Below are 115,343 nucleotides of genomic sequence, written 5' to 3'. Positions count from 1 at the left end.
GAACCCTCGCGCCTACCGCCTGAAAAGCTTGGCCGCGCCATCGTGTCCGGCGTCCGCTACATCACCAATTCGCCGTCAATCAAGATCGTGCTGACCCGAGCTATGGTCACAGGCATCGTCGGCGGCGCGATCATTGCGCTCATGCCGCTGGTCGCGCGCGATCTCCTGCATGGCGGCGCCCAGACCTATGGCATCATCAATGCCGCCTTTGGTCTGGGCGCACTGATCGGCGCTCTCAAAATTGCCGAGCTGCGCAAGCGGATGAGTGGCGAGGCGGCGATCCGCGCCTGCGCATTATCAATGGGCGGGGCGATTGCTGCGGCCGCGTTGAGTCGCGAGCCCGTGTTGACCGCAGCCGCGCTGGTATTGGCGGGAGCCGCGTGGATGATGACGGCGGTGCTGTTCAATATCGGCGTGCAGCTTTCTGCGCCGCGTTGGGTGGCGGGGCGTTCGCTCGCGGCCTACCAGGCGGCGGGATCAGGCGGGATTGCTGTTGGCAGCTGGTGCTGGGGCCATCTCACCGATCTGGCCGGCGTCGAGACCGCGCTCCTCGTCTCCGCGGCCCTAATGCTGGCCTCGCCGCTCATCGGTCTGTGGCTGCGCATGCCCCGCATCAACGCACCGGGCGACGACGCAGAGGTGCGGGCCGATCCCGAGGTGCGTTTGCCGCTGACCGGGCGCAGCGGGCCCCTGGTCGTCGAGATCGAATATCGAGTGGCGCAGGAGAACGCGCGGGCGTTCCACAGCCTGATGCAGGATGTACAGCTGTCCCGACAGCGCAATGGCGCGTATGGCTGGTCGCTCGCGCGCGATATTGCGGATCCCGAATTGTGGACCGAGCGCTATCGCTGCCCCACCTGGCTCGATTATCTGCGCCACCGCAATCGCTCGACCCAGTCGGAGCGTGCGATGGAACAAGAGGCGATCGCCTTCCACATCGGCCCCGCGCCACTGCGAGTCCGCCGCATGCTGGAGCGCCCATTTGGCTCGGTGCGCTGGAAGGACGACACGCCCGACGAAGATAAATGCCGCAAGTCTCCATGGAGCGGCCGCTTTTTCTCTCCGCCCTGAGCTCTCCAACTCGCTTCACGCCCAACTCAAGTCGGACAATATGACGATGCACTGAGCAATCTATAGCAATCTTGGCTTTGAAATGGCCAGCCAGCAAGTCAGGCCGATCATCGGCGGATCTTCGAAATGGACAGCTGCCCTGCTCGCACGGCGGAGTCGCCGTTCGCGCCTAACAGGCAACCGGGGTACCGATTAATCACCCATACTACGGACGGCTGCGCAGAGCCCGAACGGCCGGAGCTCTTCGCGGCTGGAGGGTTCCCGGCCATCGTTGCCTGATCGGCTCGATGCAAGAGTTAGCTTCTCGCGACGAAACCTCGAGACGAGACCTTTGATTATTGAAAGTCTTCGACTCGAGCTCGACCATCCAAATAAACGCGCCGTAGGACGACGATCACAGTTTTGGGATAGCGGAAGTGCGTCTCTAGAAAAGTCGAGATATTCGGCCTTAGCGTTGATACAGCGCGTACCAAACGGAAGCTTCGCACGCACAATGGAAACCGTAGCGAGTCATTCTGTGCGAAACGTACAAACTTTCATCTTCAAAAACATAAGCAGTTGCGTCAACGTTGAAGCATGAACGTCATCGTGCCGATCCCATAGCGTCCGACGGCTGGTATCGTGTTGAGGAACCCAAATGAAACTATCGAATGTCGATGCGAAGCCCAGGCCCGAGCGGCCCCCCATCCGCACCAATATCGAAGAAGAAAAGCGCGATCTTACCGATCACGGCGTGACGCGAATTCTCGGTGTAACGACCGTGAACTCAGGCCCTACGCTCAGTAGATGAAGTATGTGTACTCCGTCGTACACGACGGGCGCGTGCCGATGCGTGACGGCGTCGCGTTTGCCACTGACATTTGGCGCTACCATGGTGTGCTGAACTCGCCAGTTGGCCGTTCCCGCGCATATTGATTGGAGATCGGAATGCCCAAAGAAATCTACATTGATCCTAATGAGTTCAAAGCGCGCAGCGCGCTGAGCGCGCCTCAGATTCCTATTCATGCTTATGAAGCGAACATCGAAGCCGAGCGAGCCAGCTTTAGTGATGCGGGATTGCTGCGATTGCTACGCGATATGATCATCATTCGCGAATTCGAAACCATGGTGGGTTCCTTGAAATCAATAGGGAGCTACAACGGCGTTGAGTTCAATTACAAAGGGGCGGCGCATCTCTCGATCGGACAGGAGGCGGCGGCGGTCGGCGCTGCGGCCTCGCTCGAACCGCATGATCACATTTTCGGCAGCCATCGCAGTCATGGCGAGTTCATTGCCAAGGGCCTCTCTGCAATCCGTAAGCTTCCGCCGGAAGCCGCCCGGGCGATCATGGAAAATCATGAGCGCGGTGCATTGCTTCGGACAGTTGAGAGGCAGCTTCAGGGAACGGAGACCGCGGAAAACTTCCTTCTTCTCGGTTTCCTCGCCGAAATCTTTATGCGCTCAACCGGCTTCAATCGTGGGATGGGCGGGTCGATGCATGCCTTCTTCCTGCCTTTTGGAATTTATCCCAACAATGCAATTGTTGGAGCGTCCGCCGGAATAGCGACCGGCGCGGCCTTGCAAAAGAAGCTCGCGCGGACTGGCGGCATTGCCGTAGCGAACGCCGGCGACGGTTCAACGGGATGCGGACCGGTGTGGGAAGCCATGAACTTCGCTGCCATGGCGCAATTCGATACTCTGTGGACTGACGCCGTCAAAGGCGGCCTGCCCGTCCTCTTTTTCTTCAGCAATAACTTCTACGCGATGGGCAGTCAGCCCATGGGCGAAACAACGGGACTAGACCGTTTATCGAGAATTGGGCTCGGCGTGAACCCACAAGCTATGCATGCGGAAACGGTTGATGGAACCAGTCCTCTCGCAGTCGCCGATGCCGTGAGGCGTAAACGGGAGCTTTTGGTTCAAGGTAAAGGGCCAGCCCTGCTGGACGTAGAATGGTATCGTAGCTCTGGGCACTCGATGTTTGATGCCAACGTATATAGAACGAAAGAGGAAATGCGAGCCTGGGAGGCCCACGATCCGATCTTGCTGTTCTCCGACCGTCTTCAGAGCGCTGGGATTGTGAGGCCAGATCAGATCGTTGCGATTCGCCAAGAAGTCGCCTCGCAGATGCGCTCAATCGCCGCAGTTGCTGTCGATCCGCTTCTTACGCCTCCCGTGAATATCCAGGCAGATCCGTTGTTGATCGGCAAGCTCATGTTCTCGAACTCTGAAATAGAGCTTCCTGCCGAGAACGCTCCGCTTCTGAAGCCATTGCAGGCCGTATCCCGCGTCCAGCAGGACGCCAAGAAAAGCAGGCATGGTATCGCTGACGACGGAACGAAGTTGTCGGCAATGCGGGCAATCACGTTGCGCGACGCGCTGTTCGAATCCATTCTACATCACATAACCCATGATGAGCGCCTGATCGCCTATGGTGAAGATTGCCGGGATTTTGGCAGCGCTTTCGGCGTATATCGCGGCCTTGCAGAAATTCTGCCGCGTCATCGTTTGTTCAACTCACCCATCTCCGAAGCCGCCATTGTCGCGACTGCCGTCGGGTATGCCATGGAAGGCGGTCGCGCCCTCATCGAATTGATGTTCGGCGATTTTCTCGGTCGCGCGGGCGACGAAGTCTTCAATCAGATGGCAAAGTGGCAATCGATGTCCGGTGGCGAGGTTAAACTGCCTGTCGTATTGCGTTGCTCCGTTGGGTCGACATATGGCGCTCAGCACAGCCAAGATTGGACAGCCCTGTGTGCACATATTCCCGGTCTTAAGATCCTCTATCCGGCGACACCATATGACGCGAAGGGTCTTTTGGCCTCAGCACTATCGAGCAACGATCCGGTAGTGTTCTTTGAAAGCCAACGCCTTTACGAAACTGTTGAACAGTTCCGCCCCGAAGGAGTCCCGACAGAATACTATCGGATTCCAATTGGCGAACCCAACTGTAAGCGCTCAGGCGACGATGTCACGATCTTGACCATTGGGCCCTCATTGTACGCAGCGGTAGCTGCTGCGGACGAGTTGGAGAAAACTTTCAAGATCTCTGCGGAGGTGATTGATGCACGCTCAATTGTGCCGTTCAACTACGCACCAGTCCTTGCCTCGGTCAAAAAGACGAGACGCATCCTGCTCGTATCAGAGGCCTCGGAAAGAGGGAGTTTCCTAATGACGCTGGCGGCAAACATTACGCGTTTCGGCTATCGCGATTTGGTCGCCGCGCCGCGTGTCCTGGGTTCACCGAACTGGATCGTACCCGGCGGTGAGATGGAAATAACCTACTTCCCGCAAGCACACGACATCATCGATGTCGTCACCGGGGAACTTTTCCCCGACAGGCGGAGCAATCGCCGTGGTGTTCGAAACTGGGATGACCAGGAACTCGCCCGGATCGGTCTATAGAACCTTCCATCGAATGAGGACGAGGATGGACAACCACATTATCTTGCCGGCGCTTGGAAACGAGATCGAGGAGGCCGAGATCAACGAATGGCTCAAAGCGGAAGGGGACATGGTCAAGGAAGGTGAACAGGTTGTTTTAATCACAACCCCGAAAGTGACCATGGAAATCGAAGCTCCGGTAACGGGTAGGCTAAAGAAAATTCTTGTTCCTGCTGGCGAGCTTGCAGTGGTTGGTGCCAGGCTTGGAGTCATTGAATCATGACGAGAAGACTTCTGCTCGGTTTGGGGGGTACCGGGCCGGATCTGCTGCTTATCCACGGGGCTGGCGCTGTGAGCGCGGAAGAAAGATCCATATAATAGAAAAACAGGAGCTCTAATGAAAGTTTTTGCAGGTAAAATCGCCGTCGTCACCGGAGGCGGCATGGGCATAGGGCGAGAGCTTGTGCGTCAGCTCGTCGCCGACGGCTGCAATGTCGCGATGTGCGATGTTTCGGCGGAAGCTATGGCGGAGACCAAGCGGCTCTGCGAGCTATTCAAGCTGCCGCAAGGCTTGCGCGTCACTACGCATATTGTCGACGTTTCTATTGAGCAGCAGCTCAAGCGATTTCGCAACGAGCTCGCGGAGCAGCAGGCGACCGACACGATCCATCTGTTGTTCAATAATGCCGGCATCGGGGGCAACGGTAGCGGCAGCATGTTCACCAACCCGCGCGAGCAGTGGGAGCGCACCTTCGATATCTGCTGGGGTGGGGTCTATCTCGGCGTGCGCACCTTCCTGCCCATGCTGATGAAAGCGGATGAAGCCCACATCATCAACACGTCAAGTGTCAACGGCTTTTGGGCATCTATCGGCATCGGCGTGCCGCAGACCGCCTACAGCGCGGCTAAATTCGCGGTAAAGGGCTTTACCGAGGCTCTGATCACCGATCTCCGTCTCAACGCACCGCATATCAAATGCTCCGTAGTAATGCCGGGGTGGATCGGCACTGCGATCCGCTCCAACACGCAAAAGACCCAGAGCGGCAGCGAAAGGCTCACCGAGCATGAAGTTGCGCAGACGCGCGTGCACCTCAAAACCGCCGGCGTCCAAGGCGTGGATCAGATGTCGGACGACCAGATTCAAGCGGTTGCCGCCGAACGCACCCGCGTTTCTGCCGAACAGGCGCCGACCACGGCCGCGCAAGCCGCAAAAATGATTCTCGACGGCGTCAAGGCCGGCAAATGGCGCATCCTGGTCGGCGAGGATGCGCGCAAGCTCGACGAGCAGGTGCGGCGCGACCCGGAAAACGCCTACACGCCGGAGTTCTACAACAGCTTTGTCGAAGACGCCGGCTGGATGGTGGTGTGAGACAGGAGGGTTCGGCAGAGCCCCTGATAAGTGGGTCCCAGCTCTCGGAATTCGACTGCGACGAGATCGAGCCCTGTTTTAATGGCAACGCCGAAGGTAACCATGGAAATCGAAGCGCCGGTAACACGTAGGCTAAGGAAGATGCTTGTTCCTGCAAGCGGGCTCGCGGCGGTTGGTGCCAAGCTTGGAGTCATTGAATCGTGACGAGAGGACTTCGGCTGCTCCGTTTGGGCGGTACCGGGCCAAATCTGCTGCTCATTCATGGATTTGGCGCCGACCGCATGACATGGCTCGCCAACCAGGACGTACTTCTGCAGTCGAGCAGCGTCTTTGTATGCGACCTACCGGCTCACGGTGAACAGCCTCCCCTCGCGGAGGCGATGACCATCTCGAGAATGGTTGATGAGCTGATCAGCCAGCTCCAGCTTTGGAGCGAGCCCTTCGTTCTGGTCGGTCATTCGCTTGGTGGTGCTATTGCTATTGAAGTAGCGGCTCGTCGGCCGAATCTGGTCGCCGCATTGGCGCTCATCGCGCCCGCGGGCCTCGGCACGGGCATCGACCGCGATTTCGTTGTCGGTTTTTCAGCTCTTGCGGACATAGACTCCGCTTTGGCCCTTCTACGGCGATTGGTTGCCCGCCCACGCCTCATAACGCCTCATATCGCACTGCGAGTCATCGAGCACTTGGACCGATCGGGCGTCCGTTCGGCTATGCGAGTGCTAGGCGACCAGCTGATCCAGGTGGATACGTCGATCAAACCGCATGTCGCTTCCGTGGCTCTGAGCAAGATCCCGCGGGTGGTGATCTGGGGAGAGGACGATCAGATCAATCCAATTGATAGATCGAAGCTTGCGACGTTCAATACCCAAATGATTGCTCTGCCGAATACCGCTCACCTTCCCCACATTGAAGCCAGTAAAGTCGTCAATGAGCATCTCTCACAATTTTTGAAGGCGTCTTTACATTGAGCAATTTGCGCCGTGCGTGCTGTTGCGCCCGGGGGTGGCGTTATTCGGGTGAGTATAATTAGGAAAGTAACGAAAATGACGGGACAAGTTGTTGGTAAGGTTGCGTTGGTTACCGATGCGGCGTCCGGGATCGGAAGAGCGATCGCCGAGTTGTTGGCGCAGGAAGGAGCGTCGGTGATCGCAACCGATTTTGATGAGGTGGGGGGACCAGAGGTCGTTGCTGGTATTGCAAAGCAAGGGCTTAAGGGGATTTTGCTACCTCAGGATGTGACCAGCGAGCCGCGCTGGGCGGATGTCGCCTCCGAGAGCGATCAGCGATTCGGCAGGCTGGATGTGCTTGTTTCGAACGCCGGCATTGGGCTGGAAGTGCCGACCGTTGACATGTCCCTTGCGGATTGGCGGCGGCAAATAGCAGTCAATCTGGACGGCGTGTTCCTGTCGGCGAAATATTCTCTGCCGCTAATGCGCAGGAATGGTGGCGGCTCGATAATCATGATGTCATCGACGGCGGGTCTGTATGGAGTGTCGGCGATGGCCGGTTGTTGCGCGACGAAGGGTGGTGTGCGGCTGTTTGCCAAGGCTATAGCGCTAGAATGCGCCTCCGTGGGCATCGGGGTTAATTCGGTGCATCCTGGAATTGTCGAGACGCCGATCCATGAAGAAATAAATGGCGGGAGTATCGGTTCAAAGAGGTTAGCGCAACGAGTTGTGCCGTTGGGCCGCGCGGGACAGGCCTAGGAAGTCGGTCAAGGCGTCTTGTACCTTGCCTCCGACGCATGGAGTTACGTGACTGGGACGGAGCTTGTCATGGATGGCGGCAGATTTGCAAACCCGTTCGCTCGCAAGACGCAAGCAAGCCTCGCTAGGTCTGACAGTAGCAGCGCACAATATGCCGAGATCGCGTTCATCGAGCGAAACCTGATGGCGTTCTCGTCGGTGTTCATACCGCCGGCGCACTGAAATAGGTAGGACGGGTACCATGTCACGATGTGTCTACATTGCCGGAACGGCCGACACCAAAGGCGACGAACTGTCCTACATCCGCGACCTCGTGGCGGGCGAGGGGCTCGTTGCGCAGACCGTCGACCTGTCGACGCAGCCACACGCGATATCGGTCGACATTGCTGCGGTCGAAGTCGCAAGTCATCATCCAGGCGGTCGGTCGGCGGTTTTCACCGGCGATCGTAGCTCGGCCGTTAGTGCCATGGCGGATGCGTTTGTTCGCTTCATCGCGACGCGCGGCGACGTTGCAGGACTGATCGGCATCGGCGGTTCAGGCGGAACAGCGCTGATCGCGCCCGGCATGCGGGCGCTGCCTATCGGGACGCCGAAGCTCATGGTGTCGACGGTAGCGTCCGGCCAAGTTGCGGGCTATGTCGGACCGAGCGACATCTGCATGATGTATTCGGTGACGGATCTCGCCGGGCTGAACCGCATTTCGCGCACGATCCTGGCAAACGCGGCGCGCGCCATTGCCGGCATGGCCAAAGCGGTCGTCGTTGATCGGCGTGGAGAAGACCGCGCCGCCGTCGGGTTGACAATGTTCGGCGTGACGACGACGTGCGTAAGCCAGGTCGTGGCGGGGCTTTCCAGTGCCTATGATTGCCTCGTGTTTCACGCAACTGGCACCGGTGGACAGTCGATGGAGAAGCTGGCGGATTCCGGATTGCTGCGTGGCGTCGTCGATGTGACGACGACCGAGGTCTGTGATCTGTTGATGGGCGGCATTTTCCCGGCAAGCGATGATCGCTTCGGCGCCATCGCGCGTACCGGCGTGCCGTATGTCGGCTCGTGCGGCGCACTCGATATGGTTAATTTCGGCCCGGAGAACACGGTGCCGGACCGCTACGCGGGCCGCAAGCTCTGCCGTCACAATGCGCAAGTCACCTTGATGCGAACGACACGAGAAGAGAATGCCCGCATGGGGGGCTGGATCGGCGAGCGCCTGAATCGCTGCAACGGGCCGGTGCGTTTTCTTATCCCCGAGAAGGGCGTTTCCACGCTCGATGCGCCCGATCAACCGTTCCACGATCCTGAGGCTGACGCGGCTCTATTCGATGCGATCGAGCGCACCATGGTCGTCACGCCGCGTCGCCGCGTTCAGCGCCTCCCGTACGCTATCAACGATCCGGAATTCGCCGCCGCACTGATCCGCAATTTTCACGAAGTCGTCAGGGAAGTTTGAGCCATGCCGCATATCGAACGAGAAGCCTTGCTGAGCCGCTTTCAAAAGATGATCCGGGAAGGTGAACCCATCATCGGCGGCGGCGCCGGCACCGGGTTGTCAGCCAAGGGCGAAGAGGCCGGAGGCATCGACCTCATCATAATTTACAACTCCGGCCGCTACCGCATGGCGGGCCGCGGGTCGCTCGCGGGCATGCTCGCCTATGGCAATGCCAACCAGATCGTGCGCGAGATGGCTTGCGAAGTCCTCCCCATCGTGCGCCACACGCCTGTGATCGCCGGGGTCAACGGCACCGATCCATTCCTCCACCTCGATCATTTCCTTGATGAGTTGAAGGAAATAGGTATTTCTGGAATACAGAACTTCCCGACCGTCGGCCTGATCGACGGCATCTTCCGTGCCAATCTCGAAGAGACCGGTATGGGTTACGGCCTTGAAATCGATCTTGTTCGCCTCGCGCACGCCAAAGACATGCTGACAACGCCATACGTGTTCGATCTAGCGCAGGCGAAAGCCATGGTCGAAGCCGGCGCCGATATCATCGTAGCTCACATGGGGTTGACGGTCGGTGGAGCGATCGGCGCAGAGACTGCAGTCAAGCTCGACGACTGTGTGGAGCAGATCAACGCGGTAGCCGATGCCGCACTTGCGACGCGCGACGACGCCATCATCCTTTGTCACGGCGGTCCGATCGCGACACCTGAGGATGCCGGCTATATCCTAGCCCGCTGTCCCCAATGTCACGGATTTTACGGCGCGAGCAGCATGGAGCGGCTGCCGGTCGAAACCGCGCTTGTCGATCGGACCCAAAGCTTCAAACAGATTCAGCGACAGAGGGCGCGCCGGGCATAGCGAGCTGCCAAAGCCCACCTGACATGTATAAGGAGGAAAGGATGACCAAGGTTTATGTGAGCGGCGTTATCGATCAGCCGATCGACAAGGTTTGGGCCGCTGCGCGCGATTTCAATGGCCACGGTGAATGGCATCCGATCATCGCTGAAAGCCATATCGAGGAGGGCAAGCCGAGTGATCAGGTCGGCTGCGTGCGCAACTTCAAGATATCCGACGGCGGGTATTTACGCGAGCGCCTGCTGTCGTTCAGCGATGCCGACCGCTCATTCACCTACAGCATCATCGTCTCGCCGATGCCGATTCAAAATTACGTCGCGACGTTTCACTGCAAGCCGATCACCGAGGGCAACAAGACGTTCGTCGAGTGGTTCGCCGAGTTCGACGTCGCGCCGGAGAATGAAGCCGAGATCTGCGCGCGCGTTGGGCGAAATACATTTGCGGCTGGTATCGTGGCGCTAGGAAAGGCTGTGGCGGAGCGGTGACGCACGCGACTGCAATGGTCGGCCGCGGTGGATTCGACATCGACGACTGGCGATGGGGCCGTAGTGCCGCATCTTGTTGTAAAGCGTCTTCCGCAAGATGCCGAGATGATCGACCGTCCGGCCGCCCATAGCGGTTACGCTTGAGGACATCGAGTATCCAGGCTTTCTCGAGACGGCTCAGCGGCTCAGGCGCGCGCCCCGTGTCGAGCGTACGAAAGGCCGAGGCGGGAGGCTCCTGCGGGCTCCCGCTGCGTCGCGCTTCGATCAGACGCAACGTTTCGTCGATCAGCGAGAGTAGATTTTCGGGCTGCTCGCGGAGCGGCGGCAATCTGATGACGAAGTATCCGACCTCTTCAGCGGATTGCTTGTCGAATGCCGCACGCGCACCCACGAATGTCGCCGGGCGAAATTGTCAGATCGCGGCGACCGACGGCTCGCCATGCAGCGCATCCGCTCTGCGCTCAAGGCGAGCTGAAAAATCGGCGCCGCCGCTCGCCGTCGATTGTGTGCCGACCTCCGCGCCGACCAGCAATTGCCGCCGATCACGGCTTCGAACTGCGAGTTCGCCACGCTACCGGAACAGACTCGTGTTCAAGGCATCACCGCAATCGTGCCGTCGTCCTAGATTCTCTCATGCTTGGGCCTTGCCTGGCCGTGCGTATGGTTCCACAGATGGCCGACGCGCTTCTCGCCTTCGAGGGTGGTCTCGAAAAAAACCGCCTTCACTGGCGAGGTCACGGAAGGCATGTCGTGATGATAGCCCATGCCGATCGGCACGCAGTCGCCGACGTTCATCGTCATGTGGTGGTCGCCGATCACCGTCGTGCAGCCACCCTCGAGAACGATCCAATACTCGTCGCAATCGTGATAGTGCGGGTCGACCGATGTTGTCTTCGGATAGCTCACCGGATCGCCGACATGCGCCGGATTCTCGTGATTGCTCACATGGAAGATGCCGCATCCCGCTACATCGTCGCCCCACCTGCCGGATAGACGGACGATCTGTGCGCGCGGAGAACAGGCCTTAAGCCACCATTCATCGACTGCGAGGTCAATAAACTGGCTTTCTTTGAGCACGACTGAACCACCCGAATGGATGAGCTGGATAGTGCCAAGAGTCATCAGTAGCCGCTCGCGGGGCTGCGAGCGCCGGTAACGCGCCTCCTGATTGTTCGCAAGGTCGATGACCTCGAACGACCGCAGCTCGCACCAGTCAGGTGGCGCTTGATCAGAACGAAAGACGGGCATGAGGGACCTCGCTGGTAGGCAACAAGACAATAGTGCAGCGGCTTCCGGCCGATGCCCATCGTTTCGTTGTGGGTACGCCAGTTCAAGGTAACAAAAGCGGCAAAGCTGCGCAATTCTGTGTAGCGGGCTGGCAGAGATCGGCGGTATTTGGGACGGAGAACGGAATGAAGGCTAAGCCGGATGCGCTGCAGGCGAGGCGCCAAGCCATCCGGCAAGTCGAGGCCTCGCGGCTCCGCATTACAGAGTACGTTCCGGCGGCTCGGGCGCCGCAGCAACCGAAGGTGTTCATCGTATGTTTCGTTTCCACATCCTTTAAGGGGATAGAACGTGGCGAATCCCAGGGATGCTGCGGATCGCTTTGCCACGAGCGAGGAGAGCAGGTTTCTGCGCAAGCGGTTTACGCTCAGCCTGCCCGAAGCTCGCGCCCGGGTCAGGCGTGAGTTCAAAGCGTACCCGAGCGACGATTATCTGTCCGAGATCGAAAGCTGGCGGGAGCTGCGCGAGGGCCCAGGCGAGTTCACTATCAAGCGCTTGCGGGAAAAGGAAAGAGCTAACTAGCGAGAGCGCCACAGGAGGCGCGTTCGTGCGTTGCGTACAGACCTATTGCTTTCAATAAACCACCAATTTGGCTGATACTCATGCCGCAGTTTGCGAAAAGGGAACATCATGGGACGGCTCAGTGGCAAAATCGCAGTAATCACGGGCGCTAGCAGCGGCATCGGCCTGCGCACAGCGGAAATCTTTCTGAAGGAGGGCGCGAAGGTCGTCATGGCGGATATCCGCCAGGCCGAAGGCGAGGCTGCGGCGGGGAAGCTGGGGACGAACGCGATCTTCTGCCAGACCAATGTCGCGGTGGAGGAGCAGGTCAAGGCAATGATTGCGCTGGCGGTCGACAGATTCGGCGGCATCGATTGCCTCTTCAACAACGCCGGCGTGCAGGGGCAGCCGGGCGGGATTGAGGAAGTGGATTCGGAGCGTTTCAGCCGCTCGATGCAAATGCTCGTCGGCAGCGTCATGTTAGGTATGAAATACGCCGCGCCCTACATGAAGAAGCAAGGGTCGGGCAGCATCATCAACACGGCAAGTGCCGCCGGCTTAGTGACTGGCGTTTCCCCGTCGATCCCTTACTGCACCGCCAAGGCCGCGGTCATCCACCTCACCCGATGTGTCGCGGTGGAACTGGGTGAGGTCGGCGTGCGCGTCAACTCGATCTCGCCGGGTTACATCGCGACCAGCATGGGCTGGCCGACGGGAGTTAACGAGGATGCGGTGATGCGCGAGGTCTACAAGGTTGAACAGCCGATTCCGCGAGCAGGCCTGCCCGACGACATCGCGTATACTGCGGTGTTTTTGGCCAGCGATGAATCCAGCTTCATCAACGGTCAGGACCTTGTCGTTGACGGCGCGCTCACCGCTGGGCGTAGCTGGACGGATCACCAGCATTTCCTTGCCCGGATGCACAAGGCGATCGAAGCCCTGAAGAAGCTCGAGGTGCAAGGTGCCGAAGGGCGAGGCATCATGGAAAGCTAGTATTCCTTCAACCGGCCTCGTCACGCCATCGTTTGACGGCTCGGTCCGATTTTGGACGGAAGTAGTGGACTTCGCGCTGATGCCGAGTGTCGAGTACAAGGGCGATTGGATCGCGCGGTTCGCCGGCGTCGACTGCGCGGAGTACAAGTTCGCGAACCTGTCCCGCCACGAAGCGGTCTTTAATTCCTCGAATACGGCAGCGCGTCCGGACAGCCTAGGGTTCACAACTGTGACAGCGGTCATGTGGCTCCCGGTGCAGGACCTTGATGCCACAGTCGAGCGCATCCTTGCCGCCGGCGGCATGCTTGTGGGCCGAATCACCGAAAGTGCCGCCGGTTTCCGGCCCCCGTTTCTGCGCGATCTCTGGCGTGCTCATCGAGCTCGTTGAAACGAAGTAGCGCCGGCAGGCGGGTGTATCATTGACCAGGATTTTATATCCGCAAGCGGCTTTTCGGAGCTGCCCTTCGAGCGCAAACTGTTCGGGAGGTTGAGATTGTCGCCGCGCTGACGGATAGCCCGCGGATCTGGATGATGCCGATTGCGCGCGTGCCGACGTGGCTGATGCTGTTCTGGCGCTTCTTCCCGGCTGCACAAATAGCAAGGGTGTCGGTACTTGGTGCCAGACCGATGGGACGCGAGGGTTCGTTCCAATGAAAAGATGAGGAACGGATTGCCCCAATAGCAGGTCATCGCAAGGTCACAAAATTAGCTCGTGGCGCTGGCAGTCGTGAAGTCGGGAACAGCTCCTCATGAGCGTTAATGAGATAGTTCAAGCTGGATGGAGCCGACCGAATGAACACGCGCCCGCCGCCGGTGCGGCTTGGTCTTTCAGCAATTCAATCTGTTTCGGCATCTGACTATGCTGCAAAACCCGGTCTTCGCGCCAACGTCGCTATTGGGCAGGCGGGAGCATGAGATCACTTAGAAGCAATTGACGCCTATGAAGCCAACATTGGAGCGTTTGCGCTCCTCTCAGTGGAGCGCGCCCTGAAGGAGGCTCGAATCGCCGATCGCCACGGGCTTGGTGGGATCTTCACGGGAGTCCCCTTTGCTGCCAAGGACGTCATCGACGCGGCTGGTATGCCTACCGCATAACGACTCTATCATTGCGCCCTGAACGATCGCGACTCGAGGCCGCCGTGCCTCGCATCGGCATGCTTCGATTGCCAGCGCTCACAGAGGAAACGAGGCGACGATTGCAATTCTCGAAGAGGCAGGTCGTCAGGTGGGGCGGGCGGGTGCGGCACTTACGATTGTCGATGCGCCGCGATGGTTTGACAACTTGATTGAGGCTCACCGGATCGTGATGGGTTTTGAGCTTTCGAGGGCGCTCGCTCATGTGCTTCGCCTCTTCACCGGCCGGCCCAAGGCGCTAACGCTCGACTGGATTGCTGCGCTCAGTGCCGGAGTGGCTGCTGCGTCTTATGACAAGCAGCGAGCTTTCGTTGCCGCTGGTCGAGCTGGAGAACTTGGCTCTCCAAGGCAGGGGTTACCAAGTGTAACGCCGGTGCAGTCCGCGTGGGATGCCATGATTCCCGCACTAATGGCCGACCAAGTCGATCGGCAACAATATTACGGAAACTCGCTGCAAAGCGGTACTATTTTCGTCACCCGTGTTCATCCAGCACAACGCGCTGTATGTTCTGCCTGGAAATCCAAAGCATCTGACGAGTGTCACACAGGTTCTGCAGAGCCCGGACAACAAGCGCGCGGTGATTAAGGGAGAATCCGAATATCAGTACGTGCTGACGGACGGCATCGAGCACGAGCAAGTTGTCCTAGTTCCCGGATAGCGCGGCTGGCGCCGCAACGGTCACCGGGGGGCGCGCGGTCGCGTTTTCATCAAACAATCCAGCATCGGCAATCCGGAACAGAAGGGCCTGGCGTTGATAAGGAAGGGCCGCTGACCGGCAGTGCCTTTGTATTCCGCAAGGAACACGTGGCTTTCCGCAATGCATTCAATCAACAGCTCAAAGAGCTGCGCAGCAACCCAGCCAAGCCGGTTCTTGTGACCGTCTGATGCACGCCGGCCATGCATCCGAACGGATCGAGCTTGACGGGATCCGACAAAGGGGGCGTTGCAGGCCACCCTGACGAGCTCGCGTGACTTCCATGCGCTGAGCGCGTGCAGCGAGCAAGCCACTTCGAGGCGGCCCGTGCCGGACTCCCAACAATTGTGACCGCGTGCTCCGTGCCGGCAAGCTTGGCGAACGGAGCGCGCGCATTTTCGATCGCTGCCCAATGGCCCACACGCAGCGGAGAAACGACCGACGGTCGAGACCATCCATCCGTTGATGCAGGGCGCCGATTGCCTTGAAGGCAACCGTGACGACCTCGATGGCGCTCTCGGATGGCACCTTGTTGATGGTTGGTCGTCGAAATAACCGTCCACCCGCGCTATCTCGAGCTGCTTCGGACTGACGATCGGACCACCCTCGACCATGCAGATGATCTTTGGCCGGCTTCCACGGACTGACCGAGCGATCGTGTGCTCCGTTAGCGCGGCCTCCTCGATGCGAACAAAGGTAACGACGCCTAGAACGCTGCCGTTGTTCTAGCCGAAATCGATGTTGACGATGTAGGCTCCGCACCCGGATCGCCAAGACCGCTTCTTCGCGCGCACCTACGTAGGCTAGAAGAGCCCACGCGCCTATTCGAGCGACAGCAACGTGAGTTCGCGCTCGAAGCCAAGCCTGACATGCTCCAGGAACTGTCGGTAGTCGTCCGTTCTTTAATCGCGGGCACGGTGTCAACCCCGATAGACAAAAATGATCCGCTGCCGGGTTCATGGTTCTTTCCGCGGTCGTCTCTATGCAGGAGCGCCGCATGGTGGCGTTCAAGAGGCGCGGCATCTCGATGTGAAGAGCGCGGTGCGCGTAACGCCCGCGGGGACGACTTCGAGATTGCCAACGCCTTCGTCCCGGCAGGGACGCATGTTCCGCCGAGGGCGGATCTGGAGTTGTTTAAGACTGGTTCATGCGGTGCGCATCTCTGCCTGGAACTCGGTGCCATCGGTCCAGATGGCATGGAGCATGACAGCCATTTTGCGTGCGACGGCAACCTTCGCCTTTTTGGCGCCGATGCGTTTGGCCAGCTTGCTGCCCCAGCGCTTGAGCGCAGAACCTCGTCTGACAACGGTCAGCAGGACGTTCGCGGCTTCGAACAAATAAGTTCGAACCTGATGGTCGCCGCGTTTGGAGATGCGGCCCGTGCGATCGATCTCACCGGATTGATGACGTCTTGGTGTTAGGCCGAGATAGGCGCCAACGTCGGCGGAATGTCTAAAGCGAGTGGGATCATCGATGGTAACGACGAAGGAGAGGGCAGTCAGGGGACCGATACCAGGAACGGTCATCATTCGCCGAACAGTCTGGTCGCCCTTTGCCACTGCCAGGAGTTGTCGATCATATTTTTCGATTTGCTCGGTCAAACAGGACTGGGCAAGGAGCAGCGGCGCGAAAATATCTTGCAAATCCGGTGCTTCAGCGAGCACGGCGTCGACTTTGCGAGCCAGGTTGGTCGAACCGGCCTTGCCGAGCACTATTCCGAGCCCCTTACACAGACCGCGCATCTGGTTGTCGAGGTCTCGCCGCAAATTCACCAACTTGGTTCGAGCCGCCAACATCGAACGGGTTTTCCAGCTCTCCGCCCCCTTCACGGCAGCTTCCCGGTACCATCCCATGCGCGCCATTTCGGCCAATCCCTTGGCATCGTTCTGGTCCGATTTGTTGATGCGCATCGATAACGCTGCGTTGGCATGACGCGCATCAAGGCAGATGACGGGAAAGCCTAGCGCCCTGAGCTGGTGCCAAAGCCAATTGGATAGCGAGCCCGTTTCAAAAACGATCCGCTCAGCATTGCCGGCATGCCGCCGCAAGAGTTTAGCGATGGCCTCCGGATCGGTAGGGGCGTTACCTTCGAATGTCACGCCGCCGTTCTCGTCCAAGACGCAAATGCTGGTCTCTTCCATAGAGATGTCTAAACCAACGTACTGCTTCATAGAGCTGCTCCCTTTCGCTATTCCGCGGAGGCAGATCCTATCCAACATCGTGTCTTCGAGAAGCCGTCAGCCGCGATTACGCCATGTGAAGAACCAGCGCGGCGCCCGGCTCAAGCGATATTTTCGGCCGGGAGGGTATCGAGGAACGCGCGGATAATGACGCGCAAGAACTCTGCCAGCCATCGCAGGAGCAGGCCGAAGTTGTAGCCGGCGGCGGCGAGGACAGCGTTGAGGCGGTCGCCGAGGCGCCCCTTGAGATAATTGCGGTCCATGCGGTGCTCGGCCTTGACGTGGCCGATGACGGGCTCGACAGCCGCGCGACGCTTCATCTCGCGGCGGATGGAAGCCGTGACGCGGCGGACCTGGCCTGAGATCCAGACCCTGAACCGATGCGGGTGGTTGTGGCCGCGATACCCTTTGTCGACGTGGATGCGGCGAGCCTCCACGCCGGTGAGCTTCTCCATGTCGGTGATCACCGGGCCGAGAGTGTGCCCGTCGAAGGGATTGCCATGCAGTGCCTTGGCATGGAGCACGAACTGTCCGCCCTTCGGAGACGTCACGGGGGTGGCGATACTGACCTTGCAGCCGAACTCGTAGGCGCGCGGGCTTTACCCTTGCCGATGCACTCGACCTCGGGGGCATGTAACGCATACACCTTCGGACCGCGCTGATGCTGATCCTGGCTGCGCACCTGCTGGGCTAAACCGAGCAGCGGGCCGAAGCGAGCTTCCAGCACCGCATCGCCATCAATCTTGCGGCGGATGTCGCGGATGATCCGGCCAAGCCGTGTCCGCAGGAACTTGAGCTGGCGCCGGGCGCGTTTGAACTGGTGGGCGTGGGTATAGCGGCCGACCATGATGGCGGCGCGCTTGGCCAGGCGCAGATAGCTCTGGCGCAGCGGCACACGATTGCGCTTGGCGAGCCCGACGAGCTTGATGATGGCCCGATGCATCAGCCGCGCGTCGGTCGGATGCGCAACTGCCTTGGGCTGCACTGTGGTATCAACGACCACCCGCTCCAGGTCCTTGGGGCCGATCGCGCCAGTCTTGTGCGCCACCGACAGACTTTCCTGGATCAGCGCAACGAGCCGCTCCTCGCCAAGCCGCTGGCGCCAGCGTGTCATCGACGATCGATCAAACGGCAGCCGGTGGCAGAAGCTCAATTCGCCGCAGAAGTATTGGTAATAGGGGTTCTCGATCCAGCGGGCGCACAGCACCTCATCTGACAGATTGTGCATGTGCTTCAGAATGAACAGGCCGGCGACAAGCCGCGTCGGCAAGCCAGGCTGCCCAGACCCTGTTTGGCACACCGAACTGAAGCGCTCATCCAGGATGTTCCAGTCGATCAGCGCCGCCAACCGCACCAGCGGGTGTGCCATGTCGATGATCTGATCGAGCGCCGGAAGCAACAGGTCTTTCTGGCGATCATCCCGCGGTTTGCTCATCGCCTTCCCCAATGCCGACGACGCCGTCAGGGAATCACGAATCGCTCAAAAGCAGAATCCCAAAACGCAAGAAAGCGAGGCCCACCACCCCGCTTTCTTGCAAAATCCAATACTATGTCAAAACCAATTCCGCTTACCTCTCAAGCCGATCCGCATTCTTCACATGGCGTAATCGCGGCTGACGGCTTCTCGAAGACACGATGTTGGATAGGATCTGCCTCCGCGGAATAGCGAAAGGGAGCAGCTCTATGAAGCAGTACGTTGGTTTGGACATCTCTATGGAAGAGACCAGCATTTGCGTCTTGGACGAGAACGGCGGCGTGACATTCGAAGGTAACGCCCCTACCGATCCGGAGGCCATCGCTAAACTCTTGCGGCGGCATGCCGGCAATGCTGAGCGGATCGTTTTTGAAACGGGCTCGCTATCCAATTGGCTTTGGCACCAGCTCAGGGCGCTAGGCCTTTCCCGTCATCTGCCTTGATGCGCGTCATGCCAACGCAGCGTTATCGATGCGCATCAACAAATCGGACCAGAACGATGCCAAGGGATTGGCCGAAATGGCGCGCATGGGATGGTACCGGGAAGCTGCCGTGAAGGGGGCGAAGAGCTGGAAAACCCGTTCGATGTTGGCGGCTCGAACCAAGTTGGTGAATTTGCGGCGAGACCTCGACAACCAGATGCGCGGTCTGTGTAAGGGGCTCGGAATAGTGCTCGGCAAGGCCGGTTCGACCAACCTGGCTCGCAAAGTCGACGCCGTGCTCGCTGAAGCACCGGATTTGCAAGATATTTTCGCGCCGCTGCTCCTTGCCCAGTCCTGTTTGACCGAGCAAATCGAAAAATATGATCGACAACTCCTGGCAGTGGCAAAGGGCGACCAGACTGTTCGGCGAATGATGACCGTTCCTGGTATCGGTCCCCTGACTGCCCTGTCCTTCGTCGTTACCATCGATGATCCCACTCGCTTTAGACATTCCGCCGACGTTGGCGCCTATCTCGGCCTAACACCAAGACGTCATCAATCCGGTGAGATCGATCGCACGGGCCGCATCTCCAAACGCGGCGACCATCAGGTTCGAACTTATTTGTTCGAAGCCGCGAACGTCCTGCTGACCGTTGTCAGACGAGGGTTCTACGCTCAAGCGCTGGGGCAGCAAGCTGGCCAAACGCATCGGCGCCAAAAAGGCGAAGGTTGCCGTCGCACGCAAAATGGCTGTCATGCTCCATGCCATCTGGACCGATGGCACCGAGTTCCAGGCATAGATGCGCACCGCATGAACCAGTCTTAAACAACTCCAGATCCGCCCTCGGCGGAACATGCGTCCCTGCCGGGACGAAGGCGTTGGCAATCTCGAAGTCGTCCCCGCGGGCGTTACGCGCACCGCGCTCTTCACATCGAGATGCCGCGCCTCTTGAACGCCACCATGCGGCGCTCCTGCATAGAGACGACCGCGGAAAGAACCATGAACCAGGCAGCGGATCATTTTTGTCTATCGGGGTTGACACCGTGCCCGCGATTAAAGAACGGACGACTCGGTAAACGCGATCGATAAAGATGGCCGTAGGGAAGTTCGTGATCACGGAGAATCCGGCTTCCGTGATGTCATCCACGAGCGCTGCGAAATAGAGGCCTGGCTCAAAGCTCGCAGCGCCGAGGAACACCGGCACGGTCGCCCGTGGCAGGAGCTCGGCGGGCGAAACTCATGACGAGCTTGTTGCACTCGCGCAACGGCAGCATCGCGGCGACCGACGGCTCGCCATGCAGCGCATCCGCTCTGCGCTCAAGGCGAGCTGAAAAATCGGCGCCGCCGCTCGCCGTCGATTGTGTGCCGACCTCCGCGCCGACCAGCAATTGCCGCCGATCACGGCTTCGAACTGCGAGTTCGCCACGCTACTGATCGGCGACCACCACATGACGATGAACGTCGGCGACTGCGTGCCGACCGGCACACCGTCGTGCAGCCACCCTTGAGAACGATCCAATACTCGTCGCAATCGTGATAGTGCGGGTCGACCGATGTTGTCTTCGGATAGCTCACCGGATCGCCGACATGCGCCGGATTCTCGTGATTGCTCACGTGGAAGATGCCGCATCCCGCTACATCGTCGCCCCACCTGCCGGATAGATGGACGATCTGTGCGCGCGGAGAACAGGCCTTCAGCCACCATCCATCGACTGCGAGGTCAATAAACTGGCTTTCTTTGAGCACGACTGAACCACCCGAATGGATGAGCTGGATAGTGCCAAGAGTCATCAGTAGCCGCTCGCGGGCCTGATTGTTCGCAAGGTCGATGACCTCGAACGACCGCAGCTCGCACCAGTCCGGTGGCGCTTGATCAGAACGAAAGACGGGCATGAGGGACCTCGCTGGTAGGCAACAAGACAATAGTGCAGCGGCTTCCGGCCGATGCCCATCGTTTCGTTGTGGGTACCGCCAGTTCAAGGTAACAAAAGCGGCAAAGCTGCGCAATTCTGTGTAGCGGGCTGGCAGAGATCGGCGGTATTTGGGACGGAGAACGGAATGAAGGCTAAGCCGGATGCGCTGCAGGCGAGGCGCCAAGCCATCCGGCAAGTCGAGGCCTCGCGGCTCCGCATTACAGAGTACGTTCCGGCGGCTCGGGCGCCGCAGCAAGCGAAGGTGTTCATCGCATGCCCGTGGTTTGAGGGCTTGCCGACGGATAGCGGCCTGTGGATTTCGGCCGTGCCGATCCATGACGTTATCAGTTTCGTCGAGAACGAGCGGCAGTGACGGCGCCGGAAGAGCTTCGCGCGCAGCTCCTATTTCGGCGTGTTTGCGCTGGATCGCCTGCGCACCACTAATCAGTTGCTCGCCGTATTGCAAAGGCCGCGAACCGCTTACAAAAACTGCCACGCGTATCGTTCTTCGATGACCACCGGCGCAGACCTTTGACATGCTGGATTTCAGTTTCGATCACGAATTGAGCTTCGCGCGCCCCACCTAGCATAGCGAGCGAGCGGCTTCGCGGGTGGTCACCGATGATTCGTCGATACGAGGGTGACGGCGTTGATACGGCGCGTACCAAACTGCAGCTTCGTAAGCACAATCGAAATCCGAGCAAGTCCTTTGTCCGAAACGTGCAAACTTTCATCTTCAAAAAGATAAGCGGCGCGTCAACATTGAGTAATGAACCTCATTTTACCAAATCACAGCGTCTGAGGATTAGTGTCGTGCACATCAACTCATTGCTACCTGTATCGTTCACAGAAGAGGTGAATATACTAAGGCCCGGATCCGACGGAGTAGCCCCCAAGATGATCATCGACGGACAGTCGCGAATGGCAGTGGCCACCGCGTTCCGCAACGAAGAAGTGCGTTTTGCGACCTACTCAACGTGCAACTCGTTTCGTTGCTCAAAGAACGGCGCTCTAGAGGCGTGCAGGATCCCTAACAGGATGAACTCGCTCGCTGCTGTCAATTTCGCTAACGCCAGCGACATCGCGTCAGGTTGCAATTGCCGTGCATCTTTTTGTAGCAGTAGCCTTTATTCGTGCGTTCCTGTGCACCGTTTTGGTCCAGCTTGAGCAAGTGCACAGTGGTCGGTTCGATTATCAATCGTAGAGAGGTAGAGACAAAATGCGTTCGAAATTGAAGTTCTCGCAGCTGGTTCTGCTGGCTGTATCATGCACTTTCTTTCATCCGACCTTGGCGCAAACCGACGCCTCTTTGGTTGCCAAGGTCCGGAAAGCCGGCGAGATCAAGGGGGCGCTAGCCTCGGCGCCCCCCTACCTTGTCATTTCGCCGGACGGGAAGGCCACGGGATATACAATTGACCTGGCGAATCTGGTGGTCAAAGGCATGGGCCTGCCAGAGATTACGCCGGTGCAACTCGGATGGAGTGCACAGATTCCAGCAATGCTTGCCGGTCAAGTGGACTTCGTAAGTGTCGGCTACGCGTACTTGCCGGCCTCTTGTGAGAACGTGGTGTATTCCGGTCCCATATTCGCACAGCACTACGCATTCTACGTACCGTCCGGTAACCCCGCGCGTATAACCGGTAGTCAACAGATTGGCCAGAACCCAAACATCAAGATCGCGGTGGTCTCAATGGGGCCAGACACACCTCAAAGTCGGTATATGCTGGAGCAGGGAATCAAGCGTGAGCAATACATCAACGTCCCTGACTTTAACGCTGGCGTCGCGGCGGTCCTCACCGGGCGAGCTAACGCGTTATTGCTCGGTCAATTCATCATCTCCCGTCCGGAGCAGAAAGGCCTCGAGGTGATCGTCGACAAAGGGGGCCCGGTGTCAGGGAGTGGCTACGTCTTCCGCAAGGAAGACGTAGCCTTCCGCGACGCATTCAACAAGCAGCTCAACGAATTGCGCAGTAACGGCACGATGAAGGAAATGCTTATTAAGGCCCTAGAGAAGAACGGGGTTTCCGAGAAGGACGCGATTGCCAACTGGGATGTTCTCTCGAAGCTCACCAAGGCCAGCGACCTCGTGCCGAGCTGCGAATAAGGTGCGAGGCAATGGAGACCGTACTGAGGCCTGTCCTGCTGCAAGACTTACGGGTGACCGTGAATGAGCCATCCGCCTGAGTAGGACCGATGCGGGAAACGCGCGGGGTAGCTGCTTCAGTGAAGGCGGAAGGTTGAAGTTTTCGGAGAAGCGCAAGATGTTCGGCGATGGTAGGCAAGGCATCTTACGCTGCTTCCGACAGAAGGGACACGAAAAAGAGCGCGTGGCAAATACCTTGAGCGGGAGACCTCGGTTACCAGGCCGCAGTCTGTCGATTCCTGGCGATTCGCAATTGCCGGCTTCGACCCTGAATTCGACCTCTGCGCGCAGCCGGGCGGACTGAAGCCGCGCGGTCAGGGCCTCGAACAGAATTCGAAATCATGCAGCGTTTCGTCGTGTGCGTGGCTTTATGCCTGCGGACAAAGGAGCTACGCATGCCTGCCATAACAAACGATTATGCCGAACGTTTCTATGCCGGTGCGCTCGGCAGGCTGATCAGCGTTTATCTGGCCTTCCTAATCGGGCGGGCAAAGTCAACTCATTCCTACGCTTTTCTTCGACTCTTCGAACTTCAGCCATGACCGATTCCCTGCACCAACAACGCGCAATCTTCGCCACAGCCGCGACCGCGACGTGCATTCACCAGGCGGGGTCCATGCGTTCCTTCGCGTTCAGCACTTCGGCCGTCGCATGCTCTTCATCAGGCTCGTAAACAGGGCTGTCCAAGCAGTCCGGCGCTCTCGTCCCCGAAGGGCGGCAGCAGGCAAGAGATAGCGGACATTCCCCGTTTCGCGGCCCCGCCAGGAGACGCTCATCTCTCGAGGCGATCCGCGTAGCCCTCTACTGCGGAGCGGATCGCCGCTGGCTCAGTCATAACCTTGACTTCGCGAACGGTGAGACCCTCGCCATCGACGATGCAAAGACTGGTTTCCTCAAGACCGGCGTCCAATCCAACGTACAGCTTCATCAGAGCTCTCCTGTGTGGCAACGACGACCTAAGTCGTTGCACCGGGCTCCGGATTCGGCCACACGGCGGCTATCGCCGTGCACCGGTTTCTCGGAGCCCGATCTGAAGAGCCGTCCTTTTTGGCCGGAGCGACAGAACTTGTAGTGGTAGGTCGACCTGTCAAGCTCGGAGCCTCGCAGGTTCTGCAGATCGATGCCTGCCACTCGTGACCTACCTCGTCGACCAGCTTGCGCTTCCGGCTAGGCGTCATAGCTTTCGGCGGCCTGCAGCTTTCTTTGTCGAGCGGTAAATCGGCGACCAGCTTCTTCACCTTTGTGTTCTCATCCTCGAGCTGTTTCAGCCGCCGGTTCTCCATCGGCAGCAGCCCGCGATACTTCTTCTTCCAATTGAAATAAGTCGCCTGGCTAATTCCAGCCTTGCGGCAGATGTCCGCAAGCTGGCGCGCCGTGGCGCCCTGCTGCAAAATGAACGCCTCCTGGGCGTTCGAAAACTTCGAGACCTCATCGTTCTTCGCTCCTCCCAGCAAAGGAATAACCGGCGGTCGATTCTAGCTAAAAACGGCCAAGTTTTTATGGGCTCAGACCAGTTGTCATCTATCACCGACTTTCAACCAGGCAACTTGCAGCGTAACGACCAGACCGCGATTTGAGTGGCGCTCCGTGGTCCTGCCTGCGTATTTCGCAAAAACGGGACAGCGGTTTCGCTAACTGAGGGACAGCAGTTTCGCCAATTCGTGGACAGCGTGTCGGCGCTGGCTTTTGGTTGCCTGGTTGTTGAAGTCAATTGGTATTCGTTTCGCTGTTTTCGACGTCGGTCAAGGGGCGCGGGACTTTTTTCCTTCGCATGCTGTCTCCTTCAAGAGCGACACGGTGGGCGTTGTGGATGATCCGGTCCAGGATGGCGTCGGCGATGGTTGGTTCACCGAACACGGCAAGGTACCCCTATTCTTGACCGGGTCGTGTCTCACGTCACGATTACCGACCCGCATCATTTTCTGTTTGGACGGCGGCTTGCCGTCTTGAAGGAACGATCGGGGCGCGGTCCCGCTTACATTGTTGTCGCGCTGCCGGATGGACGGCGGCGGGGGGGGGGTCGGATCGCCTCGACAGATCTCGCTGAGCCGCCAAACTCCGCCAGCATTGCCGACCTGCCGCGCATCAGCGCGCGCACGCTCATCCCATTGATGCAACATTTGAGCGCGAGTCTGGGTCTTCTCGACGAGAAGGTGATTCGCGATGACCCACCGACCGCTTCCAGGTCGCGTTGCGTATCGACCCCTGCCGACGTTGGCAAATCCACCCGGCCGCCCGACGGCCGAGATTCCGCGCCTGTGGCCGAATCTGTCGACCGCGACGCAAACCCAGATTGCTCAAACGATCGCCGCGCTGATGCGGCGAATGCAAGCGATCCCCGGCACGCCCGGAAGGGGACTGGGTCGTGCTGATCAGCTTGAACGTCGCTGACGAGCGGCTCACAACCGCGCACCGTGCCAAGTTGGCTTATGTCTACGTGCGGCAGTCATCCGTGAACCAGGTGCACCAGCACCAGGAGAGCACCGAGCTACAGTACCGCCTCGTTGATCGCGCCATTGGTCTGGGCTGGCCGTCTGAGCGCGTGCAGGTTATTGACGAGGATCTGGGGCAAATCCGGTGCTGGCGGCGTGGATCGTCATGGTTTCCAGAAGCTCATTGCCGAGATCGGCCTTGGCAACGCCGGTCTTGTGGTGAGTCTCGACGCCTCTCGCTTGGCCCGCAACAATCGGGACTGGCATCAGCTTCTCGAACTTTGCTCGGTGTTCAGCGTGCTGATTGCGGATGGCGAGCGGCTCTAAGACCCGCGCGCCTATCACGACCGCCTGCTGTTGGGCTTGTCCGGCATCATGAGCGAGGCGGAGCTGCATCAGCTTCGGATGCGCCTTCATCAAGGCGAACGCCAGAAGGCGGCGCGAGGTGAACTGCGGCTGCCCCTGTCGGCCGGGCTCGCCTACGATCGCGCGGGCACAATTATTCTCAATCCCGATGAGGAGGTGCAGGCCCGCCTTCGCCTTGTGTTCGCCAAATTCCAGGAACTGCAAAGCGCCCGCCGTGTGATGCGTTACTTGGACAGGAACGGATTGTCCTTGCCGGTTCGACCGCTGCTTGGACCATCTCCACACGAGATCGTATGGCGTGCGCCAGATAGTGCACGCGGTATCCTTCAAAATCCGGCCTATGCTGGGGCGTATGTTTATGGCTGCCGGCAACAGGATCCGAGCCGATGCCGGCCGGGATCGCTGACGGGAACGGTCAAGGTGGCGATCGCGGATTGGGCGGTTTGCCTCCACGCCGCCCACCCGGGCTATATCAGCTGGGAGGAGTTCATGGCCAACCAGGGGCGACTGGCAGGTAACCTATGTCGCTATGAGGCAGGACACGCTGGCGTACCGCGCAAGGGGGCAGCCCTGTTACAAGGACTTGCGATCTGCGGCCGTTGTGGACGGCGCATGAGCATGCGCTACACGGGCCCGAATGCCGACTATCCGGTCTATTGCTGCCGCTCGGATCGGGACCAGCAAGGCAGTGCGCTGTGCCAGGAAGTCCGGGCCTTGGCAGTTGACGCGCTGGTCGAGCAGGTGGTCCTCGACGCCCTGATGCCGGATCAGATTGAGATCGCGCTCGCAGCGGCGGGCCAACTGGAGCAGGAGAGCCGTCAGCTCGAGCGCCAGTGGGCGCTTCGCGTGGAGCGCGCCCGCTACGAAGCCGAGCGCGCCCGGCGTCAGTATGACGCCGTAGAGCCCGAGAACCGTCTTGTGGCGCGCTCACTTGAGCGGGCTTGGGAAGAGAAGCTGCGTGTCGTCGAGGCGGTCGAGCAAGAGCATGAGCATTGGCGTGTGCAAGAGCCGCTTCTGATTGGCCCGGCGGAACGCGCAGGCCTACAAGCGCTCGGAGAGAACCTGCCGCGGATTTGGAACGCGGCCACCACGTCGGCAGCCGATCGCAAGCGCATTCTGCGATTTGTCATCCGCGAAGTCGTTCTTGATCAAAAGCGGACCCGAGGTCAGGTGTGGCTCAAGATCGTCTGGCAGACCGGCGCAACCAGCGAGCATCACGTACAACGGCGCGTTCACACCTACCGCAACTACATCGACATTGACCGGTTGCGGCGACGGATCGTCGAGTTGAATGCTGAACACAAAATGGATGGCGAGATCGCGGCAATACTTAATCAGGAAGGCTTCGTCGCGGCCCGGGGCTGTGCCTTCAAAGGTGAGAACGTCTGGATGTTGCGTACCCGCTGGGGCATTCCCACCGTCAAAATCAACGGCGTGGACAAGAATCCGATGCGCTGGCCCGCGGTAGCTTCTCGATTCAGCGCGCAGCGGCTGAGCTTGGCGTAACCCCGCAAACGGTGTTCGATTATCTCGCGCGCGGATTGCTGGCAGGTCGTCAGTTAACCAAAGGCCAGCCATGGCAGATCGAGCTCTCAGACGAACAAATCAGCCAGCTTCGCAATCAGGTACGACGCACCAAGCGTTCGAAGAAGGAGGCATCATCAAGTCATCGGGTCGCCGATCATGTCATGCCATTGGGCGACGGGCAGCTGGGCGGTGATGAGGGTGGATTTGCGCCTGTGGCGCTCTTCAAAGATTTCGAGGAGATCGAGGCACTGCTGATCGTTGAGGGTATGGGTTCCCCAGTCGTCGAGAATGAGCAACTGAACACGTGCCAGCTTGTCGACAAGGCGCGGGAAGCGACCATCGAGACGGGCCATGGCGAGGTCCTCGAACAGGCGCGGCACACGCAGATAGAGGACGGAATGATCGAGCCTGGCCGCTTGGCGTCCGAAGGCACAGGCCAACCAGGTTTTGCCGGTACCGGTCGAGCACGTGGCATACTACCCAAGAACAGCCGTTTGAAGTTGCCATTCGATATCCGCATCATCCGCTCGCCGGCGAGCGCGTCATCGTTCTGCGGCGAGTCAATCATGGCGATCGCTTGCATTTCGTGATTGAGCAGGCAGATGGCACCCGGATCTTGGTGCCGGCCTGGATGACAGAGACGTGGGCAGCGACGCTGCCGATGGTTGAAGTCCCTCGGCTTTCCTTGGATTCACTGCGCGAACTTCGCAGCCTCGCGGCGGCACTGCGCGTACCCTCGTCACCGTCGTCCGAAACGAGTCGGACGGTTGGAGGCGATGATGGAACAACAGTGGCGGCAACTTCTGGAGCTGACAACCACCGCAATCCGCGATCAACGACTCGATCCAAAGGTTCGCTCGGAAGTCACAGGTCTACTCAAGCTTCTTCTCGACGAGTGCAGCGCTGCTCTCGCAAAGACGCGGGAGGCGAACAATGAATAAGATCACACCCGATCACTTGTCACGAAGCGCCTACGTGTACGTGCGACAATCGACGTCCGATCAGCTCCTCAACAATCCCGAAAGCCGCCGCCGTCAATATGCGCTTGCCACCCGCGCTCGAGCGCTTGGCTGGGAGAATGTGATCGTTATCGATGACGATCTTGGTCGTTCGGGCGGTGGCACGGCGCGCCCCGGCTTTGAGCGCTTGTTGACCGCGATCTGTACCGGTAGCGCTGGGGTTGTGCTCGCCATTGAAGCTTCCCGGCTCGCGCGCAATGGCCGCGATTGGCACACACTTTTGGAGTTCTGTACCCTGGTGAGCAGCCTGATCATTGATGAAGACGGTATCTATGACCCAAAGCTCATGAACGACCGGCTGCTGCTTGGAATGAAAGGAACATTCAGCGAGCTCGAACTGTCGATCTTGCGGCAGCGGTCGCAGGAAGCGCTGCGCCTCAAGGCCGCGCGGGGCGACCTCCATACGTCGGTCGCTATTGGTTATGTGCGCAGCGCCGACGATCGTCTGGAGCTGGACCCGGACAAGCGCGTGCGCGAAGCGCTCCATCTGGCATTCTGCAAGTTTGCAGAGTTCGGCAGCGTCCGCCAAGTTGTGATTTGGCTGTGTGACGAAGGCATCAAGATGCCGATTGTCGTGTACGGCGAGCGAGGCCGCGTGGTGGAATGGCGGCTGCCGCGCTACAATACGATCCATCGGCTGTTGAGCAATCCAGTTTACGCCGGCGCCTATGTGTTTGGCAGAACTGGCTCGCAGGTTCGAATCGAAGTCGGCCGAAAGCTGATCGCGCGGGGGGTGCGCCGGCTCCAGAAAGATTGGGAAGTGCTGATTCGCGATCACCACGAGGGCTATATCTCCTGGCAAGACTACGAGAGCAATCAACGAATTATCAACGGGAACGCCAACATGAAGGGCGAAATGGTGCCGGGATCAGTACGCAATGGCGGCGGCTTGCTGATTGGGCTGCTGCGCTGTGGACATTGCGGACGCAAGCTCCGAGTGCTGCATAACGGGATACGGGGAATCGCGCGGTACGTGTGCAACGATGCCAACGTTAATCATGGTCGACGGACCAAGTGTATTGGCTTCGGAAACATGCGGATCGACGCGGCGGTATCCGCGGAGGTATTGTCGGTGATTGCGCCGCTCGGCCTCGACGCTGCCCTGCAGGCGATCGCGGATCGCGAGCGCGCTGGTACCGAGCGACTGCGGCAGATCGAGTTGGCACTTGAGCAGGCGCGTTATGAAGCAGCGCGGGCGCACCGACAATACAATGCGGTTGATCCGGAAAACCGTCTGGTCGCCGGAGATCTCGAACGACGATGGAATGAACGGCTCGCGGAAGTGGCGCGGCTTGAAGCCGATCTGGCTGTTGCACGTGACAAGCAACCATCCGCATTGACCGACACGGAGCGCGCCGAGATCTTAGCGTTAGGAGCCGATCTGGAACAGCTGTGGAGGCATCCGGGCGCCTCGGCGGTGATCCGGAAAAGAATTTTGCGAGCGGTGCTCGAAGAGATCATCGTGACCTTAGAACCTGGTTATCTCCATCTCAAGCTGCATTGGAAGGGCGGCGACCATACTCTACTCCACGTCGTGAAGAACCGGACCGGGCAGCATCGCTGGAAGACTGATGCCGCGACCGAACAGCTGATTTGCCAACTGGCACGCATGCTGTCCGATGGGAACATCGCATCGGTTCTGAATCGGCTGGGAGTACGGACCGCCAAGGGGAATACCTGGACGCAACAACGGGTGCGGACTTTCCGCAATGATCATGGCGTTGCCGCCTACCGGGAAGGCGAACGGGCAGAGCGCGGCGAAGTTATTTTGCACGAAGCAGCGAGCCGTTTGCAGGTTAGCAAGATGACTGTTGTACGTCTCATCAAGGACGGAGTGCTGCCGGCCAAGCAAGCTTGCCTGGGCGCGCCCTATGTTATTCGGGAGATGGACCTCGATTTGCCGGCGGTGCAATCCGCGATCAAAAGCGGGCGTGCAGTCTCACCCGACCCACGGCAGGGACTCTTGGAATATCAATGAAGTAGTGAGGTATCGGATCATGTCGCCAGCCCGGTTTGACCGGTGAGGATCAGGTTCTCGTGGGCTTTCAGCCAGGCGCCTTGCGCCAGCTGCAGGGTGTTGCGCCGGTCAAGGCCGCGGCGGGACGCGAAGTCGATCCCTTCGATACAGGCATCAACGAAGCGCAGCTTAGCTGCGGCGAGGCGATTGGTCAGGCGCCGGTCGGCGCGTATGGCGGCTTCGCGATCCAGCATCAGGCCGAGCCACTCGTCGCGGCTGAGATCGGCGGCATTGTCCTGCTCGGCCAATTGCCGGTAGGCGGCTGCCATTCCGGCAAGGCCGAGTGCCTGCATCTGGTCGAGGGTCGGATGGGTCAGCATCATGATGGTCCTTTCCCTCATTGATAATAGGCTCCGCCACGAATGTTGGCGTGTGAGGGCGCGGCTTTGACGGGTTCAGCGGCGGGGCTCGCGCGGTCGAGCCCGGATTTGAGGATGGCGCTCACGGAGGAGTAGCTGATCGCATTGATGGCGAGCGCCCTCTCGCATGCTGCTTCCAGCCGACTGCGCTCGTAGCGCCGCGCCAGGGCGATAATCCCCATGGCGGAGCGATAACCCTGCTCGGGATGCGGGCGCTCACGCATCATCCGCTCGACCAGGATGGCGGCGTTGACGCCGATCCGCCCTGCCATCTTGATCAAGCTCGCCGGCGTCATATTGGCGTAACGCTGATGGGCCTTGGGCATGTGCTCGTTCACGGTGACATGCCCACTGCGCTGAGAGCGACGCACATGGGGCGACACGCGCGTGATCCTGGAAGATCTCGACCGCCCGATAGGTGAGCCGGACGTCCACCCGACGGCCAATCAGCCGGTGCGGCACCGAGTAAAAAGTCTTGTCGACTTCGACGTGATAATCGGGATGTACCTTGGCCGTTTTCCACTCGGCGTATTCGAATGGCTCGCTCGGCAGCGGCGCCAGCGCCTCGCGCTCGATCTCCTCGAACAGCTGCCGGCGGGATTTGCCGATATGGCGCATCGGCCGATTGTTCAGCTCCTCCAGCAATCCGCCGATCGCGGTATTGAGATCGGTCAGGGTGAAGAACCGCCGATGGCGCAGCCGTGCCAGAATCCAGCGCTCGACAATCAGCACCGCGCCTTCAACCTTGCCCTTGTCGCGCGGCTTGCGGCTGCGGGTCGGCAAAATCGTCGTGTCTTAGTGCTCGGCCATGGCGGCAAAGGTTTGGTTGAGCGTTGGCTCGAACCACGACGCCTTGACCACCCCGGCCTTCAGATTGTCGCAGACGATCGCCTTGGGAACTCCGCCGAAGTACGACAAGGCCCGGGTCTGGCCTTCAATCCAATCTGGTAGTCGCTGACCGAAGCTCCCCATAGCGAAGGTCAGCGACGAGGCCCCGAGCACCGCAACAAATATCAGCGCCTGACGGATCTCGCCGGTCTGCGGGTCGATCACCTCCACCGTGGGGCCGGCATAGTCGGTCTGCATCACCGCACCCGCCGCGTGGCGGTGGCGGAAGGTCGGATTCGCCCGGCGTTGATAGGCGGCAAACCTCTCGCAGAACCAGGTGGTATGTTCGCGAGCACATACTTCTCGTTATGTTGCGGCCAAATTTATGTTGTGCACGGAGCTATAATTGCGGGGAGCATGAACGCTGTCGGCATTGTTCACGCAACATAATTCGACGTCTGGATAGCGAACCATTTGCCAAATGGAGGCTCGCTATGGATCAGACGATTTATTCCATCCCCGTGACCGTGCCCCACCGTGATGACGCGCCATTCACCGACGAGCGGTACCGGTACCTTCGCCACTGTGCAAAAGCCGGCGCGACCGCAGCTTCTCTCAGGATCAAACGGAACGAGCTGTTGCGGATTGCCGCATATCTCGGTCCAAATGCTTCGGAGGGCATCGATATCGAGGCGCTGCAACGGATCGCGGCCGAGCGTCTGCGCCTGACGGGGGCTGTCACCGCAGCACGAAGAGTGGTCGACATCGGACGACCTTGGCTTCGATTTCTCGGTTGGTGGCGTGAACCGACCGTCGTGTTCCAGTACCAGAGCCAACGCGACCAGTATGTGACATGGATGCGCAATGAGCGCGGATTCACGCCATCGACGGTGGAGCAGTGGAGTCGGATGATCGGGAGGTTCCTACGCTGGTGTGATCAGATAAACCGGCAACTTAGGGACCTTCAGCCTGAGGACGTTGACGCCTATTTCGTCACCCAAGCGACGGGACGATGGTCCCGCGTTTCGGTGGCCAACACAGCCTCGGCCTTGCGGGCATTTCTGAGCTACGTGGCAAAGCGGGGAATGTGTACGGATCTAGCGGTCTCGATTTGCCGGCCTCGGCTCTATCGTCAGGAGTCGCTGCCATATGCCCCAGATTGGTGCGACGTGCAGCGCATGTTGGCCGACGCCGAGACTGACAACCCCCGGGACATCCGTGATCGTGCGATCTTGCTGTTGCTCGCGGTCTACGGGATGCGCAGCGGCGAAGTGGCGGCATTGCGCCTTGATCAGATTGACTGGGCCGGCAGGCCGCTACGGCTTTTCCGCCTGAAGCGCCGCCAGCCGCAGATCTACCCGCTGGCTCCCTCTGCGGCTGAGGCGCTCGCCCGCTACATCGACACGGTGCGGCCGCTATCATCGTGCCCGGAAGTGTTCCTCTGCATGCACGCGCCCCGTCGACCGTTGAAGGCAGGGAGCATCTATGATGTCGCCAACCGCAGATTTGTTGCACTTGGAATCGACGCCGCCCACCGCGGTGGCCATGCGTTGCGCCACGCCTACGCCTCCCGGCTTCTTGCCGAAGGTCTGTCGATAAAGGAGATCGGGGACCATTTGGGACATCGCCGCGCGGCGTCAACCAGCATCTACGCCAAGGTGAACATGCAGGCGCTTCGCGAGGTCGGAGCGTTCGACCTGGGAGGCCTCCAATGATGCTGACCCATGTTGTCGACGCTTATCTGGCCAAGCAGCGGTCACTGGGGGCGCGTTTCGAGTCCGCTGAGGTTCTGCTCCGCAGGTTCTGCCGAGCGATGGGCAATCGAGATGTCGACGAAGTCACCCCAGAGGCGGTAGCCGAGCTCCTCCAAGGCAAAGGATCGCTCAGTGCCACCTGGATGCTGCGATATAGGGTTTTGAGCGGCCTTTATATGCATTAGCTAAAACTTAATCTGACAGCGGTGTCCTGGCTTCCCACGGCGAATCGCAAGCCGAGGCGGGGCGCGGAGCTGGTCGGGGTTGCGCAGCGCCCCGCCTCGGCGATTGGAGGACACCATGACAACCGAACAGAAGATTATCCGCGCCAAGGTTGGATTACTGGAGCTTGCCAGGCAGCTTGGAAATGTCAGTCAAGCCTGCAAGATGATGGGCTATAGCCGCGACAGCTTCTACTGTTTCAAGGAGCTCTACGACAAAGGCGGCGAGCTGGCATTGCAGGAGATCAGCCGCAAGAAGCCGGTGTTGAAGAACCGCGTGCCGCAGGACATCGAAGACGCCATCATTGCGCTCGCGATCGAGCAGCCCGCTTTCGGCCGGGTCCGGATCGCCAGCGAACTGCGAAAGCGCGGGCTCACCGTCTCACCGGCCGGCGTGCGCTGCGTCTGGCTGCGGCACGACCTCGAGACCATGAACAAACGGCTCAAGGCGCTGGAAGCCAAGAGCGCCCAGGAAGGCCTGGTGCTGACCGAGGCGCAGGTGGTGGCGCTGGAAAAGGCCAAGACCGAAAAGGAAGCCCATGGCGAGTTCGAGAGCGAGCATCCGGGCTATTGCGGCGCTCAGGATACGTTCTATGTCGGCAATCTGAAGGGTGTTGGCCGCGTCTACCAGCAGACCTTCATCGATACCTACGCCAAGGTCGCTTGCGCCAAGCTTTACGATCGCAAGACCCCAATCACGGCGGCTGATCTGCTCAATGATCGGGTGGTGCCGTTGTTCGAGGAGCGCGATGTCAAGCTTCTACGCATATTGACGGACCGCGGCAGCGAGTACTGTGGCAGCCCGGAGCGACACGAATACGAGCTTTACCTTGCAGTCGAGGACATCGATCATTCGCGCACCAAAACCAGTCGCGTTCCGGAACAAGGTGTATCGTTCGATCGACGAGTTGCAGACCGATCTCGATCTGTGGGTCCGCGAGTACAATGAGCAGCGGCCACCTCAGGGTCGGTGGTGTTTTGGCAAAACGCCAATGCAAACCTTCCTGGATGCCATGCCTATCGCAAAGGAGAAAATGATCGCCGCCTGATCACGTCGGACAACAAAACCGACCGCTCAACCAGGCAACGGCTGTCAGATCGAGTTGCGGCTAATACACTTTATAGATTCGCCATCAGTCGCGGGTACGCGGCATCCTCGCCACTGCCGACAATGTTGCCAAAGCTGCCGCCGCAGCAAACGCCTTATGTTTATTCCACGGAAGAGCTCCGCCGCCTGTTGGACGCGACCTCGATCCTGAAGGTTGGGCATTGCCCTCACGTGCCAGCTATGTACCGTACGCTCCTCTTGTTGCTGTACGGAAGCGGCATGCGCATTGGCGAGGCGCTTCGTTTGGTCTTGCAAGACGTGGATCTGACTGATCAGGTCATCACCGTCCGTGACACGAAGTTCTTCAAAACGCGCCTCGTGCCAATCGGACCAAAGCTCAACCAGGAACTGGTCGAGTACGTCGAGCGCCGTCGCCGGCTTCCTCTGCCGCGCGGGCAAGAATCTCCATTAATTCACTACGCGCGGCAGTCGGCGGTGGCACTATGTGCGGGTCATCTCCTGGTTTCAGCATGTCCGCCGAGCAGCCGGAATCAGTTGCCCTGTCGGCGAGCCTCGACCTCCACGGCTGCACGATATTCGCCACACAGCCGCGGTGCACCGGGTGATCGCATGGTATCGCTCCGGCCAGGAAGTGCAGCGACTGCTTCCGCAACTCGCAACCTACCTTGGCCACATCGATATCCGTTCAACCCAGCGCTATTTGCAGATGACGCCGGATCTCCTCCAGGCGGCCAGCGAGCGCTTTGCTCTGTACGCGATGGAGGCCGACCATGAAGGATAAGAGCCTGCTCGGTCCGTGGATCCGGCGGTTCTTGCTGGAACATCTGGTCGCCGAGCGCAATCTCTCCCACAACACCCAAGCCAGCTACCGCGACACGCTGACATTGTTGCTGCCGTTTGCTAGCAAGCAGGGAGGCTGCGCCATCGATCGCATGACCGTGGAAGAGCTGACGCCGGAAGTCGTCCGCAAGTTTCTGGACCACCTGGAGCGCGATCGCCAATGCAGCGAGGTTACCCGCAACCAACGGCTGGCGACCATCCATTCACTGGCGCGCTTTATCGGCACGCATTCGCCGGTCCACCTGGCCTGGTGTTCCGAGATACAGGCAGTGCCGTTCAAGAAGACGGCCAAGACCGCGATCGGATACCTCGAAAAGGCCGAGATGGACGCGTTGCTAAACCAACCTGACAGACGCACGAGTCTTGGGGTGCGCGACTATGTTCTGCTGCTTTTCGTATACAACAGCGGTGCTCGCGCCGATGAGGCCGCAAGATTGACGATCGGCAATCTCCAACTGGGTGCGTCCCCGTCAGTGCGACTTCACGGCAAGGGAAACAAGGTTAGAATCTGTCCATTGTGGTCAACGACGGCAACCTCGTTGACTCGTCTTGTGGCCGACCGGAACAAAAGTGAAGCGGTCTTTCTCGGCAGGACGAACCAGCCTTTGACGCGCTTCGGAATACACCGTCTCGTGACCCAATATGCCGCTATGGCGGGCGAAACGGTGCCGACGTTGGCGACGAAGCGCGTGAGCCCACATACGGTTCGGCACACAACGGCCGTGCACCTGCTGCGCGCCGGCGTCGACATCAACACGATCCGTGCTTGGCTCGGCCACGTGTCATTAGACACCACGCACATCTATGCTGAAGTCGACCTGGAGATGAAAGCAGAAGCGTTAGCCAGGGTCGATATCAGCAGCCTGAGACGGCCGCCTCGGCAACCCGCTCTCCCGTCGTTGATGGCATTCCTGAAGGCCCTGTAGGCCGTAAGGTCACACTCTTATGTTGCGGAGCGAGCCAAGGAAATTGGCGAAATCCTTGGCTCACTCCAGCAGCGGCAACATAAATCCGGCCGCAACATAACACGTGTAACCATAGCCGTCCGGATGCGCCGCCCGGTATTCCTGCCACAGCAGCGTCAGCGTCACGCCCTTGCGCTTGAGTTCCTGCGTCACCCGTGGCCACTCAGGTTCGCTCAAGTCCTAAGGCGGGCGCCCGACTCGCCGGAACAAAGCCCGCTGTAACGCTGCCTCGCTCTCGTAAATCGCCGGCAGCGGCCAGCTTAAACCCGCTTCACGCGCCCGCAGCAGGTAGGTGGCAACCGAGGTCTTTCTGATCTGCAGCCGTTCCGAGATCGCCTCGAACCGACAGGCCTTGCTCGTACGTCAGCCTCAGGATCGATCGTAAGTCCTTCACAGTGGCTCGTTTCGCTTGCTTCCGTATCGGCTCGCCCCTCTCAAACTCATCTTGAGAGAGAACATTGCCTGAACGGCGCTCCCGAAAAACCAGCTCCACAACTGTCCGCGATTTAGCGGAATCCCTGTCCCGGAATTACTGAAATCACTGTCCGCGAATTACCGAAATCGGTGTCCGGGAATTGCCGAAACACGCAGTCCTGCCAATTGCTCAGCTTAACGGCTTCAGCATCGGCTTAATATATAAGTCGGTAGCCTCGGCAATCCTGCTGACAGTGACCGCAAACAAGACCGCCTCTGCCACGTCTTCAGCCTACAAAAAAACGTTCCGGCTCACAATCGCGCATGCTTCGTGCAGTCTCGCCTGTCTCGGTGTAGCGGTTGAGCCGGGAAAATTTTCGTCACTCGCACTCCGTCCTCAATGACCTCTTCCGGCAAACTGGTGGCAGTGAAAGAAATGCGTTATGCGCAACGGCACAGATCACTCGGCCATCAGTCACGCGCGCGTTATAGGGGAATTGATAAAAACGATGCTCCTGGGCAGCTCGAAAACCTAGTATGCTGAACGACACATTAGAGCCGATCTGCTCGTCAAAGTGCGTGATGGGAGAGCTCTCAAGTCGGCCCGGTTTGATGATTCCCGAGGAATGTCGATCGGGTCGTCGCTGATCGCAATTTGTCGACCAGACTATCGACCTGACGATCGCTCGTCAGGTCGCAAGAATGTGCTGTCGCCTCAAACTCTCGTGCCAACTCCTCGAGAACATCACATTACGACCAAGACGAGCAACCCTACTTTGCCAACAGAGCCGCGGTTGCTCGCCCGACCCCAAAGCTTGCTCCCGTGACAACGGCAGTCAGGTTCTAGTGAGCCTAAACATCTTATTTTTTGATCTGGAGGCAGAAGACGAGATTCTTGACGCCAGCAGTGGCTGCCCCTTTCGCATCAAGATCGTGTCATTCGGATTGCTTCCACGCGCAAGAACGTCAGAACGATATTCGAGCTGTCGAAGAGCGTTCAACTGCTGTCGATCTCAAGACCGCAAACTGATAACAATCATAAAGCCTCAGCAATTAGCGAAAGAGCCGTGAGGCTTGCTGTTCTGACTCAAAATTTATCCGCTCGGCTTCAATAACATGAGGCATGTTTCTCACATGCGTTTGTATTGATCCAACATATTCTCCAATTAGGCCCAAGAAAAGCATTTGAATGCCGCAAAAAAAGGAAATGGCAACGAGGATTGGGGCGAGGCCTAGTTCGAACGAGTTCTGGAATAGAAGTTTGGTCCCAAAATAGCCGAGAGAGATAGCCAAACTGACGATGGATACCAGAAAGCCCAACATAGGTATCAGACGAAGCGGCACTTTGGAATGCTTGGTCACACCCAACATCGCCAGATCGTAGAGCGAATAGAAGTTCTGACTACTAAGTCCTCGATTGCGCCGAGGTTGATGGAATGGAATGGTGGCAATCTTATAGCCGACTTCGCAGACGAGCCCGCGAAAAAAGGGATAGGGCTCGTCGAGCTTGCGCAGTTGATCAACGATAAAGCGATCGTAGAGACCCGCGCCCGTCGCGTTCTGTATCAAAGAAACATCAGAAATACGCGAGATCAACCGATAATAGAGGCGGCGCAGGTGGAACATGACCGACGATTCGTCACTCGTCGGCTTGACGGCCATGATGGTCTTGTAACCCTCTTCCCACTTGGCGATGAACTCGAGAATCATTTCCGGTGGATCCTGCAGATCAGCAGCGATCAGCACCACGGCGTCGCCGCTCGCCTGCAACACGGCGTGAAACGATGAGCGGATATAGCCGAAGTTTCGGGTATTCACGATGACCTTAACCCGGACATCTTTCGCTGCAATGCCGCGCAACAGTTCCAAGGTTCGGTCGATGGATGCGTTGTCGACGAGGATATGTTCGTAGTCATAGCCGGTGTGGGCCATTACGGTTGCGATGCGGCTGCATAGTTCAACGACATTGTCCTGTTCGTTAAACACAGGCGTGACAATACTGATGGTCTTAGTCATGTGCGTTTGCGCTCCCACGCGACGAACTTCGAGACAAAGAGGAGGACCAAGGGTTGCACCATGGCGGTTCAAGGGTGACCGGCAGATCGTGTGCCTCGGCAATCTCCCGCAACTAAGCAGGATCGTATCCACTCAGAAATGCTACGCGAAAAATTGACTAGGGGTATCCCGCAGCCCGCACCTCCAAAAGGGGATGGGCCACGATAGCGCCGGTGGCGAGGATCGCAACATCGTGTCCGCTTGCAAAGGAAGGAAGCGGTCGGGTTCAGGGTAAAGCCGCTGGATCGCGGATCGAAGCCTCGCCGGACTGATGCACGGGTAGCCGAGGCTTCGAGGGAAAGCCATAAAGTGTATAGCACGCAACATGGCGATATCCTCGGTAGCATGATGGGAAACGCCGAGCAGACCATCAGCGTAGCCGGCGCCTACAGCCAACGCCTTCACGCGGGCTTCGGGATAGACATCATGGCGGAGTTGCTCCATGGCCCGCAGGGTGGAGAAGTTCCTAATGGAGTAGGTGAACACGTTATAGCTTGCCCGTGCCAAGCAGGCAGCAACATGCGTCATATTCTGCTCAACTCCAGCGTTGCTGGCGCGGGCCTTGGCGGGGACCGCCGGGGGTCACATGGCTGCCGCGCTGAAAAAAGAGTGATGGAGGGCCTAGGACACAAGTTCGGCACAGGCCTTGCTGTGGCTATAGGGTCACCTCCGCTGAGCCGATCGTTTTCACGAAAGCGCGAGATCCATTCACCGTTCTCGCAGCACTTGTCGGAGGAGATGTTGGGCACGGCGCGGACCGAGTTCACCTGCCGAACGGGCTGCAACAAGTGCATCGTTCCCATGACATTGGTGCGATTGGTCACAACTGGATTGCCAGAGGAATAGCGCATCAATGATTGTGCTGCCATGTGGATAACGATGTCGGCCGCAGCGCTACGAAGCTCGCTGACCAAAGGATCGTAGTTGGTCATGTCGTTCAGCTCCATCCCGGCCCGACGCGGGGTGATTTCAAAAAGGCTTGGTGTTGGTGGTGGCCGGACCAGCGCGTAGCCGGTCACCTGGGCACCGAGATGTTGCAGCCAAAGCACGAGCCACGAGCGCTTGAAGCCCGTGTGCCACGTGAGAAAGACCCGCTTGCCTGACCAGAAGCCGCTCATTTGTCCCAGACCTTCCACGGAGCGTTGCCATCAACCCAGAGCGCTTCGAGGAATTTCTTGTCGCGCAGAGTATCCATGGGCTGCCAGAAGCCGTGGTGCTGGTACGCCGAAAGCTGTTGCTGCTCAGCCAGGGCCGCGAGGGGCTCGTGCTCCCAAACTGTGGAATCATCCATCAGCAGGTTGATTACTTTTGGCGAGAGCACGAAGAAGCCACCATTGACCATCCCCCCATCACCTGGGGGTTTTTCTTTGAAAGTGGCGATACGGTGATCATCAGCGCGAATTTCGAGGGCGCCGAAACGGCCAGGCGGATAGGTAGCAGTTAGTGTAGCGAGCGTACCCTGACGACGGTGGAAGGCGATCAATGCGGCTATGTTTATGTCTCCCACACCATCGCCATAGGTGAAACAGAAGGCGTCCTCATCGGTCAGGTACTTAGCAACTCGCTTGAGCCGACCACCTGTCATGGTCTTCTCGCCGGTATCGACTAACGTCACCTTCCAAGGTTCGGCGCGGTGCTGGTGAACCTCCATGCGGTTATTCGTCATGTCGAAGGTGACATCCGACACGTGCAGGAAGTAGTTGGCGATGTACTCCTTGATCAGATAGCCCTTGTAGCCGCAGCAGATGACGAAATCGTTGATGCCGTGGTGAGAGTAGATTTTGAGGATGTGCCACAGAATCGGCTTACCGCCGATCTCGACCATGGGCTTGGGCCGAAGGTGGGTTTCCTCGGAGATTCGGGTTCCATGGCCACCTGCGAGGATCACAGCTTTCACCGTTGGCTCCATTTCTGGTTATGCGCCCGTTGTCGCCTGGCTTCATGGCAGGATTGCTCCGCCAGCGCGGCGGAACGCACGGGCTTCAACAAAAACTGCCTGTGAGAATTCGGAGAGTAGTCTTCAACGACAGGGGTTTCGAACGTAGCAGCGGCGATGTAGTCCGGCTGTCCGGCTCCAAAGGAGGCGATGACACCGCCTTGGTCAAGATGACGCGGACCATCCGGCGCGATCAGCACCCACGCTTTGGCCAGATCAACGCAGTTCTCAAGTCCGAGCGCTTCAACCGCAACTGCGTTACTGCCGGGATATCCCCCGATCATGTATGGTAGACCGAGCGCTCGCGTCTCGAGCACATACAGCAAGGTCGGTGAGTCGGAGAGATCGATCACCGGGGTACCTACTTGAAGGCCGGCCGCACGAGCCTTGGCTCTGGCCGCGGCTAGATAGCCGTGGAGGGGTTGCGAGAGCACCAATTTTCCACCACCCGGGAGGGACGTAACAGCGGTATAAGCGCGCAGGCCTTTCACCTGACGGTGGGGCTTCAGCATGCCAGCATTGACCACTGATGCAGTGAGCAACTGTGCCAACACGGTCAGGGGCAGTAGAGTCCCGACGCTGCGTCCCTGTTGCGCAAGAGGGCTCAGGAAGGCAACGACCGCGAGCATCCAGAACAAGGCGGCAAGCGAACTGTTCCACCAGTAAGTGGCCACGGAGCCCAGTGTAAGCAGGTGGGGCAGGGCCAAAAAGGCTAGCGCTAGAGCGATGCTCGTGGGAGCCCGGGTGCGCAGAACCACTCCCTCACGATAAAACATCGCGCCAAGGCATGTGAGGGCTGGCACCAGGAACAGAGCCGAGGGCTCGATACCGATCGGATCGATCCCCAGCAGCGCGATCGCTATTGTTACGATCAACACCGCAGCGAGAGCAAGCGACGTGAGCAACTTGCACGTAGACCCCATGCAGAGCAGGGGGACTGTCGCCACTAACACAGCGATGACGAGTTGCGAGCGACTGGTGGCGATCCACTCGATCCGAAAAATGCGAGACACCTCGTGCCCGGCACCCAGCAGGATTTCTATCTCAGCGCTGTTGACCATACGGGTCACCAGCCCGGTGATGCCATCGCCGATCAAGTAGGCGGTAACGATAAGTAGAGCGAGCGCGACCAGCGCCGCGCCAAACATGGGGAGCAGCGACTTTCGGCGCAAAACGACGACATAGAGCATAACGACGAGGGCAATCGCCGGAGCGCTGGTCGGTCTGGCCATGAAGCAGCACCAGCCGCCAACGCCGACCAGAATCGCCCCCAAGACGCGGCGCATGCGTCCTTGCCGGTCGACTAGCAGCAAGCCGATCATCACCGCCATGGCCGACTGAATGTTCAGTATGTAGTAGTTGGGCGTGAGCAGCAGCCAGGTGAAGGCGACTAATGCCAGGCAGGCGATCCCTGCCGATTGCACCACCGCATGCGGCCAGCCCACCGTCCAGAGGCGCCGGATGACAAGGAAGCTGAGAATCCAGCCCAGCGCCATGGTGAGCATGACGTTCGCCATGCGAAGCACTGCTATGTCGCCACCCGCCCACTGATATGGCCAGTGATAGACGAAGCCAAAAAGGGTCGGCGGAATGTTGATTGCGTAGGCGAATGGGTTCGTGATGAAGTTGAGCCAGAAGCCTTCGTCTCGGAGATCGAGGCCGTAACTGCTGTAGTACAGTAGCCAAACGAAAAGGATTGCTGTGGTTACGGCGGACAGAGCCAGCGAAATCCGATCCAACAAAACTGGCAACGTCCTTGCGTTGGCAAAGTGGTTTTGTCTTGGCATAGGTGCCTTCCAGGCTCGAGGAGCTTCTAACTGACCTGAGCCCTGCAATCTCCTCCAAGAACTGGTAGCGACGCTGGTCGGAAGGGGCCGCAACCCTGACGCAGCGCCGAATGAACGCGGCGTGGACCTCCGCAGCGCTCTTTACTCTGGCCTGACAATGAGAGACAACGGAGGGGCCCGATGCCAATCGACTATCCCGCGCTAGCAATCTCAAGACCGAAGCCAGGGTGCGATCTCAAATGACTCGATGGGCTACCGGTTTCAGTCACGATGGACATTAACCGGCGCACGACAGTGTTCCTGCGAAGGCGACTGCAGGCGACGGCGTCAAGAAGGTTGTCTTTGTGTCGAGCTCAGCGTCTATTAGGATTGCCGACCAACGACCGCGATAGGGAAGGCCGATCCCCCCAATCCAATCACGGCTTGTGCAAAATAAAATACTGACGCCGAGCAAAAGCTCTCGGCGATCGATGCGGGGATGGTCGTGACCTGTCTTCGCTTCGGAACGGCTTGCGGAATGTCGGATCGGCTTCGACTTGACTGGGTCCTCAAAGATTTCGTTGCGTGCGTCCTGAGCCGACGGTCGCAGATAGCAGTGTTGAGTTTGCTTCGGTGGGTCAGTAGTCGAGAGGGGTCTTTATCATGAACTTTTGTCGGCTCGGAAACGCGGATGCGATGATCGAGCTGAACGTCCGAACAGACGATCGTGGAAGCTTCATAAGGACGCGGTGCGCCAAGGCCTTTTCGGAGCAGAGGATCGACTTCATTCCCGTTCAGGGAAACAGCTCTGTGACAAGAATCCGAGCGGCCATTCGTGGGATGCACTTCCAACGAGCTCCAAAAGCCGACGCAAAACTCGGCAGGTGCACAGCTGGCGGCATCTATGACGTCATCGTGGACTTGCAGCAGACGTCCCCCAGCTACAGCAACCGTCTTCGCGAATGAATTGGGGCCATCGACCGCGACAATGCTTGACATTCCTGCGGGATTGCGCACGAATTCCAAATGCTGGCGGATCACACGGTTGTCAGAATATCTGATGGGTATAGTATACGGCGAGAGCCTGTCGGATGTTTTCGGTACGATGATTCCATGTTTGCTATTAGATGGCTCGAGCCGGTGACGATATTATCGCCAAGGATGAGGCCGGGCCGTTGTCGCAGACCGTGGGCTCTGATGATCCGGCAAGGTGCCAATGAAGCTCGACGTGAAAGAAACTGAGAGAAATCCCGCGATAGATCTGTATGATCTGGTCACCGAACTGTTTCCGATCAACCGTAGTCTGACTGGCTCAGGAGTTCGAAAGACGCTCGGCATAGTCGAGCGCCACATTGGTCTTAAGATCAATGAAGTCAAAACGGGGACTACCGTTTTGGACTGGCATGTTCCGATGGAATGGAACATTCGCGGCGGATCGATCACCACAGTGGACGGAAGATGTTTGGTCGACTTCGCCAGCAGCAATCTTCACGTTCTGGGGTATAGCAAGCCGGTGCGGGGAGTGTTCACGCGTGCCGAACTAGAACGGCACATCCACACATTGCCTGATCAGCCGGACCTTATTCCGTACAGGACTGGCTATTACGCCGACGATTGGGGCTTCTGCTTGCCTCATAAGCTTTGGCAGAGCATGAACGATGAGGTCTATCACGTCGAAATCGACAGCGATATCTCAGCTGGTTCACTGACTTTTGGTGAGTTTTTCGTTCCAGGCGAAGCGCCGGACGAGGTTTTGCTTAGCTGCCATGTTTGTCATCCCAGCCTCGCAAATGACAATCTTTCGGGAATAGCGCTCATGACTGCTCTGGCCCTGCGGCAGGCGCGGCAAAAACGGCGGCTAGGATATCGCTTTCTCTTTCTTCCGGCGACGATCGGGGCCATCACCTGGCTCGCCCGCAACGAACCGGTATTGGCTAATATCAAACATGGGCTCGTGCTGACGTGTTTGGGTGATAGCGGGCAATTTCACTACAAGCAGAGCCGCAAGGGGGCCCCGATCGATCAGGCCGTAGCACATGTCCTGAGGCATTCTCACTTCAGCCACGAAATAATGCCGTTTAATCCCTACGGATATGACGAGCGGCAGTTTTGTTCGCCAGGTTTCAATTTGCCGGTAGGCTGCCTTATGCGCAGCGTACATGGTGCTTTCCCCGAATACCATACGTCGGCAGACAATCTGGATTTCGTGAAGCGTGGGGCCCTCAATCAATCTTACTCGGTAATAGAGACGCTCCTGGACTTGCTCGATGGGAACTGCACATATCAGCGCGTCGACGGCCGGGGCGAACCTCAGCTTGGAAGACGCGGTCTCTACAGAGCAATCGCGGGACAGCGCGAGGCGGGGGGCGCCACGCAGATGGACCTATTGTGGTTTCTCAATCTGGCTGATGGTGACCACAGCCTGTTGGAAATGGCACTCCGCGCCGATGTTCCCTTTGCTGGGCTTGAGTCCGCGGCGCGGATCGCATTGGACGCAGGGCTTGTCTACGCGCGTCCCGAATGATCGAGGCGGGTCGAATGATGCACCATCACGCCGCAAATTTATCTTGCAAGTGATCAGCTCGATGACGTTGGCGAAGTTAAGTGTCCAAGCCGAAAAGGTGGCGCCCACCTCGAGTTTTTCACCTGGATAAAAGCTCGAACTCTAGCCTACGAAGTCCCCTACCGTTTACACAAGATCGCTCTCAGCTACATATTCCCTCAGCCATTCATCTTAGGAGGCGCGAGACTGGAGATTGGGGTTCCTGTCTCTGCCTTTTTAACACGCTGGGCGATTGCCTTTCGTCGTGTTGAGTGCGACGGATTGATGTCTCAACGCGCTCCGCCAAAGCATCCCTAGTTGTCCCCCTACCGCCCAGCGGTGCGCTCAAGGAGTTTCGAAGGCACATCGATGTGACGTTCGGCTGAAACGAGCCATACCCGCACAACGGCGGTGGAAATTGTGATAAGAAAAATTCCGTGTTCGACCGCCAAATATGAATCGTCCCTCGCAAGCGTCTTTCGCAATATCGGCGAAATTACCGGGTCGCACGATCGCCCGCCGGATCGGGCGAGAGATCCGCACTCGAACCCGGAGTGACAATGCGCAATGACAGTTCGCGCCGTTGGGACGATCTTCTCACGCTCGATACCGGCGGCAAGCGACTTGTCTGCTCATCGAGTTGATAGGTCGATGTAGCGTGCTTTCAAGTGGACAGCGCAGATGTGAGGGGTCATAGAAATTGAGGTTTAGAAATCGACATGATACGTTTTCATCCCGGTCGCTCTTACGCCGCCGCTGCAGCGGCCCAATAGCGCCAGGGCGCTTGCATGCCGTTCGGCCGAGATTCGTTGATCCGATCCCATCGATAACACCTTCGCCGAGCTGAAGACACCTTGAGCGATGACATCAATGTACCGAAGGATTGTTGGCTCGTTGGTCGACCCCTTCACATTACCCGAAAAGGTTAACGGCTTCCCGCGCGCAAACAAATGGCACCTGAAAAGAGCCCTCATGACCCGATTGCCGCTCGCAATCACGTAACTCGGCCGTGGGAACGTACTCTCAGGCTTGGTAGGTGCAGGCCGCTCGCAGATCCGGTAGATCAATCACGAACCCGCCTGCGCGGAACGCTGCGTTCTTTAGAGGCTTGACCGAGGCTATTTCGTCATGGCGGTCAAAATCATGAAGTCCAGCGGCGCGTCGCTTAGTGGAGCGGATTCCTGCGCGCACATGATAAGCAGACTCGCTGCGGATGCGGATAAAGCTATCATAGCAGTTGTGCAGAGCACAGGGTGAGAAGGCATTGGCATGTTCGCAAATCAACGATGAAGGATTTTGGCGAGCTATGGACACGCTCAGGGACAGGCAGGTGCTCTGAGGAGGGGTTTGAGCGTGGTGATTCGCCATGGCAGCTGAACAAAAATGTTGCCGCCGTGGTGAATTTGTGAAGTCGATTCGGTTCGCTGGACGTGGTGATCGGTTGTCGGTGCTATGCCTGGTGGCCACTCAGAATGACATCGAAACCGGTGCGGGAGCGACACTGCTGAGTTGGCTGGACCAGGGCATGGCATAGCCTAATCTGTATATGCCTGTGTGGGCATTTACAATTCGGCACATACAGACTTGCTGATTTCGCACTTTGGCAGTCAGCGCTCCAAGCAGTGGCTCGATGCCGGAACTTTTCTGGGCTTGGCACGGCTGAGAGGGATGGAATGCCGGGCGCGGAAGCGCTATGCGGAAGCGTTCATCGTGCGCAAGCTCTCGCTGGTTCGATCGGCTGCACCGAGCAGGATAAAGAGGCGAACGCCGGCCCAATGGACGACAGCGGTTGCTCCCACAAGAATGTGACGACGAGCTCCTCTAATCGTCGTCTCGCTCTAGTGTTGTCTGAGCACCATCTTCGCGGAAACGTTTCGCGCGTGCCGCGGGGACGGATAGGCTTCCGGTTTTCCGGATCGTGCGCTAGGAGACGTTTATGGAAAGGGTATTAGTGACTGGCGCACGAGGCTTCATCGGATCGCAGCTGTGTAGGAAGCTCGCAGTTTCGGGCGTGGAATTGCACGCAGTCTCGCGTCAGCCGCCGGCCGACCTGCCAGCGTGGTGGCAGTCGATCGGCGGAGATACGAGCGACGCGGCAGGCGCAGCTGCGATCCATTGGTGGAACGTCGATCTAGTCGATCTGCAAGCAACGCGAGAACTGATCCGGACCATTCTGCCTGACAAGATATATCATCTCGCCAGCCTGGTGACGGGTTCGCGCAGCCTCGAAGTCGTACTGCCGATTTTGCAAAACAACTTCACGACAGCGTTCAATCTCCTTTTGGCCAGCGCTCAGAACGGTGCTGGTCGGATCGTCCTCGCTGGTTCCCTTGAAGAGCCGGATGATCTGGATCCCGTGCCCTGCTCACCCTATGCCGCCGCAAAAGGAGCCGCATCGGGTTATGCGCGATTGTTCGGAGCGCTGTACCAGACGGAGGTCGTCACGGCAAAGATCGCTATGGTTTACGGCCCGGGACAGATGGACCTGACGAAGTTTGTGCCCTATGTCACCACCGCCTTTTTGCGCGGCGAGCGACCCAAGCTGAGCAGCGGCATCCGGCTGGTCGACTGGATTTGTGTCGATGACGTAGTCGACGGTCTTGTCGCATGCGGCCATGCATCCGGCGCCAGCAGCCGCTCGGTAGATCTCGGATCTGGCGAGATGTGCTCAATCCGAGAGATTGTACAGCAGCTGAGAGGATTGATTGCCGATGCACCCGAAGCGCTGTTCGGGGCGGTTCCCGATCGACCACTCGAGCGACTGATGAAAGCCGATGTCAGCGCCTCCTACAAATTGGTCGGTTGGAGCCCGTCGACAACCCTGCAGGCGGGCCTGCGTCGCACGGTAGATTGGTATAAATCCCGCTCAGCTGCATGACCGGACGGCAGGACAGGCACGAGTTCGCTGCCAAGTGTTCGAACGCCGCATTATTCGAAACGTCGCGAGCGGTATCGGCTGCTTTAACGCGATACGAACACATGCACAATAATTAAAGAAGACCTCGACAAATACGTACGCATCCGGCGACGGCCCTCGTAGCTCGTCTTGGACGGAGAGCTGATAGGGCTCAAGCAGCGTCAGCGACGTTCTGCGGACGCCAGCTCCAGGGCAGGAGGTCGTGAATGCGCTTGGCGGGGTGATCAGGCAAACGGCCCAGCACGTCGGCGAGCCAGCCGTGCGGATCAATGTCGTCGAGCTTGGCGCTGGCAGATCGCAGCCGCACGCCCGCCGCCCTCATCCGACGCGACGCCATAATGCCCGGAGTCTGGGGCGTGATATCGAAGTCTTCTACGTATTTCACCCGCTTTCCGGGCGGATCGCGACTGTCGTCGGCAAAGATCCATTTTGATCATCAGCAAGGACTGATGGTCCCGGCGATCGCCCGCGAACTCGTGATCGCGGAAAACCGTTCGCAAATGCACCGCTCGTGGCCTGGAGCCGCCAGTCTATGGTCCACGCAAGCCGCGCCGTCACCGGATCCATCCATTCACCTGCAAGCCTTTGAAGTCCGCTTCGAGAGGCCACCCGGTGACCGGGCGCAGGTCGACTTTGCTCAATTGCAGGAGCAGTTCACTGACGCCCGGCGGTCACCCCCGTCGTCTGGCTGTTCTCGTTTGTGCTCGGCTTCAGCCGGCTGATTTGGGCGCGGCTCCACAATCTCAGCGTTCCCGACGCCACGCGCCACCCTCTCGACGTCGCTCACCACGCTGCGCTACGGCAGCAAGCGACGGCGGCTCTGAGGTGATACTTCAACTGAACTCATGAAACCTGATGCAGTTACTCCTGGCCTTTATGTGCAAGTCACGGGTATTGAACTCGTACGGCGAAGGCGCAGTGGTGTATATGCGCTTGTCGTACGCGCGACAATGCTTGTCGTATCCGCGACGCAGTATGACGATTAGCGGCTTCGCCGTCCGTGCGAGGCTGAGTATCTGCTTGGGTAAAATCAACCGTTTGACACCCGGGTTTCTCGATTGGCACAGCGCTTGCTTGGGGAGCAGCACCGGCGAGCTTCAGGTGGGGTGTTGTATCGGGCGTGGCACGGATCAGCCGCGGCATTCACCCGTTCATCTCTCGGCTTTGTCTGGCGAAGAGAAAGCAATTTTGGAGAATACCATGAGTGAAACGGCTTTGATCGATAATGTCATTCCGCCGTCCGATGTTCTCAAATGTTCAGCCCGTATCGGCGCCGAAGTCCGGAACATCAAGCTGTCGGGCGATTTGCCGGCACAGACCATCGCTGCGATCAACGGCGTGCTGCTCGAACACAAAGTAATCTTCTTTCGCGAACAGCGTCATCTCGACGACGCGGAGTTGGAGCGCTTTGCTCTTCGTTTTGGAAAACTCATGCCGCATCCGACGGCCGCTGTCAGCAAGGGAACAGCATCCATCATCGAGATCGATTCCACCCGTCCCCATAGCCGGGCCGACGTGTGGCACATCGACGTGTCTTTCGTCGAAGCCTATCCCAAGATTTGCATGCTGCGGAGCCCTGTAATCCCAGCCTTCGGCGGAGATACGGTCTGGTCGAACACCGCGGCCGCCTATTTAGACCTCCCGCCGCCGCTGCAGAGGCTTGCCGACGAGCTCTGGGCCGTTCACGGCAACGCCTACGACTTCGCCGTAACGGCTCGCCCTAGTGAGGCCGACAAGAAGCATTTTGATGAGGTTTACACCAGAACGATTTATGAGACCGAACATCCCGTCGTGCGTGTCCACCCCGAGACCCGCGAGCGCACGCTAGTGCTCGGCAATCACGTTCTGCGTTTTGTTGGTATTCCGAAATTTGACGGCCAGAGGCTCTTCGATCTGTTCCAGTCGTATGTCACCGCGGCCGAAAACACGGTGCGCTGGAAATGGAAGGAAGGTGATGTCGCGATCTGGGACAACCGCGCTACGCAACATAAGGGGGTCAATGATTACGGCGACCAGCATCGCGTCCTTTGTCGCGCTACGGTTGAAGGCGAGGTGCCCGCTAGCGTTGATGGCCGGTGCAGCGTAACGCGCATCAAAGCCACCAAGCAGCCGCTCGCGAATGTCATCTAGTGTCCTGAGACAGAAATTCGCGACGTTACGATGCTTGAGCTTGAGTATTGTACCGAGTTCGATTGGAAGCAAGGATGTCATTGGCGAACTTGGTCCATTTGAATGGGCTTGGGATTGCGTTGTGATGACCGATGAAGTGCATAATGTCGGCCCGCAGCGCCCGGACAATGCGATAGATCCCGGGCCGGATCTTCTGTCGGTGATGAGCGCGAAGAAGCGCTCAAGTTGTTGAGCCAGGATGACTGGTCGGCGCGAGATGGACGTGCCAACACGGCCGTTTGGCGAGCCAGTTGCGGCTCAGGGGGCTTTGTGTGGTGTAGTTGTCTGACGAGATGGACATCCAGGACCCCGCGGGCCAGTGATCACAATCTGGTCGAGGAACTTGCGGTATTCGGCGGCGCGGTGGCGGGCAAAGCATTTGCCGATGACCTTGCCCATCGCAATGTCGAGCGCCGCGAGAAGCGGGATCGTGCCGGGCAGGTGTAGTCGTGGCTGCGCCGCGCGAGCTGACGTGGCGCATGGGCAACATAGGCTGGCTACGATCGAGCGCCTTGATACAAATGACGTGATCGGGCGCATCGCCCACCGTCCGTGCGGAAAGTGGAATCTTCTCCTGCCGGAGCCGCACCAAGACCTGCCAGATCGTCTGCAACTCGTTGAACCTCTGAAAACGAGGACGATCGCTTCCTGAACTTTCCGATCGGGATCCTTCTCGATTTTGTCGAGCCCAGGATCAACATAGCCTACGGCCACGTCAGAAAGAGTTCGCCGCGCCGCGCCTTCTGCTTCATGGCTTCGATGGAACGCTGTCGAAAAACTGAAATCTCGACCTCGCTCATCGTTCCCTTCATTCCAGAAAGAAGCCGACCCCGTCCTCATCGACAATAATCGTGCCAACGAGACCGCAGAATTCCTGCAGCGTGTGCCAGCCACGCCCATTGCGGGCCAAGCGAGAGGCTTCCACCGAGAGCACAGCGTCAACAAGACCTTCGCAAATCGCGGCAGCAATCTCTCAAATCCCGGGCGACGGAAGCCGCCGCCAGATCGGCCGAGGTCATCATCGATTACCTCAACGTTCTCCCAACCCAGGCGGCGGGCACGATCCGCCAGGCTATACAGCCGCACTGTCTGGCTGGGTCTCTAGGTTATGCGTGACCTGCATCGAGGTCGATTGACGAATGTAAACGAAGGCGCTGCGCGCGAGATGGTCAGGCGTGATTTTGTCATGGCTTACCGTTCGATCGATCCGAGGTGTGTGTGGCGAGCGGCGGCGTCATCGCGTCCATAGGCAGCAACAGCAGATGATCCACTCGTTCTGCCGGAGTAAGCCTCGTCCGAGGCGGCAGCGCCTCGAATAGATCTGGTTGGGGAGAGGTCTGACGCATCGCGGTCCAAGCATCCATGATCAGGGGACAACTCCCCCCGGCTGGGAGCCTAGACCGAGTCGATCGGTGTTCGCAGCTCAAGGATCCAGGTCAATGAAACGATCTTGACAGATGTTGCTTCTGCCTGCGTCATCCAAGCCGGTACGAGAAACAAGGAACCATCTTCCGATCAGAGATTAAAGTACCGACTATAAGGATCAAGTATCATGATGACCTCCCCAAGCTTGATCACCGCACCCGCTTCCTGATTCTGGGCAGCAGGATCGGGTGATCGATTCGTCCCCCGCACCGCCGAACCGATCGATGGAGATTCGAATCTCTCGGCACCAGTCACCCGACTTGGGTCTTTTCCCGCCCACACGCTTGCGAAGCTCGAAGTGGAAGCGCGCCATCGTCTCTTGCCTCGCGATACTCGACATCCATAGCTTCGGTTTTGCCGAACATCGCGCTCGAGAGCCGATTGTTCCGCGGCCTCCTCCATTCCCAGCTTGTAAGTAGGTCTTTGTTACCTCGCCACTATGCCGGAGCACCTGAGAGATGGCACGTCATTGACTGCTGGCGGCTGGCGGGGGTGCCCAACGTGGCGGTCGATCTCTAGTCCTGTAAGCAAGCTGAACTTCTCGAGCTTGCTGCCACGCGCTTCTGCCGTCCTCCTGTATCTTCCGGCCGACCTGCAGGATCCTCCGTTGCACGTGCCGAATTTGTTGAGCTCTGGGTCATGGCCGCTGCGGCCGCCGCGCATGTGGTCAACCGGGCCTTGGCGCCAGCGTGTTGCCGATTTCTGCCTGCGCTGGGCCGCTCCCGTCTGATCATCATGTTCGCGCTGCTCATTGTCAGGCTCTCGTAGCCTTGCTCTGAAGGCGGGATAAGCCGGCGCAAACCAGTTGGCTTCGACACGCGTGGAGCGAATGCCAGACGAAAATAGGCGTGATGGTCCAGCAAATGCACTCGATCAGAGCGCGCGCCGAAGCGCCCGCTTTGCGTTGGATCAGAGCGTCGAGTCCCATCACGCCCGGGAGGAACACCAGCGGCTTTGCGAGTCGAATTGAATCCAAACCAGCTCTAGAATGCAACCGGGACGGAAATCCTCGACGCACGCACCGTCATTTGCTTGACGAAGGAGACTCATTCATGGTCCCCATTCCACAAAATCACAGCAGCAGGATAGCAGCGATCGCCGCGATCCGTACCCCTCCAAGCAGGATCGAGGTCGGGCCAGTGTTGCGAACGAGCCGGTGGTCATCAGGATTCATCGCCTGCGCCAGACGAATAGCCCCGACAACGCGTAATTCGAGGCGACGCCAATCAAGGCTCCCGTCGCTCCAGCTAGCCACCAGATGGGCTCCTGTTCATAGATCGAGAACGCGACACCGATATTGGCAAACAGGCCGACGCCGCAGGTGGGATAGAACGCCGCGAGACCGCGCAAGATCGCAAAACCCTTCAGCCGTTGGTCACGATAGGTGAGGAAATTGTTTAAGATGAAATTGGTCGTCATCGCGACAAGTGCGCCGGCCGCCTGGGCCTTTCCAAATGGCAGGTCGAAAAATCTCAACGCGACGAACAGGGTGCCGAGATGAACGAACAAGCCGGTGCCGCCGACCATCGCAAACATCAAAAAACGCAGCGACACCGCATCATTGGTGATCTTGGCCAGTACGAGTCCGAGGAAATCCAGTGCCACCATGGGATCGAGCTTGCTCTCGCCGTGCAGCCGCGAGCCGAACCGGTAGGGGATCTCGAGGGTCTTGAGGCTGCCGCGCGCGGTCGCGATGATGTCGAGCAGGATCTTGAAGCCTTGGATGGAGAGCTGCGGTGCCAACTGCTCGAAGCGGTCACGCCGGATCATGAAGAAGCCGCTCATGGGGTCTGCGATCTCGACCCGCAGCACGCGCTTGGCCAACTCAGTTGCGAATGCGCTGGCACTGGCGCGCTGCTTGTTGAAGCTTTCGGCGCTGCCACCCGCGGTATAACGGCTGCCGACGACGAGCTCGGCCGTCCCGCTTTGCAAGAGCGACAGCATTCTTGGCAGCTGCGTGTCGTCATGTTGCAGGTCGGCGTCCATCACCGCCGCATAGGGCGCGCAGGACGCCAAAATGCCTTCGATGCAGGCCCCTGACAGGCCGCGCCGGCCGATCCGGCGGATGCAGCGCACCCGACCATCGCGGCGCGCCAGATCGCGGACTACCTCCCAGGTCCCGTCAGGGGAGTTGTCGTCGACATAGAGCACTTCCCACGCGATGCCCTCTAGCGTCGCCTTCAGCTTCTCGAACAGCTTGATGACGTTGTCGCGCTCGTTAAAGGTGGGAACGACGACGGAAAGCACCGGCCGAATCGCGGTGTCTAGCGGGTTTTCGATGACCAATCTGAGAATTCCGTTCATGGGGACGAGGCTTATATCCGCCGAGCCTGTCCACGACCGCAGCTACTGCCGCGGCGAAGGGACTTTCGCGACCCGCATTTGCCAGTTATGCGGGCCCGGAAGCCGGCGGCGACTTCATCGAGATCGGCCATAGTGCGCACGTCAATCCAGGCCTGCGGCACTGCGACCACCGTATGGGCGCTGCCCATGTCTATGCCTATATTGCGATCAGGAGCACGCGATCGTTCGCGTTGATGATGCTCTCGCGCACCAAGTCCCCGCCGGCACCCCCGAAGTGCACCACACCGCGCGCGAGCTGCGCGGCGATCTCGCTGCACGAGAGATAGGCGATCTCGACATTGTCGAGGCTGAGATGTTGCCGCGGTATTCGCGCGGACGAAGAGCGAGGTGCAGGTTTCGGTGGGTCGTCGAGAGAAGGATCGGTATCCAGCAGCCCTTAAAGCCGTGTGTCCAGTCAGGAGAACCCACCCCCCGCACCAGAACAGTGTTTCCTTTCGGTCGCCGAGGATATCCATCGGACGCCAAAACCCACAATGGATATCAGCGCGCAATTGGGCGCTCCGTGCAAGAGCTTCCATGGATTCATGTTCCCACTTCACGGCGTCGCCCAGATTGCGTTTCTCGCACCTTCGGCGAGAACAGAAAGCGGCCGCCATTGATCCAACCGCCATGGTGCTCCGGCTTCGCCTCGAAGAAGATCACGCGGTCGCTGTCGATTTTGGATGGCTCCAAACGTCTTTGCAGCACGCACCGATGTCACCGTGGCCATGCGGCCGTGGGACCTATGAACCGCGACCTGGGTCCGGAGGTCGATATCAGCAACACCGTCGCCATGGGTGAGGGCAGGAAAAGGCTCATCACTCACATAGGCCAGGATGTGCTTGACGCGTCCGCCGGTCTTGCTCTTTTCGCCGGTATCCACCAATGTTGCGCTCCAGCGCCCAGCTATGTTGTGCTGGATATCCATGGTTTCATTTCTGGCTGTGCGGCCGTTGTCGCCTGGCCTCACGGCAGGATTGCTCAGCCAGAGCGGGGGGGCGTACAGGCTTGAATAAAATCTGCCTCTGGGCGTTCGGATGGTCCCAGTCATAGACGGGGTTTTCGAACCCGGCGGGGACGGGATTTTCGAAACTAGCGGCGGGGACGTAGTCCGCCTGTCCGGCTCCGAAGGAGGTCAGGACACTAGCTTGGTCAAGATGACGCGGGCCATCCGGCTCGACGAGTACCCATGCTCTGGCCAGATCGGCGCAGTTCTCCAGTCCCAGTGTCTCTACCGCGACCGCGCTACTGCCGGGTTGTGCCCCGATCAGCCATGGTAGACCGAGCGCTCGCGTCTCAAGCATATAAAGCAGGCCCGGCGAGCGGCCAGAGAGATCGATTACCGAGGTACCGACTTCAAGGCCGGTCGCACGAGCCTGGGCTCTGGCCATGGCTAGATAGTCGTGGAAGGGTTGCGAGAGCACCAATTTTCCACCGCCCGGGAGGGGCGTGACGGCGGTATAAGAGCGCAGATCTTTCACCTGACGCCACGGCTTCAGGAGGCCACCATTGACGACCGATGTAGTGAGCAACTGTGTCAGAATCGACAGGGGAAGTAGGATGGCGACGCTGCGTTCCCGTTGTGCAAGAGGACTCAGGAAGGCAACGACCGCGAGCATCCAGAACAAGACCTCCTTCGAACCGACGAACCAGTAATTTTGATTGGAGCCCAGTGCGAACAGGTGGGGCAGGACCAAAAAGCTTAGCGCTAGAGTGATGGCAGTGGGAGTCTGGGTTCGCAGAACCAATCCCTCACGATAGAACATCACGCCAAGGCATGTGAGGGCCGGTACCAAGAACAGGATCGAAGGCTCGATGCTGATCGGATCGATCCCCAGCAGCGCAATCCCTATTGTTAGGATCAACACCGGGGCGAGAGCCAGCGATAGGAACCACTTGTGCGTAGCTCCCATGAGAATGCCGAGCAGAAGGGCTATCACCACTACCACGGCGACAGCGAGTTGCGAAAGACTGGTGGTGAGCCAGTCGATCCGAAACATGAGAGACACCTCGTGCCCGGAACCTAGCAGGACTTCCATCTCAGCGCTGTTGACCATACGCGTCACCAGCCCGGTGATGCCGCCGTCGATCAAGTAGGCGGTAACAATCAGTAGAGAGAGAGCTACTAGCGCCGCGCCAAACATGGGGAGCAGCGACTTCTGCCGCAAAACAACGACATAGAGCATAACGACGAGGCCAATGGCCGCAGCAGTGGTCGGCTTGGCCATGAAGCAACACCAGCCGCCAACGCCGACCAGGATCCAACCTAAGACTTGGCGCCTGCCACTTGGCCGGTCGGCTAGCAGCAAGCCGATCATCACCGTCAACAGCGATTGAAAGGTCAGTGCGAAGTAGCTGGGCGCGATCCACCAGTTACGAAAGTCGCATAGTGCCAGGCTCGCGATCCCTGCCGATAGCACCGCCGCATGCAGCCAGCCCGCTGTCCAGAGACGCCGAATCACAAGGAAGCTGAGAATCCAGCCTAGCCCCATGGTGAGCGTGACGTTCGCCCTGCGAAGCGTGGCGATGTCGCCACCCGCCCACTGATACGGCCAGTGATAGACAAAGCCGAAAAGAGAGGGTGGCATATTGATTGAGTACGCGGATGGGTTCGCGATGTAGTTGAGGTTGTAGCCATCATCCTGGAGATCAAGACCGTAACTGCTGTAGTATAGAAGCCGGAAAAAAGGGATTGCTGTGGCTACAGCGGAAAGAGCCAGCAAAATCCGATCCAACAAAACTGACAACGTCCTTCCGTTGGCAAAGTGGTCTTTCGGCATAAGCCTTTGTCCCATTCCAATGGATATTAGCCTCAAGGAGGTTGTAACTGAGCTGAGCTCTGCAATCTCCTCCAAGAATCGGTAGAGGCGCTAGTACCGGGGCCGCAATCCTGACGAATCGGCATTCGCGCTAGCTGCCGATCCCCTTGGCGCGAATGAGCATCTCGCCAGATTCCAGTCGCTATAATCCAGGCCCGTAAATCGAGCTTGGCCAGGCCGCATCAGAATGGCGTATTCCCGCCGTCCCATCGCCGTGGCCCGATCCCAACAACCGATGTCTAGGGGCGCTTGCTTTCCAAACCCTTTTTTAATCGCCTTTCGACGTAGGGTGGCCAAGCGCATCGCATGTTTCGCACAAAGCTTTCAGCCTTTCAGCAAGTTGCTCGCTCACGATGCCTTGCAGAGGGGCCGTCATGAACTAGCCGGTCGAAGGCTGGATGGGTGATCGCGGCACGGCCTTCACTGATCCCTCCGATACGGGTCGCGTAGCTTTCGCATTTGGCAAGCTGCTGTTCCACTCACCTTTTCTCCGGATAGACATAATCATCTTTTTCGACGCAGTAGCATTGATGAGCATCTCGTTACCAGGTTCAATCTAACCGCTCCATCTTGCGTCAGGCCAAAGAGATGCCGCGACGACAACGCGTGCGCCGACCATTGTGAAATACGAACGTTCTCCGGTGCGGTCCGTCAATGCGCGATGACGAGGTCGTGCCACTCACGTCAGCCAACAGCCATCGGCCGATTCGTGAACAAGCCTGATCAGCCGTTCACCAATTCGTAAGAACCATTGCTCCGCAATTGGCAAGCCCGAACCGAATCTCTCAGCAAGCAATGCGCCCTGGTCTTTCGACAGCTCGAGCAGGGGCGGCAATCTTGGTCAAGAGTAGGAGAACGCGAGAGAAGCTACTCGAGAATCTGCATATAACCCGCGCAGAAGCAGGAAATGGACCTGTGAAGATCGGTCATGCCCACTTGAGCGGATATCGATGAACGCTCCCCGTCTCTTGACATTCACAGTCGTGCACGAGAGTGCGTTGATGGGGCATCCGGCTTGCCGAGCAGCGCTGATCGCGATCCTCGACGAGAAATAGAGCGAAGGGCCGCTCGCTTGCGTCGTGCTCAAGCCCGGCAAGCAAGTGGACACGAAGGAGTTCGATAAGCATGTGCTGGCGCGCAGCTTCGCAGAGTGGCAATTGCCGAAACGCTACGAGTTCGTCGACACGACACCGCGAACGTCGACCGGCAAGTTCTAGAAACTGAAACGGCGCGAACGCTTTCCGACGTAGAAACCCGCGGAGCGTTGGAAGCCTTCCATCCGCATTCCGCATCCACCTAAAGCGACGAGGCTGCAAAACCTTAGCGTGTCGCTTTGCTCTCAACGCGCACAATCCTACTTGCGCCTGTGGATCGTTTTCTTCCTCGCTTTGAGCAACGGGTCCTTCGAGGCCGGCCGAGATACGGCTTGAGCGGCGCCTTTTTTTTCGTCATTCGGAGCGGCCACTACTTTAGTCTCGGACGGCAACTTCTTTTCGTCGGCTGATTCACGAGTAATTTTCAATCGCTCTCCGATGGAGAGCGACACCGCGAGTGCATCGGCTGCACTCCGCAAGGCTGCCAGCCTTTCAGTTAGTTGATTGTTCATGATACGTTGCAGAGGTCCGGTCATCGCCACTGAATGCAGGACTATACCGCTCGAAAGTTTGATCGGTACGGCGATCGCAGCGACGCCTTCATCGATCTCTCCGATGCAGGTCGCGTAACCTCGGTTTCGCGTTTGAGCAAGTTGCTGTTCGATCCACGCGGGGTCGTTCCGTGTATTGGCAGTGAGGAGCGGCAACTCATGTGAGAGTGCTTCCTCGATCGCCGCCTCATCCTGATAGGCCATAATCGCCTTTGCCGACGCCGCGGCGTTGATCGGCATCTCGATGCCGGGTTGGGTATAACCTCGCCATCTTGCGTCAGGAGAACCTCGCCATCGTCCTTCAGGAGAAACGGATGCAGCGACAACAACGCGCGCACCGACTAGACGCGTGACATAGCAAGTCTCTCCGGTGCGCTCCGTCAATGCGCAAAGATGAGGATGTACCAGTGTTGTCAGCCAACCGTCGTCGGCTGCCGCGTGAAGCAGCCTTATTAGTCGTTCACCAAGTTCGTAAGGACGATTTCCACCACCCTTGGCAAGCCCGGATCGAGCTAGACCCCTAAGCAAGCGATGGGCGGTGGTCTTCGGCAACTCTAGTAGGGCAGCGACATCCACCAGCGTGAGAGAGCCCGGAAAGGCTGCTAGCACCTCTAGAATTTGTATGTAGCGTTCGAGTGGGCCATCGCTGGTTCTCTGTAACTCCATTTCCAACTTTCCCTACGCAGATAGACTCGCCATCGCTTGACTTTGTCGGGCGCGGCGTCGTCTCGAATACGAGACCATCATTCCGAAAAACGGAACGAACGTCAACACAAGCATTTAGCAAACCCCGAGGAGAAGGGAAGCCGCAATGGCAATCACAAGATAGGAATTTCTTCGTATGGCACTCGGGGGCGTCTGCTGGTCTTCGCCAAGCCAGTGCCGCACCGGCGCGGCCAATCTTTGTCGATGCGGCAACTCCAATCGCGGGGCCGCTTCTTTGACCGCAAGTACTTCAATTCGCCGTTGACGGCAGAGGACGACATCAACAAAGCCGGGGGCATCGGCGGGCGTCCTCTGAAGATCGTCTTTGAACATGCGGAGTAGTCGAACAGCACAGCGGTAAATGCTTTCATGAAACTGGCTCCGGATATCAAAACCGTCGTTCTTCCTTCTCTCGAGCCTTTCCACCCAAGCAGTTGCGGAAATGGCTTGCCGCTGTGCGCAACTGGCAGGCATCGGCCACATCTACTCCTATGACGCGAAGGGAGACCGCGTATTTCATCTCGCGATTGTAAACGCGAAGGCGAGCACTAAAAATCCTGAGCTGTTCAGTGTGCGAGAAATGACTGAATCGCACGTGTCTTCCCTCCGTCCCTGCATATCAGACACCTAATTTTCCGACCCCGTCATGAGGGGATTCCGCAGAGTTATTGATCGATGGGCTCGCCGTGGGCGGGGTCTGTTCGCTCGCAGTCATTGGTTTCGTTCCCTGTGACATAGCAAGTTTCTCTGGTGCGCTCCGTCAGTGAGAGAGCCGCCTGGAGAAACCGCGTGTAGCGCTCAAGTCCTTCCACTGCTTTCCCAGAGCAGATAGAGGCGACACGTGACTTGACTTTCACGGGCGGTCGGATCATCGTATCGAATATTGACGCATCGTTCCGAAAAACGGAATGAATTTCAGGTGCGTTAGCCTGCCGGGGAGGCGCGATGCCAATGATGGGACAGAAATTTTTTCGGATGGCGTGGTATCCCTACGTCATTGAGCGGGCCCGTCACGACGACCGGTCCCATCTTAGAACTCGCAGCCAGCGAGGCATGTGCGCAACGCTTGCTTCGTCATCGGCCGTTCGGGGGCAGCGATGAACTTTGACCCAATCCCCGAGCATGAGGCGCTGCGCGACAGCGTCCGAAATTTCTTCGATCGTGAGCTTCCGGAACCGAAGATCCGCGAAATGGATCGCGCCCGGCGCATTCCGCGCGACCTGTGGAAGCGTCTTGCCCAGCTCGGCTGGCCAGGTCTCACTGTGCCGACCGAGTACGGCGGCAGTGGCGGGGACGTGATGAGCGGCGCCATCTTGTGTGAAGAAATCGCGCGCCGCTTCCCTTCGCTGGCCAACTATTGGGTGATCACTTCGATGACCGCACGTGTGTTGCACGAGTCGGGTACTCAAAAGCAGCAGGCGGAGTACCTGCCGAAGCTCGCGGCCGGCGAATTTCTTATGAGTTTCGGGATGACCGAGCCCGGTGGCGGGACAGATATCCTCGGGCTGAAGACGCGGGCCAGCCTTGATGGTGACGAGTGGGTCATATGCGGGCAAAAGCTTTACACGTCGCTTGCGGACGACGCCAATGCGATCCTTATCTTGTGTCGCACGCATCCTGCCGAAGGTGTCAAGCGCTCACGCGGACTTTCCCTTATTCTGACTCCTACTCATCAAAAAGAGATAAAAGTGCGCCGCCTCGAGCTTATGGGGCAGCGCGCCGGGTGTACTTGCGAGGTGTTCCTGGATGATGCCCGTGCACCGGCGGATGCGGTGGTTGGCGACGTGGGGCGCGGATGGCACACGCTCCTTCGAACGTTAAATGACGAGCGCATCATCTGCGCCGCGATGTATGTCGGCATCACCGCTGCCGCACTGGACTTCACGTTGCAATATGCCAAGGATCGAACAGCCTTCGGGCGTCCGATCGGTGCCTATCAGGCGATCCAGCATCCGCTCGCTGACACGGCCGCTGAGCTGGAGCAGATCCGCCTACTCACCGCGAAGGCTGCTTGGCTGCAGGGCAACGGACGCGAGTGCTCGGTCGAGGCCGCGATGGCCAAGCTCGCAGCCAGCGAGGCGGCGATACGCGCGACCGACCGGTGCATGCGCGTACTGGGCGGCTTCGGCTTGGTGGAGGAGTCGCCTTTGGAGCGCCTGTTCCGCGACGCGCGCCTGGGGCCGTTCAGCCCGATCTCCAACGAGATGGTGCGCAACTTTGTCGGGGAACGTATGGGACTTACCCGCAGCTACTGAGTTTCCACCTGCGACAACTGCCAACATGAGCCGAACGACGCAATGACCATTTCCGTAATCCACACCAACCGCTTCCATTGGTTTGATTATAAGCGCTATTCGTACTCGCTTGGACTGAAGACGTCCGTAGGCACTTATCTGTCCGGCGCCACTGCCTCTGAGTATGATCCTGCAAGAAAGCGGATGGTCGTGCGAGGTGGAATGACCGAGCAGGCGCGCACGATCTATGCCAAGGTGGCGGCCATCCTGGAAGGGGGAGGGCTCGGCTACGGCGATGTCACTAGAATTGTGGAGTACGTGCGCCAGGACAGTATCGAGCGCTATGCGGAAGCAGCGGCCGTGCGGCGGGAGCTGTTTAGTGCATATCAGCCGGTGGTCAATACCATTCCCGTCAAGAGTCTCGTCCGGCCGGATGCCTTTATTGAGATCGAGGTGACCGCAGCGGCATCTCCTGGCGTCGCCCCGAGCACCGTCTTCCTGCCCTCGATCCAGCCGGTGGACGACTATGGCAACATTTTGGGGAGCGGTGACCTTTTGGTCCAAACCGGGGCGCTGTACGACCGCGCCGCACGTATGCTTTCTGCACTAGGGCTCAGCCTCGATCGCGTGGTGAAGACTGCCACCTATATTACGCCCGCTACGCTTCCTGCCTATCAGGACATCGAGCGTGTGCGACGGGAACGGCACGGCCCTGTGTTTCCCACAGCCCTGAATGTGGTCATTCCGCGACTGTCGCATCCCGATGCGCTCATCCAATGCGATTTCATCGCCACGCGCGAAACGCCGGTCGCGGTGAACCCTGGCTGGAAACGCTACGACGAATTGGCCTCCAGCCCGGCCGTGCGAGCCGGAAAATTACTCTACATGTCGGGCCAAGGCGCCCTCGACCCAACGAGTGGGCGCGTCTTGCACGAGGGCGATGTCGTCACGCAGGCCGAACGCATCTACGAGAACGTGCTCCAGCTGGTGCGGGCCGCGGGGGGCGCGCCGCATCACTTAGTCAAGACAATCGAATACGTGACGCCGGCCTCGCTCGAGCGGTATCGGGACGTGGCCGGCGTGCGCGCGAAGATGCTGCAGGAACCCCGTCCCGCCTCCACTGGCCTAATCAGCGAAGCGTTGTTGCGCCCCGAGATGCGGATGGATGTTGACGCCCTTGCTGTCCTAGACTGACCCATGGCGCTGCTGACCGACGAACTCAAGGGCTGGATCGGCCGCGAAGTCCACTACGCAGCGCGCGAGGAGCTCGGCCGCGCCTCGATCCGGTACTTCGCGCTCGCCACGGGAGACGAGAACCAGCTCTATCTCGATGACTCTTATGCACAGGAGGCTGGTTATCCGTCCCTAGTCGCGCCACCGACACTGGTCTGCGAAACCTGTCAATATGCCCATCGCAGGCCAGATACAAACGGCTACATCGGCCACGAGTGGCATCTGCCAATCCCCGACTGCCGCATTATCCGTGCCGGCAACGACTATGAGTTCATACGGCCGGTGCTGCCGGACGATCGCATCTCTGTGACCTGGACGCTGGAGGACATCGTTGAGCGAGGCTCTTCGCGTGGCGGCACGCAGCTCTTCATCAGTTCGGTCGCGCGCTACAGGGATGCGGCCGGCAAGGTGGTCGCCCTCAATCGCGAAACGGTTGTATACCAGCCCATGGGGAGGCCATGATCAAACCGACCAAAAGCATGTCGGTGGTGCAGTTGGACGAGAAGCTGCCGCTACTGAACAAAATATTTTCGATGGCCGATCTCATGGCCTACGGCGCCGCCACTTGGGACTGGCACCGTCTCCACTATGACATCGATTTCGCGCGGAGCATGAAACTGCCGAATGCGGTCATCGATGGTCAGGCATTTGGAGCGCTGTTCGCGCGCGTGGTGGTGGATTGGGCTGGACCGCTGTCCTTCATAGAACGGCTGTCGTTCAAGATGAAGTTGATGGCCTTCGCCGGGGAGACGCTCCATGTGGAAGGTGAGGTGACACAAATCCGCAGCCGTACCGTCGTTGTGGCACAGCGGGTGACCAGCGGCGGTCGTGTCGTATCCGAAGCAGAGACGGAGGTGCGGCTACCCGCGTCGACTTCACCGGCCTAGCGTCGATCAGAGAGGCGCGAGCGTGGATGTGTTGCACGACGCGACGTCTTCCGCGCTCATATCCGTCCATATCAAGGTACCAGCAATCGTTGTTGCGGCGAGCCTAAATTTGTAAGGACACGGCGTGGGGGTATCGCCATCGTAACCAGAATGCACCAGAACTAGTGAGAAAATGTCAGTAAGAGCCGTTAGCTACGAGAACCACAATGGCATCGGGGTGGTGCTGATCTCGAATCCGCCTGTCAATGCCATCTCGCCCGAAGTTGTCTCGGGGTTGCGCAAGGCGATCGACACTTTCGAGGCTGATACGAAAGCCCAGGCACTCGTCATACATTGCGAAGGACCAACCTTCGTGGCAGGCGGCGATATCGCCAGCTTCGAATCCCCTGATTTCGACACCAGGCCCTTCAGCTCGCTGCTCACGCAGCTAGATGCATCCTCGCGTCCGGTTGTTGCAACGCTGCATGGTTCGGTGGCGGATTGGAGTTGGCGATGGCCTGCCACTATCGGCTGGCTCTGCCCGACACGCGTTTGGCCATGCCAGAAGTCAAGCTGGGTTTGCTTCCCGGTTCGCAGGGCACGCAGCGCCTTCCGCGCCTGGTTGGGGTACCGGTCGCGCTCGATATGATACTCTCCGGCAGATTCATCTCCGCAACTGACGCGCTCGCTGCAGGCATTGTCAATAAAATCGTGGAGGGGGAATCGCTTGCGCTCGGGATTGCAGCGGCCGATCGCCTGGTCAGGGCGAACGCACCAGTGCGGCGCTCGAGCAGCTTGAAGGCCAAGGCGGACTCAGCAGCGACACAGGCCCTGGCCGCGGCGGCGGCCAACGCGGCAGCGAAGCCGGCTTATCCCGCGCTCGGCGCGATCGTGCGGGCCGTGGAGGCGTCTATCGATTTGCCATTTGACGAGGGCTACCAGGCGGAGGCTCGCGAGTTCGACCAATTGCGTCTGAGCAGCACCTCGCGAGCGCTGCGTCATCTGTTCTTCGCTGAACGCGCCGCGGCGCGCATTCCGGGACTTCCGCGAGACGCTCGTACGCGTGAGGTATCGTCTGTGGGCATTCTGGGCGCCGGCACCATGGGCAGCGGCATTGCCATGAACTTTGCGAACGTTGGCATTCCCGTTGTCCTTGTCGAGACCGGCGATGAAGCGCTCAAGCGCGGACTAGCGCTTGTTCGCAAGAACTACGAGGCCAGCGGCGCAAAAGGCAAGCTGTCCGCCGACGAGGTCGAGAAGTGCTTGGCTCTATTGAGCGGATCACTCGATTACGCGTCGCTGGCGAACTGCGACTTGGTCAGCGAAGCGGTATTCGAGAACTTGCAGATTAAAAAAGAAGTCTGCTCGAGTCTGGGGCAAGTCTGCAGGGCAGGAGCGATCATTGCAACCAATACTTCGACGCTCGACGTGAACGTTCTTGCGGAAGCGACGGGCCGGCCAACGGACGTGCTCGGCATCCACTTCTTCAGTCCGGCAAACGTGATGCGGCTGCTCGAAGTTGTTCGGGGCGCCAAGACTGCTACCGACGTCCTTGCAACGGCAATGCAGGTCGCGCGCCGGATCAGAAAAATTTTCGGTCGTGTCCGGCGTCTGCTACGGCTTCATCGGAAATCGAATGCTCGAGCCCTACATGCGCGAGATGGAGTTTCTTTTGCTAGAAGGCGCGCAGCCACAACAGATCGACAAAGCTATCGAGTCATTGGGCATGGCAATGGGGCCTTGCCGGATGTCCGACCTGTCCGGGGTGGATATCGGGGCGAAAGTCCTCAACGAACGCTTTCTAAGGGGCGAATTGCCGTCGGACCCCAGCTATCGCGTGGTCGGGCGCAAGCTGTTCGAAATGGGGCGCTATGGCCAGAAGACTCAGGCCGGCTATCACTGGTATGAGGGCCGCACTCCATTACCTGACCCCGTCGTTGCCAGCGTGTGTCCAGAGCTGGCACGCGAGCATGGAATTGCGCGCCGCAGCGACATCAAGGACCAGGAAATCATTGAACGGCTGATGTACCCGCTCATCAATGAGGGCATCCAGATCCTTGACGAGGGCATCTCGTACCGACCCGGTGATATCGACGTCGTATGGACCGCAGGCTACGGCTTTCCCGATCACCGCGGCGGGCCGATGTTCATGGCGGGCCAGATCGGATTGCCTGAAATAGAGAAGACGCTCGATCACTACGGCCGCGTGCGAGGAAACGAGTTCGGCTACTGGACTCCCAGCAGCCTTCTCAAATCGCTCGTGACCAGTGGCCAGCCCATTGGCGCCTGGACCAAAGGATGAAGCGGAAATCAATTTGGACGCCAAAGACTAGAGCTAAGAACCTCATCATGCGCGAAGCAGTCATCGTTTCCACCGCACGCACCCCTATCGGGCGCGCCTTTAAGGGCGCTTTCAACAACATCAAATCGCCGACACTTCTCGGCCATGCCATCCACCACGCGGTCACCCGCGCGAACGTGAACGGGGCGGAGGTCGAGGACGCGGTAATCGGATGTTGCCTTGCCGCAGGCACTTCGAGCATGAACGTTGCTCGTCTCGGCGTGCTAGCAGCCGGACTTCCGCTGGAGGTCTCGGCGCAGACCATCGACCGTCAATGCTCTTCCGGTCTAGTGGCAATCGGGACGGCCGCAAAGCAGATCATGGTCGACGGCATGAACGTGGCGGTGGCAGGCGGCCTCGAGAACATCTCAGCTATTCAAAACGAGTACTACCAGTGGACGGCCCGTACGCAGGATGACGCTTTGACCGCGCGAGTGCCGCACACTTACATGCCGATGTTGCAGACTGCGGAATTCGTCTCCAAGAAGTATGGCATCAGCCGCGACGCTCAGGATCAATACGCACTTCAGTCCCAGGAGCGAACCGCGGCAGCCCAGCAGGCTAGGCGACTGGACGCAGAAATCGTTCCCCTCACGACCACGATGGCAGTGGTGGACAAGGCGACGGGTCAGACGAGCTACAAGCAAGTTACTCTCACTGCCGACGAAGGAAACCGGCCGGCTACGACCTTCGAGACCTTGCAAGGGCTAAAACCCGTAATCGAGGGTGGTGTTGTTACGTCCGGAAACGCGAGCCAACTTTCCGACGGCGCCTCAGCTTGCGTTCTCATGGACCGATCGTTGGCCGAGAAGCGGGGCATACAGCCGCTCGGCATCTACCGCGGTATCGCAGTTGCCGGGTGTCCTCCGGAAGAGATGGGTATCGGTCCAATCTACGCCATTCCGAAACTGCTAAGGCTTCATGGGCTGAAAATTGCCGATATTGGCCTGTGGGAACTCAATGAGGCTTTTGCCTGCCAAGCTCTCTATTGCCGAGACCGCCTCAGGATCGATCCCGCCATCTACAATGTTAATGGCGGAAGCATCTCAATCGGCCATCCCTATGGCATGACCGGGGCGCGACTGGTGGGGCATGCCCTGATCGAGGGCAAGCGCCGCCTTGCGAAGTATGTCGTGGTGGCGATGTGCGTCGGAGGCGGTATGGGGGCGGCCGGCCTGTTCGAGGTCGCGTGAGGCGCTCCACATTTTGTGCAACTCAAGAGGTGCGTTGGGTTGCTATTTAGAATGGGTAATCCACCCTCAATGATTGTTTTGAGAAGAGGGAGAGCTAATGCGGAGCGAGTATCAACTTCTGGATCCTGCCTTGAAGGTCGGCCAGACGCACGAGCCGTTCCGCCAGCGCCAGCCCGCGCAATCCCGTCGAGGCACTGCGGGAGGGCCATCGCGTCACGCTGCTAGAGCCCGGTGAGCCCAGCGGTACGCAGGCAGCCAGCTATGGTAATGCTGGCTGGCTATCCTCGCATTCGGTGATCCCGCCGGCAGAGCCGGGCATGTGGAAGAAGGTGCCTGGCTATTTAATGGACCCACATGGGCCACTCGCCATCCGCTGGTCCGATCTACCCAAAGCCCTACCTTGGCTGATCAAGTATTTGCTCTCGGGCTGGACCGAAGCGCGCGTCGAAAAGACCGCGTGGGCGCTGCGCGATCTCCTGAAAGATGCGCCGGGCGCTGCATAAGACAAGAGCGTCATGCATGTCTTCACCTCGCGCGAGAATTTAGATGGCGATCTCGGCTGGCGCATCCGCAAGCGCCTCGGCATCCGATGGATCGAGCTAAACGCTGATGACATGCGTCAACGCGAACCCGGCCTCACTCCGCGCTACACGTTCGGCGTGCTCGTCGAGGAGGCTGGGCGCTGCCGTGATCCAGGCGCCTATATCGCGGCCCTCGCGAACCATGCGGTTTCAAGTGGCGCCGAGCTTGTGCGCGCCAAGGCTACCGGGCTCAAGCTGAATGGCAACAAACTGATGGCCGTCTTCACCGAGCAGGGCGAGATTACCTGCGATGCCGCGGTAATTGCCGCAGGTGCCCGCTCCAAGCAGCTGGTGGCATCCGTTGGCGATCCGCTGACGCTCGAGACCGAGCGCGGCTATCACGTCATGATCGAGAATCCTGAGCCCGGTCCGCGCCCGTCGATATCAGAATCCGACGCCAAGGTCGTCGTGAACTGGACAAACAAGGGCCTATCGGCAATTCCAGGAACGTAGCGACGTTTTGGCGGGAACTCTTTCTTTCTCATTCAGGCAATCGGAGTACCACTTGCGGCATTGATGCGCGCCTTGCTTGATTGAAACGCGCCGATCCTGCCAACGATCCTATTGGAGGCCGTGCCTCTCTTGCCGGCTTTCCGACATCGGGGTCATCCGAAGATTATGCCGCTCGCCTCTCGTACCGAACTCGAGCGTTTGCTCAAGGAAGATAAGCTTGTGCTGTCATCACCAGAACGCGCTCAGGCATCGCTGTCAGCGAATCAACTTCCATCCAATAGTGGGATGCAGCAATCTGCGCCCGGTCAACTACCAATGCTAGTAATTGATCTAGATAGGTATGTCACCTAATAGCCGACAGATAAAAGGTCACCTGCAAGGAGTTCGGCATGCAACATCAACCACAATCTGTTGTCGCCAACGGCCCTGATCGATGCGCTGGTTCGTCATCTGCAGAAATCTTGCGCTTAAGGCCTGCTCCAACTGCTACCTCTTTTTGGGTCGAGCGCATGCGCTGGTCGTTTCCAAATCGCGCCGATGATACAAATCTAGATCTAAATCCTTCGGGCAAATACAAGGAGATAACCCTGGTCTCAAGCAGCCACTCAATCGGTTCGCGCAGGCGGGCGTAAGCAGTCATCCGTGAGAGGGCGCCAAGCCACGGAGCGGCGTTCAACTTTTTGTACGGCGGCAGCCTTGAGGTTGCGAGCTTTCGGATTGGAGGCTCGAAAGCTTACAATTTCGTTTTTGAGACTGAACGAATCCGCCGGCCCGCAAGGCCGCTTGCTCGTCGCTGGCCGGGCCGGTTGGAGGGCTATGCGGCGGAACTCGCCCATCGCGCCTTCAAGATGTCCTCCCCATAGGAATAGATGATGCTGAGGATTGGAGTCGATATCGGCGGCACCTTTACCGACTTTGCGATTTGGGGAGATGAAACCGATGGCTATCGGCAATTCGGTGGAGAGAAGATTCCAACCTCACGCCCCCAATTCGCTCGTTCGGTGATCGAGGGGCTGGACCGCATTCTCGAGCGGCACGGTGTGCGTGTGGAAGATCCGGTGCTCGTCGTGCATGGCACGACTGTCGGCACGAACGCCGTCATAGAAAGATCGGAGCCACCAATTGCGTTGCTCACGACGGTGGGATATCGGGATATCCTGAACATTGCCCGGCTGCGTTTGGATAAGCCGGTGGATTTGTTCAATCGCCGGCCGACGCCGCTGGTGCCGCGGGCCATGGTTTTTGAAGTCAAGGAACGGTTGCGCGCTGACGGCAGTATTGAAACGTCATTGGATGCTAAGTCCGTTATTACTGCAATAACGCAGGCTCGGGAACGCGGCGCCAACGCAATTGGCGTGTGCCTTCTGCACGCCTACCGCAAGCCGGTCCACGAGATCCGTTTGTTGGAGATTGCCCGCGCCCGCTTTCCAGATCTGGACATCATGGCGTCGCACGAAATCTGGCCGCAGCAGTCGGAATATGAACGCGCGATGCTGACGCTGCTGAACGTGTACGTCAAGCGGCTGATGGCCGGCTATATCAGTGAAATTGACGGTTTCCTGCGTCGTCGGTGGCCAAATGCGCGGCTGCTTGTGACCAAATCCAATGGTGGGGTGATGTCGGCGGCCGAAGCCTGTCGCCTACCGGTGCACACGTTACTCTCCGGTCCTGCTGCCGGCGTGACGGCCGCGCGCGCACTTGCCGAATGGACCGAGAACACCAGCGTTCTGACAATGGACATGGGTGGCACGTCAACCGACGTGTCGCTCGTGCAGGTGGGGCGGCCAACGCTCACTGCGCAAGCTGAAGTCGGCGACTTTCCTATCTTATTGCCCGTCACAGCAATAGAGGCAATAGGAGCCGGCGGCGGCTCTATTGCATGGCTGGACGGCAAGGTGCTGAAGGTGGGGCCTCGCAGCGCCGGTTCGAAGCCCGGCCCCGCTTGTTACGGCGGCGGAGGCACCGAGCCGACGCTGACCGACGCTTATCTGCTGTGCAACTACCTTTCGCCACGAGGCTTGCTTGGTGGACGTTTGCCTTTGTCGCGCAATCTGGCGGAGCAAGCGATGGCGCCAATGAAGGAAGTAGGCGGTGGCGATGCCGTCGCTGCAGCGGAAAGCTGCATCGCGGTCGCCACGAGCAACATGCTAGCAAAGGTACTGCCGTTCCTGGCGCGCGCTGGCATTGGTCCGGCCGACCTGACGCTGATGATCTTCGGCGGTGCGGGCGGTATTCATGGTCCGCTGCTGGCCGAGGAGGTAGGAATCAAGCGCGTCCTCGTGCCGCGCCTTTCTTCCGTGTTTTGTGCCTTTGGCTGTCTGACGGCGGATCTGGTGCACGACGCGGTACGCAGCGTGACCGGTATGACAGCAGATACCGATACAATGGTGCGGATCTTCGACGAACTAGCCCAGTCGGGGCGGGATTGGGTCGCGAAGCAGACAGTGCGCGGGCAGGTCGAGCAAATCGATGCACTGTATTTGGCGGAAATGCGTTATGTGGCCCAGTCTTTCACCATTCCAGTGGATCTGACAGACGCTTTGCGCAGCGGCACCGGCATGACTGGGTTTACTGTTGCCTTCCATGCCGAGCATCAAAAGCTGTTCGGCTTTGCTAATCCTGACGAACCGGTCGCAGTCAACGAGCAGATGGTGCGTACCTTCGGCCGACAGGCAAAGCCTGCCGCAAAGGCGGATACGAAAACGACGGCCCGTTCAGCGGCACCCGCATCGCGCCGCGATTTGCGATTCCAGGAGCGTTGGTGGCCGGATTGCGCCGTATTTTCCCGCACTGACCTCGACGCTGGGTGGGCGCAAACCGGACCGGCTGTCATTGAGCATGATTTGGCTACGGTTTTAGTGCTGCCAGGCTTTAGGGCAGCGGTCGGGGCGCTGGGCGACATCGTGTTGACGAAGGAGGACCGAGGAGATGAATCTCGCGCGCACTGAAATCATGAAAAATCGCTTCTCTGCTATGGCAGAAGAGGCGGCCACGCTCGCCTTTCGTACCGCGCACACCACCTTCATGAAGCAGACTCAGGACTTTCTGGTTGCACTGGGGCGGACCAGCGGCGAGATCTTCGCCGTTCCAATGTTCTCTGGCGTCCCGGTCCCCGGAGGGACAATCGGCGGGCTGACTAAGCATTTCTCCGAGTTCGAACCTGGCGACGTGGTGATCTCCAACGATCCCTTCAGCACTGACGGGGTGGTGACGCATCAGATGGATATCCATCTAGTCCACCCGGTGTTCTATGGAGGCGAGCTGATTGCGTTTGCCTGGTCGATGGTGCATGCCTCCGATATCGGCGGCGCTGTGCCGAGCAGCATCTCGCCCGAGCTACATGAGTGCTTCCAGGAAGGGTTTCGCATCCGTCCCACCAAGCTGATGAGCGGTGGCCGGTTGAACCAGGATGTGATGAACTTTGTGAAGGACAATTCTCGTATTGGCGATCAAGTGTGGGGCGACCTGGAAGCGTTGATGGCGGCGTTGAGTCTGCTTGAACAGCGGGCGGGCGCGCTGTGTGAGCGTGTCGGGATCGCAGCATTCCGCCAGGGCATCGACGACGTAATGGACTATTCCGAGGCGAAGGCGCGTTCGGTGATCGCCGGGCTGCGCGACGGCGAATATGAGTTTTCCGATTACCTCGAAGGCATCAGTGCGAACGACCCAATACATATTCACTGCCGGTTACGCATCGCAGGTGACGAGGCGGAGATCGATTTCGCGGGCAGCGATCCGCAGGCGAACGCCGCCTTGAACTTCCGCACTGGCGAGGGCACGCACCAATTGCTGTGCTTAGGGCTGACCAATTACATCCAGACGATGGTGGCCTCGATCCCACTGAATGCTGGGATGTTGCGGCCGATTCGTGCTCATGCGCCGTCCGGAACGGCGATGAACGCGGAGTTTCCTGCAGCGATGGGCAATCGCTGGATAACCGTCATGCGCTGCTATGACGCGGTAGTAGGTTGCTTGAATCAGGCGATTCCCGGCGGCATCACCGCCTCCGGCGCTGGCCAGTCCGGCTGCATTGCCGTAAGCTGGCAGGACCCCGTCAGCGGACGCACCGGCGTGTCCGTCGTGGAACCGCTCTCCGGCGGCTCCGGTGGGCGCGTTCGTGCCGATGGGGTGGACGCGACTGACACAATGCAGGGTTTTTTGAAAAGTACGCCGATCGAGCATGTCGAATCCGAAACCCCACTGCTGGTGCGGCAATATGCCCTGGTGCCGTCCAGTTTCGGTCATGGCCGGTATCGCGGCGGTGCCTCCGTGTGCATCGAATTGGAATGCCAAAGCGTCCAGGCCGAAATTGCCGTGCGCGGTCTGGAGCGGTTGCGGTTTCAGCCCTGGGGCGTGCAAGGCGGGCATCCCGGTCGCAGCGGCGAGACTTGGTTACTGCGAGCCGGCAGGGAAACGGCGCTGGGCCAGGTTGGTCTGCAGACGATGCAGCGAGGTGATGTGATACGGATGGCCTCCCCATCGGGCGGCGGTTTCGGCGTTCCGGTGACACGCCCCGTCGCACTGGTGATGGAGGATGTGACGAACGGCATGCTGGACGAAGCAGAGGCTGCAGAAATCTACGGCGTGGTAATTCGCGACGGCGTGCTAGATGTCCCGGCGACGGAGCAGCACCGTGCGGAAATGGCGGCGGCGCAGGGTACGGTACCACTGGTTACGCATGGGCAGGCAAGACGCGAGCACGAAGCGAAGTGGTCGACTCAAGCCAGCGTTGCGTTTGCGACCGCGTTGCTGGATGTGCCAAGTGGATTGCGCACCACGTTGCAGCGCGAAGCGCGGGCGGCGCTCACCGCGACACAAAGGCGGGTCAACGCCGCCCTAGTGAACGATGCGGTCGCCGCCTTGGTCCAGCGCATGCAGGCCGAATGGCTGAGCCGGGGCTTCTTAGAACAGAGTTGGGACGGATGGCCCACCAAGTAAATTCTTACGAGGCGTCCCAACGTGGAGGGCAGACGAGGTGAGCTAAGCTGCCGAGCGTCCTTGGGCTCGGCTGATATAGGAGCGGATCGGTAGCCGGGCTCGCTGTAGAGCCGTCTTATGGACGCTGAAGAAGTCCCGCAACTCGGCTTCATCAACGAATCGAAGGAATAGAAGGTGCTAGACGCTGTATCGGAGGTGCTTGCCGAGTCGGCAAGCAATCTCGCCTGACGTTCAAATTTCGAAAGGGGAGTGTCAGAAGTTTTGTGTAAGAGCGCCTCTGTGAGAGGGGGTTGCGGGGTCAGCGGACTGACCCCATGGGATCAGTCCGCTGAGCTCGCAAAGCGCTCGCTGAACTGGCCCATCGCGGCCGGCCATGCAACCGGTCGTCGCCAGTGTATGCCTGCATTCCTGATGGCGAGGAAAAGCAGCTTCATCGCCGCCGCCTCGTCGTTGGGGAAGCTGCCACGTGTCTTGATAATCTTGCGCAGCGAACGGTGCAGCGCCTCGACCGCATTGGTAACCGGTATGAGATGTCTCGGTGCCAACGTTCCGCTGCGGTATTCTACATCGTAGCGTATGGTGCGACCATCGGGACAGAGGCACCGGGAGCACGATGTGCGGGCAGGCCGATACACACGATGAGCCGAGAGCTCGAGTTAGTAGCTGGCCGCCTCTGCGACTCGCCCGGTTGCGCCGAGAGCGCGAATCCGTAGTTGTCGTGTCGCCCGCAGCTCCCGTCATGTATCTGGCAGGAGGTGCGAATGCGACGGATAATTGGCATTGATGTCCACCGAACCTTTGGGGAGGTGGTGTTTTGCGAGGATGGCAGGCTCCGACATGTGGGCCGCATTGATATGACGCGGACTGCGTTGGAGGGATTTGGCAAGACCCTGCTGGGCAGTGATGAGGTGGTGGTCGAAGCGACCGCCAACAGCATGGCGGTGTCGCGGGTTCTGGCGCCGTTCGTGGCACGGGTGATTATCGCCAATCCGCTGCAGGTGAAGGCGATTGCCCAGGCTCACGTCAAGACCGACAAGATCGATGCCGGCACGCTCGCCAGTCTGCAGGCGGCCGGGTATCTGCCGCAGATCTGGACACCTGATGCGGAGACTGAACGCAAGCGTCGGCTGGTGGCACGGCGCTACCAGGTCGTGCGGCATTGCACGCGGCTCAAGAACGAGGTGCATTCGATCCTACACGCGCACCTGCTCCCGAAGTGCCCGCACGCCGATTTGTTCAACGCTCGCGGCGGGGCGTGGTTGGCCGCTCAACAGCTGCCAGACGATGAGCGCGCGGCGATCGATCGGCACGTCCGTGAGCTTGACCGGCTAGCGGAAGACCTGGCCCTGCTCGACCGCGAGATCGCGCAGAACGCCATCGACGATTCCGCGGTCAACCGATTGATGACGATCACCGGCGTGAATCTGGCGGTCGCCGCCGGCATCGTGGCGGCGATCGGCGACATCAGCCGGTTCAACAGCCCGCAAAAGCTGGTGAGCTATTTCGGGCTAAATCCGCGGGTGCGGCAGTCCGGGCTGAGAGCCGCCCACCACGGCCGCATCAGCAAGATCGGCCGCAGTCACGCGCGTGCCATGCTGGTCGAGGCGGCTTGGGCTGCGAAGGCGCCCGGTCCACTGCATGCGTTTTTCGTTCGCATCCGCGCCCGGCGCGGCCATCAGATCGCCGCGGTCGCCGTGGCTCGCAAGCTCACGGTGCTCTGCTGGCATTTGTTGACGAAGGGCGAGGATTACCTGTGGGCGCGCCCCTCGCTGGTCGCCAACAAGACCCGCGCGATGCAGCTTCAAGCCGGGCATCCACAACAGAAAGGCAGCCGGCGCGGGCCAGCCTATGCCTACAACATCAAGGCGCTGCGCGACCGCGAGATGTTGATTGCCGCCCGGGCAGAGCAAAGCTACGAGCGCTTGGTGACGCAATGGAAACCACGGCGGCCAAAAACCGGCGCGCGGGCGCCTCAGCTCGGCAGGACAAAATAGGGCAGCCTGGTGGCGCTTGCAGCCGATGCGCCACGCTTCGCCACGAGGTCGCCCGCGCCTGACAACCATAATCGCGGCTGACGGCAAGGTCTAGTCAGGCCAGGAACGCAGTCCCGTTCCACGCCAGCGTGCCGTCGTGCTCGGGCCGGTCAAGGCTGGCCGCAAATGCAGCCAGCCTTGATCGCCCCTGCGCGCGTCGGCTGCGAGATCGGTGGCCGGGACGGAAGAATGGCCCGCAGCGCGACCGAACAAAAGACTGGACTTACCGCGATCTCCGCAATCTTCGCTTCGGCCATGAAGAAATCGCTTGTCCATCTCATCCGTGGTGTAGATCATCTTGCGGATGCTTGGTGCGAAGGCGAAGAACGGCACCACGTGTTCCCATGCATTGCGCCAGATCTGGCCGATCGCGGGATAGCGCTTGCCCTTGCCCCACTCGGCTTCGAAGTCCTCGAGCCTGAGCAGAGCAGCGCCTGGGTTCACAGAACAAGTGCAACACCTGCTATGGTGTTGTGGCGATGGGACAATGTTATTGCCAGCTCAGCCTTGAAGAGCGGATCGAGATTTGTCGGCTGCGCGCAGCCGGGGAATCGATGCAAATGATAGCCCGCACCTTGGGACGGGCCGTATCGACAATCAGCCAGGAGATCGGGCGTAACAGCTTGGCCACCAAAGTGTGGTCGGGCGGATATGCCCCTGCGAGAGCCCAGAAACTGGCCGAACGCCAAAGGCGCTGGGATGGCCGCTTCAGGCTGCGCGCCACCCGGACCTGCAAGATCTGGTGAAAGACCGCCTTGATCGAGGGCAGGATCGCCTTGCGATCCTTCCAGGACACGGCTGTTTTGCGGATCAAATACACGATGCAGGTCTGGACCATCGCCTTAGGACAGACGCTGTTGATCGCCTCGGGAAAGCCCTTCAGGCCGTCGATGACGCCGATCAGGATGTCGGCGACGCCGCGGTTCCTTAGATCGTTCATGACCTTGAGCCAGAATTTGGTGCCTTCGCTTTGCTCGATCCAATCCCACCGATGCACTAACGCCCAGCACGACGTAAGCCGCCTTGTTCTTGAGCATCCCTTCGTCGCGGATCTTGATCCTGAGCGCGTCGAAGAAGATAACTGGATAGATCGATTCCAGTGGCCGGCTTTGCCATTCGCGGACCTCGTCGAGGATCGCGTCGGTGACTTCGCTGATCAGATCGGGGCACACCTCGGTGTTGTAGAGCTCGGCCAGATGGCCCTGGATCTTCCGCACCGTCATGCCTCGCGCATAGAGGCTGATGATCTTCTCGTCGAAGCCGTCGAAACGGGTCTGGCCCTTGGCGACCATCACCGGTTCGAACGTGCCGGCGCGGTCGCGCGGCACCTCAATCTCGCCGTCGTCCGTCAACAGCGCTTTGCTACTCCTGCCGTTGCTGCTGTTGCCGTTCCACGGCCCGGGTCCCGTAGCAGGGTTGGTAGGAATTGAAGGTGGCGTAGTCTCCGAGGTGATCAACCTCGAATCATCCGGCGTTAGAGCGCCGGACCGGAGACCACGCCATGACCAGCAATATCACGAAGTCGCATGCCCCGCAGTGTGAAGGAGAGACGGCTCCCCAGCTTTTCGATGATTGGTTCGATCCGATTGAAACTGCTGTGCGGGAACGAGCGCGGGAATTCATTGAAGAATTGATCCGCGGTGAGCTCGATGCGGCCTATAGCGCGACAATCTGTGTGGGAAGCGCGCGACAATCAGGATGGCGAGTCGGTGTCGCGGCGTGGTGATGATCACCGCGATGATTGTCGCGCGCAAGAGTTTTGTTGGCGCTGATTGTCGCGGAGCGTCAATCAGCGACAGTTTTGGGTGTCGCGTGCGAGGGCGGCCGTCCGGGGCCGCGCTTTCGTTCGAGAGCAGTGCGCCTGCGATAGCTCTCGACGTTCATTTCGATGATGGTGGCGTGGTGAACGAGGCGATCGATGGCGGCGAGGGTCATGGCGGGGTCCGGGAAGACCTTGTTCCATTCGCCGAAGGGCTGATTGGCGGTGATCAGCATCGAGCGCCGCTCGTAGCGTGCGCTGATGAGCTCGAACAGCACGCTGGTCTCGGCCTGGTCCTTGGTGACGTAAGCGAGATCATCAAGGATTATGAGATCGAAGCGATCGAGACGATTGATGGCCGCCTCGAGGTTGAGCTCGCGCCGCGCCAACTGGAGCTTCTGCACGAGATCGGTGGTGCGGGTGAAGAGGACGCGCCAGCCGTTCTCGATCAGGGCCAGACCGATCGCCGCCGCCAAGTGGCTCTTGCCGCCGCCGGGCGGCCCGAACAGCAACAAATTGGCGCCCTTGCCGAGCCAACCATCGCCGGCGGCGAGCGCGGTCACCTGCGCCTTGGAGATCATCGGCACGGCCTGGAAGTCGAAACTATCGAAGGTCTTTCCGGCGGGCAGCCGCGCTTCGACGAGATGGCGCTCGATCCGTCGGCGGCCGCGTTCGGCGATCTCGTGTTCGGCTATGGCGGCGAGGAAGCGGGCCGCCGGCCAACCTTCCTTATCGGACTGCTCGGCAAACTGCGGCCACAGCACCTTGATGGCGGGTAGCCGCAGCTCATTGAGCAACAGGTTGAGGCGCGCGGTGTCGACGGTGTTGGCCGTGCTCATGCGGCACCTCCGATCTCAGAGGCACCGATGAGGCATTCATAGGTGGCGAGCGGCGCGAGATGCACCACGACGTTCGGCACGTGGGCAGGATCAGGGGCGAAGTGAGCGCGTAGCCGGGTGAGGTCCGGTAGCCGCCCAGCGTCAAGATCAGCCGCGAGCTGATCGGCGAGTCCGGCCTCGCAGCCGCGCTCATGGGCAAGTGCGAGCAGATCGACCATGAGGCGGCAAGCCTTTTTGTCCGGCAGCCGTTGCCGAAGCAGGTCAAAGGTTCGGCGGTAGGCATCGCGCGGGAACAGCCGATCACGGTAGACGAGGTTGAGCAGCGCCATCGGCTTGCGCCGCAAGGAATGGATCACGTGCCGGTAATCGACGACCTGGTCATGCTTGCCGTTAGGATGCGGCCGGCCACGCGGCAGGGTGACGAGATGGGTGCCGCCGACGAACACGTCGAGACGATCGTCGTAAAGGCGAACCCGCAGCCGATGGCCGATCAGGCGTGACGGCACGGTGTAGAACACCTTGCGCAACGTGAAGCCTCCGCTTGACGTTACGCGGACAATCACCTCCTCGTAGTCCGAGGTGCGGCGATCCGGCAGCGTCTGCAGGGCAGCACGCTCGCTATCGATCCGCTTGGCGTTGCGGGCATTGCGGCGGCTGACGATCTCGTCAATGAAGCCGCGGTAGGCGGCGAGATCGTCAAAGTCGGTGGTGCCGCGCAGCAGCAGGGCATCGGCGATCGCTCGCTTCAGATGACCATGCGAGCTCTCGATCGCCCCGTTCTCATGGGCGATGCCGCGATTGTTGCGGGAGGGCCGCATGTCGTAATGGGCGCAAAGGTCCTCGTACCGCCGCGTCAGATCGTCCTGAGCATTCCGGTCCAGATTGCAGAAGGCGGCCGACAGGCGGTCGGTCCGATGCTCCCGCGGCGCGCCGCCAAGCGACCACAGGGCATTCTGCAGGCCTTCCGCCAGGGCGACGAAGCTCTCGCCGCCGAGCACGACATGGGCGTGCTCAAAGCCGGAATAGGCCAGCCGGAAGTGGTAGAGGCGATGATCGAGCGGCACGCCCGCGATGGTGACCCCGAGCTCGCCCATGTCGGTGAAGTCGGACAAGCCGACATGGCCGGGCTCATGGGTCTGCCGGAAGATGACTTCCTGCTCCTCGCCGTGGATTGCCCGCTAGGCGCGGATCCGGCGCTCCAGCGTGCGGCGGATTCCGGCCCCGAGTTCAGGATGGCGTCGTAACATCTCCTCGAAGATCGCAATCGGCCGCACGCCAGGGGCGGCCTTGAGCATCGGCACGACCTCGATCTCGAACACGTCGGCCAACGGGTCCGGTCGGCGCCGGCCGCGGGCTCCCTTCTTCTGCGATGGGAGCCTTCTATCCTTGTCGAAGCGATACGCGATCGAGGTACTGAACGACGCTCTGGCAGCGGCCACTGGCGGGGTATCGGTCTGACGGTACTTCATGTAGAGCCTCATCTGGTGATCGGTAACGTGTCGGCCTGGCAAGCGAGTGATTCCTCTTGGCGGAAGAACCACTTGCATAACCCACCGGCCGCGATCACCAGTCGGCGCGGTCCCTCAAGGATCGCGCCGACGCCGGGCTCGTAACTCCGGTCGGGCTACGCCCTCCCTGCGTCACGAGCCCGGCGAAGCTCTCTCATCCTGATTGACGCTCCACTGTCATCCTGATTGCCGCGCGGCAGCGGCCCTTGCCCGTCCGCGCTACGAACGTAGCAGGAAGGTCGGCCATGAGGGAAAGCCCGGCATGATGGGGCATCGGCACGGCAGCCGGCCCCGGTCGCTGATCGGCAGCTTCGGGCCGATTGAGATCGCGGTCCCGCGGGCGCGGCTCAACACGGCCGATGGCAAGACCACGGAGTGGAAGAGCCAGTCGCTACGGGCCTACCAGTCGCTACGGGCCTACCAGCGCCGCACACTGGCCGCAGACGCGCTGATCGCCAGCTGTTATCTGGCCGGCACCAACACGCGCCGTGTGCGTCGGGCGCTCAGCGCTCTGTTCGCTGGCGCGGTCGGCAAGGACACGGTGAGCCGGGTATGGCGCAAGGTGAAGAGCGACTGGGACGCCTGGAATGCCCGCTCGTTGGCCAATGAACCGATTGTGCGGCTGATTCTCGACGGCACCGTGGTGCGCGTGCGGCTCGACCGCAAGGCGACCGCCATCTCGCTGCTGGTCGTCATTGGTGTGCGGGCCGACGGCCAGAAGATCCTGCTCGCAATCAAGGCGATGGGGAGCGAAAGCACCGAAGCCTGGCGTGCCGTGCTCGACGATCTCATCCGGCGTGGGCTGCGGCGGCCCGAATTCCTCATCGTCGACGGCGCGCCCGGGCTTGAGGCCGCGATCGCCGCCGTGTGGGATGGCGTGCCGGTGCAGCGCTGCACCGTGCACAAGCACAGGAACCTGTTGGCGCATGCGCCCGAGCGGCTGCATGAGGAGATCACCGCCGACTACAACGACATGATCTACGCGGCGACGCCCGAGGAGATCGAGGCGCGGCGCAAGGCCTTCATCCGCAAATGGCGGCTCAAGCATCGTGCGGTGGCCGACAGCCTGCAGGAGGCTGGCGACCGGCTCTTCAGCTTCACGCGGCTGCCACCGAGCCAGTGGAAGAGCGCACGGACCACGAATGCCATCGAGCGGCTGCACGAGGAGTTCAAGCGACGGATAAAGACGCAGACTGTGCTGCCATCAGCGGACACCGCGGCGATGTTGTTCTGGGCTTTGCTCGCCTCCGGCCAGATCAACATGCGCAAGGTCGATGGCTGGAAAACACTCGCCACAAAGCCCATCGATCAGCCAATTGACCTCGCCGCGTAATCAGATAGCTTCACGATGTCGGAGGCTGCGCCACTTCCACATTCCAACCACATCCCGGACGGCACCACGGCCCGCCGGGTCGCCCTTCTCATAGCCAAGGTGGTGGGGCAGCTTCGCACCAAGCGCCCGCTGCAGACGCGCCTTCTTCAATCGTCTGAAAAGCCCATCTTCGCCGGCCAGGTTTTCCGGCTTGAGGCTGCCTCCAGCAAGAATCTAGTCCAAAATCTCAGGTGAAAAATCCGTAGCCATGTGAGCCTCCTCTCAAAGGCAAATTCACAGAAACCGTCTTACACGGAGTTACTGACACCCTCTTTCGAAAGTGCTCGCAAGTTCGACCAAGAGCGCTATTCCGCCGCAATGAAGATGGCGACTGCTGCCCGGCGCGAGGCTTTCGCCCCGAGGTGAAGGCAGGAGTCAATATAACCGTCCGACCAAGCCCCTTGGGCTTGATCATCTCACCTAGGTCGCGCAGACCTTCTTGTACTTGCCGGTTTGCCGACCCTTTCTCTCCACTTTGCTTTGATTTCGCTCAGTACCTCCACTATGTGCGGCTCGGTGAGTCTCGCAACTCACGTTGGCGCGGATCAGCGACGCATCGATGTGGACCACTTCCGTTGTGGCGTAGACAGGTCAGGCACACGATCGACTGCCGCCAACATGTGCTCATCTGGGATGAGCTCGAGCCAGTGAAGAGCTCCAGCTGATAAGCTCCTTGCGCCAAGCATCTCGTTTGCTCCGTCGATCGCGAACCGTCGACGAGAACGGAATCAGTAAGTTGCAGCTCTTCCACGATCCCTATGTACACTCCTCGCGGAAACGCTCGACTGTGTGCCGCGCAAGGTCGATGACGACTGCCTGCTGGAACGGCGATGGATGCACAACCGCCGTGATCTTGCCGAGGTGCGGCGCGACGTGGGCCGCCTGGCTGGACAAATGATCGGCATACCCCAATCTCACCGGTTCCTCCGTTGCACTTGCCGGTGTGCGACTTTTGCCGCGTTGCCTGAGTGGCGGTGCACGCGTCGATGGGGTTTGGCTTGGCGATCAATGGAGACTGAGTAAACTACGACGTAACCCATCCGACAACTTCAGCCTGGAACCGCATCAGCCATTTGGGTACGTGTTGGCGTGATCTTGAATCGGCAGGCCGCTTTCGATCACAACGTATTCGCATAGCGCCTCCCGAAGGGACGCATTCTCGGTGATTTTCCGCCGGCTCTCCACGAATCGCTAGTCTTTGAGTTCCTGATCAGGCCGAATGGACAAACTCCTGAAAGCTCACCCCAGGCAATCACTGCGAGATCGAGATGAAGAGTCTCTGAGTGACTGTTGGATTTGCGACATGCTGTCGGACAAACGACACGTCCGCTTGAGCAAACCGCCTTTACAATCGAGCTCTCGCAGTTGGCACGAGGCTTGAAAAGGAGATTTCATCCAATGTCGCGTGCTCAAGGAATCGCAGTGATGGCTCACAAGTTTATCTCGTTTCAGTTCACTTATGCGTCGCGTGCGAATTCGAGTGCTCCAACGCCCTATTGGTTTCGGTGTGCGCTCACGCACGGTTTTGCCACCGTGATCGATTTACGCCGGGATCGCTGTTCGCGGCGGCGTCCATTGCGCGATGCCGGTGATCAACCGTTTCCTTGTACCGGCCACCTGCCGCGTCTTCTTTGCGCTCAACACGAGCGAAGGTGGAAGCTCGTGAAGGCGAAAGAGCTTCTCATCAGTGGGCGAGCGGGAGCCAACCTAAGTTCAACATCAAAGCCGATCGCGCGCCTCAAGTGACGCATTGCTGCACAAGGCCGTGCGTCAGTCCGCGTCCGCGAGCGATCCCGAAGCCAGGCAGGGGAAGAGGAACCTCTCGGTGAGAGATCGTTTGAGCGTCCCACAGTCACAGATGCGCAGCTGGTCTTGGGTGGTCTGCGTCCTGGTCCGTATGCGGGCAGCGTCATTTCGCTTGACGTGAAGAGCGCCCGGGATGCCTTCGGTATCCATGTGGCGAAGCCGCTGAGTATCACGATCGAGCAAGCGGCTGCAGTTATCCTGCGGTGGTGGAGCAGAACATGCAGCACGCGGTCGAGCGGGTGAGCGTCGAGCGCGGGTACAATCCGCAGGGCTTCACGCTCCTCGCTGCCGGCGGTGCAGGCCCGCTCCACGGCGTCTCCGTTGGCCGCTTGTTGGGCTGCGAAGCCGTCTAGGTGCCGCGTCTGGCAGGTGTGTTTTGCGCCTTCGGCATGTGCAACACCGATGTCCGCCATGACTATCAGAAGCCTTGGCTGAAAGCGCTCGACGTTTCAGGGATGGAACGCGATTTGACTGAAGAGATGTTAGTCCTCAAGGGGGGCGCAATCCTGTTCCCTTAACAACGAGGGCTTCTCGCGACATACGATCGCTCTCAAGCCTGGGCCCGACCTTCGTTACGTCGGCCAGCAGTGGACAGTCCGAGTTAATAGCGAAAGTTTCGCACCGGCTACAATCCGAACGTTATTCGAAACGGAATATGAACCCCTTTACGGATACATTCAGCCCAGCGGTAAAATTGAGATCCTCAACCTGCGCCTGACAGCACTGGGACTCACGCCTAGAATCAACTTGCACCGACCCCACGTTTCGACGCCGAATCCAGACCCGATCGGGGTTCGACCGGTCTGGATTGACGAGGCCCGGGGCACGGCGAAAATTCCAGTCTACGACGGCACGAAACTTGGGCGGAGCCACAAGATTGTTGGTCCGGCAATTTATCGATGAGACAACAACGACCATTCTGGTTACAACGAAACGCGCCTGCATTATAGACGTGCTATGGAGCGCCGATGCAGCCCGTCGTTGAAGCGCCGCCCGTTGCGAGGGAGAAATTGCTGCCGGCCGCCTAACACCGGACGCGACTGTTCGTTAGACACCATCACGAAAAGCCAGTCGTCAAATTGTACATCAAGATCTGGCTCGGTCATCGCGCGAGCATGCCGGACGCCGCCCCATCGGCCACGCGCCCCTTCGTGAGAGATCATCCACGCTCCACTGCCATGACGGCTTGACCGGCTCGGCCGCACCGGCCAGCTCTGCCCAGGTCTGCAACGGCGAAATGGAGGTATCCTTTGGCGATGGACGGGCCAAGCTTAGAAGCCGAAAGACAGGGGTGGCCAGTCGGCCGTGCCTCCCTTGAAAATGAATGACTTCCAGCTGGTTTCCCTATTTAGGTTCACTTGGCCTTCATCCAAGTCTTCGTGACCACAAGCACCGCCTCAGAGTGTTCGTCGCGCGATAAAGGCCGTGCTTCACGTCAATCCACCTGCGATCGGTCCCAGGGCATGTTGTCGACGTCCGCCACAATCGTTCAACCAAAAAGGAGCGCAGGTTCGAACCCGAAAAATAAGATTACTGTGAAGCGACGCTGAGATTCATCATCAGGAAACGAACCGGCCCAGCCGATAGGGAAGAAAGCAGCCCAGCATCGGCAATGTTACCAAACAGACGCATTTGCGTGCCGGGTCTCGGCTAGGAGCAGGCGTCGAAGCGGGTCAAGAACCTGAAGAAGGAGACCGGGCACAAGCAGTGCTGCTGCCGATCGAGGGCAAGGACGCCAAGAAAGACCGCCGCCAAAACACGTGGCTGCTAAGCCCCGGCGGAAATCGGCGTACGTAGTGAACCATTGAGCGTCGGGTTATATCAGCGATCTTCAGTGAGTGGCAAAAGAGCAAACATACTGTGAGCGCCGAGGTCGGGCCAACTACCGGAGTTTGGAGGACTCCGAGGGTGGCTTCCTCGTCTTCTCCATCGTAGATGTATGTTCGGCTGGATTGCATTGCAAACAGGAAACCGAGATGTACGAGTTTAAGGAAGAAACGCGAGCGCTCGTCGATCTGGTCCGGAGAATTGTCAAGGACCACCAGATGCCGCTCGAGACACGAAAGCTCAGAGGCGAGAAGGTGACCTCGGCAGACTATCGGCCCGGCCGTGAAGCGGCCCGTAAAGTTGGCCTATGGGGGCTCAGCTTGCCACGCGAATTGGGTGGCGCAAATCTTTCGCTGGTCGATAGAATCGCCGTCATCGAAGAGAACAAAAAATGCCTAACGCCGCTCCGACTCGGCGGCGAGGTTCTCCCCAACTTGCTCCATCTCCGGGGCGAGCAGAAGGCCCGTTATCTCGACCCCTTTCTGTCTGACGCCACAGCTATATGCTTTGCGCTTACCGAGCCCGGCGGCGGATCCGATCCGGCTCGCAAGACTTCGACCTATGCGAAACGGGAGAGTGATGGCTGGGTCATCAACGGCTCGAAGATTTGGATTACAGACTTCGACGATGCCGATCGCGTCTTCGTTTTCGCTCGCACTGCCAATGACAAAACTGGCGGCAGTCTTTCGATGTTCGCCGTCGAGAAGAGCAATCCACGCCTCATCGCACGTCCGGTGCCGATGCTCGGTAACTACACGACGCACCAGCTTACCTTCGATAACTGCAGAGTCGACGAATTTGCACGCATCGGCGCGGAGGGCGCCGGATTCAAAGGCGCGCAAGAAGCACTCAATGCAACCCGGTTCGGCAATGCCGCGTCGGCGCTAGGCATCGCTAAGCGCTGTTACGATATGATGGTCGAATATGCCAAGCAGAGAGTCTTATTCGGAGGTCCACTCAGCGATAAGCAAGCGATCCAGTCGATGATCGCCGATTCATGGATCGAAATCCAACAGAACCGACTCATGATGTACACTTGTGCGGAGAAACATGATCGCGGTGAGGATACGCGCGTGGAAGCAAGCATGGTCAAGTTGACCTGCACCGAAATGGTCGGTCGCGTCGTTGACCGCGCAATCCAAGTCCACGGCGGCGCGGGCTGCACATATGAGGGCCCGCTTGCACATTTCTACGATAATCAGCGCATGCAGCGCATCTGGGTAGGCGCGAGCGAAGTTCTAAAATATCGCGTGCTCGCCCGTCATCTTTTGGCGTGACTGCTGGTCACCGGATACTCGAGAGTGAAGAGACGTGAGAATTGAAAAACTAGCTAATGCCGCATCGCTCGCGCCGAGGGCCGCTCCAAGACCGGGTGCTCAGTCAGGCAGACGCCCAATGCAATCGTCGACGACAGCCGCTCCAGACGATCGCCAAATAAGATTCTTGACGAGTGGCGAGCGCACCGGAAGGCGCACTGCTTAAGTGCGGGAGAAATTCGCCTCGTTCGCAGGTATATCCTCAAATGACTGGTCGTCGCATCGACGCTCGTCAGACCTCTTTGCTCACTTTTCGCCATGAGGTGAAGGCTGACGCCAGCCGAAGTGTATTATGCGGGGCATTAAACAGAAAGGGCTGATCAATGGTCCCTGAAGAGGACAAAGATCGTCGAAATTGCACGAGGGCAGCCTATATAGGCCGCTCCAGCCCTTCGCAAAACGTCGCCTGCGGCAAGCGCTCGATCATTCTGGACCACAAGACAACAGGAACAGTCGACATCGCATTGGAGCTTGTGGAGCACGCCGACTGTCCGACCGAGCGGATGCGCCTATGCGTCATGGAGCGGCTGGGCCTGAACGTTTGCCTCGCAGGCCGTCCATCACTCATCTATGGCCGAACAACCGAGGGGGTGAGCACGGTCCGCTGGCACCGGCTCGAGGGAACGACAGCAATTTCTGGTGTGGTGTGGCTTTGCATCCTATCTAGCCAGCGGCCGGAGCTGTCCTCAAACCTGCTCGGCGATATCGGCGGTGGCGCTCTTTATCTTGCTTCCGGAATCTCTGCTGACATTCTGTGGGCGCGCGAGGATGGACGCGGTCAGATCGTGGACGCTGCAATGGTCGATGGCTCCGGATACATGCTCAATCTAACGCTGTCAAGAATCGCGAATCGCGGTGGGTAGTTTGAACTCGGCAGGTCGGCCGGGCACTTTTCCCGCTGCTATCGCTGCTCCGATGGTGGCAATATCGTCCCGGACGAGCCGCAGTTCGACTCGTGTTCGTCAAGTGGCTCGGTCTCGATAATGATCAGCGCTCCGTGAAAGGGCAATCGGACTCGAAGGATTTTCCAGTTGCTGGCGAACTCGCGGCGTTGATTGCAACAAAGACGCGCGGAATGGATACGAATTGTTGGAAGGCACCGACGCCCGTTTCGCTCCCGTGCCGTTCCACAACAGGCGCACAACATCTCCCGCGGCGTTCACGTGACGATCGACGGCATATTGAAGGCTGTGCCGACTTCCCGACGCTCGGCCACACTATTCGTGTGCCGGTGCTCAGAGCACATATGAAAGACGTGCTTGCAGAAATCAGCTCACGCCGCAGCAGATGAAGCAACTAACGAACTCGGGCGCGTTGGGGTTCACTGCCTATGGCGAATTTCAGATCACTTTCGGACGGTATCGCTACTCCTTCCGAAGCGGGAGAAAACAGATGGTCACACGCACGGAGTCAAAGCGGGCTCCACCCTCGGGGTATAGGAGAAGCGAATGAGCGGGTCGTCTCAGCGGATTCTGACCGAATGCCGAGGCCCCATACTGATCGTTACGATCAATCGACCGGAAGCCAAGAACGCTTTCGACTTCGAATCATCGGAGGCAATGGAAGCGGCGATGGACCTTTTGGATCAGGAGGAGCGGCTGTTCATCGGTATTATCACCGGCGCCGGCGGCACTTTCTCTGCCGGTGCGGATCTCAAGGAGGTTGCCAAGGGCGGTCCACGCCCGCAGCTTGCACGCGGCGGCTCCGGCATTCAGGAGCGCCCGCCGCGCAAGCCGTTGATCGCGGCAGTCGAAGGGTATGCCGTCGGGGGCGGCTTCGAGACGTGCCTGGCGTGCGATCTAATCGTGGCGGCGCGTGACGCTAAATTCGGTCTGCCGGAAGTCCGGTACAACCTCCTGCCGACCAGCGGCCTTTTCCGGCTGCCGCGCCGTATGCCCTATCACCTGGCTATGGAGCTCGCGCTGACGGGTGCCTTCAAGGAAGCGTCCTATCTCGAACGGTTCGGTGTTATCAACCGACTCTCTGAGCCGGGCAAGGCTCTCGAGGAAGCGCTCAAGCTAGCCGAATCGTTGCTTGTGAATGGGCCCCTGGCATTGGCGGCGAGCAAGGAGATCATCTTCCAGTCGTTCAACAACCACGACATTGACAGCTGGGAGAAGATGCCGATTGTGCAAGAGGTGTTCAACTCGGAGGACAGTCGTGAGGGCCTCAAAGCCTTCGCCGAGAAGCGCAAGCCCGTGTGGAAGGGACGGTAATATTCATTGCTCCAGGCCGCGTCGACAACTGCCGCAATCCATCGGTCGGCGAAGTGCGTTTGTCACTCATCCTCACCGACTGTCCAGAGCATAGGCCTGGACCGTCGCCCGTCACGAAAACTGGGGAATGCCGAGCAAGCCGTCAATATCCCGAAGAGAGAGGTGCGCAGAAGTATATCTGCAAGTGCGATTCGATGGCGGTGCAGCCGGTATCGATGGGATACGGGTTCAGCAGTTCAAATCTGACTTGAAGAGCAATCTCTACAATTTTTTTCACCAGGAGCACGTTTTCCAGCTCTGTAGCCGTAGGAAATCCGCCAGAAAACCTGATCAAGAGCCGGGTCCGTCAGCTGTGTAACAACCGTATGCGTTCCGCGGTCCGGCACGATCGGGAATTTCTGAATAGTCCGTCGGCCTCGACACTTCTCCAAATGCACATGCGACGAGGGAAGTGAGCACCTGAGCTCATTCGATTCCATGCTGGAGGCGTGCTGATGTGCCATGGCCGGACTGACTCGAAAAAAGACCTAGTCTCAGCAGTTATCGCAGCAGTAGGCGACAAGGCGAGCCAGAGCCGTGTTCGATGGCAGCGGGCGCCCACGAACAGACAGCGGCGAGAGATGAGTTCTAGGTTAGCCAGGCATTCTCGAATCAGGATGCCGTGTCGCAGCCAATGCTTGAAGTGCACCGGCAGGGTCCCGGCAGAAACGCTGTCCACCAACGCCGCTTCGAACGCGATCGTGTCCGCGCCAATGGCGCGGACGTTCCGCTCCTTGAAGAGGAGCACCAGTTCTTCATTCATACCGGGGGCGTTACAAGCATACCATTGGGCCTGTGCGTTGCCGCCAATGCTGCTTTGGTCACCCGAAGTTCACGAGTGCGATCTCGTCCGGGCCAACGGAGATACCATGCTTGCATTTCATAGATTTAACATCGAAACACGCGAGCATGTCACCGGATTTCCAGTCGCGATCGGTGCGGTCGTAGGCAACGGCCTCTGCCACTAGGCGGTCAGCGGCGATTTTCTCGCTTGAGGCGTCCATCTGGTCGGCGATTGTATGCGCCGGCGCATCGACACGACAGCCGATATGCTCGCCATGCTGAGGTTTTGGCAGTAATACCGTCGCTCTCGTGCACGACCGTGGGTCGATAATTGGGCGTGGATGCGTCGGCCTCCGCGAATGCCCCGGGCCAGGGTTGATGCGAGGTCGACGGGCCGCAGCGAGCGAAGATGCCGGCCGGCAGTCCGGATTACTTCGAAATTTTGATCCGGTTTGGGCGCGTTTGGATCCTTCACGTGACCCCTAGACTTGCGATTGTCAGTTCCAGACGCGCGATGTCCAGGATAAAGCAAAATGATTTGTTCAGCTTTAATGCTGTGGCGCTTCCAGACGGGGTCGAGAATCCTCGTGAAGCGATCCTCCATGGCCAGCGCCTTGCGTCGTCACCCAATTAACTGCAACGAACCGCGCGGTCAGACCATTATCGCCAACACGTTCGCCCTGGCAGGACGTTCCCCACGAGGCTGGCCTTCTCCCAAGGACCAGGTGCCATTGCTCGCCGCAGAAAAAAGCCGCCCGCGGATCGAACATTATCCTGTATGTGCGCTCACCTACATGCTCACGAGGAGCCTCGCCCTGGCTTCCACGGCTTTTTAGGCCAATTTCAGAATCTTGTGACGGCTCTCGAATATCCACGATGCCTGGCCTCGTCGGTGTCATTTTCATCCAGGCGGCTCCTAGCGCCCTCGATTATTTCCGTAAACCTTCGCTGGCCATTTTGGACCCTCGGAAAACGAAGCACGTTGATTACGCGCCAATACGATCCGAGCTGATGAACGAAATTAGTTCATCGGTGAGGTAGCAGATCATATTTTGATGGCCTCCAAACGGAGGAATGTCATACTGCTCGCCAATCGCTTCGTAACCGAGATGCTTACATGCGTGCAGTGCCACACTAACTAGCGGATTCCCCCAAACCGCGCTGGCTCCTCTTTTATGCGCCTTTAGGATCACAGTTTTCATCAAGGCTGTTGCAATTCCCTGCTTCCTCATATCCCTATGGACTCCAAGCCCTCTTGACCTCCAGCTGTTATTGGAGGGTTTAAAAGGACAGTATTCCGGGCCGGCCGACAGGGTCCCAATGGTTTGCCCGTTGGCCGAGGCCAGTAAGTGTATTGCAACCTCGGAAAGGTCGGCAGATGACAATGTGAATTCGAACGGGTCATTCGATGACAAATGATCCGGTCTTAAGAGCTCATGGCGAGCATGTAGCACATTTTCCAGCGTTGTTTCCACAATGGAGATCTGCATTTGTCCTCTTGTTCTCTTGTTCGGTGCGAAGATGAACCGAACCGCTCGGTGCCGGTCGCAATCTCAACAACGGCAGTCGGCCCAGATCTATGTGTGAGCCGCAGCATTCTCTGGGCCACGTAAGAGCGCGTGGCGCAAGGCCTTTGTGCAGAACAGCTTGTGGTCTATCTTCCATGCCAAAAACACCCGAGCCGACGTTTAGAAACACTGACACGCTGAGTTCCTTTAGATCAATTGCTAACGTCGGTAGTTGACCGCGTGCGAACGCTTGCGTCCTTTAGGATTCACGCGGGACTTGAGGCTACGGGCAGGACGTCCTCCGTTGCTGGCAGGAATTCAACGAAGGCGCGCGCTTCCTAGTCAATTAGTCCATGAAATTCATCGTTCTGGATTAATGCGAATGTTGCAGTCTTCTTCGCTACAGCGCCAGGGTCCAGGATCTTGCGAATTCGTTCTGAAAAGGCATCCGCAGACAGCATCGCACACGCGGCTCAAGGCCATCGACGTGGCGTGTAGCCGATCGCCATCTCGCGTTTTTTGAGACAGCTCGGTTGTAAGGAGGCTCAAAGGGGCGTGGAAAAGCCTGGTCCGATGGAATCAGCATACGGCCGTTTGACCAGCGCGCAGTACTCGACGAGGCAAATACGAACCGCATCCTTCAGTTCACATCTCCCCCGAGATTAACTCTCAGCGCAGTTTCGTCGACGAGGCTCTGAGGGACGGGCTGCACCCCATGACCGCAGAGATCGTGTCCTCGAATATAGATCGCGGATGATCAGCCGCTCGGTTGCGCCCTCGTTTCGCAATCGGTAACGCGATTGTTTTCAAACCGGTGTGGGACACGTCAGTCAGGGCGCTCTCGCTGGTAAAACTGACTGACAAGGCCGCCCTCACAGCGAGCGTATTGCCTGTCGCGGAAGAAAGCCGGTGCGGTGCTGCTGGCTTATCCAGGATCGGTCCCCTGTGACCTCGTAACGCTAATTACGACCGGGACCGTCAAGAATACCTATGACACTCGAATTCGGCGGACAATTGCAAGTGGTTGTATCGAATACATCACGGAAAGACGCAGACGTGTCCAAGGCCGGGGCCATTGCACACGTAGCCAGACATTCAATTCGGCTCGGGAATTTTGATCAGAGACGATATTCTCCGACGCGCTTACAGATCAGCTCGCTCAACCGGCGTTTCGGGTGGGCTCCACAAGCCAGGACGTCCATCTCGGATCGGTTGTCAATACTGCGTAGGGATCGCACGGTCGAATGAACGGTGGGGCAGGGGGCTAGTGGTCGCTCAGCGTTTTCGAATCGAGTCTTGCTCTCAGCGATTATCTCACATTCGGGTCGTTTGCGCGTGGCGACGCAATGCGCAGGATTGGCATTAATCATTTGTGTTCGGGCTTTCCGTTCGGAATTACGAAATACAAAGAAAGGATGGGTCGGGATGACGACCGTGACGTGGGCGCAATGGCAAGCATTCTGCGACATGCTCGACTTGTCCTGAATTGCGTGATGATCCAACTCTGATCCTCGGTAACACGGTCTGCAACACGCGGACGAGGGATTGCGGACGGACTGAAGCACCAAATAAAGATCGTGCCAGTGCCCGAAATATCCGATCTGCTCCAACAGCGAGAGAAACGAGCGCAATCGTGCCCGTCTCTCTTGGCAAAGAAGAGGTCCTGACGGTTGGCTCGCCTCATGGGGTGACATGGTGCCGCTGCGCCGGGGCGGGAAAGTTCCGGATCCGGGTGAGCAGCAGGCTTCCGCGAATACGCCCACGCCGCGTGGCCTGCTCCGCCGCCATGTCGGCCGGCAGCCGTTGCAGTCAATTCGCGTTATCGACTTCTCGATGGGTTAAGCGGGCCCGCTCTGTAAGCGTGCTGGCGATCTCGCGGCGGACGTCATCAAGATCGAGGCTATGCAGTATCCGGATTGGGGGCGCGACGTTGACCGGCATTCGCCTTACATAGATGGCCGGGTATACGAAAAGACGGTACGCTTCGGCATCATGAACCGCAACAAGCGGGGTATAACAGACCCGGCAAGGCATCGCCCTTGCGAGGCGAGCCGATATCGTCGTCAACAATTATTCAGCTGATGTGCTTCCGAAGCTCGGGCTTGGCTTTGACGTGCTCAGAACAGTGAATACTCGGCTCGCCATGATGTCGATGTCAGCCTTTGGCGCAGACAGCGACTATCGCGATTGCTGAGCTTATGGCTCAACTCTCGACACAGATCGGGGTTGCCGAGCATAGTCGGAGACATGGGCCGCGCATTATGAGCCATACCGCCTTTTGGGGATCCCTAGACGGGGTAACGGGCCGGCCAGCGCCCAGCAAGCCGTTCGATCGTTAGGCGCTATGTAGTAGCGCGCTCGCTCGCGGCTTGCTGGACTAGGCAGATGATGCGGTCGTCCCCTCAGACCGATGGTGTCAAACGGAGCTGGGCAAGCCCGCGTCCATCATCGAGGAACGACCAGAACCATTATGCCGGGCGACGCCATGGATCATCCTCCACTCCTTTAGCGATATGCCTCCGATGAAATAGGGCAATCGACATCCGCAGTTCGTGCCCATCGCTGCTTCCGCTGTGCGGGTGAGGACAACTGGATCACGGCGGCGGCGTTATTGGCCGACCAGAATGGGCCATAGATGGATGGCCGAAATCTGCGGAAGCGCGTCGAGGACCTGATTGAGAAAGACATCGAAACCGGAGGACGATCAACTGACGCCCGAGTTGCAGGCTGTGGGTGTTGCGGCCGGCGTGGTTTCCCAAGTGACTTGCTTAAAGGTCGGCATCTCAGGTCTCGCGTATTTCTGCAGCAAATCGAACGTGCGAATATAGGCTTGTATCCTAAGCCGTCGATGCAGATTCGCGAAGGTAAACCGTCCCGCTGCGATCCGCAGCGCCGCACCAACGCTTTACAGCATAGCTGAGAGATCCTTTCAGGGCTCCTCGGCAATTCCGATGTCGAAATCGCCCCTGTGCCGCGTCGGTACTCGCCATCTCTCGGGCGGCGACCGTTCGATGCTCTCCTTTAACATCAGAGCGACAGGTTCCCCCGTTCCATGCAAGGTCATAATCCGGGGGCACGCGGCCTATCAGCATGTCATTTGGGCCGGACTTCAGGTCTCCACCGCAATAAATCAGGCCTGGCGTAAAGGCACCAGAAGCGTCGAATGTCGCGTTTTCTGGCCAGGGATCGCGGCGGGGACACCTGATGCCCACGCGGTATTGTTTGAAAGCGGCCCAGCAACCGCAGTTCAGTTGAACGAATTATTTGGAAATGTTATGAGCTAATTTTGTTCTATCTACAAAAATCGAAGGTCAGACCTAACGTGACGTACAATGATCTTGACGTCAAAATTGGCGAACGAATTCGAGGCCAACGAAAGCGAATCGGCCTCAGTCAGAAGGAACTTGCGAGTCGGCTGGACATAGTTTTTCAGCAGTTGCAAAAGCACGAGAATGGCACGAGCAGGGTGCCGGCCAGCCGGCTCTACGAAATTGCCCGGGCACTGAACACGCCCATATCACATTTCTTCGACGTCGACGAACGCGAGTCGCCGCGAAAAGCGGCGCCGTTCTCCGAGGTTTATGCAATGCTCGGCGCGCAAAAGGGCAAATTGGCGAAACAAGTCCTCGAGCTTGTCACGGCCTTCATGAAGATCAAGGACGAAGAGGCTCGAGCGGATATTGTTTCGTTGGTCGCAAAACTATCGAAGTCAAAACTTAGACGATAGAACCGCTCTCACTTTCGCTTGCAATGGGTTAGGATTACCGACCAAGCACGCCTTTGAAGTGTTGCTGTGCGGCCCTGCTTGCAACGCCAGCGACATTTGTTTCTTTGGTGTCTGGTACGATGCCGTGCAAACCAGCGAGGAAGCCCTGATTAACCGAGTGTTTCGTTAGTCGAAAAGCGGCTTCCGGAACTTCAGCAAGAATCTGCGCTCGCGCGATGGCAGTCTCCACAAGATGTCTCGAATCAGCCACCTCGTGAAGCAGTTTGTGCTCCGCCGCCCACGAAATGGAGACGGGCTCGCATCCATAAATGATGTCAGACATCGCCGCTCGACTGACGAAACTTTCGAGCATATAGCCGCCGACTGTGCAGGCGATTCCGTGCTTCAATTCCCACATAAGCAGCTTAGTTCCCGGCGATCCGACGCGCCAATCGCAGCATAGCGCGAGCTGAAAGCCAACGCCTATTGCGTATCCGCCCGCTGCGGCAACGATCGGCTTCCCGACTTTGAGTATCGTAGAATAAAAATCAATTACCCTATCAATATACGCCTCCACCGCCGCGCGTCCAGAAAGCTGGGCGACCTCGTTAAAATCACCACCGGCGCAAAAGGATCGATCATTCCCCCCTGTCAATACTAAGGCCCGTATCGCAGGATTGTCGTCTGTATCCCGGCATACGGAGCGAATGGCGTTCTCGAGTTCTAGACTCATCGGATTGTGAGCGTTGGCGTGGTTGAACCGCGCGACTAGAACCGCGCCTCGAGCTTCCGTTTCTAGAATGGCCATGCTCTCTCCACTCAATCGCCCGCATCCGTGAGGTAGCGGCTTGCCCACCGCCTTGGAATCCAGGATGACTCCGGATACACCAATATAGAGAATGTAGCAATCCTTTAGAACATCTATAATGAGAAATTTCGGGTTGGAAGTTGCGCGGATGCTTACGTTTAATGGAGTTGCCGCTGCTGCTGCACGCTAAAGAGGACCCATGCCGCTCACCGCTGTTGAACAATGAGCGTCCTGGATGGCGCTACAGAAGTGGTCGGCTACTTGTCGCCATCAACTTTAGTGTCGACGCTCGACTGATGAACTAAAGCCAATGCGAGTGCGCTTGGGGTAGAGAAGCGCTCCGAGGCGCACCGGTACAGCGAGATTTGGCGGCGGCATTCGCGGCGGCTGAGCGTTAAGATCAGCTCAAAATTGGCGCACTCGACCTTCCGAAGATGAGAATCCCCGTCCAACGTGCTCGGAAGCAATGAGCGCGTTCGCGACGGAGCTGGCCGCGTTCTCGGCCTCGGCGATCAGCACCGTCAACAAGCCGCACGATGCGAGAAGCTCCTTGAGGAGAACTTCACCGTCCGCCGCTGGCGCACCCAGAAACGACCAAATGCTGGAGTCCCCCAACGAGAAGATCAGGCACGCAGCTATGGGTTAGGAGTCTTCCTCAATGCCGATAGTGACTTCCGGCTCATCCGTGCGGAGCGACATGAGACCGGGCTCGAACACCATCTCTATCTGAACATGGATCTGTTGTAGGAGCACAACAGGAGGCGCCTACGTCAGGCAGAGCAATGCTCAGGCGCACCAAGGGGAAACGCGCCCGCTCGCCAACCCGCGTCTCTTTGAGCAAACGAGCGACGGTGGCTCGAGGAGCATGGCTCAGCCGGACCTTAATCAATTTGCCGAACGAGCCGCCCGAGAACCGCGAGGCTAGACGCTGCACTCCTGCGCCGCCTAAATCCGATGCAACCGGGATCACCCGCGGGCTTGACGCGCACACGTAGTACGAGACGAGACTCCTAAGGAACAGCATCGTATGTGTCGTTCGTCGGGGCAGGGTGTTCAAAGAACTTCGGCGGGCGCCGACGGGTTGACGGGTTCGTGGTCGCTGAACGCGGAAAGCCGCTGCCGACCTAAGTTCATGAACGAATTAACGGGTGAATTGGTGGCCAGGTAAACCGGTGATCGCGGGATTGTCCGAGATCATCGAATGCCGGTGCTCAGCGTAGGGGAATCGAACGCTGGATTGGATCTCGACGAGCGCCGATCCCTCGAATGCAACCATCGGGACGAGAAGGAGCATCCGTACTAAAGTGGCGGTCACCTTCAGCTCGGTCCTACGAGGTCGTCAATCCGAACACGGGTGCAGAAGGTCAACGACTACGTCTGGCACGACAGATCGAGCCTGCTAAAGATCCGCCTGGCGATCACAGCCGAGATCAAGCTCCGCTGCAAGGGAGGACTCAGCCCCAATCGCCATTCTCCAGCCACATCATCTCTGTCCTTTGCCGGTTACGGTCTCCTCTATCTAACGCCGCGCCGCGCTTGCTTGGACAAGAACGGCCATGTTTCCGGGCTGGTGCTGGTTTCTCCACATTTTTGTGTGTGCGCGCGGAATTCCCGCCCACGTGAAGACTTCGGACAGGCAGGGATCTATGCGTCTGTCCAAAACAAGCCGATTCGCTTCCCACAATTGATATGGATTCGCGAAGTGGCTGCCCTGGACTCTTTTCTGCCGCATCCAGACAAAACGTGCATCCATCGTAAGGTTGTAGCCTGAGGTCCCACCGCAGAAGACGACCATTCCGCCTCGCTTCACGACGTAGCAGCTGACTGGAAATGTCGCTTCTCCCGGGTGTTCGAAGACGATATCAACGTCGTTGCCCTTTCCCGTAATCTCCCAAATGGCTTTGCCAAAGCGGCGCACCTCGTTCATGTAATCGCTGTATATAGCCGTACTATTGATGTCGGGAAGTCGACCCCAACAGTCGAACTCTTTCCGGTTTATCACCCCCTTGGCCCCCAACGACATCACAAAATCACGCTTCGACTCCTCAGAAACGATGCCAATCGCGTTGGCTCCCGCCACAGTTACGAGTTGGATTGCCATCGAGCCAAGCCCTCCAGCTGCACCCCACACTAAAGCGTTTTGACCTGGTCGGATGACGTGTGGCCGATGACCAAACAACATCCTGTATGCTGTCCCGAGTGTGCCCGCATAGCAGGCGCTCTCCTCCCAGCTTAGGTGCGCTGGCCGGAGTAATAGCTGACGTGATTGAACGCGTGCGAATTGCGCAAAGGATCCGTCCGGAGTTTCATAACCCCAGATTCGCTGGGAGAGCGAGAGTGTGGGATCGCCGCCGTTGCATTCGACATCGTCGCCGTCGTCTTGATGGGAATGCAGAACAACCTCGTCACCCACCTTCCATTTCTTCACGCGCTCGCCGACCTCCCAAACAATTCCCGCGGCATCGGACCCAGCGATGTGACAAGAGTGCCGATGCAGGTCGATAGGCGAGACTGGCTGCCCGAGAGACGCCCAAACACCATTGTATCCCACCCCGGCGGCCATAATCATGACCAGGGCTTCCTCTGGGCCCACTGGGGGCGTGTCAACTACCTCTACTTGCATCGCAATTTCAGGATCCCCATGCCGCTCGCGGCGTATCACCCAGGCATACATGTGCTTCGGTACACGACCCAACGGCGGAATTTCGCCAATATCGTAAAGGTCCTTTGCTGCTGCCTGGGCGTAGCTCGCCACCGGAGGGGGGCCGCTATGTTGATTAGTTCCGCTCATCTATGCCTCGATGAAATGAAAATGAGCTTGGTGCGGCGACGAGTTCAACCGGTCACCTCAGCTCATCGCACGGATGGCCGCCGGCCGCCTTTGCCGCAACAGGATCAGTTGGATGGTTGCGGCCGTTAGTTGCAGCACCTTGCGGACTGCCGAGATCAGCGTCGGCGATCCAAGTTCAGCAAGTGAAGACATCCGCGAAGCGTTTGCGTTCAGCATCTTTCTCAGGCCGGCAATTTCCGACGAGCGTCCATTGCATCCAAACGACACAGCATCGGCGAGGCGGTGAAGCCAACGATTACGTTTCGGTGCAACAACGATTTCGTTTCGGTGCAATCGGTGACGTGTGACAATCAGCGCGAGCTCTCTTCTCGCCAGGCGATTCCCATAGCCATGCTCGGGGCACCTAACGATGCGACACTGAGTATTTCTTCGGACATTCTCGATCCGCGACATTTTTCCTCCGACTCTCACCCCTTCGTGTTTTGATAGGCTCTCCATGATCGTACCCTTCGAGCTGAGAAGCTGAGCGCCCCGCGTCGCGTAGGCCTTTCGATGGCGAATTGTTCCTTAACCGATCGATCGGACCGAACAAAAGCATCAACATCCATTATGAGAATAGTCAACCAAAAAGATGCAACAATAATTAGAATACATCATTGCCTTCGCTCGAAGAAGTGCATAAGACTTGAGCTATTCGAGAAGACCGGGTCAAAAGGTGAGTAGGTTGGCCCGCCAGGATCCCACGTCGTTTGCAGGCGCTACGATCTACCCAAGTCGTTCAGCGCTCGAAGCGATGATCTCCGGCAACTCACATGGGAGATGTGCATGTCTGCGCTGAATATTTACAAGAAGGATGCCGTCCTTGTGGCCCAGTTCAATCGCGAGAAGTCGGTAAACCCGCTCAACCGAGAGCTTGAGCGAGGCATCGTCGAGACTTGTCGACGGGTGGAGGACGAACCCGCCGTCAAGGCAATGGTTCTTACTGGCGGAGTGGACCGCTCCTTTTGCGTCGGTGAGGATTTAAACGACGCAAGGGAAGTTAAAACGAGGGCCGACGTTGAGGAGTTGATAGATCGCATCATTGAGCTCTACGTCACGATTCTAAGCGTAACAAAGCCAATTGTTGCGGGGATTGACGGATATGCTATAGGCGCCGGACTCGAGATGGCGCTTTGCTGCGATTGGCGTGTGGGAACGCCAACAACGAAGGCCCTCGGGTGGGAACTCAAGCATGGTCTTGCTTGCCCAATCGGCGCCTACATGCTCGAGAAGTCGCTTGGGCGCGCCGCGATGTCGGACATTATTTTCGGCTGCGAGGCTGTCTCGGTGGCATGGGGCACAGAGCACAAACTTTTTAATGAGATTACGGCGCCGAAGGGTATCGTCGAGAGAGCGGTCTCGCGAGCTGCGGTCCTTGGCGACTATCCGGAAGTCACTTTTCGGCGAACGAAGCAGTCTAGGAACCGCTCCTTCATTGCGGGGCTCCGGGACCTGGCGCCCGGTGCAAAAGAAATTCTTGTAGAAGGGTTTCTTGGTAAGTCCGCCCAGGCCCATTTTGCACGAGTTCTGCGACGATAATGGCCGGAATTCGGGCGAAGGAAAACGTTCGCAAGCGCCCCGGCCATGACTTTACTGGCTTGTTCAATTAATCCAGTCTGTGCAGGACGAGCTAAGCTTGAGCACATTCGATAGCCAGAACTTGGAGATACCTGGTGCATTTTTCTGAGGTGGAGGAGGCTTCCAGAACCTCGCCTGGCGCAGACCGCGCCGACGAGCGCCAGCATTTCGGAGAAGATGTTTGAGCTTCGCACAGACCTGTTGGATGGGGGCCGGTGTATATCTTTGGAAGAACAGCTTGGCGCCGGGAGAGCGGATGAGCTTACCTTTCTGGCTGCCGAAACTATCAATGGGAGGTGGCCGGGGCGAAGGGTCGGCAGAAGAATCTTACATAGGTCCCTAAGCCCGCGCGCATCGATCGGTCCTGGCGATGAACCGTCTGCACGGCTCGGATTACGGTGCGAAGTAGTAAAAAAGGGTGTGGTCGTCCAGCGGCAGTGAGGAACTTGGCAGCGAGTCCGCGACCCGTCCCGCGGGCGCCCATCCCGCAAGGAAGCCATCTCTGCCCTGGTCCGGGTCTCGTCGATTAAGAGCAGCGGCTCAGTTTGGACGCGATCTTGATATTTCGTCCACTGGCCTCACCGCCGCAACCCGGCGACGGTCGCGTCCGCCAGCCACCACGCTGCTTTTTGAAGCTGAGCTTCTCGGGCTGGACGAGCTCCATGCCACGGTAACCAACCTTCAGGCCGCACTCGGTGATCGTCGGCGACGAGCCCGCCCAAGTGAAATTGCCGTGCTTGATCCGTCGCGCAGCCAACTCGCGCGCTCTCCCGAAATCACCTTCGGCTCATAACCGCCCATCCAGTCCGGAGTAACGCTGCCGGTCTTATCGAGCCGCCGCATCCAGCGGATGCGTGATGATCCTGTCACCAAACTGCTTGGCTGCCTGATCGCGGGACATGCCGCCCGCAATCGCCGCTACTACACGCTTCCGAAGGTCAGAGAGTAAGGCTTGCCGATCCATGCCGGCCACCCGTGCAGCCAGAATGGTGGATCAGAAACCGGCTGATTTCAGAATCCTAAATCGATCCGACCTGAACTGATCCCGCTTTAGTGTTGGCGAGGACCTCAAGCAAGTGTACTGGCGGCGGAATTCGAAGCCTCGAATGTTGAGACCGGTCGCATTGCATTACACCACAGTGCACTCCTATAAGAACCCAAAGAAGAATCCATTTACCCGTTCAGCCGAAGCGCCTCAGCAGATCGCGTTACCAAATACATCCCGCCAATCAGCTATCAGGACCCGCGACTATTGTTATTCGAGGATCTGCCCGAGATGCTATTGAGCGCGTCTCGGAAGGATGTTGACGTGGAAACCGTATGGGCAAGTTCAGTGACAACCGGGCCAAGGGTGCTCCTGGCGCCCTTGACCCTCCATCGTGTTGCCGGGGCAGCTATGCCTATGGAGGCAACCATCGGGACGGCACGAAACAGGGGCGTCGCGATCGAGATCTCACCGGCGGCGCGTTCTTCATCGATGACCGCAAAGCCGGCACTACGAATCCTGCGAAGCTCCCGCTCGAGTTCGCCAAGTTCGTGGTGTGGGCCGCGGCGCGAACGACATAATACGTTTGTCAAGCGACGTCCGGATTTGACCCCTCAGCGACATGAGGAAGTGACCCCGTTGTTGTTTGCAGGACTGCAGCAAGCCGCTCGCGAAGCGCGCCCGTCACAGCGCTGTAGCGAGCGAGCGGCTTGCTTCACGACTTCTTCTCCGATTTGGCTTCTGGTGCAGCGGGCTTCTGCAGCAGTCCGCTGCGGCGCTTCTCCTTCAAGCGATAGCTGTCGCCGCGGATAGTGATGACGTGACTGTGGTGCAGCAGACGATCAAGGATCGCGGTGGCGACCACGGGGTCGCTGAAGACCGAGCCCCACTCGCCGACGCTGCGGTTGCTGGTCAGCAGGATCGCGCCTCTCTCATAGCGACGGCTAACGAGCTGGAAGAACAGGTGCGCGGCATTGGGCTCAAAGGGCAGATACCCGAGCTCGTCGATGATCAGGAGCTTTGGCTTGGCAAATTGCGCGAGTCGCTCCTCGAGCCGCCCTTCGCTGTGACCTTTAGCAAGCTGCGCAACAACAGTCGTGGCTGCGACGAACTGAACGGAATGCCCAGCCAGGATTGCTTCGCGGCCAAGAGCGACCGCAAGATGCGTCTTGCCAACGCCAGGCGAGCACGTGGCATACTACCCAAGAACAGCCGTTTGAAGTTGCCATTCGATATCCGCATCATCCGCTCGCCGGCGAGCGCGTCATCGTTCTGCGGCGAGTCAATCATGGCGATCGCTTGCATTTCGTGATTGAGCAGGCAGATGGCACCCGGATCTTGGTGCCGGCCTGGATGACAGAGACGTGGGCAGCGACGCTGCCGATGGTTGAAGTCCCTCGGCTTTCCTTGGATTCACTGCGCGAACTTCGCAGCCTCGCGGCGGCACTGCGCGTACCCTCGTCACCGTCGTCCGAAACGAGTCGGACGGTTGGAGGCGATGATGGAACAACAGTGGCGGCAACTTCTGGAGCTGACAACCACCGCAATCCGCGATCAACGACTCGATCCAAAGGTTCGCTCGGAAGTCACAGGTCTACTCAAGCTTCTTCTCGACGAGTGCAGCGCTGCTCTCGCAAAGACGCGGGAGGCGAACAATGAATAAGATCACACCCGATCACTTGTCACGAAGCGCCTACGTGTACGTGCGACAATCGACGTCCGATCAGCTCCTCAACAATCCCGAAAGCCGCCGCCGTCAATATGCGCTTGCCACCCGCGCTCGAGCGCTTGGCTGGGAGAATGTGATCGTTATCGATGACGATCTTGGTCGTTCGGGCGGTGGCACGGCGCGCCCCGGCTTTGAGCGCTTGTTGACCGCGATCTGTACCGGTAGCGCTGGGGTTGTGCTCGCCATTGAAGCTTCCCGGCTCGCGCGCAATGGCCGCGATTGGCACACACTTTTGGAGTTCTGTACCCTGGTGAGCAGCCTGATCATTGATGAAGACGGTATCTATGACCCAAAGCTCATGAACGACCGGCTGCTGCTTGGAATGAAAGGAACATTCAGCGAGCTCGAACTGTCGATCTTGCGGCAGCGGTCGCAGGAAGCGCTGCGCCTCAAGGCCGCGCGGGGCGACCTCCATACGTCGGTCGCTATTGGTTATGTGCGCAGCGCCGACGATCGTCTGGAGCTGGACCCGGACAAGCGCGTGCGCGAAGCGCTCCATCTGGCATTCTGCAAGTTTGCAGAGTTCGGCAGCGTCCGCCAAGTTGTGATTTGGCTGTGTGACGAAGGCATCAAGATGCCGATTGTCGTGTACGGCGAGCGAGGCCCGCGTGGTGGAATGGCGGCTGCCGCGCTACAATACGATCCATCGGCTGTTGAGCAATCCAGTTTACGCCGGCGCCTATGTGTTTGGCAGAACTGGCTCGCAGGTTCGAATCGAAGTCGGCCGAAAGCTGATCGCGCGGGGGGTGCGCCGGCTCCAGAAAGATTGGGAAGTGCTGATTCGCGATCACCACGAGGGCTATATCTCCTGGCAAGACTACGAGAGCAATCAACGAATTATCAACGGGAACGCCAACATGAAGGGCGAAATGGTGCCGGGATCAGTACGCAATGGCGGCGGCTTGCTGATTGGGCTGCTGCGCTGTGGACATTGCGGACGCAAGCTCCGAGTGCTGCATAACGGGCTACGGGGAATCGCGCGGTACGTGTGCAACGATGCCAACGTTAATCATGGTCGACGGACCAAGTGTATTGGCTTCGGAAACATGCGGATCGACGCGGCGGTATCCGCGGAGGTATTGTCGGTGATTGCGCCGCTCGGCCTCGACGCTGCCCTGCAGGCGATCGCGGATCGCGAGCGCGCTGGTACCGAGCGACTGCGGCAGATCGAGTTGACACTTGAGCAGGCGCGTTATGAAGCAGCGCGGGCGCACCGACAATACAATGCGGTTGATCCGGAAAACCGTCTGGTCGCCGGAGATCTCGAACGACGATGGAATGAACGGCTCGCGGAAGTGGCGCGGCTTGAAGCCGATCTGGCTGTTGCACGTGACAAGCAACCATCCGCATTGACCGACACGGAGCGCGCCGAGATCTTAGCGTTAGGAGCCGATCTGGAACAGCTGTGGAGGCATCCGGGCGCCTCGGCGGTGATCCGGAAAAGAATTTTGCGAGCGGTGCTCGAAGAGATCATCGTGACCTTAGAACCTGGTTATCTCCATCTCAAGCTGCATTGGAAGGGCGGCGACCATACTCTACTCCACGTCGTGAAGAACCGGACCGGGCAGCATCGCTGGAAGACTGATGCCGCGACCGAACAGCTGATTTGCCAACTGGCACGCATGCTGTCCGATGGGAACATCGCATCGGTTCTGAATCGGCTGGGAGTACGGACCGCCAAGGGGAATACCTGGACGCAACAACGGGTGCGGACTTTCCGCAATGATCATGGCGTTGCCGCCTACCGGGAAGGCGAACGGGCAGAGCGCGGCGAAGTTATTTTGCACGAAGCAGCGAGCCGTTTGCAGGTTAGCAAGATGACTGTTGTACGTCTCATCAAGGACGGAGTGCTGCCGGCCAAGCAAGCTTGCCTGGGCGCGCCCTATGTTATTCGGGAGATGGACCTCGATTTGCCGGCGGTGCAATCCGCGATCAAAAGCGGGCGTGCAGTCTCACCCGACCCACGGCAGGGACTCTTGGAATATCAATGAAGTAGTGAGGTATCGGATCATGTCGCCAGCCCGGACGGCCCAAGCAGCAGCACATTCTCGCCATTGGCAATCCAGCGGGCGCTCGCAAGCTCGCGTATCTGCTTGGGATCCAGCGAGGGCTGGGCCGAGAAGTCGAAGCCCGACAGATCGCGAACGAACGGGAAGCGAGCAAGTTTAAGCGTCATCTCGACGCGCCGCTCATCCTTGCGGGCGATCTCGCGCTCGCACAGCAGCACCAGGGTCTCGCGTAGGCTCAGCTCTCGACGGCTGGCCTCGTCCAACAACCCATCCAGCTGGTCGCGGACAGCCGTCAGCTGCAGGCGCGTCAGCATATCGCTCAGGCGGTCGGGAACAATGGTTCGCATCAGAAGCCCCCTCCCACAATCGCTTCGTACTCCCCGAGCGGCCGCAGCAGCGTCGGCGATGGCGCCGCGACAGGCGATAACGCGAGCTCGCCAGCACGGCTCGGTTTAAAGCCAGTCAGGCCCTCAAAGTGTTTAGGGTCGACAACGCGACGGCGCCGACCTACACAGATCGGATGAACGGCCACCTCATGGATCCCGTGGTGGATGCGCACCACGCCATCGGCGATCGTCGCTCTCACCGTCTCGCCGATCAGCCGCCATGGCACAGAGTAGGCGTTGCCATCGATCTCCACCGCGCAGTCGGCCTGCACGCGGCGGATCAGTTCACGTGCGGCCTGGAAGGGCGGCCTCCCGGCTATGGGCTTCAGCGCATGCGCCTCAGCGCGCCTGAAGCGCTCAATCGGTGCTTCGCCCGTCGTGCCATGCTGGCGTAGATCGGCGATCTCCCGTGTCCAAGCCTCGAGGTGCGCCTCAAAGGCCTCCCAGCTCCGGAAGGTGCGGCCGGCGACCGCGTTCCGCTTGACGTAGCCGACGCCATTCTCGGTCTTGCCCTTGGTGCGGGCGCGATATGGCGCGCAGGCCCGTGGCCGGAAGCCCCAGTGCTTGGCAAACGCGGTCAGCTTGTCATTGAACACGATGCGTGTTTCGGCAATTCCCGGACACTGATTTCGGTAATTCGCGGACAGTGATTTCAGTAATTCCGGGACAGGGATTCCGCTAAATCGCGGACAGTTACGGAGCTGGTTTTTCGGGAGCGCCGTTCAGGCAATGTTCTCTCTCAAGCTGAGTTTGAGAGGGGCGATGCCGAGACGGAAGCAAGCGAAACGAACCACTGTGAAGGACCTACGATCGATCCTGAGGCTGACGTACGAGCAAGGCCTGTCGGTTCGGGCGATCTCGGAACGGCTGCAGATCAGCAAGACCTCGGTTGCCACCTACCTGCTGCGGGCGCGTGAAGCGGGTTTAAGCTGGCCGCTGCCGGCGATTTACGAGAGCGAGGCGGCGTTACAGCGGGCTTTGTTCCGGCGGGTCGGGCGCCCGCCTCAGGACTTGAGCGAACCCGAGTGGCCACGGGTGGCCCAGGAACTCAAGCGCAAGGGCGTGACGCTGACGCTGCTGTGGCAGGAATACCGGACGGCGCATCCCGACGGCTATGGCTACACGTGGTTCTGCGAGAGGTTTGCCGCCTACCAACGCCGGGCGAACCCGACCTTCCGCCACCGCCATGCCGCGGGTGCGGTGATGCAGACCGACTATGCCGGCCCGACGGTGGAGGTGATCGACCCGCAAACCGGCGAGGTCCGTCAGGCGCAGATATTTGTTGCGGTGCTCGGGGCCTCGTCGCTGACCTTCGCTATGGGGAGCTTCGGTCAGCGACTACCAGATTGGATCGAAGGCCAGACCCGGGCCTTGTCGTACTTCGGCGGAGTTCCCAAGGCGATCGTCTGCGACAATCTGAAGGCCGGGGTGGTCAAGGCGTTGTGGTTCGAGCCAACGCTCAACCAAACCTTTGCCGCCATGGCCGAGACTACGACACGACGATTTTGCCGACCCGCAGCCGCAAGCCGCGCGACAAGGGCAAGGTTGAAGGCGCGGTGCTGATTGTCGAGCGCTGGATTCTGGCACGGCTGCGCCATCGGCGGTTCTTCACCCTGACCGATCTCAATACCGCGATCGGCGGATTGCTGGAGGAGCTGAACAATCGGCCGATGCGCCATATCGGCAAATCCCGCCGGCAGCTGTTCGAGGAGATCGAGCGCGACGCGCTGTCGCCGCTGCCGAGCGAGCCATTCGAATACGCCGAGTGGAAAACGGCCAAGGTACATCCCGATTATCACGTCGAAGTCGACAAGACTTTTTACTCGGTGCCGCACCGGCTGATCGGTCGTCGGGTGGACGTCCGGCTCACCTATCGGGCTGTTGAGATCTTCCAGGATCACACGCGTGTCGCCAGCCATGTGCGCCGCTCTCAGCGCAGTGGCCACGTCACCGTGAACGAGCACATGCCCAAGGCCCATCAGCGTTACGCCAATATGACGCCAGCGAGCTTGATCAAGATGGCGGGGCGGATCGGCGTCAACGCCGCCATCCTGGTCGAGCGGATGATGCGTGAGCGCCGGCATCCCGAGCAGGGTTATCGCTCCGCCATGGGGATCATCGCCCTGGCGCGGCGCTACGAGCGCAGTCGGCTGGAAACAGCCTGCGAGAGGGCGCTCGCGATCAACGCGATCAGCTACTCCTCCGTGAGCGCCATCCTCAAATCCGGGCTCGACCGCGCGAGCCCCGCCGCCGAACCCGTCAAAGCCGCGCCCTCACACGCCAACATTCGTGGCGGAGCCTATTATCAATGAAGGAAAGGACCATCATGATGCTGACCCATCCGACCCTCGACGAGATGCAGGCACTCGGCCTTGCCGGAATGGCGGCGGCCTACCGGCAATTAGCCGAACAGGACAATGCCGCCGCTCTCAGCCGCGATGAGTGGCTCGGCCTGATGCTGGATCGCGAAGCCGCCATACGTGCCGACCGGCGCCTGACCAATCGGCTCGCCGCAGCCAAGCTGCGCTTCGTTGATGCCTGTATCGAAGGGATCGACTTCGCGTCCCGCCGCGGCCTTGACCGGCGCAACACCCTGCAGCTGGCACAAGGCGCCTGGCTGAAAGCCCACGAGAACCTGATCCTCACCGGTCAAACCGGCACCGGCAAAACCTGGTTGGCCTGTGCCTTCGGACGCCAGGCCGCCAGGCTCGATCATTCCGTCCTCTATCTGCGTGTGCCGCGGCTGTTCGAGGACCTCGCCATGGCCCGTCTCGATGGTCGCTTCCCGCGCCTTATCGACAAGCTGGCACGTGTTCAGTTGCTCATTCTCGACGATTGGGGAACCCACACCCTCAATGATCAGCAGCGCCTCGATCTCCTCGAAATCTTTGAAGAGCGCTACAGGCGCAAATCTACCCTCATCACCGCCCAGCTGCCCGTCGCCCAATGGCATGACATGATCGGAGAACCAACCATCGCCGACGCCATCCTCGACCGGATCATCCACAACGCCCACCGTATCGCCCTTGAAGGTGACAGCATGCGAAGGAAAAAAGTCCCGCGCCCCTTGACCGATGTCGAAAACAGCGAAACGAATACCAATTGACTTCAACAACCAGGCAACCAAAAGCCAGCGCCGCCACGCTGTCCTCGAATTAGCGAAACTGCTGTCCCTCAGTTAGCGAAACCGCTGTCCCGTTTTTGCGAAATACGCAAACACGACGGTGCGCGTCGCGGCATCGTGTTCCACGACCAGCGCACGCGCATTGTCGAACAGCACCTCCTCGGGCACGCCGCCAAACTTCACGAAGGCGCTTTCCAAGCCATCGAACCAGCTCTCTTGCCGTTCGTTGCGGAATGCCCTGACATGGTGCCGGCGCGAGTAGCCCAACGTGGCGACGAACAGGTAGGCGCGAACTTTGCTGCCGCCGATCTCGACCAACCGCTCGCCAAAATCGATCTGCAGCTGTTTGCCGGGCGGTGTCTCGAACCGCACCGTCGCACGCGCCTCGGCCGCAAGCTCCTGGCGATAGCGCTGGACGGCCCGCTCGATCGTGCGCAGGCTGACGATGATGCCTTTCTCGGCTGCCAGCTCCTGGCGGATCACGTCGGCATTGCCGTGGTGCTGCCGCAGGCGCTCCTTGAGCCAGATCTCCTGGCCATCGAGCGCCTTTTTGCGGTGCGGCTGCCGATACGGCGTCCAGCCGCCGGCCGCCACGTAGTCCTTCACCGTGTTGCGGCTAATCCCGAGTTCCCAGGCAATCCGTTTACTACCCCACCCCAGCTCGTTGAGCCGGAGTATCGCCGAAACCTCGTCCGGCTCCAGCATGGCCTCCCTCCGCGGATCTTTGAACCGCAGAGGACCTGAACTGAGTCGCTGCATAAAACCCCCGTTCTGACCGTGTCGCGAGGGGGTCAATTCCTCGTGTCGTGAGGGGTCAATTTTCCATGTCGCCCGAGAACGTTATCCGCCGCCTCGTTCGACAGGAAAGCCAAGATGCTTCGCCCTATAGTTGTAAAAATCCCGGCATCCTGTCGCCAACTCGGAGGGCACTATCGGCGAAGTATCGGCTCGGGACGGCCGTAGATCCAAGTGATCACGATGCCGTCCAATCGGAAGAGCGCCACGGCTTCCCTCCATCTGGTATTGCAATCAGCGAATGCTGGCGCAACACTCCTGATGAGTTCGTCTGAGTGCTGAAGAAAAGAACCGAACTCGACGAATTTGAGCCAAGCCCATAGCGCTTGGTCAAAGGATCCTTCTTTAGATAGCCGAGGGTAAAGGTGAATCATGGTGCCGTCCGGGATGTGGTTGGAATGTGGAAGTGGCGCAGCCTCCGACATCGTGAAGCTATCTGATTACGCGGCGAGGTCAATTGGCTGATCGATGGGCTTTGTGGCGAGTGTTTTCCAGCCATCGACCTTGCGCATGTTGATCTGGCCGGAGGCGAGCAAAGCCCAGAACAACATCGCCGCGGTGTCCGCTGATGGCAGCACAGTCTGCGTCTTTATCCGTCGCTTGAACTCCTCGTGCAGCCGCTCGATGGCATTCGTGGTCCGTGCGCTCTTCCACTGGCTCGGTGGCAGCCGCGTGAAGCTGAAGAGCCGGTCGCCAGCCTCCTGCAGGCTGTCGGCCACCGCACGATGCTTGAGCCGCCATTTGCGGATGAAGGCCTTGCGCCGCGCCTCGATCTCCTCGGGCGTCGCCGCGTAGATCATGTCGTTGTAGTCGGCGGTGATCTCCTCATGCAGCCGCTCGGGCGCATGCGCCAACAGGTTCCTGTGCTTGTGCACGGTGCAGCGCTGCACCGGCACGCCATCCCACACGGCGGCGATCGCGGCCTCAAGCCCGGGCGCGCCGTCGACGATGAGGAATTCGGGCCGCCGCAGCCCACGCCGGATGAGATCGTCGAGCACGGCACGCCAGGCTTCGGTGCTTTCGCTCCCCATCGCCTTGATTGCGAGCAGGATCTTCTGGCCGTCGGCCCGCACACCAATGACGACCAGCAGCGAGATGGCGGTCGCCTTGCGGTCGAGCCGCACGCGCACCACGGTGCCGTCGAGAATCAGCCGCACAATCGGTTCATTGGCCAACGAGCGGGCATTCCAGGCGTCCCAGTCGCTCTTCACCTTGCGCCATACCCGGCTCACCGTGTCCTTGCCGACCGCGCCAGCGAACAGAGCGCTGAGCGCCCGACGCACACGGCGCGTGTTGGTGCCGGCCAGATAACAGCTGGCGATCAGCGCGTCTGCGGCCAGTGTGCGGCGCTGGTAGGCCCGTAGCGACTGGTAGGCCCGTAGCGACTGGCTCTTCCACTCCGTGGTCTTGCCATCGGCCGTGTTGAGCCGCGCCCGCGGGACCGCGATCTCAATCGGCCCGAAGCTGCCGATCAGCGACCGGGGCCGGCTGCCGTGCCGATGCCCCGTCATGCCGGCTTTCCCTCATGGCCGACCTTCCTGCTACGTTCGTAGCGCGGACGGGCAAGGGCCGCATCGAGCTCACCGCGGATCAATTCTTCAATGAATTCCCGCGCTCGTTCCCGCACAGCAGTTTCAATCGGATCGAACCAATCATCGAAAAGCTGGGGAGCCGTCTCTCCTTCACACTGCGGGGCATGCGACTTCGTGATATTGCTGGTCATGGCGTGGTCACCGGTCCGGCGCTCTAACGCCGGATGATTCGAGGTTGATCACCTCGGAGACTACGCCACCTTCAATTCCTACCAACCCTGCTACGGGACCGTGAATCATTGAGCGGTGTTCTTATCGAGTCCATAGCGTTCGGCAATCTCAACCAGCAAAAGGCTATGACGGAGCGCGGCTGACGTTTCCAATAATTACAGGTCTTCTCGAACGATGTGACGATTTAACAATCGCACGGGCTTCGGCCAACGCCCGTTGGCGTGCTCGCGTTGGAAGACTCGCTAGTCGGCTCAAATAAATGGACAAGAAAAAGCTTGCCACTTCTTTGCACAGTACTTGACGACCCGGATCCATCTTGCATTCCATCTCGCGGCACCCGGCGACGTAGGCCGCTTTCAGAGGGTCGCGTTCGCTGCGGCACTACTCCAAATCTTGAGCGAGATCGGTGATCGCGGCTCCCACAAGGACGGCCGATGTTTCGATGTGCAACTCAAGTATCTCAGCCTCCGCATAGCGAAGCAAGTCAATAATGCTCAATAGTTGCTTTTGCCGTATACTATCGACCTCAGATTGAGTGGCCTCCGAGCGTAACTCCTCTGCGTTACTCGAGATTTGCTGACACGGGGGCTCGCCAGCTGTCGCTTCAGCAGGTGTCTTAGAAATAGAAGATGCGTGATCGATCATGTTATAGTCCAACGAAATTGGAACGTTTCTCATTGCTCTGTTTTTCAACGCGTCCGGATCGGCGGGAACGCAACCGGGATGAGACCCGGCTGAAGTTCGACCGCAAAGACAGTGTCTTCGACTTCGGCCGTAACCACGCTATATTGGACGGATCAAGGGCCTGACCAAACTTGTTCAAGTAAAGTCTTGCGGCTACTCCTAACGCGATTGGCATACGACCTTCCGTGACAAAGAATGCTCAACGGAAATTGAACGGGTGCCTGACAAAAGATCGCATTCTCCGAATACGTTTGGCCGGCGTGGATTGTTTTTTGGATGTGCCATCCAATCTTCGTGATCCTCTGATGTGTGGCTCTCCTTTAAGCAAAGCCTCTTGGAGCGACTTCCGGGCTCCTCGAGCTTTCCCGCTTGTGGCGCTTTAGTCGCGAACCGGTCCGGTCTCGACGATGAAGTATACAGGAAAAGGGAAGGAGGTCCCCCTACTGTTTCTGAGGGGAAGTGCAACATCGCTATTCACTCGATCATCTATCCTAGGAATCATAAGACGCGAGACTTGGTGGGCACTTGACGTGGCGAATTGCGCTTCTCCGGCTGCTGAGTGCAATTGACTGATATTCAGGGCGTTCCGCCAGCAGAAGCCGAGCCATTCCTCAACGTTTCAGCAGCGCGCAAAAACCTTCGCAGCAAAGCACACCGATGACCGGGCGGCGCGCATAAGGTGCTTGCAAAGGTGATAGGAAAATATCCGTGCTCGCTCGCCTCAAGAAATTGGCGCTCGCGCCGGCAAGCCTCACTATGTCGGCGGGGGGCGCCCGCGCCGTATTCGCGCATGAAGTCGAGGATGCGCAATAACAGCTTGCGCACGCACGCAAAGATGATCCTTTTGCGCTCGCTCGATCGATGCGCCGAGGAGCCATTACGCGAGGGGCTATCGTTCGTTCCCAAACAGTTGTCCGCGAGATTCTACGAAAGGCGAACTCGACTATGCCGGCCTATGGCGGATCCTGCCTCAACCGCGACGCCTTCAAATCTGGATCAAGAAAGGTGCCATCCTGACTAGCGGCTTTCGTCTAGCAAAGATCGATGGCAGTCACCTGAAAGCAGCCCTTACTATCGATTGCCGCTCGCTGTCACCTCTACTCGGCCATACACCGGATCGTCAGGCCTGGTAGGTGCGACGCCGCTCCCAGACACAGTATATAAACCACAAACGCACCTGCGAGCGGCGCGTTCTCAAAGACAGGTTGAAGTTATATCGTTATGACGATCAAGGCCATAAAGTTCAGCGGCGCATCATTTGGTGGACCGGATTTCTGGCGGTCCGCATTCCGGAACGGACTGAGCAGAGCCCCACATCAAGCCGTTACAGTTAGTGCGATCTAGGGCGGAACGGAGGCCCAAAGCATCGTCCTAAATGGGCACTGCGATCGGGCAGCATCCCAGACTATCTCGCCAAACTGCAGAGCGTTCCCCTCGACTCGCTCGAGCCTGCCTCCGAGAAGATGTGCGGTGCTCGCATCGTCGCTGTATCGTTGTTCGGCGGAAGCCAAACGTCGTTGTGTTAACCGGGCACGTATCGAGGTGGCGTGGCTTCGCAGCGCTGCACACCAAAGCTGATAGTAGCCGGCGGCTACTCTTCCCGATAAAAGCAGTGACCCTCATTTAGTCGCTCGTAACAATTCAAAGTTGATCGCTATGCAGCCGATATTCTCGGAGGTTCTATGAAGATCGTCTGTGCTGCGCCCCGCGTGCGGCTAAAGCTTACAGTTTGAATACGGTTGCCCTAACTGGAGAGCAAGGCTATGACGATTATTTTCGATGAAAGCCACGGTGAAAGTTGGACAATTCGGAAGGATATGGCGCTCGCGATAGCGCCGGACCGGCCAGAGAATTACTATTACGGACATCTCCCAGAGCTTCTGCATGATCACCTGGGCCTTACCTCGCGTGCAATGACAGAGTGGAGTGAAGCAGCTCTGCGTGATGCTTCCGTCCTCATTATTGCACATCCCTGCACGGGCGAGATAGAGCGTAACGTGGGAGGGTCCCCGATCTTCCAGCGAGGAGAAATCGAACAGATTCTTGCCTTTGTGGAGAATGGGGGGGGGCTCCTCCTAATCTCTGAATTTCAGAATGCTGGTTGGAAGAGCAATATCAATGAAATTGGGAGGCGCTTCGGAATTGAATTCAAGGATGATACAGCCGCCGTCCCGCGGCGCGATCGGGAGTTTATCGTAGCTCAGCACTTTCGGATTTTGGTTTCGTCTAACCACCCTTGTACAGACGAAATCTATGAAATCACATACCATCGCGGCTGCACGCTCAGTGTTGACATTGCAAAATGCGTCAAACCGTTGGTGAGCCTTCCAACAGGCGAGATTGTTTGCGCCGCCGCAAAGATCGGGACGGGGCGTGTTGTCGCTATAGGGGATAGCGATCTTTTCGCTCTTCCGTTTATTGGGCATAGCGACAATGCCAGCTTCCTCGCAAACATCGTCGGATGGCTCATGAAAAAGAAGGTCAAGGGGCTTCAGAAGCAGGACATAATCGTATTAAAGCGCGGATCAGAAATACATGATCTTCCAAAGGGGCAGGATTTGTCTGGTGTTCCGGGAGATCACATTCTTCCGGTGACGATGAGTGCCGAGCAGTTTTCAACTGTAATCGAAGGTCTGCCGGATCCGTACGAGCAACGAGAGCAGTTTCTCCAGGAATGTGAGTTCAGGTTCCATCACCTTCCCGAAGTGATCCGTCGGGCGGTGATAAACTTCAAGCGACGAGGAAACAGGTTCGGCGCGCTAGTGCTATCTGCTATCCCTCTTGATCCGGAGTTGCCTCCGACGCCGGATAACCAATTACCACCAATCGACAAGAAGACGTTCTGGAGCGAAGCCTGGCTTGGAATGGTAGGGCAAGCTCTCGGGGACCCAATCGGCTACAGCGTTCACCACGATAAACAGATCTTCCAAAATATTTGTCCAATAGAGAAAGAAGAGCGTGAACAGACCGCTCACAGCTCCACGGTGTTTCTCGAGTGGCACACCGAGCAGGCGTTCCATCCAGAGCTGCCGGATTTCGTTATGTTGCTTTGCCTGCGCAAAGATCACGAAGAACAGGCGCGAACGGCCATCGCAGCGATCCCCAGCATACTTGCCGAAGTGCCGCTTATAATGCGCCAGATCCTTTTTCAACCGCGCTTCAGAACCGGAGTTGACTTCTCTTTCGGCGCCGTCGGCAGCAATCAGAAGAAGGGCGGAACTGTGGTCTCCGTTTTCTACGGTTATGGGTACGATCCATTCATGAAATTCGACCTTGATCTGATGGAGCCACTCGATCGCGAAGCAGCGTGTGCTCTCCGCAGAATGCAAACGTCTGTGAAGCAAGTATTCAACTATGTGAAATTGAAGCCTGGCGATCTAATGATCGTGGACAATCGTCGAGCTATTCATGCCAGGTCCGGGTTCAGCCCTAGGTATGATGGAACGGACCGTTGGCTTCAACGAATGTACGTCAGGCGTGATGCGTCGGTCACGGACGAGGAGCGCTATCGTAACGAACGGATCATCGATACCGCCTTCGCGCTAGGGACCTGATCTAATTATTGTCGGGTCAGCGACATGCAACCAACCATCGTCACTTACCCTGGCGGCTCTATCTCCGAGCTGGCTCGGGTGACCAATCTCTATGATGGAGAGAATGGAGTGCAAGTTGTGGTGACGGACGTCACGCCGTTTCATCCATTGGATCCTTGGTGGCCAGATCAGCCGTCTGACCGGGGCATCATTAACGTGATAGGTCAAGCTTGGGTGATCGACGGCGCGGTTTTGGTCGGAACGAAACAAGACCGCTCCGAAATTCGAATCGGCGATCCAAAAGGCGTTAAGAGGTCGGATCCGTCTTGGAGTTGGTCTGTAGGGCACGTCGTCTTTGGGTCGCCAACCGGAAAAGAGTTAATCAATGCTAAGTGTAGACTAGAGGTGGATCCCGAGTACCGGCGGGCAATCGCGGTAGGCCATACGGCATGCCACATTGCCGCACTGGCACTAAATGAGAGGCTGGAAACATACTGGACGAAGTCGATTGTGAAGGACAGCTTTGGAAGAAATGATTTTGACAGGGCGGCTATTGTTTTCTCTCGCATCGAAGAGTTTGGGAGCATCGACCGCTATCGGATCGGAAAAGGGGTTCGCAAGGCCGGCTTTTCGTCAGATAGATTTTGGTCCGATTGTGATACTTTAGCTTCAGAGATTGAGGTTGGCAGCAATCAGATATTGAATGAAATCGCTAGCATCGATGTTGCTCCCGACCACACTCCCTTTCACGCTAGGCGAAATTGGGTCGCCGTACACAAAAATGCGCGGCTTCAAATTCCATGCGGAGGAGTTCATGTCAGAAATCCTCGCGAGATAGCGAATATGAATATCAAGCTCAATCGCCAAAAGGATCAGACGGAATTTGTCATGGAGACCCGCGCAGCTGCCGAATTAATAGGCGGCGTTCTAAGTATCCGACGATAGATGTGTGATCCGTTACGCGTGACGTCGACGAGATGACTCCACTGAGCGGGCTCGAAGAATGTGCCAGTGCGCCGGAGATCTCGAACGGCGTACGGACCGAACGTTTCGTAGACATGGCGCCGCTGCAATTGTGCAACTCTGAATGACAGCAAACTACGACGGCTGGTAGGTGAGCCGTCGCGGATCCTGAGATAAGAGAGCGAAGCCGTTCCTGGGAAATACACGCCATAGAGTAAACCCGGCCGACGCGCGCAGCGCCTTCCGGTCTGTCCACAGCTCTGCAAACGGAGCGAAGCGTGTCGTTGAACCGCTGGCTTGAGGAGACACATCTATGGGTGCAGTGACTAGCGCGGCAGGCAATATGCAGGCCTTCGAAGCTCTGGAATCAAACGTTCGCTTCTACTCACGTTCGTTGCCGGCTGTTTTCAGCCGAGCGCGCGGCTCCGTTATGGAAACAGAG

At 58.9% G+C, this 115,343-nt stretch carries 79 protein-coding genes and 29 pseudogenes (2 of these 108 only partly in view); 67 read left to right on the top strand and 41 right to left on the bottom strand.

Annotated elements, in window-relative coordinates:
- The 9 genes and pseudogenes from RX331_RS25260 to RX331_RS25220 all read left to right on the top strand — a co-directional run.
- On the top strand, window positions 1–1,071 hold the 3' portion of the coding sequence (locus RX331_RS25260; RefSeq protein ID WP_317252533.1) for an MFS transporter. It extends 615 nt beyond the left edge of the window; only the last 1,071 of its 1,686 coding nucleotides appear in the window; the start codon falls outside the window, past its left edge; it ends in the stop codon at window positions 1,069–1,071.
- 927 nt (window positions 1,072–1,998) lie between these two features.
- Window positions 1,999–4,455, top strand: a complete 2,457-nt coding sequence (locus RX331_RS25255) for a thiamine pyrophosphate-dependent enzyme (protein WP_317252532.1) — start codon at window positions 1,999–2,001, stop codon at window positions 4,453–4,455.
- Between the two features lie 25 nt (window positions 4,456–4,480).
- Window positions 4,481–4,717: a lipoyl domain-containing protein gene (locus RX331_RS25250; protein WP_317252531.1), complete on the top strand. Its 237-nt coding sequence runs from the start codon at window positions 4,481–4,483 to the stop codon at window positions 4,715–4,717.
- Window positions 4,718–4,831: 114 nt separating this feature from the next.
- Window positions 4,832–5,803 (top strand): SDR family NAD(P)-dependent oxidoreductase, encoded by a 972-nt coding sequence (locus tag RX331_RS25245; RefSeq protein ID WP_317252530.1) that lies wholly within the window; start codon window positions 4,832–4,834, stop codon window positions 5,801–5,803.
- 200 nt (window positions 5,804–6,003) lie between these two features.
- A complete protein-coding gene (locus tag RX331_RS25240) occupies window positions 6,004–6,771 on the top strand; it encodes an alpha/beta fold hydrolase (RefSeq protein ID WP_317252529.1) in 768 nt (255 codons plus the stop codon).
- A gap of 75 nt (window positions 6,772–6,846) precedes the next feature.
- Window positions 6,847–7,620, top strand: a pseudogene (locus tag RX331_RS25235) (SDR family NAD(P)-dependent oxidoreductase); the annotation flags it as partial.
- Between the two features lie 130 nt (window positions 7,621–7,750).
- Entirely contained in the window at window positions 7,751–8,956 is a 1,206-nt protein-coding gene (locus RX331_RS25230) for a Tm-1-like ATP-binding domain-containing protein (protein WP_317252528.1), read from the top strand.
- A gap of 3 nt (window positions 8,957–8,959) precedes the next feature.
- Window positions 8,960–9,808: a phosphoenolpyruvate hydrolase family protein gene (locus tag RX331_RS25225; protein WP_317252527.1), complete on the top strand. Its 849-nt coding sequence runs from the start codon at window positions 8,960–8,962 to the stop codon at window positions 9,806–9,808.
- Window positions 9,809–9,849: 41 nt separating this feature from the next.
- A complete protein-coding gene (locus tag RX331_RS25220; protein WP_317252526.1) occupies window positions 9,850–10,290 on the top strand; it encodes an SRPBCC family protein in 441 nt (146 codons plus the stop codon).
- A gap of 621 nt (window positions 10,291–10,911) precedes the next feature.
- Here the strand turns inward: RX331_RS25220 and RX331_RS25215 are convergent.
- Window positions 10,912–11,538, bottom strand: a complete 627-nt coding sequence (locus tag RX331_RS25215; protein ID WP_317252525.1) for a cupin domain-containing protein — start codon at window positions 11,536–11,538, stop codon at window positions 10,912–10,914.
- 327 nt (window positions 11,539–11,865) lie between these two features.
- On the opposite strand from RX331_RS25215, the gene RX331_RS25210 reads away from it, so the two are divergent.
- The 4 genes from RX331_RS25210 to RX331_RS39005 all read left to right on the top strand — a co-directional run bounded on the left by RX331_RS25210 (window position 11,866) and on the right by RX331_RS39005 (window position 14,163).
- Window positions 11,866–12,096 carry a hypothetical protein gene (locus RX331_RS25210; protein ID WP_317252524.1) on the top strand — a complete coding sequence of 77 codons (231 nt, stop codon included), beginning with the start codon at window positions 11,866–11,868 and terminating at the stop codon, window positions 12,094–12,096.
- Between the two features lie 108 nt (window positions 12,097–12,204).
- Complete coding sequence (locus RX331_RS25205; RefSeq protein ID WP_317252523.1) at window positions 12,205–13,068, top strand: glucose 1-dehydrogenase; 864 nt, start codon at window positions 12,205–12,207, stop codon at window positions 13,066–13,068.
- A 64-nt stretch (window positions 13,069–13,132) separates the two neighbouring features.
- Window positions 13,133–13,456, top strand: a complete 324-nt coding sequence (locus RX331_RS25200; protein ID WP_317252522.1) for a hypothetical protein — start codon at window positions 13,133–13,135, stop codon at window positions 13,454–13,456.
- Window positions 13,457–14,043: 587 nt separating this feature from the next.
- The gene (locus tag RX331_RS39005; protein WP_410708012.1) at window positions 14,044–14,163 is read left to right on the top strand and encodes a hypothetical protein; all 120 of its coding nucleotides are present in this window, start codon (window positions 14,044–14,046) and stop codon (window positions 14,161–14,163) included.
- A 1,879-nt stretch (window positions 14,164–16,042) separates the two neighbouring features.
- Here the strand turns inward: RX331_RS39005 and RX331_RS25195 are convergent.
- Together RX331_RS25195 and RX331_RS25190 are read right to left on the bottom strand one after the other, a co-directional pair.
- Window positions 16,043–17,068 (bottom strand): IS110 family transposase, encoded by a 1,026-nt coding sequence (locus tag RX331_RS25195; protein ID WP_317252521.1) that lies wholly within the window; start codon window positions 17,066–17,068, stop codon window positions 16,043–16,045.
- 110 nt (window positions 17,069–17,178) lie between these two features.
- A pseudogene (locus tag RX331_RS25190) lies at window positions 17,179–18,512 on the bottom strand (IS5 family transposase).
- A gap of 248 nt (window positions 18,513–18,760) precedes the next feature.
- Here RX331_RS25190 and RX331_RS25185 point away from each other — a divergent pair.
- Window positions 18,761–18,994, top strand: coding sequence for a hypothetical protein (locus RX331_RS25185; RefSeq protein WP_317252520.1), 234 nt, complete (start codon window positions 18,761–18,763; stop codon window positions 18,992–18,994).
- Between the two features lie 28 nt (window positions 18,995–19,022).
- Complete coding sequence (locus tag RX331_RS25180; RefSeq protein ID WP_317252519.1) at window positions 19,023–19,799, top strand: IS110 family transposase; 777 nt, start codon at window positions 19,023–19,025, stop codon at window positions 19,797–19,799.
- A 347-nt stretch (window positions 19,800–20,146) separates the two neighbouring features.
- Here RX331_RS25180 and RX331_RS25175 read toward each other — a convergent pair whose 3' ends face one another.
- Together RX331_RS25175 and RX331_RS25170 are read right to left on the bottom strand one after the other, a co-directional pair.
- The gene (locus RX331_RS25175; protein WP_317252518.1) at window positions 20,147–20,362 is read right to left on the bottom strand and encodes a hypothetical protein; all 216 of its coding nucleotides are present in this window, start codon (window positions 20,360–20,362) and stop codon (window positions 20,147–20,149) included.
- 10 nt (window positions 20,363–20,372) lie between these two features.
- The gene (locus RX331_RS25170; RefSeq protein ID WP_317252517.1) at window positions 20,373–20,867 is read right to left on the bottom strand and encodes a hypothetical protein; all 495 of its coding nucleotides are present in this window, start codon (window positions 20,865–20,867) and stop codon (window positions 20,373–20,375) included.
- Window positions 20,868–21,032: 165 nt separating this feature from the next.
- Here RX331_RS25170 and RX331_RS25165 point away from each other — a divergent pair, with 165 nt between their 5' ends.
- The 3 genes from RX331_RS25165 to RX331_RS25155 all read left to right on the top strand — a co-directional run bounded on the left by RX331_RS25165 (window position 21,033) and on the right by RX331_RS25155 (window position 23,572).
- Window positions 21,033–21,260 (top strand): hypothetical protein, encoded by a 228-nt coding sequence (locus RX331_RS25165; RefSeq protein ID WP_317252516.1) that lies wholly within the window; start codon window positions 21,033–21,035, stop codon window positions 21,258–21,260.
- Between the two features lie 846 nt (window positions 21,261–22,106).
- On the top strand, window positions 22,107–22,991 hold the full coding sequence (locus RX331_RS25160) for a transporter substrate-binding domain-containing protein (protein ID WP_317252515.1): 885 nt from the start codon (window positions 22,107–22,109) through the stop codon (window positions 22,989–22,991).
- 434 nt (window positions 22,992–23,425) lie between these two features.
- Entirely contained in the window at window positions 23,426–23,572 is a 147-nt protein-coding gene (locus RX331_RS25155) for a hypothetical protein (RefSeq protein ID WP_317252514.1), read from the top strand.
- A 230-nt stretch (window positions 23,573–23,802) separates the two neighbouring features.
- Here the strand turns inward: RX331_RS25155 and RX331_RS25150 are convergent, their stop codons facing one another.
- The 3 genes and pseudogenes from RX331_RS25150 to RX331_RS25140 form a co-directional block, all read right to left on the bottom strand.
- Entirely contained in the window at window positions 23,803–23,958 is a 156-nt protein-coding gene (locus tag RX331_RS25150) for a hypothetical protein (RefSeq protein ID WP_317252513.1), read from the bottom strand.
- Between the two features lie 119 nt (window positions 23,959–24,077).
- A pseudogene (locus RX331_RS25145) lies at window positions 24,078–24,481 on the bottom strand (transposase); the annotation flags it as partial.
- 256 nt (window positions 24,482–24,737) lie between these two features.
- Window positions 24,738–24,887: pseudogene (locus RX331_RS25140) on the bottom strand (ATP-binding protein); the annotation flags it as partial.
- 731 nt (window positions 24,888–25,618) lie between these two features.
- On the opposite strand from RX331_RS25140, the gene RX331_RS25135 reads away from it, so the two are divergent.
- The 3 genes and pseudogenes from RX331_RS25135 to RX331_RS25125 all read left to right on the top strand — a co-directional run bounded on the left by RX331_RS25135 (window position 25,619) and on the right by RX331_RS25125 (window position 27,334).
- On the top strand, window positions 25,619–25,789 hold the full coding sequence (locus RX331_RS25135; protein ID WP_317258242.1) for a recombinase family protein: 171 nt from the start codon (window positions 25,619–25,621) through the stop codon (window positions 25,787–25,789).
- Between the two features lie 48 nt (window positions 25,790–25,837).
- A pseudogene (locus RX331_RS25130) lies at window positions 25,838–26,287 on the top strand (recombinase family protein); the annotation flags it as partial.
- Window positions 26,288–26,440: 153 nt separating this feature from the next.
- The gene (locus RX331_RS25125) at window positions 26,441–27,334 is read left to right on the top strand and encodes a hypothetical protein (protein ID WP_317258241.1); all 894 of its coding nucleotides are present in this window, start codon (window positions 26,441–26,443) and stop codon (window positions 27,332–27,334) included.
- A gap of 164 nt (window positions 27,335–27,498) precedes the next feature.
- On the opposite strand, the pseudogene RX331_RS25120 reads toward RX331_RS25125, so the two are convergent.
- A pseudogene (locus tag RX331_RS25120) lies at window positions 27,499–27,816 on the bottom strand (ATP-binding protein); the annotation flags it as partial.
- Between the two features lie 472 nt (window positions 27,817–28,288).
- Here RX331_RS25120 and RX331_RS25115 point away from each other — a divergent pair.
- The gene (locus tag RX331_RS25115; protein ID WP_317252512.1) at window positions 28,289–30,352 is read left to right on the top strand and encodes a recombinase family protein; all 2,064 of its coding nucleotides are present in this window, start codon (window positions 28,289–28,291) and stop codon (window positions 30,350–30,352) included.
- Between the two features lie 17 nt (window positions 30,353–30,369).
- Here RX331_RS25115 and RX331_RS25110 read toward each other — a convergent pair whose 3' ends face one another.
- Both RX331_RS25110 and istA (RX331_RS25105) read right to left on the bottom strand, forming a co-directional pair.
- Window positions 30,370–30,732, bottom strand: a complete 363-nt coding sequence (locus RX331_RS25110) for an ATP-binding protein (RefSeq protein ID WP_317252511.1) — start codon at window positions 30,730–30,732, stop codon at window positions 30,370–30,372.
- Window positions 30,729–31,917 (bottom strand): annotated as a pseudogene (gene istA, locus RX331_RS25105) (IS21 family transposase); the annotation flags it as partial. The pseudogene istA (RX331_RS25105) and the gene RX331_RS25110, both read right to left, overlap by 4 nt.
- A gap of 155 nt (window positions 31,918–32,072) precedes the next feature.
- On the opposite strand from istA (RX331_RS25105), the gene RX331_RS25100 reads away from it, so the two are divergent.
- From RX331_RS25100 to RX331_RS25080, 6 genes and pseudogenes are all read left to right on the top strand, one after another.
- Window positions 32,073–33,293 (top strand): tyrosine-type recombinase/integrase, encoded by a 1,221-nt coding sequence (locus RX331_RS25100; protein ID WP_317252510.1) that lies wholly within the window; start codon window positions 32,073–32,075, stop codon window positions 33,291–33,293.
- Window positions 33,290–33,517, top strand: a complete 228-nt coding sequence (locus RX331_RS25095; RefSeq protein ID WP_317252509.1) for a hypothetical protein — start codon at window positions 33,290–33,292, stop codon at window positions 33,515–33,517. The genes RX331_RS25100 and RX331_RS25095 overlap by 4 nt, the downstream gene beginning before the upstream one ends.
- A gap of 115 nt (window positions 33,518–33,632) precedes the next feature.
- Window positions 33,633–34,602, top strand: a pseudogene (locus RX331_RS25090) (helix-turn-helix domain-containing protein).
- Between the two features lie 122 nt (window positions 34,603–34,724).
- A pseudogene (locus RX331_RS39000) lies at window positions 34,725–34,973 on the top strand (tyrosine-type recombinase/integrase); the annotation flags it as partial.
- Between the two features lie 133 nt (window positions 34,974–35,106).
- A complete protein-coding gene (locus RX331_RS25085) occupies window positions 35,107–35,403 on the top strand; it encodes a hypothetical protein (RefSeq protein ID WP_317252454.1) in 297 nt (98 codons plus the stop codon).
- The gene (locus tag RX331_RS25080) at window positions 35,393–36,388 is read left to right on the top strand and encodes a tyrosine-type recombinase/integrase (protein WP_317252455.1); all 996 of its coding nucleotides are present in this window, start codon (window positions 35,393–35,395) and stop codon (window positions 36,386–36,388) included. The genes RX331_RS25085 and RX331_RS25080 overlap by 11 nt, the downstream gene beginning before the upstream one ends.
- A gap of 81 nt (window positions 36,389–36,469) precedes the next feature.
- On the opposite strand, the pseudogene RX331_RS25075 reads toward RX331_RS25080, so the two are convergent.
- From RX331_RS25075 to RX331_RS25055, 5 genes and pseudogenes are all read right to left on the bottom strand, one after another.
- Window positions 36,470–36,848 (bottom strand): annotated as a pseudogene (locus tag RX331_RS25075) (sigma factor-like helix-turn-helix DNA-binding protein); the annotation flags it as partial.
- A gap of 1,046 nt (window positions 36,849–37,894) precedes the next feature.
- Window positions 37,895–38,857 carry a glycosyltransferase family 2 protein gene (locus RX331_RS25070; RefSeq protein WP_317252508.1) on the bottom strand — a complete coding sequence of 321 codons (963 nt, stop codon included), beginning with the start codon at window positions 38,855–38,857 and terminating at the stop codon, window positions 37,895–37,897.
- A 563-nt stretch (window positions 38,858–39,420) separates the two neighbouring features.
- Window positions 39,421–40,014 (bottom strand): GDP-mannose 4,6-dehydratase, encoded by a 594-nt coding sequence (locus RX331_RS25065; protein WP_317252507.1) that lies wholly within the window; start codon window positions 40,012–40,014, stop codon window positions 39,421–39,423.
- Window positions 40,011–40,793 carry a glucose-1-phosphate cytidylyltransferase gene (gene rfbF, locus RX331_RS25060; RefSeq protein ID WP_317252506.1) on the bottom strand — a complete coding sequence of 261 codons (783 nt, stop codon included), beginning with the start codon at window positions 40,791–40,793 and terminating at the stop codon, window positions 40,011–40,013. The genes RX331_RS25065 and rfbF overlap by 4 nt, the downstream gene beginning before the upstream one ends.
- On the bottom strand, window positions 40,790–42,619 hold the full coding sequence (locus RX331_RS25055; protein WP_317252505.1) for a hypothetical protein: 1,830 nt from the start codon (window positions 42,617–42,619) through the stop codon (window positions 40,790–40,792). Before RX331_RS25055 ends, rfbF begins: the two co-directional genes overlap by 4 nt.
- Window positions 42,620–43,261: 642 nt before the next feature.
- Between RX331_RS25055 and RX331_RS25050 the strand changes: the two genes are divergently transcribed.
- From RX331_RS25050 to RX331_RS25035, 4 genes and pseudogenes are all read left to right on the top strand, one after another.
- The gene (locus RX331_RS25050) at window positions 43,262–43,564 is read left to right on the top strand and encodes a dTDP-4-dehydrorhamnose 3,5-epimerase family protein (protein WP_317252504.1); all 303 of its coding nucleotides are present in this window, start codon (window positions 43,262–43,264) and stop codon (window positions 43,562–43,564) included.
- A gap of 250 nt (window positions 43,565–43,814) precedes the next feature.
- Window positions 43,815–45,122 (top strand): DUF4910 domain-containing protein, encoded by a 1,308-nt coding sequence (locus tag RX331_RS25045; protein ID WP_317252503.1) that lies wholly within the window; start codon window positions 43,815–43,817, stop codon window positions 45,120–45,122.
- A gap of 1,599 nt (window positions 45,123–46,721) precedes the next feature.
- Window positions 46,722–46,868, top strand: a pseudogene (locus RX331_RS25040) (PIG-L family deacetylase); the annotation flags it as partial.
- Window positions 46,869–47,076: 208 nt separating this feature from the next.
- Complete coding sequence (locus RX331_RS25035; RefSeq protein ID WP_317252502.1) at window positions 47,077–48,018, top strand: NAD-dependent epimerase/dehydratase family protein; 942 nt, start codon at window positions 47,077–47,079, stop codon at window positions 48,016–48,018.
- Window positions 48,019–48,208: 190 nt separating this feature from the next.
- On the opposite strand, the gene RX331_RS25030 is transcribed toward RX331_RS25035, so the two are convergent.
- The gene (locus RX331_RS25030) at window positions 48,209–48,442 is read right to left on the bottom strand and encodes a transposase domain-containing protein (RefSeq protein ID WP_317252501.1); all 234 of its coding nucleotides are present in this window, start codon (window positions 48,440–48,442) and stop codon (window positions 48,209–48,211) included.
- A gap of 815 nt (window positions 48,443–49,257) precedes the next feature.
- On the opposite strand from RX331_RS25030, the gene RX331_RS25020 reads away from it, so the two are divergent.
- Window positions 49,258–50,187, top strand: a complete 930-nt coding sequence (locus RX331_RS25020; RefSeq protein ID WP_317258240.1) for a TauD/TfdA family dioxygenase — start codon at window positions 49,258–49,260, stop codon at window positions 50,185–50,187.
- A 2,241-nt stretch (window positions 50,188–52,428) separates the two neighbouring features.
- Here RX331_RS25020 and RX331_RS38995 read toward each other — a convergent pair.
- From RX331_RS38995 to RX331_RS25000, 5 genes and pseudogenes are all read right to left on the bottom strand, one after another.
- Window positions 52,429–52,727 (bottom strand): annotated as a pseudogene (locus RX331_RS38995) (glycosyl transferase); the annotation flags it as partial.
- Window positions 52,728–52,821: 94 nt separating this feature from the next.
- On the bottom strand, window positions 52,822–53,955 hold the full coding sequence (locus tag RX331_RS25015; RefSeq protein WP_317252500.1) for a glycosyltransferase family 2 protein: 1,134 nt from the start codon (window positions 53,953–53,955) through the stop codon (window positions 52,822–52,824).
- Window positions 53,956–54,021: 66 nt separating this feature from the next.
- Window positions 54,022–54,327 (bottom strand): annotated as a pseudogene (locus tag RX331_RS25010) (ATP phosphoribosyltransferase); the annotation flags it as partial.
- 223 nt (window positions 54,328–54,550) lie between these two features.
- Window positions 54,551–54,922, bottom strand: a complete 372-nt coding sequence (locus RX331_RS25005) for a hypothetical protein (protein WP_317252499.1) — start codon at window positions 54,920–54,922, stop codon at window positions 54,551–54,553.
- A 4-nt stretch (window positions 54,923–54,926) separates the two neighbouring features.
- Complete coding sequence (locus tag RX331_RS25000; protein WP_317252498.1) at window positions 54,927–56,774, bottom strand: hypothetical protein; 1,848 nt, start codon at window positions 56,772–56,774, stop codon at window positions 54,927–54,929.
- 1,139 nt (window positions 56,775–57,913) lie between these two features.
- Between RX331_RS25000 and RX331_RS24995 the strand changes: the two genes are divergently transcribed.
- Window positions 57,914–58,030, top strand: coding sequence for a hypothetical protein (locus RX331_RS24995; protein WP_317252497.1), 117 nt, complete (start codon window positions 57,914–57,916; stop codon window positions 58,028–58,030).
- 137 nt (window positions 58,031–58,167) lie between these two features.
- On the opposite strand, the gene RX331_RS24990 is transcribed toward RX331_RS24995, so the two are convergent.
- Window positions 58,168–59,124 carry an IclR family transcriptional regulator gene (locus tag RX331_RS24990; protein ID WP_317252496.1) on the bottom strand — a complete coding sequence of 319 codons (957 nt, stop codon included), beginning with the start codon at window positions 59,122–59,124 and terminating at the stop codon, window positions 58,168–58,170.
- A 36-nt stretch (window positions 59,125–59,160) separates the two neighbouring features.
- Between RX331_RS24990 and RX331_RS24985 the strand changes: the two genes are divergently transcribed.
- The 12 genes and pseudogenes from RX331_RS24985 to RX331_RS24925 all read left to right on the top strand — a co-directional run bounded on the left by RX331_RS24985 (window position 59,161) and on the right by RX331_RS24925 (window position 73,002).
- The gene (locus RX331_RS24985) at window positions 59,161–59,505 is read left to right on the top strand and encodes a hypothetical protein (protein WP_317252495.1); all 345 of its coding nucleotides are present in this window, start codon (window positions 59,161–59,163) and stop codon (window positions 59,503–59,505) included.
- Between the two features lie 755 nt (window positions 59,506–60,260).
- Complete coding sequence (locus RX331_RS24980) at window positions 60,261–61,418, top strand: acyl-CoA dehydrogenase family protein (RefSeq protein WP_317252494.1); 1,158 nt, start codon at window positions 60,261–60,263, stop codon at window positions 61,416–61,418.
- Between the two features lie 42 nt (window positions 61,419–61,460).
- Window positions 61,461–62,591, top strand: a complete 1,131-nt coding sequence (locus RX331_RS24975) for a RidA family protein (protein WP_317252493.1) — start codon at window positions 61,461–61,463, stop codon at window positions 62,589–62,591.
- A gap of 3 nt (window positions 62,592–62,594) precedes the next feature.
- Window positions 62,595–63,092 carry a MaoC family dehydratase N-terminal domain-containing protein gene (locus RX331_RS24970; RefSeq protein ID WP_317252492.1) on the top strand — a complete coding sequence of 166 codons (498 nt, stop codon included), beginning with the start codon at window positions 62,595–62,597 and terminating at the stop codon, window positions 63,090–63,092.
- Window positions 63,089–63,517, top strand: coding sequence for a MaoC/PaaZ C-terminal domain-containing protein (locus tag RX331_RS24965; RefSeq protein ID WP_317252491.1), 429 nt, complete (start codon window positions 63,089–63,091; stop codon window positions 63,515–63,517). Before RX331_RS24970 ends, RX331_RS24965 begins: the two co-directional genes overlap by 4 nt.
- Window positions 63,518–63,689: 172 nt before the next feature.
- Window positions 63,690–65,029, top strand: a pseudogene (locus RX331_RS24955) (3-hydroxyacyl-CoA dehydrogenase NAD-binding domain-containing protein); the annotation flags it as partial.
- Between the two features lie 103 nt (window positions 65,030–65,132).
- Window positions 65,133–65,342, top strand: a pseudogene (locus RX331_RS24950) (3-hydroxyacyl-CoA dehydrogenase family protein); the annotation flags it as partial.
- Between the two features lie 15 nt (window positions 65,343–65,357).
- Window positions 65,358–65,798: a 3-hydroxyacyl-CoA dehydrogenase family protein gene (locus RX331_RS24945; RefSeq protein WP_317258239.1), complete on the top strand. Its 441-nt coding sequence runs from the start codon at window positions 65,358–65,360 to the stop codon at window positions 65,796–65,798.
- A 47-nt stretch (window positions 65,799–65,845) separates the two neighbouring features.
- A complete protein-coding gene (locus RX331_RS24940; RefSeq protein WP_317252489.1) occupies window positions 65,846–67,030 on the top strand; it encodes an acetyl-CoA C-acyltransferase in 1,185 nt (394 codons plus the stop codon).
- Between the two features lie 185 nt (window positions 67,031–67,215).
- A pseudogene (locus RX331_RS24935) lies at window positions 67,216–68,049 on the top strand (NAD(P)/FAD-dependent oxidoreductase); the annotation flags it as partial.
- Window positions 68,050–68,936: 887 nt separating this feature from the next.
- On the top strand, window positions 68,937–71,012 hold the full coding sequence (locus RX331_RS24930) for a hydantoinase/oxoprolinase family protein (protein ID WP_317252488.1): 2,076 nt from the start codon (window positions 68,937–68,939) through the stop codon (window positions 71,010–71,012).
- Window positions 70,993–73,002 carry a hydantoinase B/oxoprolinase family protein gene (locus RX331_RS24925; protein WP_317252487.1) on the top strand — a complete coding sequence of 670 codons (2,010 nt, stop codon included), beginning with the start codon at window positions 70,993–70,995 and terminating at the stop codon, window positions 73,000–73,002. Before RX331_RS24930 ends, RX331_RS24925 begins: the two co-directional genes overlap by 20 nt.
- 320 nt (window positions 73,003–73,322) lie before the next feature.
- Here RX331_RS24925 and RX331_RS24920 read toward each other — a convergent pair.
- Window positions 73,323–73,544, bottom strand: a pseudogene (locus RX331_RS24920) (transposase); the annotation flags it as partial.
- Between the two features lie 237 nt (window positions 73,545–73,781).
- Here RX331_RS24920 and RX331_RS24915 point away from each other — a divergent pair.
- Entirely contained in the window at window positions 73,782–74,996 is a 1,215-nt protein-coding gene (locus tag RX331_RS24915; protein WP_317258238.1) for an IS110 family transposase, read from the top strand.
- Window positions 74,997–75,314: 318 nt separating this feature from the next.
- Here RX331_RS24915 and RX331_RS24910 read toward each other — a convergent pair.
- Window positions 75,315–75,524: pseudogene (locus tag RX331_RS24910) on the bottom strand (transposase); the annotation flags it as partial.
- On the opposite strand from RX331_RS24910, the gene RX331_RS24905 reads away from it, so the two are divergent.
- Window positions 75,515–75,781: a helix-turn-helix domain-containing protein gene (locus RX331_RS24905; protein WP_317258237.1), complete on the top strand. Its 267-nt coding sequence runs from the start codon at window positions 75,515–75,517 to the stop codon at window positions 75,779–75,781. The pseudogene RX331_RS24910 and the gene RX331_RS24905 overlap by 10 nt on opposite strands.
- Here the strand turns inward: RX331_RS24905 and RX331_RS24900 are convergent.
- A pseudogene (locus tag RX331_RS24900) lies at window positions 75,781–76,423 on the bottom strand (IS256 family transposase); the annotation flags it as partial. The gene RX331_RS24905 and the pseudogene RX331_RS24900 sit on opposite strands and share 1 nt — an antisense overlap.
- Before the next feature lie 113 nt (window positions 76,424–76,536).
- Between RX331_RS24900 and RX331_RS24895 the strand changes: the two are divergent.
- A pseudogene (locus tag RX331_RS24895) lies at window positions 76,537–76,692 on the top strand (IS256 family transposase); the annotation flags it as partial.
- A 128-nt stretch (window positions 76,693–76,820) separates the two neighbouring features.
- Here RX331_RS24895 and istB (RX331_RS24890) read toward each other — a convergent pair.
- Together istB (RX331_RS24890) and istA (RX331_RS24885) are read right to left on the bottom strand one after the other, a co-directional pair.
- Window positions 76,821–77,633 (bottom strand): IS21-like element ISBj11 family helper ATPase IstB, encoded by an 813-nt coding sequence (gene istB / locus RX331_RS24890; protein ID WP_317252486.1) that lies wholly within the window; start codon window positions 77,631–77,633, stop codon window positions 76,821–76,823.
- Window positions 77,630–79,180: pseudogene (gene istA, locus RX331_RS24885) on the bottom strand (IS21 family transposase). The gene istB (RX331_RS24890) and the pseudogene istA (RX331_RS24885) overlap by 4 nt, the downstream one beginning before the upstream one ends.
- Before the next feature lie 157 nt (window positions 79,181–79,337).
- Between istA (RX331_RS24885) and RX331_RS24880 the strand changes: the two are divergent.
- Window positions 79,338–80,474 (top strand): annotated as a pseudogene (locus tag RX331_RS24880) (IS256 family transposase); the annotation flags it as partial.
- A 795-nt stretch (window positions 80,475–81,269) separates the two neighbouring features.
- On the opposite strand, the gene RX331_RS24875 reads toward RX331_RS24880, so the two are convergent.
- Window positions 81,270–81,431 carry a hypothetical protein gene (locus RX331_RS24875; RefSeq protein WP_317252485.1) on the bottom strand — a complete coding sequence of 54 codons (162 nt, stop codon included), beginning with the start codon at window positions 81,429–81,431 and terminating at the stop codon, window positions 81,270–81,272.
- Window positions 81,432–82,095: 664 nt separating this feature from the next.
- Between RX331_RS24875 and RX331_RS38990 the strand changes: the two genes are divergently transcribed.
- From RX331_RS38990 to RX331_RS24850, 5 genes and pseudogenes are all read left to right on the top strand, one after another.
- The gene (locus RX331_RS38990; RefSeq protein WP_410708318.1) at window positions 82,096–82,179 is read left to right on the top strand and encodes a hypothetical protein; all 84 of its coding nucleotides are present in this window, start codon (window positions 82,096–82,098) and stop codon (window positions 82,177–82,179) included.
- 83 nt (window positions 82,180–82,262) lie between these two features.
- Window positions 82,263–82,672: pseudogene (locus RX331_RS38985) on the top strand (hydantoinase/oxoprolinase family protein).
- Between the two features lie 1,623 nt (window positions 82,673–84,295).
- The gene (locus RX331_RS24860; protein ID WP_317252483.1) at window positions 84,296–85,423 is read left to right on the top strand and encodes an acyl-CoA dehydrogenase family protein; all 1,128 of its coding nucleotides are present in this window, start codon (window positions 84,296–84,298) and stop codon (window positions 85,421–85,423) included.
- Window positions 85,424–85,785: 362 nt separating this feature from the next.
- Window positions 85,786–86,325, top strand: coding sequence for a CoA transferase (locus tag RX331_RS24855; protein ID WP_317252482.1), 540 nt, complete (start codon window positions 85,786–85,788; stop codon window positions 86,323–86,325).
- 585 nt (window positions 86,326–86,910) lie between these two features.
- Window positions 86,911–87,678 (top strand): crotonase/enoyl-CoA hydratase family protein, encoded by a 768-nt coding sequence (locus RX331_RS24850; RefSeq protein WP_317252481.1) that lies wholly within the window; start codon window positions 86,911–86,913, stop codon window positions 87,676–87,678.
- Window positions 87,679–88,538: 860 nt separating this feature from the next.
- On the opposite strand, the gene RX331_RS38980 is transcribed toward RX331_RS24850, so the two are convergent.
- Together RX331_RS38980 and RX331_RS24845 are read right to left on the bottom strand one after the other, a co-directional pair.
- Complete coding sequence (locus RX331_RS38980; protein ID WP_410708317.1) at window positions 88,539–88,793, bottom strand: cyclase family protein; 255 nt, start codon at window positions 88,791–88,793, stop codon at window positions 88,539–88,541.
- A gap of 693 nt (window positions 88,794–89,486) precedes the next feature.
- Complete coding sequence (locus RX331_RS24845; protein WP_317252480.1) at window positions 89,487–89,990, bottom strand: GNAT family N-acetyltransferase; 504 nt, start codon at window positions 89,988–89,990, stop codon at window positions 89,487–89,489.
- Window positions 89,991–91,910: 1,920 nt separating this feature from the next.
- Here RX331_RS24845 and RX331_RS24840 point away from each other — a divergent pair.
- From RX331_RS24840 to RX331_RS24830, 3 genes are all read left to right on the top strand, one after another.
- The gene (locus RX331_RS24840) at window positions 91,911–92,090 is read left to right on the top strand and encodes a hypothetical protein (RefSeq protein ID WP_317252479.1); all 180 of its coding nucleotides are present in this window, start codon (window positions 91,911–91,913) and stop codon (window positions 92,088–92,090) included.
- 1 nt (window position 92,091) lies between these two features.
- Window positions 92,092–92,202, top strand: coding sequence for a hypothetical protein (locus RX331_RS24835; RefSeq protein WP_317252478.1), 111 nt, complete (start codon window positions 92,092–92,094; stop codon window positions 92,200–92,202).
- Between the two features lie 1,092 nt (window positions 92,203–93,294).
- Entirely contained in the window at window positions 93,295–93,735 is a 441-nt protein-coding gene (locus RX331_RS24830; protein WP_317252477.1) for a helix-turn-helix transcriptional regulator, read from the top strand.
- A 34-nt stretch (window positions 93,736–93,769) separates the two neighbouring features.
- Here RX331_RS24830 and RX331_RS24825 read toward each other — a convergent pair whose 3' ends face one another.
- The 3 genes from RX331_RS24825 to RX331_RS24815 all read right to left on the bottom strand — a co-directional run bounded on the left by RX331_RS24825 (window position 93,770) and on the right by RX331_RS24815 (window position 97,766).
- Window positions 93,770–94,522 (bottom strand): enoyl-CoA hydratase/isomerase family protein, encoded by a 753-nt coding sequence (locus tag RX331_RS24825; RefSeq protein ID WP_317252476.1) that lies wholly within the window; start codon window positions 94,520–94,522, stop codon window positions 93,770–93,772.
- A 1,519-nt stretch (window positions 94,523–96,041) separates the two neighbouring features.
- Window positions 96,042–97,313, bottom strand: a complete 1,272-nt coding sequence (gene ccrA, locus RX331_RS24820) for a crotonyl-CoA carboxylase/reductase (RefSeq protein WP_317252475.1) — start codon at window positions 97,311–97,313, stop codon at window positions 96,042–96,044.
- Window positions 97,314–97,370: 57 nt separating this feature from the next.
- Entirely contained in the window at window positions 97,371–97,766 is a 396-nt protein-coding gene (locus RX331_RS24815) for a hypothetical protein (RefSeq protein ID WP_317252474.1), read from the bottom strand.
- Between the two features lie 372 nt (window positions 97,767–98,138).
- Between RX331_RS24815 and RX331_RS24810 the strand changes: the two genes are divergently transcribed.
- Window positions 98,139–98,891, top strand: coding sequence for an enoyl-CoA hydratase/isomerase family protein (locus RX331_RS24810; RefSeq protein WP_317252473.1), 753 nt, complete (start codon window positions 98,139–98,141; stop codon window positions 98,889–98,891).
- A gap of 565 nt (window positions 98,892–99,456) precedes the next feature.
- On the opposite strand, the gene RX331_RS24805 is transcribed toward RX331_RS24810, so the two are convergent.
- The 3 genes and pseudogenes from RX331_RS24805 to RX331_RS24790 form a co-directional block, all read right to left on the bottom strand.
- Window positions 99,457–99,687, bottom strand: a complete 231-nt coding sequence (locus tag RX331_RS24805; RefSeq protein WP_317258377.1) for a hypothetical protein — start codon at window positions 99,685–99,687, stop codon at window positions 99,457–99,459.
- A gap of 479 nt (window positions 99,688–100,166) precedes the next feature.
- Entirely contained in the window at window positions 100,167–100,508 is a 342-nt protein-coding gene (locus RX331_RS38975; RefSeq protein ID WP_410708011.1) for an IclR family transcriptional regulator C-terminal domain-containing protein, read from the bottom strand.
- Between the two features lie 122 nt (window positions 100,509–100,630).
- Window positions 100,631–101,098, bottom strand: a pseudogene (locus RX331_RS24790) (ATP-binding protein); the annotation flags it as partial.
- A 472-nt stretch (window positions 101,099–101,570) separates the two neighbouring features.
- On the opposite strand from RX331_RS24790, the pseudogene RX331_RS38970 reads away from it, so the two are divergent.
- The 3 genes and pseudogenes from RX331_RS38970 to RX331_RS24780 all read left to right on the top strand — a co-directional run.
- Window positions 101,571–101,993, top strand: a pseudogene (locus RX331_RS38970) (recombinase family protein); the annotation flags it as partial.
- Window positions 101,994–102,201: 208 nt separating this feature from the next.
- Window positions 102,202–102,432 (top strand): annotated as a pseudogene (locus RX331_RS38965) (recombinase family protein); the annotation flags it as partial.
- Between the two features lie 69 nt (window positions 102,433–102,501).
- Complete coding sequence (locus RX331_RS24780) at window positions 102,502–103,635, top strand: recombinase zinc beta ribbon domain-containing protein (protein ID WP_317252470.1); 1,134 nt, start codon at window positions 102,502–102,504, stop codon at window positions 103,633–103,635.
- Between the two features lie 17 nt (window positions 103,636–103,652).
- Here RX331_RS24780 and RX331_RS24775 read toward each other — a convergent pair whose 3' ends face one another.
- Window positions 103,653–104,000, bottom strand: coding sequence for an ATP-binding protein (locus RX331_RS24775; protein WP_410708010.1), 348 nt, complete (start codon window positions 103,998–104,000; stop codon window positions 103,653–103,655).
- Entirely contained in the window at window positions 104,000–104,635 is a 636-nt protein-coding gene (locus RX331_RS24770) for a Mu transposase domain-containing protein (protein WP_410708009.1), read from the bottom strand. The genes RX331_RS24775 and RX331_RS24770 overlap by 1 nt, the downstream gene beginning before the upstream one ends.
- A 166-nt stretch (window positions 104,636–104,801) precedes the next feature.
- On the opposite strand from RX331_RS24770, the pseudogene istA (RX331_RS24765) reads away from it, so the two are divergent.
- Both istA (RX331_RS24765) and istB (RX331_RS24760) read left to right on the top strand, forming a co-directional pair.
- Window positions 104,802–106,351 (top strand): annotated as a pseudogene (gene istA, locus RX331_RS24765) (IS21 family transposase).
- 17 nt (window positions 106,352–106,368) lie between these two features.
- Entirely contained in the window at window positions 106,369–107,145 is a 777-nt protein-coding gene (gene istB / locus RX331_RS24760; protein WP_317258236.1) for an IS21-like element helper ATPase IstB, read from the top strand.
- Window positions 107,146–107,253: 108 nt separating this feature from the next.
- On the opposite strand, the pseudogene istA (RX331_RS24755) reads toward istB (RX331_RS24760), so the two are convergent.
- Both istA (RX331_RS24755) and RX331_RS24750 read right to left on the bottom strand, forming a co-directional pair.
- Window positions 107,254–107,922, bottom strand: a pseudogene (istA, locus tag RX331_RS24755) (IS21 family transposase); the annotation flags it as partial.
- A 476-nt stretch (window positions 107,923–108,398) separates the two neighbouring features.
- Window positions 108,399–109,681, bottom strand: a pseudogene (locus RX331_RS24750) (IS256 family transposase).
- Window positions 109,682–112,168: 2,487 nt separating this feature from the next.
- Here RX331_RS24750 and RX331_RS24740 point away from each other — a divergent pair.
- From RX331_RS24740 to ectB, 3 genes are all read left to right on the top strand, one after another.
- Window positions 112,169–113,959: a TauD/TfdA family dioxygenase gene (locus RX331_RS24740; RefSeq protein WP_317252469.1), complete on the top strand. Its 1,791-nt coding sequence runs from the start codon at window positions 112,169–112,171 to the stop codon at window positions 113,957–113,959.
- A 24-nt stretch (window positions 113,960–113,983) separates the two neighbouring features.
- Window positions 113,984–114,883 (top strand): hypothetical protein, encoded by a 900-nt coding sequence (locus tag RX331_RS24735; protein ID WP_317252468.1) that lies wholly within the window; start codon window positions 113,984–113,986, stop codon window positions 114,881–114,883.
- Window positions 114,884–115,244: 361 nt separating this feature from the next.
- Window positions 115,245–115,343, top strand: partial view of a diaminobutyrate--2-oxoglutarate transaminase gene (gene ectB, locus RX331_RS24730; RefSeq protein ID WP_317258235.1) — the beginning only. Its footprint extends 1,164 nt past the window's final position; 99 of the gene's 1,263 nt are visible here — the first part of the coding sequence; the start codon lies at window positions 115,245–115,247; its stop codon lies off the right edge, out of view.

It is taken from the genome of Bradyrhizobium sp. BWA-3-5, from assembly GCF_032917985.1.
Taxonomy (GTDB): Bacteria; Pseudomonadota; Alphaproteobacteria; order Rhizobiales; family Xanthobacteraceae; genus Bradyrhizobium.
The sequence above is the reverse complement of the archived record's forward strand: the minus strand, read 5'-3'. Positions and strand labels throughout refer to the sequence as shown.

What these genes read in the sequence shown, in the direction of transcription:
- istB (WP_317258236.1), top strand. Translation starts at nt 106,369, where the DNA reads ATGCTGACCCATCCGACCCTCGACGAGATGCAGGCACTCGGCCTTGCC.
- RX331_RS25170 (WP_317252517.1), bottom strand. Translation starts at nt 20,867, where the DNA reads ATGCCCGTCTTTCGTTCTGATCAAGCGCCACCGGACTGGTGCGAGCTG.
- RX331_RS25205 (WP_317252523.1), top strand. Translation starts at nt 12,205, where the DNA reads ATGGGACGGCTCAGTGGCAAAATCGCAGTAATCACGGGCGCTAGCAGC.
- RX331_RS24980 (WP_317252494.1), top strand. Translation starts at nt 60,261, where the DNA reads ATGAACTTTGACCCAATCCCCGAGCATGAGGCGCTGCGCGACAGCGTC.
- RX331_RS25155 (WP_317252514.1), top strand. Translation starts at nt 23,426, where the DNA reads ATGCCTGCCATAACAAACGATTATGCCGAACGTTTCTATGCCGGTGCG.
- RX331_RS25125 (WP_317258241.1), top strand. Translation starts at nt 26,441, where the DNA reads ATGAGCATGCGCTACACGGGCCCGAATGCCGACTATCCGGTCTATTGC.
- RX331_RS24940 (WP_317252489.1), top strand. Translation starts at nt 65,846, where the DNA reads ATGCGCGAAGCAGTCATCGTTTCCACCGCACGCACCCCTATCGGGCGC.
- RX331_RS25080 (WP_317252455.1), top strand. Translation starts at nt 35,393, where the DNA reads ATGAAGGATAAGAGCCTGCTCGGTCCGTGGATCCGGCGGTTCTTGCTG.
- RX331_RS24945 (WP_317258239.1), top strand. Translation starts at nt 65,358, where the DNA reads ATGGGGCGCTATGGCCAGAAGACTCAGGCCGGCTATCACTGGTATGAG.
- RX331_RS25020 (WP_317258240.1), top strand. Translation starts at nt 49,258, where the DNA reads ATGAGTGAAACGGCTTTGATCGATAATGTCATTCCGCCGTCCGATGTT.
- RX331_RS25050 (WP_317252504.1), top strand. Translation starts at nt 43,262, where the DNA reads ATGAACTTTTGTCGGCTCGGAAACGCGGATGCGATGATCGAGCTGAAC.
- RX331_RS24845 (WP_317252480.1), bottom strand. Translation starts at nt 89,990, where the DNA reads ATGCAGATCTCCATTGTGGAAACAACGCTGGAAAATGTGCTACATGCT.
- RX331_RS24975 (WP_317252493.1), top strand. Translation starts at nt 61,461, where the DNA reads ATGACCATTTCCGTAATCCACACCAACCGCTTCCATTGGTTTGATTAT.
- RX331_RS24850 (WP_317252481.1), top strand. Translation starts at nt 86,911, where the DNA reads ATGAGCGGGTCGTCTCAGCGGATTCTGACCGAATGCCGAGGCCCCATA.
- RX331_RS38990 (WP_410708318.1), top strand. Translation starts at nt 82,096, where the DNA reads ATGCCGGTGATCAACCGTTTCCTTGTACCGGCCACCTGCCGCGTCTTC.
- RX331_RS24990 (WP_317252496.1), bottom strand. Translation starts at nt 59,124, where the DNA reads ATGGAGTTACAGAGAACCAGCGATGGCCCACTCGAACGCTACATACAA.
- RX331_RS24840 (WP_317252479.1), top strand. Translation starts at nt 91,911, where the DNA reads ATGCAGTATCCGGATTGGGGGCGCGACGTTGACCGGCATTCGCCTTAC.
- RX331_RS24815 (WP_317252474.1), bottom strand. Translation starts at nt 97,766, where the DNA reads ATGTCGCGGATCGAGAATGTCCGAAGAAATACTCAGTGTCGCATCGTT.
- RX331_RS25180 (WP_317252519.1), top strand. Translation starts at nt 19,023, where the DNA reads ATGCGCATCAACAAATCGGACCAGAACGATGCCAAGGGATTGGCCGAA.
- RX331_RS25015 (WP_317252500.1), bottom strand. Translation starts at nt 53,955, where the DNA reads ATGAACGGAATTCTCAGATTGGTCATCGAAAACCCGCTAGACACCGCG.
- RX331_RS24860 (WP_317252483.1), top strand. Translation starts at nt 84,296, where the DNA reads ATGTACGAGTTTAAGGAAGAAACGCGAGCGCTCGTCGATCTGGTCCGG.
- RX331_RS25160 (WP_317252515.1), top strand. Translation starts at nt 22,107, where the DNA reads ATGCGTTCGAAATTGAAGTTCTCGCAGCTGGTTCTGCTGGCTGTATCA.
- RX331_RS25035 (WP_317252502.1), top strand. Translation starts at nt 47,077, where the DNA reads ATGGAAAGGGTATTAGTGACTGGCGCACGAGGCTTCATCGGATCGCAG.
- RX331_RS25250 (WP_317252531.1), top strand. Translation starts at nt 4,481, where the DNA reads ATGGACAACCACATTATCTTGCCGGCGCTTGGAAACGAGATCGAGGAG.
- RX331_RS25000 (WP_317252498.1), bottom strand. Translation starts at nt 56,774, where the DNA reads ATGCCGAAAGACCACTTTGCCAACGGAAGGACGTTGTCAGTTTTGTTG.
- RX331_RS25055 (WP_317252505.1), bottom strand. Translation starts at nt 42,619, where the DNA reads ATGCCAAGACAAAACCACTTTGCCAACGCAAGGACGTTGCCAGTTTTG.
- RX331_RS24855 (WP_317252482.1), top strand. Translation starts at nt 85,786, where the DNA reads ATGGTCCCTGAAGAGGACAAAGATCGTCGAAATTGCACGAGGGCAGCC.
- RX331_RS25110 (WP_317252511.1), bottom strand. Translation starts at nt 30,732, where the DNA reads ATGAGGGAAAGGACCATCATGATGCTGACCCATCCGACCCTCGACCAG.
- RX331_RS24905 (WP_317258237.1), top strand. Translation starts at nt 75,515, where the DNA reads ATGGGACAATGTTATTGCCAGCTCAGCCTTGAAGAGCGGATCGAGATT.
- RX331_RS25065 (WP_317252507.1), bottom strand. Translation starts at nt 40,014, where the DNA reads ATGAGCGGCTTCTGGTCAGGCAAGCGGGTCTTTCTCACGTGGCACACG.
- RX331_RS25255 (WP_317252532.1), top strand. Translation starts at nt 1,999, where the DNA reads ATGCCCAAAGAAATCTACATTGATCCTAATGAGTTCAAAGCGCGCAGC.
- RX331_RS25005 (WP_317252499.1), bottom strand. Translation starts at nt 54,922, where the DNA reads ATGGATATCCAGCACAACATAGCTGGGCGCTGGAGCGCAACATTGGTG.
- RX331_RS25165 (WP_317252516.1), top strand. Translation starts at nt 21,033, where the DNA reads ATGAAGGCTAAGCCGGATGCGCTGCAGGCGAGGCGCCAAGCCATCCGG.
- RX331_RS24925 (WP_317252487.1), top strand. Translation starts at nt 70,993, where the DNA reads ATGAATCTCGCGCGCACTGAAATCATGAAAAATCGCTTCTCTGCTATG.
- RX331_RS24810 (WP_317252473.1), top strand. Translation starts at nt 98,139, where the DNA reads ATGTCTGCGCTGAATATTTACAAGAAGGATGCCGTCCTTGTGGCCCAG.
- RX331_RS25225 (WP_317252527.1), top strand. Translation starts at nt 8,960, where the DNA reads ATGCCGCATATCGAACGAGAAGCCTTGCTGAGCCGCTTTCAAAAGATG.
- RX331_RS25215 (WP_317252525.1), bottom strand. Translation starts at nt 11,538, where the DNA reads ATGCCCGTCTTTCGTTCTGATCAAGCGCCACCTGACTGGTGCGAGCTG.
- RX331_RS25185 (WP_317252520.1), top strand. Translation starts at nt 18,761, where the DNA reads ATGAAGCAGTACGTTGGTTTGGACATCTCTATGGAAGAGACCAGCATT.
- RX331_RS24970 (WP_317252492.1), top strand. Translation starts at nt 62,595, where the DNA reads ATGGCGCTGCTGACCGACGAACTCAAGGGCTGGATCGGCCGCGAAGTC.
- RX331_RS24735 (WP_317252468.1), top strand. Translation starts at nt 113,984, where the DNA reads ATGCAACCAACCATCGTCACTTACCCTGGCGGCTCTATCTCCGAGCTG.
- RX331_RS24775 (WP_410708010.1), bottom strand. Translation starts at nt 104,000, where the DNA reads ATGCGAACCATTGTTCCCGACCGCCTGAGCGATATGCTGACGCGCCTG.
- RX331_RS24965 (WP_317252491.1), top strand. Translation starts at nt 63,089, where the DNA reads ATGATCAAACCGACCAAAAGCATGTCGGTGGTGCAGTTGGACGAGAAG.
- RX331_RS25070 (WP_317252508.1), bottom strand. Translation starts at nt 38,857, where the DNA reads ATGACTAAGACCATCAGTATTGTCACGCCTGTGTTTAACGAACAGGAC.
- RX331_RS25150 (WP_317252513.1), bottom strand. Translation starts at nt 23,958, where the DNA reads ATGAAGCTGTACGTTGGATTGGACGCCGGTCTTGAGGAAACCAGTCTT.
- istB (WP_317252486.1), bottom strand. Translation starts at nt 77,633, where the DNA reads ATGAGCACGGCCAACACCGTCGACACCGCGCGCCTCAACCTGTTGCTC.
- RX331_RS24740 (WP_317252469.1), top strand. Translation starts at nt 112,169, where the DNA reads ATGACGATTATTTTCGATGAAAGCCACGGTGAAAGTTGGACAATTCGG.
- RX331_RS25230 (WP_317252528.1), top strand. Translation starts at nt 7,751, where the DNA reads ATGTCACGATGTGTCTACATTGCCGGAACGGCCGACACCAAAGGCGAC.
- RX331_RS24930 (WP_317252488.1), top strand. Translation starts at nt 68,937, where the DNA reads ATGCTGAGGATTGGAGTCGATATCGGCGGCACCTTTACCGACTTTGCG.
- RX331_RS25100 (WP_317252510.1), top strand. Translation starts at nt 32,073, where the DNA reads ATGGATCAGACGATTTATTCCATCCCCGTGACCGTGCCCCACCGTGAT.
- RX331_RS25245 (WP_317252530.1), top strand. Translation starts at nt 4,832, where the DNA reads ATGAAAGTTTTTGCAGGTAAAATCGCCGTCGTCACCGGAGGCGGCATG.
- RX331_RS25095 (WP_317252509.1), top strand. Translation starts at nt 33,290, where the DNA reads ATGATGCTGACCCATGTTGTCGACGCTTATCTGGCCAAGCAGCGGTCA.
- ccrA (WP_317252475.1), bottom strand. Translation starts at nt 97,313, where the DNA reads ATGAGCGGAACTAATCAACATAGCGGCCCCCCTCCGGTGGCGAGCTAC.
- RX331_RS25220 (WP_317252526.1), top strand. Translation starts at nt 9,850, where the DNA reads ATGACCAAGGTTTATGTGAGCGGCGTTATCGATCAGCCGATCGACAAG.
- RX331_RS24780 (WP_317252470.1), top strand. Translation starts at nt 102,502, where the DNA reads ATGAAGGGCGAAATGGTGCCGGGATCAGTACGCAATGGCGGCGGCTTG.
- RX331_RS25045 (WP_317252503.1), top strand. Translation starts at nt 43,815, where the DNA reads ATGAAGCTCGACGTGAAAGAAACTGAGAGAAATCCCGCGATAGATCTG.
- RX331_RS25115 (WP_317252512.1), top strand. Translation starts at nt 28,289, where the DNA reads ATGAATAAGATCACACCCGATCACTTGTCACGAAGCGCCTACGTGTAC.
- RX331_RS25195 (WP_317252521.1), bottom strand. Translation starts at nt 17,068, where the DNA reads ATGAAGCAGTACGTTGGTTTAGACATCTCTATGGAAGAGACCAGCATT.
- RX331_RS24825 (WP_317252476.1), bottom strand. Translation starts at nt 94,522, where the DNA reads ATGGCCATTCTAGAAACGGAAGCTCGAGGCGCGGTTCTAGTCGCGCGG.